The organism is Micromonospora sp. LOL_023 (assembly GCF_048060115.1).
Lineage (GTDB): Bacteria > Actinomycetota > Actinomycetes > Mycobacteriales > Micromonosporaceae > Micromonospora_E.
Map to the genome: position 1 here is coordinate 1 of NZ_JBHMIM010000013.1, position 112,598 is coordinate 112,598.

The 112,598-nt window shown below is 70.3% G+C and carries 116 protein-coding genes, 3 pseudogenes and 1 riboswitch (1 of these 120 running past the window's edge); of the genes and pseudogenes, 27 read left to right on the forward strand and 92 right to left on the reverse strand.

The window, feature by feature from the left end; translation table 11 throughout:
- Together ACFHVL_RS09190 and ACFHVL_RS09195 are read right to left on the reverse strand one after the other, a co-directional pair.
- Positions 1-925 (reverse strand): annotated as a pseudogene (locus ACFHVL_RS09190) (alpha-glucuronidase); the annotation flags it as partial.
- Between the two features lie 71 nt (positions 926-996).
- Positions 997-1,137, reverse strand: a pseudogene (locus ACFHVL_RS09195) (FAD-dependent oxidoreductase); the annotation flags it as partial.
- Positions 1,138-1,293: 156 nt separating this feature from the next.
- Between ACFHVL_RS09195 and ACFHVL_RS09200 the strand changes: the two are divergent.
- Positions 1,294-1,914, forward strand: a complete 621-nt coding sequence (locus ACFHVL_RS09200) for a YdeI/OmpD-associated family protein (protein WP_416626973.1) — start codon at positions 1,294-1,296, stop codon at positions 1,912-1,914.
- 708 nt (positions 1,915-2,622) lie between these two features.
- Here the strand turns inward: ACFHVL_RS09200 and ACFHVL_RS09205 are convergent.
- On the reverse strand, positions 2,623-2,745 hold the full coding sequence (locus ACFHVL_RS09205) for a hypothetical protein (protein WP_416626975.1): 123 nt from the start codon (positions 2,743-2,745) through the stop codon (positions 2,623-2,625).
- Positions 2,746-3,231: 486 nt separating this feature from the next.
- On the opposite strand from ACFHVL_RS09205, the gene ACFHVL_RS09210 reads away from it, so the two are divergent.
- Positions 3,232-3,870, forward strand: a complete 639-nt coding sequence (locus tag ACFHVL_RS09210; RefSeq protein ID WP_416626976.1) for a nitroreductase family protein — start codon at positions 3,232-3,234, stop codon at positions 3,868-3,870.
- A 16-nt stretch (positions 3,871-3,886) separates the two neighbouring features.
- On the opposite strand, the gene ACFHVL_RS09215 is transcribed toward ACFHVL_RS09210, so the two are convergent.
- The 6 genes from ACFHVL_RS09215 to ACFHVL_RS09240 form a co-directional block, all read right to left on the reverse strand.
- Positions 3,887-4,273, reverse strand: coding sequence for a GntR family transcriptional regulator (locus ACFHVL_RS09215; protein WP_416626978.1), 387 nt, complete (start codon positions 4,271-4,273; stop codon positions 3,887-3,889).
- Entirely contained in the window at positions 4,270-5,157 is an 888-nt protein-coding gene (locus ACFHVL_RS09220; protein ID WP_416626979.1) for a hypothetical protein, read from the reverse strand. The genes ACFHVL_RS09215 and ACFHVL_RS09220 overlap by 4 nt, the downstream gene beginning before the upstream one ends.
- Before the next feature lie 106 nt (positions 5,158-5,263).
- Positions 5,264-5,896, reverse strand: coding sequence for a DUF4291 domain-containing protein (locus tag ACFHVL_RS09225; RefSeq protein WP_416626980.1), 633 nt, complete (start codon positions 5,894-5,896; stop codon positions 5,264-5,266).
- Positions 5,897-6,017: 121 nt separating this feature from the next.
- On the reverse strand, positions 6,018-6,428 hold the full coding sequence (locus tag ACFHVL_RS09230; protein ID WP_416626982.1) for a hypothetical protein: 411 nt from the start codon (positions 6,426-6,428) through the stop codon (positions 6,018-6,020).
- Positions 6,429-6,528: 100 nt separating this feature from the next.
- Positions 6,529-6,753, reverse strand: coding sequence for a DUF397 domain-containing protein (locus ACFHVL_RS09235; RefSeq protein WP_416626984.1), 225 nt, complete (start codon positions 6,751-6,753; stop codon positions 6,529-6,531).
- A complete protein-coding gene (locus ACFHVL_RS09240) occupies positions 6,737-7,402 on the reverse strand; it encodes a DUF5753 domain-containing protein (protein WP_416626986.1) in 666 nt (221 codons plus the stop codon). The genes ACFHVL_RS09235 and ACFHVL_RS09240 overlap by 17 nt, the downstream gene beginning before the upstream one ends.
- Before the next feature lie 53 nt (positions 7,403-7,455).
- Between ACFHVL_RS09240 and ACFHVL_RS09245 the strand changes: the two genes are divergently transcribed.
- Positions 7,456-7,722: a hypothetical protein gene (locus ACFHVL_RS09245; protein ID WP_416626987.1), complete on the forward strand. Its 267-nt coding sequence runs from the start codon at positions 7,456-7,458 to the stop codon at positions 7,720-7,722.
- Between the two features lie 137 nt (positions 7,723-7,859).
- On the opposite strand, the gene ACFHVL_RS09250 is transcribed toward ACFHVL_RS09245, so the two are convergent.
- A complete protein-coding gene (locus tag ACFHVL_RS09250; protein ID WP_416626989.1) occupies positions 7,860-8,198 on the reverse strand; it encodes a hypothetical protein in 339 nt (112 codons plus the stop codon).
- 101 nt (positions 8,199-8,299) lie between these two features.
- Here ACFHVL_RS09250 and ACFHVL_RS09255 point away from each other — a divergent pair, with 101 nt between their 5' ends.
- Positions 8,300-8,992 carry a hypothetical protein gene (locus ACFHVL_RS09255; RefSeq protein ID WP_416626991.1) on the forward strand — a complete coding sequence of 231 codons (693 nt, stop codon included), beginning with the start codon at positions 8,300-8,302 and terminating at the stop codon, positions 8,990-8,992.
- A complete protein-coding gene (locus ACFHVL_RS09260; protein WP_416626993.1) occupies positions 8,953-9,939 on the forward strand; it encodes a DUF5954 family protein in 987 nt (328 codons plus the stop codon). Before ACFHVL_RS09255 ends, ACFHVL_RS09260 begins: the two co-directional genes overlap by 40 nt.
- A gap of 107 nt (positions 9,940-10,046) precedes the next feature.
- Here the strand turns inward: ACFHVL_RS09260 and ACFHVL_RS09265 are convergent, their stop codons facing one another.
- The 3 genes from ACFHVL_RS09265 to guaB all read right to left on the reverse strand — a co-directional run bounded on the left by ACFHVL_RS09265 (position 10,047) and on the right by guaB (position 14,248).
- Positions 10,047-11,528: a M1 family metallopeptidase gene (locus tag ACFHVL_RS09265; protein WP_416626995.1), complete on the reverse strand. Its 1,482-nt coding sequence runs from the start codon at positions 11,526-11,528 to the stop codon at positions 10,047-10,049.
- Positions 11,471-12,589: a GuaB3 family IMP dehydrogenase-related protein gene (locus ACFHVL_RS09270; protein ID WP_416626997.1), complete on the reverse strand. Its 1,119-nt coding sequence runs from the start codon at positions 12,587-12,589 to the stop codon at positions 11,471-11,473. Before ACFHVL_RS09270 ends, ACFHVL_RS09265 begins: the two co-directional genes overlap by 58 nt.
- 69 nt (positions 12,590-12,658) lie before the next feature.
- Complete coding sequence (gene guaB, locus ACFHVL_RS09275) at positions 12,659-14,248, reverse strand: IMP dehydrogenase (RefSeq protein WP_416626999.1); 1,590 nt, start codon at positions 14,246-14,248, stop codon at positions 12,659-12,661.
- 239 nt (positions 14,249-14,487) lie between these two features.
- Between guaB and ACFHVL_RS09280 the strand changes: the two genes are divergently transcribed.
- Positions 14,488-14,916, forward strand: a complete 429-nt coding sequence (locus ACFHVL_RS09280) for a DUF5319 domain-containing protein (protein ID WP_416627001.1) — start codon at positions 14,488-14,490, stop codon at positions 14,914-14,916.
- 24 nt (positions 14,917-14,940) lie between these two features.
- Here the strand turns inward: ACFHVL_RS09280 and ACFHVL_RS09285 are convergent, their stop codons facing one another.
- Positions 14,941-15,876 (reverse strand): response regulator transcription factor, encoded by a 936-nt coding sequence (locus tag ACFHVL_RS09285; protein ID WP_416627002.1) that lies wholly within the window; start codon positions 15,874-15,876, stop codon positions 14,941-14,943.
- A 242-nt stretch (positions 15,877-16,118) separates the two neighbouring features.
- Here ACFHVL_RS09285 and ACFHVL_RS09290 point away from each other — a divergent pair, with 242 nt between their 5' ends.
- Positions 16,119-16,511, forward strand: coding sequence for a WhiB family transcriptional regulator (locus tag ACFHVL_RS09290; RefSeq protein ID WP_416627003.1), 393 nt, complete (start codon positions 16,119-16,121; stop codon positions 16,509-16,511).
- A 29-nt stretch (positions 16,512-16,540) separates the two neighbouring features.
- Here ACFHVL_RS09290 and ACFHVL_RS09295 read toward each other — a convergent pair whose 3' ends face one another.
- The 3 genes from ACFHVL_RS09295 to groES form a co-directional block, all read right to left on the reverse strand.
- Positions 16,541-18,154, reverse strand: coding sequence for a molybdopterin-dependent oxidoreductase (locus ACFHVL_RS09295; RefSeq protein WP_416627004.1), 1,614 nt, complete (start codon positions 18,152-18,154; stop codon positions 16,541-16,543).
- Between the two features lie 117 nt (positions 18,155-18,271).
- Positions 18,272-19,909: a chaperonin GroEL gene (groL, locus tag ACFHVL_RS09300; RefSeq protein WP_416627005.1), complete on the reverse strand. Its 1,638-nt coding sequence runs from the start codon at positions 19,907-19,909 to the stop codon at positions 18,272-18,274.
- 116 nt (positions 19,910-20,025) lie between these two features.
- Complete coding sequence (gene groES, locus ACFHVL_RS09305; protein WP_326551395.1) at positions 20,026-20,340, reverse strand: co-chaperone GroES; 315 nt, start codon at positions 20,338-20,340, stop codon at positions 20,026-20,028.
- A gap of 225 nt (positions 20,341-20,565) precedes the next feature.
- Between groES and ACFHVL_RS09310 the strand changes: the two genes are divergently transcribed.
- The 6 genes from ACFHVL_RS09310 (at position 20,566) to ACFHVL_RS09335 (ending at position 27,161) form a co-directional block, all read left to right on the forward strand.
- Entirely contained in the window at positions 20,566-21,786 is a 1,221-nt protein-coding gene (locus ACFHVL_RS09310; protein ID WP_416627007.1) for a THUMP-like domain-containing protein, read from the forward strand.
- Positions 21,787-21,797: 11 nt separating this feature from the next.
- Positions 21,798-22,277, forward strand: a complete 480-nt coding sequence (ybaK, locus tag ACFHVL_RS09315) for a Cys-tRNA(Pro) deacylase (protein WP_416627009.1) — start codon at positions 21,798-21,800, stop codon at positions 22,275-22,277.
- Between the two features lie 397 nt (positions 22,278-22,674).
- Positions 22,675-23,772: a sugar ABC transporter substrate-binding protein gene (locus tag ACFHVL_RS09320; protein WP_416627011.1), complete on the forward strand. Its 1,098-nt coding sequence runs from the start codon at positions 22,675-22,677 to the stop codon at positions 23,770-23,772.
- A gap of 125 nt (positions 23,773-23,897) precedes the next feature.
- Positions 23,898-24,701, forward strand: coding sequence for an ATP-binding cassette domain-containing protein (locus ACFHVL_RS09325; RefSeq protein ID WP_416627013.1), 804 nt, complete (start codon positions 23,898-23,900; stop codon positions 24,699-24,701).
- On the forward strand, positions 24,698-25,954 hold the full coding sequence (locus ACFHVL_RS09330) for a sugar ABC transporter permease (RefSeq protein ID WP_416627015.1): 1,257 nt from the start codon (positions 24,698-24,700) through the stop codon (positions 25,952-25,954). The genes ACFHVL_RS09325 and ACFHVL_RS09330 overlap by 4 nt, the downstream gene beginning before the upstream one ends.
- A gap of 19 nt (positions 25,955-25,973) precedes the next feature.
- Positions 25,974-27,161, forward strand: coding sequence for an ROK family transcriptional regulator (locus ACFHVL_RS09335; RefSeq protein WP_416627017.1), 1,188 nt, complete (start codon positions 25,974-25,976; stop codon positions 27,159-27,161).
- Here ACFHVL_RS09335 and ACFHVL_RS09340 read toward each other — a convergent pair.
- From ACFHVL_RS09340 to tsaB, 6 genes are read right to left on the reverse strand one after another with little or no spacing between them, the layout of a single operon-like run.
- Entirely contained in the window at positions 27,158-28,960 is a 1,803-nt protein-coding gene (locus tag ACFHVL_RS09340; protein WP_416627018.1) for an ABC transporter ATP-binding protein, read from the reverse strand. The two genes, ACFHVL_RS09335 and ACFHVL_RS09340, sit on opposite strands and share 4 nt — an antisense overlap.
- Positions 28,957-30,666 (reverse strand): ABC transporter ATP-binding protein, encoded by a 1,710-nt coding sequence (locus ACFHVL_RS09345; protein ID WP_416627020.1) that lies wholly within the window; start codon positions 30,664-30,666, stop codon positions 28,957-28,959. The genes ACFHVL_RS09340 and ACFHVL_RS09345 overlap by 4 nt, the downstream gene beginning before the upstream one ends.
- Before the next feature lie 49 nt (positions 30,667-30,715).
- Positions 30,716-30,970, reverse strand: coding sequence for a hypothetical protein (locus ACFHVL_RS09350; protein ID WP_416627128.1), 255 nt, complete (start codon positions 30,968-30,970; stop codon positions 30,716-30,718).
- Between the two features lie 11 nt (positions 30,971-30,981).
- The gene (gene tsaD / locus ACFHVL_RS09355; protein ID WP_416627022.1) at positions 30,982-32,028 is read right to left on the reverse strand and encodes a tRNA (adenosine(37)-N6)-threonylcarbamoyltransferase complex transferase subunit TsaD; all 1,047 of its coding nucleotides are present in this window, start codon (positions 32,026-32,028) and stop codon (positions 30,982-30,984) included.
- A complete protein-coding gene (gene rimI, locus ACFHVL_RS09360; RefSeq protein ID WP_416627024.1) occupies positions 32,021-32,491 on the reverse strand; it encodes a ribosomal protein S18-alanine N-acetyltransferase in 471 nt (156 codons plus the stop codon). The genes tsaD and rimI overlap by 8 nt, the downstream gene beginning before the upstream one ends.
- Positions 32,488-33,165 carry a tRNA (adenosine(37)-N6)-threonylcarbamoyltransferase complex dimerization subunit type 1 TsaB gene (gene tsaB / locus ACFHVL_RS09365; RefSeq protein ID WP_416627025.1) on the reverse strand — a complete coding sequence of 226 codons (678 nt, stop codon included), beginning with the start codon at positions 33,163-33,165 and terminating at the stop codon, positions 32,488-32,490. Before tsaB ends, rimI begins: the two co-directional genes overlap by 4 nt.
- A gap of 338 nt (positions 33,166-33,503) precedes the next feature.
- On the opposite strand from tsaB, the gene ACFHVL_RS09370 reads away from it, so the two are divergent.
- The gene (locus tag ACFHVL_RS09370; protein WP_416627026.1) at positions 33,504-34,214 is read left to right on the forward strand and encodes a helix-turn-helix domain-containing protein; all 711 of its coding nucleotides are present in this window, start codon (positions 33,504-33,506) and stop codon (positions 34,212-34,214) included.
- On the opposite strand, the gene ung is transcribed toward ACFHVL_RS09370, so the two are convergent.
- The 5 genes from ung to ACFHVL_RS09395 are packed head-to-tail and all read right to left on the reverse strand — an operon-like array spanning position 34,196 to position 39,192.
- The gene (gene ung / locus ACFHVL_RS09375) at positions 34,196-34,900 is read right to left on the reverse strand and encodes a uracil-DNA glycosylase (RefSeq protein WP_416627028.1); all 705 of its coding nucleotides are present in this window, start codon (positions 34,898-34,900) and stop codon (positions 34,196-34,198) included. The two genes, ACFHVL_RS09370 and ung, sit on opposite strands and share 19 nt — an antisense overlap.
- Positions 34,900-35,403 (reverse strand): tRNA (adenosine(37)-N6)-threonylcarbamoyltransferase complex ATPase subunit type 1 TsaE, encoded by a 504-nt coding sequence (gene tsaE / locus ACFHVL_RS09380; protein ID WP_416627030.1) that lies wholly within the window; start codon positions 35,401-35,403, stop codon positions 34,900-34,902. The genes ung and tsaE overlap by 1 nt, the downstream gene beginning before the upstream one ends.
- Positions 35,400-36,488 (reverse strand): alpha/beta fold hydrolase, encoded by a 1,089-nt coding sequence (locus ACFHVL_RS09385; RefSeq protein WP_416627031.1) that lies wholly within the window; start codon positions 36,486-36,488, stop codon positions 35,400-35,402. Before ACFHVL_RS09385 ends, tsaE begins: the two co-directional genes overlap by 4 nt.
- Complete coding sequence (gene alr, locus ACFHVL_RS09390; protein ID WP_416627033.1) at positions 36,485-37,603, reverse strand: alanine racemase; 1,119 nt, start codon at positions 37,601-37,603, stop codon at positions 36,485-36,487. The genes ACFHVL_RS09385 and alr overlap by 4 nt, the downstream gene beginning before the upstream one ends.
- 17 nt (positions 37,604-37,620) lie before the next feature.
- Positions 37,621-39,192 (reverse strand): NAD(P)H-hydrate dehydratase, encoded by a 1,572-nt coding sequence (locus tag ACFHVL_RS09395; protein ID WP_416627129.1) that lies wholly within the window; start codon positions 39,190-39,192, stop codon positions 37,621-37,623.
- 244 nt (positions 39,193-39,436) lie between these two features.
- Here ACFHVL_RS09395 and ACFHVL_RS09400 point away from each other — a divergent pair, with 244 nt between their 5' ends.
- Positions 39,437-39,718: a hypothetical protein gene (locus ACFHVL_RS09400; protein ID WP_416627034.1), complete on the forward strand. Its 282-nt coding sequence runs from the start codon at positions 39,437-39,439 to the stop codon at positions 39,716-39,718.
- On the forward strand, positions 39,715-41,304 hold the full coding sequence (locus tag ACFHVL_RS09405; protein ID WP_416627035.1) for an alpha/beta hydrolase: 1,590 nt from the start codon (positions 39,715-39,717) through the stop codon (positions 41,302-41,304). The genes ACFHVL_RS09400 and ACFHVL_RS09405 overlap by 4 nt, the downstream gene beginning before the upstream one ends.
- Here the strand turns inward: ACFHVL_RS09405 and glmS are convergent.
- Positions 41,291-43,225, reverse strand: coding sequence for a glutamine--fructose-6-phosphate transaminase (isomerizing) (gene glmS, locus ACFHVL_RS09410; RefSeq protein ID WP_416627036.1), 1,935 nt, complete (start codon positions 43,223-43,225; stop codon positions 41,291-41,293). The genes ACFHVL_RS09405 and glmS overlap by 14 nt on opposite strands.
- 150 nt (positions 43,226-43,375) lie before the next feature.
- On the opposite strand from glmS, the gene ACFHVL_RS09415 reads away from it, so the two are divergent.
- Complete coding sequence (locus tag ACFHVL_RS09415; protein ID WP_416627037.1) at positions 43,376-44,581, forward strand: pyridoxal phosphate-dependent aminotransferase; 1,206 nt, start codon at positions 43,376-43,378, stop codon at positions 44,579-44,581.
- A 26-nt stretch (positions 44,582-44,607) separates the two neighbouring features.
- On the opposite strand, the gene glmM is transcribed toward ACFHVL_RS09415, so the two are convergent.
- From glmM to ACFHVL_RS09435, 4 genes are all read right to left on the reverse strand, one after another.
- Positions 44,608-45,975: a phosphoglucosamine mutase gene (gene glmM, locus ACFHVL_RS09420; protein ID WP_416627131.1), complete on the reverse strand. Its 1,368-nt coding sequence runs from the start codon at positions 45,973-45,975 to the stop codon at positions 44,608-44,610.
- A 151-nt stretch (positions 45,976-46,126) separates the two neighbouring features.
- Entirely contained in the window at positions 46,127-46,666 is a 540-nt protein-coding gene (gene rpsI / locus ACFHVL_RS09425; protein ID WP_416627038.1) for a 30S ribosomal protein S9, read from the reverse strand.
- A 20-nt stretch (positions 46,667-46,686) separates the two neighbouring features.
- Positions 46,687-47,130 carry a 50S ribosomal protein L13 gene (gene rplM, locus ACFHVL_RS09430; RefSeq protein ID WP_326551372.1) on the reverse strand — a complete coding sequence of 148 codons (444 nt, stop codon included), beginning with the start codon at positions 47,128-47,130 and terminating at the stop codon, positions 46,687-46,689.
- A 312-nt stretch (positions 47,131-47,442) separates the two neighbouring features.
- Positions 47,443-48,876: a nitrate/nitrite transporter gene (locus tag ACFHVL_RS09435; protein WP_416627040.1), complete on the reverse strand. Its 1,434-nt coding sequence runs from the start codon at positions 48,874-48,876 to the stop codon at positions 47,443-47,445.
- Positions 48,877-49,138: 262 nt separating this feature from the next.
- Between ACFHVL_RS09435 and ACFHVL_RS09440 the strand changes: the two genes are divergently transcribed.
- The 5 genes from ACFHVL_RS09440 to ACFHVL_RS09460 are packed head-to-tail and all read left to right on the forward strand — an operon-like array spanning position 49,139 to position 56,808.
- Positions 49,139-51,286: a molybdopterin oxidoreductase family protein gene (locus ACFHVL_RS09440; RefSeq protein WP_416627041.1), complete on the forward strand. Its 2,148-nt coding sequence runs from the start codon at positions 49,139-49,141 to the stop codon at positions 51,284-51,286.
- Positions 51,283-52,788, forward strand: a complete 1,506-nt coding sequence (locus ACFHVL_RS09445) for an FAD-dependent oxidoreductase (protein ID WP_416627043.1) — start codon at positions 51,283-51,285, stop codon at positions 52,786-52,788. The genes ACFHVL_RS09440 and ACFHVL_RS09445 overlap by 4 nt, the downstream gene beginning before the upstream one ends.
- The gene (gene nirB, locus ACFHVL_RS09450) at positions 52,785-55,361 is read left to right on the forward strand and encodes a nitrite reductase large subunit NirB (protein WP_416627045.1); all 2,577 of its coding nucleotides are present in this window, start codon (positions 52,785-52,787) and stop codon (positions 55,359-55,361) included. Before ACFHVL_RS09445 ends, nirB begins: the two co-directional genes overlap by 4 nt.
- Entirely contained in the window at positions 55,358-55,720 is a 363-nt protein-coding gene (gene nirD / locus ACFHVL_RS09455) for a nitrite reductase small subunit NirD (protein ID WP_416627047.1), read from the forward strand. The genes nirB and nirD overlap by 4 nt, the downstream gene beginning before the upstream one ends.
- Positions 55,720-56,808, forward strand: a complete 1,089-nt coding sequence (locus ACFHVL_RS09460) for a uroporphyrinogen-III synthase (protein WP_416627048.1) — start codon at positions 55,720-55,722, stop codon at positions 56,806-56,808. The genes nirD and ACFHVL_RS09460 overlap by 1 nt, the downstream gene beginning before the upstream one ends.
- Positions 56,809-56,883: 75 nt before the next feature.
- On the opposite strand, the gene ACFHVL_RS09465 is transcribed toward ACFHVL_RS09460, so the two are convergent.
- The 4 genes from ACFHVL_RS09465 to ACFHVL_RS09480 all read right to left on the reverse strand — a co-directional run bounded on the left by ACFHVL_RS09465 (position 56,884) and on the right by ACFHVL_RS09480 (position 61,493).
- Positions 56,884-57,507: a GTP-binding protein gene (locus ACFHVL_RS09465; protein WP_326551368.1), complete on the reverse strand. Its 624-nt coding sequence runs from the start codon at positions 57,505-57,507 to the stop codon at positions 56,884-56,886.
- Positions 57,488-57,850 carry a DUF742 domain-containing protein gene (locus ACFHVL_RS09470; RefSeq protein ID WP_326551367.1) on the reverse strand — a complete coding sequence of 121 codons (363 nt, stop codon included), beginning with the start codon at positions 57,848-57,850 and terminating at the stop codon, positions 57,488-57,490. Before ACFHVL_RS09470 ends, ACFHVL_RS09465 begins: the two co-directional genes overlap by 20 nt.
- A gap of 65 nt (positions 57,851-57,915) precedes the next feature.
- Positions 57,916-58,326, reverse strand: a complete 411-nt coding sequence (locus tag ACFHVL_RS09475) for a roadblock/LC7 domain-containing protein (protein WP_416627051.1) — start codon at positions 58,324-58,326, stop codon at positions 57,916-57,918.
- Positions 58,323-61,493, reverse strand: coding sequence for a nitrate- and nitrite sensing domain-containing protein (locus ACFHVL_RS09480; protein ID WP_416627052.1), 3,171 nt, complete (start codon positions 61,491-61,493; stop codon positions 58,323-58,325). Before ACFHVL_RS09480 ends, ACFHVL_RS09475 begins: the two co-directional genes overlap by 4 nt.
- A gap of 465 nt (positions 61,494-61,958) precedes the next feature.
- Between ACFHVL_RS09480 and ACFHVL_RS09485 the strand changes: the two genes are divergently transcribed.
- A complete protein-coding gene (locus tag ACFHVL_RS09485; RefSeq protein WP_416627053.1) occupies positions 61,959-63,173 on the forward strand; it encodes an ABC transporter substrate-binding protein in 1,215 nt (404 codons plus the stop codon).
- A gap of 69 nt (positions 63,174-63,242) precedes the next feature.
- Here ACFHVL_RS09485 and ACFHVL_RS09490 read toward each other — a convergent pair whose 3' ends face one another.
- On the reverse strand, positions 63,243-64,082 hold the full coding sequence (locus ACFHVL_RS09490; RefSeq protein ID WP_416627054.1) for an ABC transporter permease: 840 nt from the start codon (positions 64,080-64,082) through the stop codon (positions 63,243-63,245).
- Between the two features lie 79 nt (positions 64,083-64,161).
- A complete protein-coding gene (locus ACFHVL_RS09495; RefSeq protein WP_416627055.1) occupies positions 64,162-65,196 on the reverse strand; it encodes an ABC transporter substrate-binding protein in 1,035 nt (344 codons plus the stop codon).
- Positions 65,197-65,499: 303 nt separating this feature from the next.
- Here ACFHVL_RS09495 and ACFHVL_RS09500 point away from each other — a divergent pair, with 303 nt between their 5' ends.
- The 3 genes from ACFHVL_RS09500 (at position 65,500) to ACFHVL_RS09510 (ending at position 68,813) form a co-directional block, all read left to right on the forward strand.
- Complete coding sequence (locus tag ACFHVL_RS09500; protein ID WP_416627056.1) at positions 65,500-66,285, forward strand: ABC transporter ATP-binding protein; 786 nt, start codon at positions 65,500-65,502, stop codon at positions 66,283-66,285.
- A 2-nt stretch (positions 66,286-66,287) separates the two neighbouring features.
- Positions 66,288-67,229: an LLM class F420-dependent oxidoreductase gene (locus tag ACFHVL_RS09505; RefSeq protein WP_416627057.1), complete on the forward strand. Its 942-nt coding sequence runs from the start codon at positions 66,288-66,290 to the stop codon at positions 67,227-67,229.
- A gap of 72 nt (positions 67,230-67,301) precedes the next feature.
- The gene (locus tag ACFHVL_RS09510) at positions 67,302-68,813 is read left to right on the forward strand and encodes a hypothetical protein (protein WP_416627058.1); all 1,512 of its coding nucleotides are present in this window, start codon (positions 67,302-67,304) and stop codon (positions 68,811-68,813) included.
- Here the strand turns inward: ACFHVL_RS09510 and thiC are convergent.
- The 10 genes and pseudogenes from thiC to ACFHVL_RS09560 form a co-directional block, all read right to left on the reverse strand.
- Complete coding sequence (thiC, locus tag ACFHVL_RS09515) at positions 68,795-70,387, reverse strand: phosphomethylpyrimidine synthase ThiC (protein WP_416627059.1); 1,593 nt, start codon at positions 70,385-70,387, stop codon at positions 68,795-68,797. The genes ACFHVL_RS09510 and thiC overlap by 19 nt on opposite strands.
- A gap of 64 nt (positions 70,388-70,451) precedes the next feature.
- On the reverse strand, positions 70,452-71,315 hold the full coding sequence (gene thiD, locus ACFHVL_RS09520) for a bifunctional hydroxymethylpyrimidine kinase/phosphomethylpyrimidine kinase (RefSeq protein WP_416627060.1): 864 nt from the start codon (positions 71,313-71,315) through the stop codon (positions 70,452-70,454).
- Positions 71,312-71,911, reverse strand: a complete 600-nt coding sequence (locus ACFHVL_RS09525; RefSeq protein ID WP_416627061.1) for a thiamine phosphate synthase — start codon at positions 71,909-71,911, stop codon at positions 71,312-71,314. The genes thiD and ACFHVL_RS09525 overlap by 4 nt, the downstream gene beginning before the upstream one ends.
- A complete protein-coding gene (locus ACFHVL_RS09530; protein ID WP_416627062.1) occupies positions 71,908-72,678 on the reverse strand; it encodes a thiazole synthase in 771 nt (256 codons plus the stop codon). The genes ACFHVL_RS09525 and ACFHVL_RS09530 overlap by 4 nt, the downstream gene beginning before the upstream one ends.
- A 6-nt stretch (positions 72,679-72,684) precedes the next feature.
- Positions 72,685-72,885, reverse strand: a complete 201-nt coding sequence (thiS, locus tag ACFHVL_RS09535; protein WP_416627064.1) for a sulfur carrier protein ThiS — start codon at positions 72,883-72,885, stop codon at positions 72,685-72,687.
- Positions 72,876-74,027, reverse strand: coding sequence for a glycine oxidase ThiO (gene thiO / locus ACFHVL_RS09540; protein ID WP_416627066.1), 1,152 nt, complete (start codon positions 74,025-74,027; stop codon positions 72,876-72,878). Before thiO ends, thiS begins: the two co-directional genes overlap by 10 nt.
- Positions 74,024-74,677, reverse strand: a complete 654-nt coding sequence (locus tag ACFHVL_RS09545; protein WP_416627133.1) for a thiamine phosphate synthase — start codon at positions 74,675-74,677, stop codon at positions 74,024-74,026. The genes thiO and ACFHVL_RS09545 overlap by 4 nt, the downstream gene beginning before the upstream one ends.
- 12 nt (positions 74,678-74,689) lie before the next feature.
- A riboswitch (TPP riboswitch) is annotated at positions 74,690-74,801 on the reverse strand.
- A gap of 239 nt (positions 74,802-75,040) precedes the next feature.
- A pseudogene (locus tag ACFHVL_RS09550) lies at positions 75,041-75,148 on the reverse strand (aldo/keto reductase); the annotation flags it as partial.
- Between the two features lie 49 nt (positions 75,149-75,197).
- Positions 75,198-76,871, reverse strand: a complete 1,674-nt coding sequence (locus ACFHVL_RS09555; protein WP_416627068.1) for an ABC-F family ATP-binding cassette domain-containing protein — start codon at positions 76,869-76,871, stop codon at positions 75,198-75,200.
- Positions 76,872-76,928: 57 nt separating this feature from the next.
- The gene (locus tag ACFHVL_RS09560; protein ID WP_416627070.1) at positions 76,929-77,543 is read right to left on the reverse strand and encodes a class I SAM-dependent methyltransferase; all 615 of its coding nucleotides are present in this window, start codon (positions 77,541-77,543) and stop codon (positions 76,929-76,931) included.
- A 141-nt stretch (positions 77,544-77,684) separates the two neighbouring features.
- On the opposite strand from ACFHVL_RS09560, the gene ACFHVL_RS09565 reads away from it, so the two are divergent.
- Positions 77,685-78,719, forward strand: a complete 1,035-nt coding sequence (locus ACFHVL_RS09565; RefSeq protein WP_416627072.1) for a hypothetical protein — start codon at positions 77,685-77,687, stop codon at positions 78,717-78,719.
- An 85-nt stretch (positions 78,720-78,804) separates the two neighbouring features.
- Here ACFHVL_RS09565 and truA read toward each other — a convergent pair whose 3' ends face one another.
- The 43 genes from truA to rplJ form a co-directional block, all read right to left on the reverse strand.
- Positions 78,805-79,638: a tRNA pseudouridine(38-40) synthase TruA gene (gene truA, locus ACFHVL_RS09570; RefSeq protein ID WP_416627074.1), complete on the reverse strand. Its 834-nt coding sequence runs from the start codon at positions 79,636-79,638 to the stop codon at positions 78,805-78,807.
- A gap of 95 nt (positions 79,639-79,733) precedes the next feature.
- On the reverse strand, positions 79,734-80,330 hold the full coding sequence (gene rplQ / locus ACFHVL_RS09575) for a 50S ribosomal protein L17 (RefSeq protein WP_416627076.1): 597 nt from the start codon (positions 80,328-80,330) through the stop codon (positions 79,734-79,736).
- 34 nt (positions 80,331-80,364) lie between these two features.
- Entirely contained in the window at positions 80,365-81,387 is a 1,023-nt protein-coding gene (locus ACFHVL_RS09580) for a DNA-directed RNA polymerase subunit alpha (RefSeq protein WP_416627078.1), read from the reverse strand.
- A 115-nt stretch (positions 81,388-81,502) separates the two neighbouring features.
- Complete coding sequence (gene rpsD, locus ACFHVL_RS09585) at positions 81,503-82,129, reverse strand: 30S ribosomal protein S4 (RefSeq protein WP_326551344.1); 627 nt, start codon at positions 82,127-82,129, stop codon at positions 81,503-81,505.
- A 14-nt stretch (positions 82,130-82,143) separates the two neighbouring features.
- Entirely contained in the window at positions 82,144-82,551 is a 408-nt protein-coding gene (rpsK, locus tag ACFHVL_RS09590) for a 30S ribosomal protein S11 (protein ID WP_007073011.1), read from the reverse strand.
- Positions 82,552-82,612: 61 nt separating this feature from the next.
- Positions 82,613-82,993, reverse strand: coding sequence for a 30S ribosomal protein S13 (gene rpsM, locus ACFHVL_RS09595; RefSeq protein ID WP_416627079.1), 381 nt, complete (start codon positions 82,991-82,993; stop codon positions 82,613-82,615).
- Between the two features lie 247 nt (positions 82,994-83,240).
- Positions 83,241-83,354 (reverse strand): 50S ribosomal protein L36, encoded by a 114-nt coding sequence (gene rpmJ, locus ACFHVL_RS09600; protein WP_012184307.1) that lies wholly within the window; start codon positions 83,352-83,354, stop codon positions 83,241-83,243.
- 88 nt (positions 83,355-83,442) lie between these two features.
- On the reverse strand, positions 83,443-83,664 hold the full coding sequence (infA, locus tag ACFHVL_RS09605) for a translation initiation factor IF-1 (RefSeq protein WP_007073013.1): 222 nt from the start codon (positions 83,662-83,664) through the stop codon (positions 83,443-83,445).
- A 341-nt stretch (positions 83,665-84,005) separates the two neighbouring features.
- Positions 84,006-84,575: a DUF1707 SHOCT-like domain-containing protein gene (locus ACFHVL_RS09610; protein ID WP_416627080.1), complete on the reverse strand. Its 570-nt coding sequence runs from the start codon at positions 84,573-84,575 to the stop codon at positions 84,006-84,008.
- Between the two features lie 49 nt (positions 84,576-84,624).
- The gene (gene map / locus ACFHVL_RS09615; protein ID WP_416627081.1) at positions 84,625-85,473 is read right to left on the reverse strand and encodes a type I methionyl aminopeptidase; all 849 of its coding nucleotides are present in this window, start codon (positions 85,471-85,473) and stop codon (positions 84,625-84,627) included.
- Positions 85,474-85,549: 76 nt separating this feature from the next.
- Entirely contained in the window at positions 85,550-86,203 is a 654-nt protein-coding gene (locus tag ACFHVL_RS09620; RefSeq protein ID WP_416627083.1) for an adenylate kinase, read from the reverse strand.
- Positions 86,204-87,535 carry a preprotein translocase subunit SecY gene (secY, locus tag ACFHVL_RS09625; RefSeq protein ID WP_416627085.1) on the reverse strand — a complete coding sequence of 444 codons (1,332 nt, stop codon included), beginning with the start codon at positions 87,533-87,535 and terminating at the stop codon, positions 86,204-86,206.
- A 234-nt stretch (positions 87,536-87,769) separates the two neighbouring features.
- The gene (gene rplO / locus ACFHVL_RS09630; RefSeq protein ID WP_326551338.1) at positions 87,770-88,213 is read right to left on the reverse strand and encodes a 50S ribosomal protein L15; all 444 of its coding nucleotides are present in this window, start codon (positions 88,211-88,213) and stop codon (positions 87,770-87,772) included.
- A complete protein-coding gene (gene rpmD / locus ACFHVL_RS09635; RefSeq protein WP_326551337.1) occupies positions 88,213-88,395 on the reverse strand; it encodes a 50S ribosomal protein L30 in 183 nt (60 codons plus the stop codon). Before rpmD ends, rplO begins: the two co-directional genes overlap by 1 nt.
- 28 nt (positions 88,396-88,423) lie before the next feature.
- On the reverse strand, positions 88,424-89,038 hold the full coding sequence (gene rpsE, locus ACFHVL_RS09640; RefSeq protein ID WP_416627087.1) for a 30S ribosomal protein S5: 615 nt from the start codon (positions 89,036-89,038) through the stop codon (positions 88,424-88,426).
- A gap of 73 nt (positions 89,039-89,111) precedes the next feature.
- Entirely contained in the window at positions 89,112-89,495 is a 384-nt protein-coding gene (gene rplR / locus ACFHVL_RS09645; RefSeq protein WP_416627134.1) for a 50S ribosomal protein L18, read from the reverse strand.
- A 73-nt stretch (positions 89,496-89,568) separates the two neighbouring features.
- Positions 89,569-90,111 carry a 50S ribosomal protein L6 gene (gene rplF / locus ACFHVL_RS09650; protein ID WP_416627089.1) on the reverse strand — a complete coding sequence of 181 codons (543 nt, stop codon included), beginning with the start codon at positions 90,109-90,111 and terminating at the stop codon, positions 89,569-89,571.
- A gap of 17 nt (positions 90,112-90,128) precedes the next feature.
- Positions 90,129-90,536, reverse strand: a complete 408-nt coding sequence (rpsH, locus tag ACFHVL_RS09655; protein ID WP_326551334.1) for a 30S ribosomal protein S8 — start codon at positions 90,534-90,536, stop codon at positions 90,129-90,131.
- 77 nt (positions 90,537-90,613) lie between these two features.
- Positions 90,614-90,799, reverse strand: a complete 186-nt coding sequence (locus tag ACFHVL_RS09660; protein WP_007465272.1) for a type Z 30S ribosomal protein S14 — start codon at positions 90,797-90,799, stop codon at positions 90,614-90,616.
- Positions 90,800-90,802: 3 nt separating this feature from the next.
- Entirely contained in the window at positions 90,803-91,372 is a 570-nt protein-coding gene (gene rplE, locus ACFHVL_RS09665; protein WP_416627091.1) for a 50S ribosomal protein L5, read from the reverse strand.
- Complete coding sequence (gene rplX / locus ACFHVL_RS09670; protein ID WP_326551332.1) at positions 91,372-91,686, reverse strand: 50S ribosomal protein L24; 315 nt, start codon at positions 91,684-91,686, stop codon at positions 91,372-91,374. The genes rplE and rplX overlap by 1 nt, the downstream gene beginning before the upstream one ends.
- 3 nt (positions 91,687-91,689) lie before the next feature.
- On the reverse strand, positions 91,690-92,058 hold the full coding sequence (gene rplN, locus ACFHVL_RS09675; RefSeq protein WP_123606139.1) for a 50S ribosomal protein L14: 369 nt from the start codon (positions 92,056-92,058) through the stop codon (positions 91,690-91,692).
- A 132-nt stretch (positions 92,059-92,190) separates the two neighbouring features.
- Positions 92,191-92,481: a 30S ribosomal protein S17 gene (rpsQ, locus tag ACFHVL_RS09680; RefSeq protein ID WP_326551331.1), complete on the reverse strand. Its 291-nt coding sequence runs from the start codon at positions 92,479-92,481 to the stop codon at positions 92,191-92,193.
- Complete coding sequence (rpmC, locus tag ACFHVL_RS09685; protein ID WP_278112098.1) at positions 92,478-92,714, reverse strand: 50S ribosomal protein L29; 237 nt, start codon at positions 92,712-92,714, stop codon at positions 92,478-92,480. Before rpmC ends, rpsQ begins: the two co-directional genes overlap by 4 nt.
- Positions 92,714-93,139 carry a 50S ribosomal protein L16 gene (rplP, locus tag ACFHVL_RS09690; RefSeq protein ID WP_326551330.1) on the reverse strand — a complete coding sequence of 142 codons (426 nt, stop codon included), beginning with the start codon at positions 93,137-93,139 and terminating at the stop codon, positions 92,714-92,716. The genes rpmC and rplP overlap by 1 nt, the downstream gene beginning before the upstream one ends.
- Before the next feature lie 3 nt (positions 93,140-93,142).
- A complete protein-coding gene (gene rpsC / locus ACFHVL_RS09695) occupies positions 93,143-94,009 on the reverse strand; it encodes a 30S ribosomal protein S3 (RefSeq protein WP_326551329.1) in 867 nt (288 codons plus the stop codon).
- Positions 94,009-94,527 (reverse strand): 50S ribosomal protein L22, encoded by a 519-nt coding sequence (rplV, locus tag ACFHVL_RS09700; protein ID WP_416627095.1) that lies wholly within the window; start codon positions 94,525-94,527, stop codon positions 94,009-94,011. The genes rpsC and rplV overlap by 1 nt, the downstream gene beginning before the upstream one ends.
- 37 nt (positions 94,528-94,564) lie before the next feature.
- On the reverse strand, positions 94,565-94,846 hold the full coding sequence (gene rpsS / locus ACFHVL_RS09705; protein ID WP_416627096.1) for a 30S ribosomal protein S19: 282 nt from the start codon (positions 94,844-94,846) through the stop codon (positions 94,565-94,567).
- A gap of 16 nt (positions 94,847-94,862) precedes the next feature.
- On the reverse strand, positions 94,863-95,702 hold the full coding sequence (rplB, locus tag ACFHVL_RS09710; RefSeq protein WP_416627098.1) for a 50S ribosomal protein L2: 840 nt from the start codon (positions 95,700-95,702) through the stop codon (positions 94,863-94,865).
- Between the two features lie 12 nt (positions 95,703-95,714).
- Positions 95,715-96,017 (reverse strand): 50S ribosomal protein L23, encoded by a 303-nt coding sequence (rplW, locus tag ACFHVL_RS09715; protein WP_416627099.1) that lies wholly within the window; start codon positions 96,015-96,017, stop codon positions 95,715-95,717.
- Positions 96,014-96,673, reverse strand: coding sequence for a 50S ribosomal protein L4 (rplD, locus tag ACFHVL_RS09720; protein WP_416627101.1), 660 nt, complete (start codon positions 96,671-96,673; stop codon positions 96,014-96,016). The genes rplW and rplD overlap by 4 nt, the downstream gene beginning before the upstream one ends.
- A complete protein-coding gene (gene rplC / locus ACFHVL_RS09725; protein ID WP_416627103.1) occupies positions 96,670-97,335 on the reverse strand; it encodes a 50S ribosomal protein L3 in 666 nt (221 codons plus the stop codon). Before rplC ends, rplD begins: the two co-directional genes overlap by 4 nt.
- 10 nt (positions 97,336-97,345) lie before the next feature.
- Positions 97,346-97,654, reverse strand: a complete 309-nt coding sequence (gene rpsJ / locus ACFHVL_RS09730; RefSeq protein ID WP_007073037.1) for a 30S ribosomal protein S10 — start codon at positions 97,652-97,654, stop codon at positions 97,346-97,348.
- Between the two features lie 404 nt (positions 97,655-98,058).
- Entirely contained in the window at positions 98,059-99,252 is a 1,194-nt protein-coding gene (gene tuf, locus ACFHVL_RS09735; protein WP_416627105.1) for an elongation factor Tu, read from the reverse strand.
- 188 nt (positions 99,253-99,440) lie between these two features.
- On the reverse strand, positions 99,441-101,537 hold the full coding sequence (fusA, locus tag ACFHVL_RS09740) for an elongation factor G (RefSeq protein WP_416627107.1): 2,097 nt from the start codon (positions 101,535-101,537) through the stop codon (positions 99,441-99,443).
- A gap of 70 nt (positions 101,538-101,607) precedes the next feature.
- Positions 101,608-102,078 carry a 30S ribosomal protein S7 gene (gene rpsG / locus ACFHVL_RS09745; protein ID WP_326551322.1) on the reverse strand — a complete coding sequence of 157 codons (471 nt, stop codon included), beginning with the start codon at positions 102,076-102,078 and terminating at the stop codon, positions 101,608-101,610.
- Position 102,079: 1 nt separating this feature from the next.
- Positions 102,080-102,454, reverse strand: coding sequence for a 30S ribosomal protein S12 (rpsL, locus tag ACFHVL_RS09750; protein ID WP_014440718.1), 375 nt, complete (start codon positions 102,452-102,454; stop codon positions 102,080-102,082).
- A 401-nt stretch (positions 102,455-102,855) separates the two neighbouring features.
- Positions 102,856-103,230, reverse strand: coding sequence for a hypothetical protein (locus tag ACFHVL_RS09755; RefSeq protein WP_416627135.1), 375 nt, complete (start codon positions 103,228-103,230; stop codon positions 102,856-102,858).
- 148 nt (positions 103,231-103,378) lie between these two features.
- Complete coding sequence (locus tag ACFHVL_RS09760; RefSeq protein WP_416627109.1) at positions 103,379-103,744, reverse strand: hypothetical protein; 366 nt, start codon at positions 103,742-103,744, stop codon at positions 103,379-103,381.
- Positions 103,745-103,893: 149 nt separating this feature from the next.
- Complete coding sequence (locus ACFHVL_RS09765) at positions 103,894-107,781, reverse strand: DNA-directed RNA polymerase subunit beta' (protein ID WP_416627111.1); 3,888 nt, start codon at positions 107,779-107,781, stop codon at positions 103,894-103,896.
- Positions 107,782-107,866: 85 nt separating this feature from the next.
- Positions 107,867-111,298, reverse strand: coding sequence for a DNA-directed RNA polymerase subunit beta (locus ACFHVL_RS09770; protein ID WP_416627112.1), 3,432 nt, complete (start codon positions 111,296-111,298; stop codon positions 107,867-107,869).
- Between the two features lie 615 nt (positions 111,299-111,913).
- Entirely contained in the window at positions 111,914-112,297 is a 384-nt protein-coding gene (gene rplL / locus ACFHVL_RS09775; protein WP_416627114.1) for a 50S ribosomal protein L7/L12, read from the reverse strand.
- Between the two features lie 46 nt (positions 112,298-112,343).
- Positions 112,344-112,598, reverse strand: the final stretch of a protein-coding gene (gene rplJ / locus ACFHVL_RS09780; protein WP_416627116.1) for a 50S ribosomal protein L10. 288 nt of this gene lie beyond the right edge of the window; only the last 255 of its 543 coding nucleotides appear in the window; its start codon lies off the right edge, out of view — the gene reads right to left on this strand; it ends in the stop codon at positions 112,344-112,346.

Below are 112,598 nucleotides of genomic sequence, written 5' to 3' on the forward strand. Positions count from 1 at the left end.
CGTTCGACACCGCGGCCAGGGTGCCGCCGCGGGCGGCGACCGCGGCGACCGACGAACCCAGGTCACCGTCGGCGTCGCCGTCGGCTTCCAGGCTGTCACCGTCGAACCGGAAGCCGAGCACCTCACTCCACAGCGGAGCCAGGTAGCAGACGTGCCGCTGCTGTCCGGTGTACTCCTGGGCCACCTGCAGCTCGACGGCGAGTCGGGTGGCCGGCATCGCACCGATCACCGGGGACACCGGCTCGCGGGTCTGGAAGTCGACCGGACCGTACTTGACCTGCACGATCGCGTTGTCCCGGAACTGGCCGTCGAGCGGGGCGAAATGGTCGTACGCGGCCCGCGCCCGGTCGGTGGTGCGGTCCCGCCAGTCCTGCCGGTGGTCGTAGACGAACGCCCGCCAGTGCACCACCCCGCCGTGCGGGGCGAGGGCGTCGGCGAGCAGGTTGGCGCCGTCGGCGTGACTGCGCCCGTACGCGAACGGGCCCGGTTGGCCCTCCGAGTCGGCCTTCACCACGTACCCGCCGAAGTCGGGCACCTTCGCGTAGACCTGGACGGTGGTGGCCGCCCACCAGTCGCGTACCGCCGCGTCGAGTGGGTCGGCGGTGTCCAACCCGCCGAGCACCATCGGCGCGGCGAACGTCACCGACAGGTGCAACCGGATGCCGTACGGGCGGAAGATGTCGGCGAACGTGGCGACGTCGGCGAGCCGGTCGGTGAGTAGCCGCGCCTCGGTACGCCCCACGTTGACGTTGTTGATGGTGATCGCGTTGACACCGTTGGCGGCGAGCAACCGGGCGTACGCCCGGACCCGGTCGAGGTCGTCGGTGATCGCGCCGTCCCGCCAGAAGATCGACCCGCCGGAGTAGCCGCGCTCCACCTGCCCCATCACCGGGTGCACGTCGACGTTGTCCCAGTGGTCGAGCATCCGCCGGCCGATCGCCGGCTGGTGCACCTGCGTCGGGATGTCGCCGCCGAACGCCGATTCGCCGAGCCGGACCAGGTGGAACAACCCGTCTCGTGGTCGGCGAAGCGTCGGCCAGCCTCCAGGACCAGCACCGAGTAGCCCTTCTCGGCGAGCCGCAGCGCGGCGACACTGCCGCCGAACCCGGACCCGATGACGACCACGTCGTACCGCATCCCGCCATCATCACCGCCCAGTAACGCACCTTGTCACCGGCCGTTACGCCAATCCTGACCGGGCGACGCGACCACGCCGGATCGGGCTGGCCGAGCCGGGTCGCGCCGGTCGACGGCCGCAGACCGCGGCCCGGACGCAGCGGTTAGCCTGCCGCCATGGGAAGCGCCGAACTGGACGAGTTGATCGTCGCGGACGCCGAGGCGTTGCGTGAATGGTTGTCGGCCAACCATGCCACGTCACCCGGGGTCTGGCTCGCCCTGACCCGCAAGGGCGGCACCGTAACCACGTTGACCTGGCAGCAGGCGGTCGACGAGGCGCTGTGCTTCGGCTGGATCGACGGGCAGGCCCGCAAACGGGACGAGCAGACCTCCTGGATCCGGTACACCCCCCGCCGGCCCCGCAGTTCCTGGTCACAGCGCAACGTCGCCCACGTGGCCCGGCTGGAGGCGCAAGGGCTGATGACGCCGTCCGGCCGCGCCGTGGTGGACGCGGCGAAGTCGGACGGCCGGTGGGCCGCCGCCTACGCGCCGCCCTCGGAAGCCGAGGTGCCGGCCGATCTGCTCGCCGCGATCGCCGCCGACCCCTACGCCCAGGCCATGTTCGACGTGCTCACCAGCACCAACCGCTTCGCCCTCATATTCCGGGTGAACAGCGTCAAACGGGCGCAGACCCGCGAGCGGAAGATCCGCGAGGTTGTCGCCATGCTGGCCCGGCACGAAACGATCCACCCGCAGAAGGCCAGGCCGCCGGGAACGCCGCGAGCAGCGACGCCCTGATCGCCTGCCGCGGAGGGCACCGGGGCTCCGTTCAGCAGTCTGGCTTCGCGTTCGCTCAGCCCGTCCAGCTTCCAGATCAGGTCTTCGCGAGTGCCCCGAAGGTAGCGCTGTGGCGCGGTCTCGCATCACCCAGGTCAGCCATGCCCGCCGGTCTTCCCCATCCGGCGCATCCGCCCACGGCCGTAGCACCCCGGGCGACCGCCGACACGTCAGATCGGGTGGATCGTGATGAGGTCTTCGAGTCCAGCGAGGTCGTCGGCGTTGCGGGTGTACACGGCTGCGTGGCCAGTTCCCCGGGGATCGGGGTCACATCGGTCGCGATGAGGACGCTGGTGTCGAGGATGCCTCGGCTCACCGATCAGCCCACGGATCGACAACGGTGTCGTCGAGGAGGTTCCGATGATCTGCCCGTCCGGGGTCGGCGGGTTGGTCGAAGACGCCGACGAGGTCGTCCCACTCGCGCCTGGTTCGAGGGCTAACCGGGCCGAGCACGGCCGCCGGTCGGCCCGCCACGGTGATCGTCACGCGTTCGCCCCCTGCACCCGGCGCACCAGGTCGCTGGCGTTCTGCCGCATCTCCCGCAGCCCGACCTCACGCGTGTTCCCACCGTGGCACATGTGCTACCCGCTACGAAGGCGGCTCTCGGCGTTGTACGACGAACGAACCGACCTCACCGAGCGGTAAGCGCGGGCGGCCGTGGACACCGGTCTACGCCGTGGTGGCGCCGATGATCGCCCCGACCGCGGCGGGTAGCGGGTAGGGCCGCTCAGCTGGCAGCAGGCCGGGTACGACTGACCCGTCGCCGGCGGCGAACCGGCCATCGGCGATCACCCGTCGCACCCGCAGGTGCCAATCGCCGGGATGCTCCAGGCTTCGACACCGTAGCGATGCAGCCATCTGCGGTGCCGATCACGGTGGTGTCAATCTGATCCGCCACCACCGCCACCACCGCCGGAGTCGAAGTTTGCGGCATCGCCATAGGCGGCGTTCTCCGCGATCGCCGCCGAGTGCCGGTCGGGGACTCCTCGGCCCCGACTGAAGGTATCGCGGTGAGGGCGCGGCGAACTTTGGCGTATTGCGCGCATGGCCGCCCGCGCAGCGACCGCCTTCTCTTCAGTCGTTTGTGGACGGAGACGTCTGCGCTGGAGAATCAGAACAGCAACACATGTCGCGAGCACGAGGCCGACTGCCACGAGGCCAACGACCAATAGATTCCACCGCATGTCACCACGGTAGAATCTATACACAACCAGCGACACAACCATGATCCAGGGTGACCAAGATCGGGCTGGACCAGTTCGTGGCAGGATCGGTGGCATGGAGTACGCAGAGGTGATCCGCCGGCGGCGGATGGTGCGGCACTACGCCGACCGGCCACTCAGCCCCGATGTCGTCGACAGGATCCTGGCCAGCGCGCTACGCGCACCCTCGGCCGGCTTCTCCCAGGGCTGGGCCTTCCTCGCCCTCACCAAACCGCAGGACCGGGCCAGATTCTGGCCGTACGTCCCCACCCGCGTCACGCAGACCCCGACCATGCAGCACGCGCCGCTCGTGGTCGTGCCGCTCGCGCACAAGGCCGCCTACCTCGCCCGGTACGCCGAAGCCGACAAGGGTTGGGCCGACCGGTCCGAAGCCCGCTGGCCGGCACCCTACTGGCACATCGACACCGGCATGGCCGCGCTGATGATGCTGCTCACCGCCGTCGACGAGGGCCTGGGCGCCTGCTTCTTCGGCATCATGCCGGTCGCTGGCGAGGACTTCGATCCAGCGGTCGACCTCCCGGCGCACACGGCCGCGTTCAAGGCCGAGTTCGCCATCCCCGACGAGTACTCGCCGATCGGCGGCATCTGCATCGGCTACCGCGCCGACGACCTGCCGCCGCAGGCCCCGACCGTCACCGCACGCCGTCGCGACGCCGCCACGGTCATCCATCACGGACAGTGGAACGCCACCTGACGCAGCCCGACCACCGTCAGCCGTTCGACGCCGCCAGCGCCTGAGTGACCGCGGACACGATCTGCGCCTCGTCGGCACCGAGCAGACGCGCCTCGCGGACGAACGCCGCGGCGCGCTCGTGTAGCGCCTGAACCGGGTCGGACCCAAGTGGCTGCACGGCCGCGACGCGGGTGCCGCCGCCGCGCCGGGAGGTCACGATCCCGACCATCTCGAGTTCCCGGTACGTCCGGGCGACCGTGCCGGCGGCCAGCCCCAGGTCGCTGGCGAGCTGGCGTACGGGCGGGAGCCGATCGCCGGGGGCCAGCACGCCGTACCTGATCAGCTCGACGAGTTGGCGGCGCAGTTGCTCGTAGGGCGGCGTGGGGTCGTCGGTGACCACCGTCAACGCCGGACGGTCGGTCACCGCGCCCGCGCCAAGGGTTCGGCTCGGTCCGTCGGCAGAAGTACCGCTGCTGCGCACCAACCGACCATGGCGAACGCCGCCGGAGCCAGCACAAGCAGGCCCCACCCGATGACCGTCCACCACAGTGGTGCGCAGGAGATGCCGAGCAGTCCGTTGGCTGCCGTCAGGCTGACCCCGACGAGCGGGATGGCGACGAGGACGCCGACCGCACCGGTGACGACGTAGGCCGCGCGCCTGCGCAACGCGTCGTCGACTGCCACGTCGCCGATACTGCCGGATCGCGGTCGTCGGACGATGGCGCGCACGGCGAGGTACGCCACCAGCAGGCCGACCAGCACGACAGCCACCAGCCCGGCGGTGTAGAACGAGCCTGGCCACGGGCCCCGGCTCTCGCTCATGTCGAAGGTGCACTGCCGGGTGAGCGAGTGCCCGGGGCGTCCCATGTCGTCGGGGCCGCCAGCTGCCGTCGTGGCGGTGACCAGGATGAGGAGCACTCCGACGGCCACCGCGACCACCCGGCTGAGGTGGCGTGGCAGGTAGTCGCGGACGCGGCGGACTTCGACGGTTGCGGTCCGTGTCGGCCCGCGCGGTGACCACACCGTCAACTCCCCGGCGAGTACGCCGATGAGTGCGCAGAGCCCGAACAGCGGCGCTGCCAGCAACTGCCCTCTGCCGAGATCGCCCGATCCGGCGGCGATGACGGCGACAGTCACGCCGATCGTCACGCCCGCCCATCGCAGCCCGGCGGTCCGCCGGGCGACCGCTCTCGGGATCTCACCCACCGCGCCAGGCGGTTGGCGCGGGGCCCGCCGCACCAGCAAGGCAATGGTCACACCGCAAGCAATCAGGCCGAACAACAGCGCCAGGATCGGCAGTACGGTCATGAACGCTCCCCTGTTGTATCAAGCATGCGGTACAAGAAGGGTGAATCACGATCACCACTTGTGTCAACTGCTTGATACATCCGGTTCGCGCCCCGACCCGATCACCTCACCGCGCCTCGTCGTCGCCGCTGCTCAACGCCTGGTCAGTGATGCCGATGGTCGCTCCGATCGCGGCGGGTAGCGGGTAGGGCAGCTCAGCGGGCAACAGGTCGGGCGGGACGGGACCGCCAACGGCGGCAAGGCGGTCTCGGATCGCCAGCGCCTGGGCAGTCACGTCGCTGATCCCGACGATCCAGTCGTCGACGTACCGGTCGACGACCTGGCCAGACAATCCGACCTGCAACGACCGGTACGGCAGCGGGCCGAGGCGCGGCGACCGCTCCGGATCCCACTGGACCCTGACCTGGCTGGCCTTCACCAGCCGCGCCCAGGCAGCCCGGTCCGGATACAGGTCGCGGTCGTAGTGACTCAGGCAGGCCTGAGCAAGCGCCGCCTCGAACCCACTACGCAGAATCTCGACGGCCAGCACCCGCTCCTGACCGGGCTTGGCCGCCCAGCCACTGCGATACATCATCCACAGGAACGACGGCTTGATCCAGGTCATCCGCCCACGCTTGAAGGGCGCCACGAACCGACCGGCCGCCACCGCCGGGGCAGCGATCTCCGGCGAGTACGCCAGGTAGACGGTGACAGCCTGGTCGTCGAACCTGGCCCGGATCTGACGGTACGGAACACTCACGCACCGGATCGTGCCGGACCCGCCGGGCAAGCTCCACAGGATTTGCCCGGCTCACGACATCGGCATCGTCTCAGTCAGGCAGCCGAAGGTCAGATGTCGTCGGTCTCCGTCAGTCGTGGGGCTAGATCGTGGTAGCCGGTCCGGAGAAAAACGAGTTCTGATTGGCCTGAACGATGGGGTACTTCACCCCGGTGAGCTCTTCGGAGACGGTCCACAGCCGCTGCTGCGCGGCTGCCTCGTACGACTCCGGGCTGGAGGTGACGAGCCGGGGGTGACCCATGACCTCGTACCGTCCGCCGGGACCGTAGTACTGGCCGCCGAGCACGGCGGGGTCGGTGGTGGCGCGCAGGGTCGGCAGCGCGCCCATCGCCGACGTCTGGGTGATCAGCGGCGCAAGCCAGGTGAACGGAAGCCGCAGGGCCGCAGGAGTGTTGCGGGCGAGCTCGGTGCTGGACAGGCCGGGGTGCGCGGCCACCGCGACGGTGGTCCCCTGCGTGGCGAGCCGGCGCTGCAGCTCGTACGTGAACATCAAATTGGCCAGCTTGGACTGACCATAGGCCGCGACCCGGCTGTACGACCGCTCCCGAGGCATCCTGACGCCGGTTGACTGGTGGTGCTCATGCCGACGGTGATCAGGGGTGGCTGTGGGTCTTGAGGGTGGTGACGAAGGCGGCCCAGCCGTGGGGGGCGAAGCTGAGGGCCGGACCGGCCGGGTCCTTGCTGTCGCGTACGAGGACTGTGGCGGGGACGTTGGTGGCGACCTCGACGCATGAGCCTGTGCTGTCTGATCGGGTTGACTTGCGGTACTGCGCTGTGGCCAGAACCTCTGGGAAGAGCTCGTCATGACGGCTGGGCACTGGATAGCTCCTTGGCTCTCTGGTTGATCAGGTTCCTGGATGCAGGCTCGTTCAGGGCGCAGCGGTCGATGGCTGCCGCTGCAGCCTCGAATCGGCCGATATCGGATGGCTTGTGGGTCAGAAGGTGGCCGGTGAAGTTGTCCATGTAGGCCGTTACCGGCCCGCCTTGCTCCGGGAACGTTATGACTGCGAACGGTCCCGTGTTGATGCCGTAGTGCGCGCCGACGCTGAACGGCACGACCCGGACGGAGACGTTCGGCAGGGCACCCCGCTCATTGATCTGCTGCAGTTGGCGGGCCATCACGGCTGGTCCACCGATGGTGCGGTGCAGCACGGCCTCGCCGAGCACGACGGTGAAGGTGACGGGATTGTCTGATCTTGTCAAGATCTCTTGTCGGCGCATCCTGACAGCGACGCGGCGTTCGAACTCGGCATCTGCGGCTTTCGGGCCGTCGGAGGCCGAGATCCGGAGGATCTCCCGCGCGTACTCCTCGGTCTGTAGGAGTCCGTGGACGCGTTCGCCCTCGTAAGCCCAGACCGCACGAGCGGCGGCCTCCAGGCCGATGTACATGTCGAAGCCGGGCGGGAGCACGTCGCGGAACCGTGAGAACCAGCCCTTGACCCTGGTTGCTGCTGCCAGTGCCAACATCGTTGCGGCGGTCTCATCGTCCGCCCCGAACACTCGGCCAGAGACTTGACGTCGTGGTCCTTGACCCGGACGCCAGGCAGACCGTTGATGATCCGGTGAGCGGTGGGACGGGCTCGCTCCATGTGCTGGGCTGCCTGCTCGATCGTGATCGGTGTCCCGTCCTCGTTCCGCGCCTGTTTGCGCAGGTTCTGCAGCATCAGCGCCAGGCGCTGACGGGCCACGGCCGCGCCGGCATCGTCCCCATCGACGGCCACTGTGGAGCCCTCCCTCCGGTGCGTATTGCGTTTTTGCCGGACGCGTCCGGCAAAAAGCCGGGATGATGCCGGCATGACCGGCACGCCGGCCGGTGCCCATGTCGTCGGCACCGGCAGTGGGCGGCGGCGTGCCCAGATCGTGCTCACTGTCGGCAACCTCGACACCGGGCAGATCGCCTCGACCAGCCTCGTACCGGGCGGGTTCACGCCGGCTGCTCGGTCGACTCTGCATGCTCGCCGACCAACTGCACGTCGACCTGGTCATCGAAGCCCGACCGGCCGCAGCCGCAGCCGGTGCCGACCTGCCCGCCGCGATCGCCACTGTCACCGCCGAGCGGGCCGCATCCGGGCTGGACAGTGCCGGCCCGGACGTCCCGGCGTACTTCCTCACCGATGATGCGCTCACGCCGCGCCCGGCGACGGTCGGCCTGGCCGGCTACCTCGGCGGGCACGACGTAGACCAGCTCGAACGCCGGATTGCGGCTGACACCGAGCCGCGCTGCGGTGCGCAGGCGATCTGGCGGAGCCGGCAGTGGTGGCACACCAGCCTGCGACCAGGTGACACGGTGGGGGCGTTCCGGCGCGGCTGGGAGCCGCCCGCCCCCGCGTCCGCTGCCGCGACGCCAACGATCCGCCGTACTGCGTGGACTGTTACGGCACCCGCCAGGTGCGGCGCGGCGCGGTGCTCACCGTCACCGGCCTGCGCGGCCCGACCGTGTGGCGGCTGCCCGAGCACTACCGGGTCGGCCTGCTGGCCGCCGAGTTCGGCGTACAGCCGGTTGATCTGACCGACCTCGACGGCGAAACCGTCGTCGAGCAGCATTTGCGCGACGGCGTCGTGCACCTCGCCGACCCGAACGGTGACCCGGTCGGCACCTACCTGGCCGAAGTCGTCGCCACCCACCATGCTGCCCGGCTGCTGGTCCGCGCCAACGACTGGGCCGGGCCGAGCCTGGACGACCTTGCCCGCCTCGTCGTCGGCCTCGCGCTCGACGTCACCGTGGTCGACCACCGGCGCAATGGTGCCCGCTCGGACCTGCCGCAGGGCGGAGGCTGGCAGGTCGCGGTCGTCGACCCAGCCGCCGCCGTCGCCGTTGGCCCGGCCGGCCCACCACGATCCGCCTCGCCGCAGCCTGGCTACCACACCCCGGATAGACAGCCCAAGGGCCGACAGGCCAAGCAGTCCGGCTCCAGTGGGCGGCCAGTGGAGTTTTGTGGAGAGCTGAGGAAATTTGTGGAACAACTGTGGAGGTGGCGGGGGCTGCGTTTGCGCGATCGAAGGAACACAATGCGCACATGGCCTTTGACGCTGACCAGGTGCCTGATCACCTGCTGATCAAAATCGAGCAGGGAGACCATCCCGTATCGGTGGTCTCCGAGGACGACGCCCGGAACCGCTGGGCCGCCTATCCGACCACCATGTGGGGAGCCCCGGTCTTCGGCTCCGCCCAAGAAGTGGACGGCCGGTGGCGGATCGTGCGGCTCAACGCCGACACACTGCAGGATGCCCGCGACAGCCTCGCCTCCCACTTCCGCAAACTGCACAGCGAGACGCCGCCGACCGCCGAGAACGCGGCTGCCCGGGCGGAGTACGAAAGAATCTACGAGCTGCTCGACTGGGAGCCGATCAACGAACCGACGGTCAACGGCTTCCGCTACCGCATCATCCGGGCGCAGACGTTCATCCGAATGGGCCCGGACGGACCGGAGCCGCCCCGCCCGACTGACCCGGACCCGCACGCTCCGGGCACGACGGATCGGTCCACGTCGCATCTCGACGGATTCATCATCGACCCGACCGCCAGCACCGGGCTCACCGACGGGCTCGTCCGGATGGAGATGATCTCGGCCTCCTACCCGCCGGACGCCGTCCCCGCGGACATGCGCGCCGACTCCCGCCGGGCGTTGACCACCCACCCCAACGTGGTGCTGCTCCCGGTCGGCTACACCATCGGCGCATGCATCGACGGCAGTTGGCGTCCCCGGTCGTCGATCACGTACGCGACGCCGCAGGACGTCCGGGACGCGGAGTCCTTCTCGGTGGGCTCACAGCCGGACGAGAACACGCCGATGGAGGAATACGTGGCCGCGTACCAGCGCGCTCGCGCGAAGCACAAGCCCCCGCGCACCAACGAGTTCGAGGTACGCGGTGTCCCCTGCCGGGTGACCCGGATCGAGACCTTCGTCCGGGTCGGCCCGGACGGACCGGAGGGGCCGCGCCCGTCCGACCCGAACGGGCATCTGCCGCCGGCGCGGCTCATGCAGGAACCCGACCCGGACTGACCCGCCACCTCAATCACCGCTGCCATCGACCGGTACGCGAAGGGCCCGGCTCCGCGCCGGGCCCTTCGTCGTGCCCATCGCCGGGCCGACCGGCTACCCCATCAGGGTCAGGGTTTGGCGGGGGCGGTGTCGCCGTACAGCCACCTGTCGAAGAACTCCCGCAGCGGCTGGCCGGTGACCCGCTCGGCGACCGTGACGAACTGGTCGGTGCCGACGTTGCCGCCCCGGTACTCCGCAGCCCAGGTACGCAGCAGCCGGAAGAACGCGTCGTCGCCGACGGTGCGTCGCAGCGCGTGCACCGTCAACCCACCGCGTTTGTAGACCGCCTGGCTGAAGATCCCCGCCGGACCCGGATCACCGGCCGGCAACGCCCAGTCGGTCCGGGCGTACTCCCGGTCGAACATCTCGTCGGCGGTGGCCGCGCCGTCGTGTTCGGACCACAACCATTCGGCGTACGTCGCGAAGCCCTCGTTGAGCCACATGTCCCGCCACTGCCGCAGCGACACGCTGTTGCCGAACCACTGGTGGCCCAACTCGTGCGCGACCACCCAGGTCTCCGGGCCACGGTCGAAGAACACGTCGCCGTACACCGGTCGCGACTGGGTCTCCAGGGCGTAGCGGATCCGGTCGTCGCGGACCACGATCCCGCCGTACGCGTCGACCGGGTACGGGCCGAACACCGTCTCCAGGTAGTCGGCGATCTCCCCGGTGCGGGCCATCGCCTGCTCGGCCGGACCGCTCTCGGGCAGATCGGCGTCGATGGCGATCACCATCGGTCGGCCGGCGTGGGTGCTGGTCTCGACCCGGTAGTCGCCGATCACCAGGGTGGTCAGATAGCTGGCCATCGGGGTGCCCTCCGACCAGGTCCAGGTGGTCCAGCCGTCGGCGCTGGACGTCTCCCCCGGTACGCCGACGCTCAACGCCGCCAGCCCGTCCGGGACGGTGATCGCGAGGTCGAAGGTCGCCTTGTCCGACGGATGGTCGTTGACCGGGAACCAGGTGCTGGCCGACTCGGGCTGGCCGAGCGCGATCGCCCCGTCGTCGGTGATGTGGAAGCCGCCCTCGCCGAAGTCCCGGCTGGCCAGCGGCTCGGGCCGGCCGCCGTACTCGACGAGCACGGTGAACTGCGATCCGTCGGGCAGCCCGGCCGCCGGGGTGACGACCAGTTCGTCGTCGTCGCGGTCGTGCTCGGCTGGCGCGCCGTCGACGCTGACCGCCGCGACGTCCAGCCCGGCCAGGTCGAGGTTGAACCGGGACAGGTCCATCGTCGCGGTCGCGGTGATCGTGGCGGTGCCGTCGAGTCGCTGCGCCGCCGGGTCGTAACGCAGCGCCAACTCGTAGCCGGCCACGTCGTACCCGCCGTTGCCGTACGTCGGAAAGTAGGGGTCACCGATGCCGGCCGCGCCGGGTTGGAAGTCTCCCGACGCCGACCGGTCCGCGCCGTCGAGCAGCACCGGCAGTACGCCGCAGCCGGTACCCACGGCCAGCACCGCCGCCAACGACGCGGCGACCACCGGCACCGTACGGCGGTTCACCGGTCCAGGACCAGCCCGACCCGCTGGAACTCCTTCAGGTCGCGGTAGCCGCATTTGGCCATCGCCCGGCGCAGCCCGCCGAAGAGGTTCTGCTGTCCGTCCGGGGAGTCGGCCGGGCCGAACAGCAACTGTTCCATGTCGCCCAACGGCTCGCCGGCCACCCCGAAGGCGCCACGTGGCAGCTTCGGGTGGCTGGCCACCGAGTGCCACCACGCGCCGGACGCGGGTGCCTCGGCGCACAGCGACAGCGGCTCGCCGAGCATCACCGCGTCGGCTCCGCAACCCAACGCCTTGGCGATGTCACCGGAGGTCTGCAGGTCACCGTCGGCGATCAGGTGCACGTACCGGCCGCCCGTCTCGTCCAGGTAGTCGCGGCGGGCGGCGGCCGCGTCGGCGATCGCCGTCGCCATCGGCACCCGGATGCCGAGCACCGCGTCGGTGGTCGACCACTCGTCGGCACCGATTCCGACGATCACGCCGGCCGCGCCGGTGCGCATCAGGTGCAGCGCCGTCTTGTAGTCGGTGCAGCCGCCCACCACGACCGGCAGGTCCAGGTCGGCGATGAACTCCTTGAGGTTCAGCGGCTCGTCGATGGTGGAGACGTGCTCCGCCGAGACCAGGGTGCCCTGGATGACCAGGATGTCGACGCCCGCGTCGAGGATCACCGGGGCCAACGCCAGGGTGTGCTGCGGCGACACCCGGACCGCGACCGTGCCGCCGCCGGCCCGCATCTGCCGGACCCGTTCGGCGATCAGCTCGGGCCGGATCGGTTCGGCGTACGCCTCCTGCAGCTGCTTGGTGGCCGGTGCGTCGTCGTCCAACGAGGCCAGCTCGCCGAGCATCTTGCTCGGGTCCTCGTAGCGGGTCCACAGCCCTTCGACGTTGAGCACGCCGAGCCCACCGAGCCCGCTGAGCTGGGCGGCGGTCGCCGGGCTCATCGTCGCGTCGGAGGGGTGCGCCACGCACGGGATCTTGAACTGGTACGCGTCGAGCTGCCAGGCGGTGGAGACGTCGTCGACGTCCCGGGTGCGCCGGCTCGGCACGATGGCGATGTCATCGAGGTGGTAGCCGCGCTGCGCGGTCTTGCCCAGCCCGATCTCGACCACGTCACGCATGGGTGTCTCCGTTATGGACAGGTCGACCCACCGGCGGCTCGGCCGCCACCGGCTGGTCGACGGTGAAGGTCAGCGGGTGTGGTAGTTGGGGGCCTCGACGGTCATCTGGATGTCGTGCGGGTGGCTCTCCTTCAGACCCGCCGCGGTGATCCGGATCAGCTGGCCGCGCTCGTGCAGGTCGTCGATGCCTTCGGCACCGACGTACCCCATGGCCAGCCGGACCCCGCCGATCAGCTGGTGCACGACGGTGGCCAGCGGCCCACGGTACGGCACCTGGCCCTCGACGCCCTCCGGGACGAGCTTCTCGTCGTTGAGCACGTCCTGCTGGAAGTAGCGGTCCTTGGAGTAGGAGCGGGCCTGGCCGCGTGACTGCATCGCGCCCAGCGAGCCCATCCCCCGGTAGGACTTGAACTGCTTGCCGTTGATGAAGATCAGCTCGCCGGGGCTCTCCTCGCAGCCGGCCAGCAGGCTGCCGAGCATCACCGTGTGGGCGCCGGCGACCAGCGCCTTGGCGATGTCGCCGGAGTACTGGATGCCGCCGTCGGCGATGACCGGCACCCCGGTCGGCCGGCAGGCCCGGACCGCCTCCATGATCGCGGTGATCTGCGGCACGCCGACCCCGGCGACCACCCGGGTGGTGCAGATCGCGCCTGGGCCGACACCGACCTTGACGGCGTCCGCGCCGGCCTCGACCAACGCGCGGGCGCCGGCGAAGGTGGCGACGTTGCCGCCGACGACGTCGACGGTGGGGGTGTCCTTCTTCAGGGCGCGGACCATGTCCAGCACGGCCCGTTGGTGGCCGTGGGCGGTGTCGACGATCAGAACGTCGACCCCGGCGTCGACCAGGGCGCGGGCCCGCTTGTACGCATCGTCGCCGACGCCGATGGCGGCGGCCACCCGCAGCCGGCCGGCGTCGTCCTTGGTCGCGTCGGGGTACTGCTCGCTCTTGGTGAAATCCTTGACGGTGATCAGCCCGCGCAGCCGGCCGGCGGCGTCGACCAGTGGCAGCTTCTCCACCTTGTGGTGACGCAACAGCGCCAGGGCGTCGGCCTTGGCCACCCCGACCGGGGCGGTGATCAGCGGCATCGGGGTCATCAGGTCGCGTACCGGCCGGTTCTGGTCGGTTTCAAATCGCATGTCCCGGTTGGTGACGATACCGACCAGGGTGCCCTGCGCGTCGACGACCGGGACGCCGGAGATCCGGAACCGCCCGCAGAGCGCGTCGACGTGCTGCAGCGTGTCGTCCGGGCCGCAGGTCACCGGGTTGGTGATCATGCCGGCCTCGGAGCGTTTCACCAGGTCGACCTGCAGAGCCTGATCATCGGCGGAGAGGTTGCGGTGCAGTACGCCGATCCCACCCTGGCGGGCCATCGCGATCGCCATCCGCGCCTCGGTGACCGTGTCCATCGCACTGGACAGCAGCGGCACGGACAGCCGCACGTTGCGGGTCATCGACGTCACGGTGTTGACCCGGCTCGGGATGACGTCCGACTCGGCGGGCTGCAACAGCACGTCGTCGAAGGTGAGTCCGAGCGGCACGGCTCGGGCCGAGCCGGTGGGCATCTCGGGTACCTGGCCGCCGAACGTGGCGGAGGCGGGCGCGTCACCGCCGTTGGCGGTGCTGTCGACGACGGTCTGCTCGGCTGGCGATTTCTCCACGGATTGTTCCCCTGAGCTGGTCGGACGGGTGCGCCTGGGTGACAGATGGTGGCTGGGGTCCGCGTGCCGGATCAGTGGCGGCCCAGCGCTGACGGCGGTTGACCGGCTCGCCCCGTCGTAGGGTGCGATGGTTCATCGTACCTACCGGCCCAGCCGCTGACCGCGCCGCGCCCACCTGCGCAGGCTGACGCACCGGGTGGGGCAGGCGCGGCTGGTACGGATGGGACTACGGTGGAGGGGTGCACGAGGAGCCGATCGATCCGTTCAGCGGCGATCCCGCCGACCCGGCGGCCGGGCTGGAGGATCTCACCGACGACGGAGAGCCGGACTCGCTGACCCCTGCCGAACGGCAGGACGTGTTGGAGGACCTGGCCGACCTGGAGGTCTACCAGACGCTGCTGGGGGCAGTCGGGATCCGGGGTCTGGTGATCGAGTGCGAGGACTGTCGGGAGCCGCACTACTTCGACTGGGATCTGCTGCGCGGCAACCTGCGGCATCTGCTCAACTCGGGTCGGCCGCGGGTGCACGAGCCGGCCTTCAATCCCGACCCGGATCACTACGTCACCTGGGAGTACGCCCGGGGCTACGCCGACGGCGTGCACGACACGCTGCACGACGAGTCGGACGACGACGACAACGACGGCGACGGTCCGGAGCAGCAGCACTGAGCCGGCCGGCGCGGCCGGTCACGCTCAGGCGACCAGTCCGCTGCGGAAGCCGGTGGCAACGGCGTGCGCCCGGTCACGCGCACCGAGTTTGCGGAACAGCCGGCGGGCGTGCGTCTTGACGGTGTCCTCGGAGACGAACAGTTCCCGGCCGATCTCGCCGTTGCTCTTGCCTTCCGACATGCCGCGCAGCACCTGAAGCTCGCGCTCGGTGAGGCCGACGCGGCGCAGCGAGGTGACCGGGTTGGCGGACGGGTCGGTCTTTCTGGTCGGGTCCGCCAGCCGCGCCGGATCCGCCGGTCGGACCGGAACCGTCGCGGTGGTGGCCGGCTGGGCCGGACCGCTGGCCGGGTTCGTCGGTGCGGCGGCGTCGTCGCGCTGGTTCGGCACCACCGTCGACCCGTTGGTCGGGTCGCTGCCGTTGGCGCAATCCGCCCCGGTGGTCGGATCGGCGGCGGGATCGGCTCCCCCGGCGGCGGTCGCCGGACGGTGCTTGCTGGCCGCGCCGACCGTGGCGACCTCCGACAGGGTCGTCGCGGCGACCGCCGCGACCGGTGCGGTCGTCGACTGTTCGGTCAGCAGGGCTGGCACGTGCCGGCCGGGCGCGGCCAGCAGCAGCAACGTCTTGGCGACCACGCTCACCAGATCGTCGGCGTTTCTGATCAGGCCACGGGCACCGGCGGCCATCGCGGCGGACGCCACCTGCGGGTCCTCGCCGCCAAACAGCACGATCACACTGCCGGGTGAGCGGGCCAACACCCGACGGGTGAAACTGGCACTGTCCGGCCGCGCCAACGCCGTGTCGGCGAGCACGATCTCCGCCGACCGTTCGGACAGCCGCAGCATCACCTCAGGTTCAGAGACTGCGGTTCGGACGGCGCCGGAGAGACCGAGCCGGGCCGCCGCAGCGGTGACGTTCTGAGCTGCCGCAACCGTCCGTACACAAACGAGCACCTTACGCACGCTGTCTCCCCTCTCCCGTCAGCAGGAGATCATGCGAGGCGCACTCACTCACACGCTTTGCCACGAAAAAAGATGAAAAGTCAGTACGGCTGTCCGCTCGCCGACCTGCCATCACCACGAGGTGATTGAGCCGCGAGGTTGGCGGGTACTCGAGTGACACGAAGGACCGATGCGCTTGCGCGGCCGGCCGTGCGGTCCGACTACGAGCTGTCCACGGTTGCCGCGTGGAAGGAGGGGTGCCGATGTCGGATGTACGCCGACTGCCCGGACCTATCGTCGACCTGTGGGAGTGGCAGATACTCGGCGCCTGCCGGGGCCGCGACAGCGCGCAGTTCTTCCACCCCGACGGCGAACGCGGCTCGTCACGCACCCGCCGGGAGTCCGGTGCCAAGGCGGTCTGCCGGACCTGTCCGGTCCGCGCCGAGTGTGCGGCGCATGCCCTCGCGGTACGCGAGCCGTACGGAGTGTGGGGCGGGTTCAGCGAATCGGAGCGGCTGCGGCTGCTCGCGGTTGGCTGGGAGGACCTCGCCGACCGACGCCGGCACCGGGTCGACGTGCAGCGGCTGGAGGCCCGCCTGGGTCGGCCGCACAAGTCGACCATCCCGGCCCAGCGCCACGACGAGGCCGCGGCCTGACCCGGCAGGCCGATCGACCACCCCGTGGCCTACGCCACGGTCACCTGGACGGAATGCCAGCCGGTCGCCCCGTCCGGGGCGACCGGCTGCCGCTCCTGCGGCTGGGTCACGCCGTCGCCGTCGGTGGCCCGTACCTGCAGCAGGTGCTCGCCGGCAGTGGCCGGCCACTGCCAGACCCACTGCACCCAGGTGTCGACCGACACGACCGGGGCCAGGGTCGCTGACTGCCACGGACCCTCGTCAACCCGTACCTCGACGGCGCTGATCCCCCGGTGCGGGGCCCATGCCACTCCGGCCACCGTCACCTGGCCGGCGGTCAACTCGCCGCCGCGCCGGGGCGTGTCGATCCGCGACTGGGTCTTGATCGGCCCCTGCGCCGACCAGCCACGCGGCACCCAGTAAGCGTCGAAGTCGGCGAAGCTGGTGAGTTCCAGCTCGGTGATCCACTTGCAGGCGGAGACGTAGCCGTAGAGGCCGGGCACCACCATCCGGACCGGGAAGCCGTGCTCCACCGGCAGCGGCTCGCCGTTCATGCCGATCGCGAGCAGCGCGTCGCGCCCGTCGAGCAGCGCCTCGGTCGGCGTACCGCAGGTCCAACCGTCGACCGACCGGCTGACAACCTGGTCGGCACCGGGCAGCGGGCCGGCTTCGAGCAACAGGTCCCGCACCGGAACGCCGAGCCAGCGGGCGTTGCCGATCAAATCCCCGCCGACCTCGTTCGAAACGCAGGACAGCGTGACGTACCGCTCGACCAGGTCCATCCCGAGCAGGCCGGCGTAGCTGATGGTGACCTCGTTCGTCACCCTGCCGTGGATCCGCAGCTGCCAGTCGACCGGGTCGACCTGTGGCACGACCAGCGCGGTGTCGATCCGGTAGAAGTCCCGGTTGGCGGTGACATAGCGACTCAGCCCGGTCGCCGGTGGGTCCACACCCGACGGTACGGGTGGCGCCGTGTCGACCGGGGCGGGCAGCGTCACCGCGGTCCGGGCGGTGGCCACGCCTCGGCGCTGGGCCAGCCAACGGCCACCGGCACCGGCCAGCGCGGCGGCTCCGACGCTGACCCCGACGGTGGCCAGGAACCGGCGGCGGTCGGCCGCGCCGGCACCGGGCACGACCGGCGACGCGGTGGATCGGGCAGGCCGCAGCGGGCCGGTGACCAACGACCAGAGCACGACCGCGGCGGCGAGTGCGCCGATCAGCGCCGGCAACGCGGCAAACGGGCCCACGTCCGGCCTGGTCATCGCGGCCGCGACGCCGATCAGGCCGAAGCAGGCGACGCCGAGGACACCGGCGGCCGGCCAGCGGACGGCCAGCACGCCGATGCCGGCCGCGAAGCCGGCCAGCAGTACGGCGGTGCCGATCAGCAGCGCGGTCTTGTCGTGCACCCCGAACACGTCGATGGCGAACTGTTTGAGCGGTTCCGGCACGGTGTCCACCACGACCCCGCCGACCGCGACCAGTGGTGCCGTACGGGCGCCGGTGAAGACCGCGACCAGCTCGGCGAGCCCGAGGGCGACAGCGGCGGCGGCAACCCCGGCGAGCGCGGCGAGCCACCCCGGGAGCTGGCTCACCGTCCGCGCCGTGTCGTCGGGCCCCGCGCCAGCCGGGGTCGCGTCTTCTCGCGTTGCGTCGTCTCGCGTCATCGGTTCGAAGGATACGCAGGTCCGGGCGGCACGACGATACGCAGAATCCGCGTGATCGGGGCCCGGCGGCGGTCGACCGCCCCTGCCCTGATCACGCGGATTCAGGTGTGACTCGGGTCAGAACCCGGGACCGTGCTGGTGACCGTGGTCGTGGCCGTGACCGCCAGCGGCGGCCTCCGCCTTCTCCGGCTTCTCCACCACGAGGCTCTCCGTGGTGAGCAGCAGGCCGGCGATCGACGCGGCGTTGGTGACCGCGTTGCGGGTCACCTTCACCGGGTCGACGATCCCGGCAGCGGCCAGGTCGCCGTACTCGCCGGTGGCGGCGTTCAGTCCGTGACCCCAGTCGGCTTCACGGACCTTGCCGACCACGACGTACCCGTCGACGCCGGCGTTCTGGGCGATCCACCGCAGCGGCTCGTGCAACGCCTTGCGCACGACCGCCACGCCGATCTTCTCCTCGCCGGTGAAGCCGAGGTCGTCGTCGAGCACGGTGGCGATCTGGCTGAGCGCGGCGCCGCCACCGGGGACGATGCCTTCCTCGACCGCGGCCTTGGTCGCGGCGATCGCGTCCTCGATGCGGTGCTTGCGCTCCTTCATCTCGACCTCGGTGGCGGCCCCGGCCTTGATCACCGCGATGCCACCGGAGAGCTTGGCCAGCCGCTCGGCGAGCTTCTCCCGGTCCCACTCGGAGTCGGACGCCTCGATCTCCTTGCGGATCTGAATGACCCGGTCGGAGACCTCGGTGTCGCGTCCGCCACCCTCGACGACGGTGGTGGTGTCCTTGTCGACGACGATCCGGCGGGCGCTGCCCAGCGACTCCAGCCCGACCGTGTCGAGCTTGTAGCCGAGTTCCGGGGCGATCAGTTCGGCGCCGGTGAGGACCGCCATGTCCTGCAGCATCGCCTTGCGGCGGTCGCCGAAGCCGGGTGCCTTGACCGCGCAGATCTTCACGGTCTTGCGGATGGCGTTGACCACCAGGGTGGACAGCGCCTGGCCCTCGACGTCCTCGGCGACGATCAGCAGCGGCTTGCTCGCCTGGACGACCTTCTCCAGCAGCGGCAGCAGCTCCTCGATCGAGGAGATCTTCTGGGTGGTGATGAGGATGTACGCGTCCTCGAGGACCACTTCCTGCGCTTCGGCGTCGGTGACGAAGTGCGGGGAGATGAAGCCCTTGTCGAACTGCAGGCCCTCGGTGACCTCCAGCTCGGTGGCGAGGGTGGAGCCTTCCTCGACGGTGATCACACCGTCGCGGCCGACCCGCTCCATCGCCTCGGCGATCAGGTCGCCGATGGTGGCGTCCTGTGCCGAGATCGTCGCGACCTGGGCGATGGACTCCTTGCTGGCGACCTCGGTGGCCCTGGCCAGCAGCGCCTCGGAGATCTTCTGCGCCGCCGCGTCGATGCCGCGCTTGAGCCCGGCCGGGTTGGCCCCGGCGGTCACGTTGCGCAGGCCCTCGCGGACCATCGCCTGGGCGAGCACGGTAGCGGTGGTGGTCCCGTCGCCGGCGACGTCGTTGGTCTTCGTCGCCACCTCCTTGACCAGCTGCGCGCCAAGGTTCTCGTACGGGTTGGTGAGCTCGATCTCCTTGGCGATGGTCACGCCATCGTTGGTGATCGTCGGAGCGCCGAACTTCTTGTCCAGCACGACGTTACGTCCGCGCGGGCCGAGGGTGACCTTGACCGTATCCGCGAGAGTGTTTACGCCGTGCTCCAAGTGGTGTCGGGCGGCATCCGAGAAACTCAGGATCTTCGCCATGACATTCCCTTCAACACACACTAACCGTCGGCCGGCCGGCGGCTGCCAAGGCCGGCCCGACGGGCGACGCCCCGGGCCCCGTCAGGGGCTCCGGGGCGTTCAGCACTGGCAGTAGGTCACTTCTCGATGACGGCGAGGACGTCGCGGGCGGAGAGCACCAGGTACTCCTCGCCGGCGTACTTCACCTCGGTGCCGCCGTACTTCGAGTAGAGGACCGTGTCGCCGACGTTGACGTCAACCGGAATCCGGTTGCCCTTGTCGTCGACGCGTCCGGGGCCGACAGCGAGGACGGTGCCCTCCTGCGGCTTCTCCTTGGCGGTGTCGGGGATCACGATGCCCGACGCCGTGGTGGTCTCAGCCTCATTCGCCTGGACCAGGATCCGGTCCTCGAGCGGCTTGATCGCAACCTTGGTCGCGGTAGTCACGGGCATACCCTCCTGGGGTATCAGGTTTCGGTGCCGGCCGCGTGGGCGACCGGCGACAATCTGCCTCATGTCCACCGGGCGGATCCGTCGTCGCGGGTGCCGGTCCGCCTGGCGTTTCGCCCCCCGGCCTGGGCCGGCGAGCTGGCACCCTCAGCCTGAGAGTGCTAATCGCAGATTAGCAGTCGCCTGTGCGGAGTGCTAGCCCGATGGCCGAGCGTGGACAATGTCGCGGTGCACCCGGACGAGCTGGCCGCCCTGCGTACCCCGGAAGGTGAGGCTGCCCTGACCGCGGCGACGCAGGCACTGGCCGCGCCGACCGGCGGCGACCCGCTCGCGGCGGCCAGCGCACTGCGGACCGCCGGGGTGTCGGCGCCGCTGGCCGCCGCCGCCCTCACCCAGGCCACGCTGCGCGCCCGCGCGACCGGCAAGTTCGGCCCGGCCGCGGGCCGGATGTTCTTCACCCGCGCCGGCCTGGAGCAGGCCACCCGCGCGGTGGTCGCGGACCGCCGGGCCGCCCGGTTGCGCGCCGCCGGGGTGCACACCCTCGCCGACCTCGGTTGCGGCCTCGGCGCGGACACCCTGGCCGCCGCCCGCGCCGGCATCCGGGTGTACGCGGTGGAGGCCGACCCGGGCACCGCCGCGCTGGCCGCCGCCAACGCCCAGGCCGCCGGGCTGGCCGACCTCGTGTCCGTGACCTGCGCCGACGCGACCACCGTCGAGGTCACCGGCTACGACGCGGTCTTCTGCGATCCGGCCCGACGCTCCGGCACCGGCCGACGAACCTTCGACCCGGACAGCTACTCGCCGTCGTGGAACTTCGTCCGCGCCCTCACCGAGCGGGTGCCGCGGACCGTGGTCAAGGCGGCCCCCGGCATCGACCACGCGCTGATCCCGCCCGGCGCGGAGGCCGAATGGGTCAGCGTCGACCGCGACGTCGTCGAGGCGGCGTTCTGGTGCGGCCCGCTGGCCGCCGTACCCCGCCGGGCCACCCTGCTGCGTACCGGGCGGCCGGCGACGGCAATGGTCGGCGACGGGGCCGAACCGGTCTCGGTCGGGCCGGTCCGGCGCTACCTGTACGACCCGGACGGTGCGGTGGTCCGATCGCACCTGGTCGCCGCGTTCGCCGCCACCGTCGACGGCACCCTCGCCGACGAGTCGATCGCCTACGTCTACGCCGACACCCACGTCGACACGCCGTACGGCAGGTGTCTGGAGATCACCGACGTGCTGCCGTTCTCCCTCAAGCGGCTACGGACCCTGCTGCGCGAGCGCGGTGTCACGCGGCTGGAGATCCTCAAACGCGGCTCCGCACTCGACCCCGCCCAACTGCGCCGCGACCTGCGGCTGCGTACCGTCGCCGGGGCCGGCGAGCCGGCGAGCCTGGTGCTGACCCGGGTGGCCGGCGCCCCGACCGTCCTGCTCGCCCATCCGGTCCAGCCCATCCACCGGTAACGTCGCACGGCATGGCAGGCACGGCGACCCCGGCGACGGCGCTGCTGACCAGGCAGCGGATCCCCTTCCGCGTCCATCCGTACCAGGTGTCGCCGGACACCCCGGACTACGGCGCGGCGGTGGCTCTCGCCCTGGGTGTCGCCGCCGAGCAGGTCTTCAAGACGCTGGTGGCGCAGGTCGACGGCGCGCTCGCGGTCGGCGTCGTGCCGGTCACCGGCGAGTTGGACCTGAAGGCGTTCGCGGCCGCGTTGGGTGGCAAGCGGGCGGTGCTGGCCGAGCGGGCGCTGGCCGAACGGACAACCGGGTACGTCCGGGGTGGCATCAGCCCGTTGGGGCAGCGCAAGCGGTTGCCGACGGTGCTGGACGCCTCGGCGCAGGGGTTCGCCGAGGTCTACGTCTCGGCCGGTCGTCGTGGCCTGCAGTTGAGCCTTGCCCCGGCCGACCTACTGGCCGCAGCCGCCGCCCACCTCGCCCCGATCGCCACCCCCTGACCCCCGCCCCACCCGCCCCCGCCGCCCTCCCCAGCGATCTTGCAGTTATCGAGAGCTTTTGTCCGAAATGACCGTCGATAAGTGCAAGATCGTCGCAGGCGGGAGCGTGGAGAGAGCGGTGGATGGCGGCTAGATGTCCGGCGCGTTGCTGAATTGTTATCGCCAGCAACAAAACTCATGACGTCAGTGGTCTTGTGCTGGACGCCACACTCTGAATACGTTGCCGGACACAACAAAACTATGGCAGCTGGTCGCCCAACCCGGCTGTCACCGTCGCCGGCACACCGGGTCTCCGGAGCCCAGCAGTGCCGCGCGAACCGCACCTGACTCCGCACAGCACCCCAAAGCACCAAGACCTTCTTGTACGCGAACATCACCCCTTGAAAGGACCCAAGCAATGCGCAAAGGGATCCTCAGCACCGCAGCTGTCGGCGTACTGCTCGCTGGCGGGCTGACCGCCTGCGGCAGCGACACCGGCACCGGCACCGACAGCGGCGACACCCCGACCCCGAAGATCGGCGTGATCCTGCCGGACAGCGCCTCCTCGGACCGCTGGGAGACCGCCGACCGGCGCTTCCTGCAGGAGGCGTTCGACGCCGCCGGCGTCGAGGCCAGCATCCAGAACGCGCAGGGCGACAAGGCGCAGTTCCAGACCCTCGCCGACCAGATGATCACCGACGGCGCCACCGTCCTCATGATCGTCAACCTGGACTCCGGCACCGGCAAGGCCGTGCTCGACAAGGCCAAGCAGCAGGGCGTCGCCACCATCGACTACGACCGGCTCACCCTGGGCGGCTCGGCCGAGTACTACGTCAGCTTCGACAACGAGGCCGTCGGCACCCTGCAGGGCGAGGGCCTGGTCAAGTGCCTCACCGACGCCGGCGTGGAGAAGCCGACGATCGCCACCCTCAACGGCTCGCAGACCGACAACAACGCCACCCTGTTCAAGGCCGGCTACGACGGCGTGCTGGAGACCAAGTACAGCGCCGGCGAGTACACCAAGGGCCCGGACCAGTGGGTGCCGGACTGGGACAACACCCAGGCCGCGACGCTGTTCGAGCAGATGCTGACCGAGACCGGCGGCAAGATCGACGGCGTGCTGGCCGCCAACGACGGCCTCGGCAACGCGGCGATCTCCGTCCTCAAGCGCAACCAGCTCAACGGCACCGTGCCGGTCACCGGCCAGGACGCCACCCCGCAGGGCCTGCAGAACATCCTCGCCGGCGACCAGTGCATGACCGTCTACAAGGCGATCAAGGCTGAGGCCGAGGCCGCCGCCGAGCTGGCGATCGGGCTGGCCAACGGCGAGCGCAAGGAGGTCGCGCAGACCGTCATCGACCCGGAGACCAACCGGGAGGTGCCGTCGGTGCTGCTCACCCCGCAGGCCATCTACAAGGACAACGTCGCCGACGTGGTGAACGACGGCTACGTCACCGCCGAGGAACTCTGCACCGGTGACTTCGCCGCGCTCTGCGCCGAGGCCGGCATCAGCTGACCCGGCGGCCCGGCCCCGGCCGGTAGCGCAGCCGCGGGTGTCACCCGGCAGCACCATCGCCGGGTGACACCCGCGGCGGCGGCACCACGCCGTTGGACGGACACCCTCACGAAGGAGACCAAACCGTGTCCGCGACCCCCCTGTTGCAACTGCGCGGGATCAACAAGAACTTCGGTCCCGTCCAGGTGCTGCGCAACGTCGACTTCGCCGTCTACCCCGGTGAGGTGACCGCACTCGTCGGCGACAACGGTGCCGGCAAGTCCACCCTGGTCAAGTGCATCAGCGGCATCCACCCGATCGACAGCGGCGAGGTCGTCTTCGATGGGCGGCGGGTGCACATCCACAGCCCGCGCGACGCCTCGGCGCACGGCATCGAGGTCGTCTACCAGGACCTCGCGCTCTGCGACAACCTCGACATCGTGCAGAACATGTTCCTCGGCCGCGAGGTGCGCTCCGGGCTCGTGCTGAACGAGACCACGATGGAACAGATGGCCGCCGACACCCTCGCCGGACTGTCGGTGCGGACCGTCAAATCGCTGCGCCAACTCGTCGCCAGCCTCTCCGGCGGCCAACGCCAGACCGTCGCCATCGCCAAGGCGGTGCTCTGGAACAGCAAGGTCGTCATCCTCGACGAGCCCACCGCCGCGCTCGGCGTCGCCCAGACCGCCCAGGTCCTCGAACTCGTCCGGCGGCTCGCCGACAACGGACTCGCCGTCGTGCTGATCTCGCACAACATGAACGACGTCTTCGCCGTCTCCGACCGGATCGCCGCGCTGTACCTCGGCCAGATGGTCGCCCAGGTGCGCAGCACGGAGATCACCCACCCGCAGATCGTGGAGCTGATCACCGCCGGCCGCAGCGGCCACCTGGGCCTGCCTGCCGACAACGGCACCGAGTACACCACCACCGGACCGGGAGCCGACCGATGAGCACCGCCACCCCGACAGTCCGGCGGCCCGCCGCCCCGGCCGCCTCGCCCAGCCTCGGCGAACACATCGGCGGCTACTTCTCCAAGCTCCGCGGCGGTGACCTCGGTGCGCTGCCGGCCATCCTCGGCCTCGTCGTACTCTGCACGGTCTTCTCGGTCGTGCGGCCCAACTTCTTCACCGCCGGCAACTTCGCCAACCTGTTCATCCAGGGTGGGGCGGTCACCCTGATCGCGATGGGCCTGATCTTCGTCCTGCTGCTCGGCGAGATCGACCTGTCCGCCGGCTTCGCCAGCGGCGTCTGCGCCGCCATCCTGGCGGTCGTCTCCACCAACATGGGACTGCCCTGGTACGTGGCGATCCTGGCGTCGATCGCCACCGGCACGGTGATCGGCACCACGCTCGGCCTGCTGGTCGCCAAGGTCGGCATCCCGTCGTTCGTGGTCACCCTGGCCGCGTTCCTGGCCTTCCAGGGCACGGTGCTGCTGCTGATCGAGGGCGGCCGCAACGTGTCGATCCGCGACAGCGTGCTGATCGCGATCGTCAACCGCAACGTGCCGCCGGTGATCGGCTGGGCGATCTTCGGCGTCGGTGTGGCCGGCTTCGCGCTGATCCAGTTGCTGCGCTACCGCAAGCGCTCGGCCAAGGGCCTGGTCACCGACCCGATGGTGGTGGTCCTCACCCGCATCGCCGTGCTGATCGCGGTCGCCGGGACCGCGGTCTACATCCTCAACCAGGAGCGGGCGGTCAACCCACTGTTCGCCTCGCTGCGCGGGGTGCCGATCGTGGTGCCGATCATCGTCGTACTGCTGATCTTCTGGACCTTCGTACTCAAGCGCACCGCGTACGGCCGGCACATCTACGCCGTCGGTGGCAACCGCGAAGCCGCCCGCCGGGCCGGCATCAACGTCGACCGGATCCGCATCTCCGCGTTCATGATCTGCTCGTCGATGGCCGCCGTCGGCGGCATCGTGGCCGCCAGCCGGGCCAACTCGGTGGACGCCAACACCGGCGGCAGCAACGTGCTGCTGTTCGCCGTCGGTGCCGCGGTCATCGGCGGCACGAGCCTCTTCGGCGGCAAGGGCCGGGTCCTCGACGCGGTCCTCGGTGGGGCCGTGGTCGCGGTGATCGAGAACGGCATGGGACTGCTGAACGTCGAATCCGGCGTGAAGTTCGTTTTCACCGGACTGGTCCTGCTGCTGGCCGCCAGCGTCGACGCACTGTCGCGCCGTCGGGCTGCCGCCGGGTCACGATGACTGCGGAGACCACGGAGCGATGCGGGCAGGGCCCAGCCAGGAGGAGATCCGCCGGCACAACCTCGGGGCGCTCCTGCGGCATGTCCACGTCAACGGGGCCACCACCCGCGCCGAGCTGACCAGCACCCTCGGTCTCAACCGCAGCACCATCGGGGCGCTCACCGCCGATCTGGCCGCCGCCGGCCTGGTCAGCGAGGGAGGCGCCCGGGAAACCGGCCGGGCCGGACGACCATCGCTGGTCGTCCGGCCCGAATCCCAGCAGGTGTACGCGTACGCACTGAGCATCGAGGTCGACCGGCTACGGGCCGCCCGGGTCGGGCTCGGTGGTCGGGTCCTCGACCTACGCACCGCCGACCGGCCACGGGGCACCCTGGCCGCCGAGGCGGTGGGCCCGCTCGCCGGCTTCGTCAAGGAACTGCACCACTCGGCACCCCCCGGATCGGTCTGTGTCGGCAGCGGCGTGGCGGTCAGCGGCATGGTCCGCCGCGACGACGGGATGGTCCGGCTCGGGCCGACCATGGGCTGGGTGGACGAGCCGCTCGGCACCGCGCTGGCCGAGGCGCTCGGCGACGACCGGGGCGTCCTGGTCGGCAACGTCTCCGAACTGTGCGCGCTCGCCGAACACACCCGGGGCGCGGCGGTCGGCTGCGACCACGTCATCTACCTGTACGGCGACGTCGGCGTCGGTGCCGGAATCATCGTCGGCGGCCGGCGGGTCACCGGCCACGGCGGGTACGGCGGCGAGGTCGGCCACATGGTGGTGCACCCCGGCGGCCGACCCTGCCTGTGCGGATCCCGGGGCTGCTGGGAGACCGAGATCGGCGAACACGCCCTGATCCAGGCGGCCGGCCGCAGCGGGGCGGTCGGCCGGGAAGCGGTGCTCGCCGTCGTCGACGCCGCCGACCGGGGCGACGGGCTGGCCCAGGCGGCCATCCGCCAGGTCGGCGACTGGCTCGGCTTCGGGGTGGCCAACCTGGTGAACATCTTCAATCCGGAGACGGTGGTCTTCGGCGGTACGCTGCGTGACGTCTACCTGGCGGCGGCGGCACACGTGCGCAGTCGGCTCAACTCGATCGCGTTGCCGGCCTGCCGGGAGCATGTCCGGCTGCGTACCCCGAAACTCGGTGACGACGCCCCGCTGATCGGGGCCGCCGAACTCGCCTTCGAGCAACTGCTCGCCGACCCGCTCGACGCCACCACCGCCTAGGCGGTCCGGACCGGCTCGGCGTGCCCCTGCCAGGCCCGCCACAGTGCGGCGTACGAGCCGTCGGCGGCGACCAGTTCGTCGTGCGTACCGAACTCGATGATCAGGCCGTCGTCGACGACCGCGATCCGGTCGGCGTCGTGGGCGGAGAAGAGCCGGTGCGCGATCGCGATCACCGTACGGCCGTGCAGCACCGCCGCGAGGGAGCGTTCCATCCGCCGGGCGGCGCGCGGGTCGATCAGCGACGTCGCCTCGTCCAGCACCAGGGTCTGCGGATCGGCGAGCACCAGCCGGGCCAGGGCCAGCTGCTGCGCCTGGTCCGGTCCCAGCGGATGCCCGCCGGCACCGATCACCGTGGCCTCCCCGGCCGGTAACCCGGCCACCCAGTCCAGGGCGTCGACCGCAGCCAGCGCCTCGCGTACCTCGGCGTCGGTCGCGCCCGGACGGACCATGGCGATGTTGTCGCGGACCGTACCGATGAAGACGTGATGCTCCTGGGTGACCAGGGCGACCCGGGCGCGCAGCTCGTCCGGGCGCAGGTCGGCCAGGGCTACGCCGCCGGCGGTCACCGTGCCGGTGCCGGGCTGCAGTACGCCGGCGAGCAGCCGGCCAAGGGTCGATTTGCCGGCACCGGACGGCCCGACGATGGCGATCCGCTCCCCAGGTCGCGGCACCAACGTGACGCCGCGCAGCACCTCGTGCCCGTCGACGTAGCTGAACCTGACGTCACGGGCGGCCACCGGCTCGGCGGTCGGCTGCGGATCCCGTGCCGAGCGGCGGGGTGCCGGGGTCGCGGCGGCCCGGTCCGCGGCGGCACCGACACCCGGGCCGGCGTCGGCGACCCCGAGAATCCGGGCCAGCGAGGCGGCACCGAGCTGCAGCTCGTCCAGCCAGTTGAGCAGCCGGTCCAGTGGGTCGGCCAGCAGCTGCACGTAGAGGATGGCGGCGGTCACCTGACCGAGGCCGACCCAGCCCTGCAGGTAGAACCAGCCACCGATGACGAGGGTCGCCACCACCGGCACCACGTAGCCGATCTCGATGATCGGGAACCAGACGGTACGCAGCCACAACGTGTAGCGCTCGGCCGCGTACTGCCGACCGATGTCGGTGTCGGTCCGTCGCCGCCGCTGCCGCTGCCGGCGCAGCGCCTCCACCGTCCGGGCACCCTCGACGGTCTCGCTGAGTCCGTCGGTGATCTGCGAGTACGCGGCGTTCTCGGCCAGGTAGCCGTCGGGCGCCCGGCGCAGGTACCACCGGGTGCCGGCCCACAGCAGCGGCACCACGATCAGGCAGGGCAACGCCAGCAGCGGCCCGACCAGCAGCAACGCCCCGAAGATGAAGATCGCGGTGCTGAGCGCGATCAACGTCTCCGGCACCGCGAACCGGACCGACTTGGACAGCACCGCCACGTCACGCGAGGTCCGGGTGAGCAGGTCACCGGTGCCACTTCGCTCTATCGTGGACAGTGGGACGGCCAGCACCCGGTCGACGAACTCTTCCCGCAGGCCGGCCAGCACCTGCTCCCCGAGCCGCGCCGACGCGACGTGCGCGTAGCGGGCCAGCACCGCCTGGCCGATCAGGAACCCGGCGATCGCCAGCGCGGTCCGGTCGACGGTGGCGGCCACCGCACCGGTGGTCAGGGCTTCGATCAGGCCACCGAGCAGGCGTGGTGCGGCGAGCCCGGCGACGGCGGCACCCGCGTGCAGGACGAGTGCGCCGACCAGCAGCCGGGGATGCCGCCGGACCAGGAGGCGGGCGTACCGGCGGACCTCGGCCCGGCCGGCGACCGGCAGCGCGGTCACGACGCCACCTCGGTACGGGTGACCAGGGCGGCGTAGCGGGGCTCGGTGCGGAGCAGCTCGGCATGGCCGCCCTCGGCCAGCACCTTGCCGTCGTGCAGCAGCACCACCCGGTCGGCGTGTTCGAGCAGCAGCGGACTGGTGGTACAGACCACCGTGGTCCGCCCGGACCGGGCCGCCCGCAGCCGGTCCGCGATCCGGGCCTCGGTGTGCGCGTCGACCGCGCTGGTCGGCTCGACCAGGATCAGGATCGGCGGGTCGGCCAGCAACGCCCGGGCCAGCCGCAACCGCTGCTGCTGGCCGCCGGAGAACTCCCGGCCGCGTTCGGCCACGACGGCGTCGAGCCCGGCGGGCAGCGCGGCGACGATGTCGGCGGCGCTGGCCACGTTGAGCACGGACCGCAGGGCGTCGTCGGGCAGCTGCGCGTCGCCGTCGAGCTCGTCGCGCAGCCGGCCGGCGAACAGCCACGCGTCGTTGTCGGCCACCAGGATCCGCTGCCGGACCGTGGCCAGTGCCAGCTCCCGCAGCGGTACGCCGGCCAGCGTCACCTCGGCGTCCCGGTAGCGGCCCAGCCGGTCGGCGAGCGCGACCACGTCCTCGGGTGCGGTGGCCGCGACAGCGGTCAGCCGCCCCGCCGCGACCCGCAGCCCGGACGGTACGTCGACCAGATCCCCATCGGCCGGCGGCACCCGCCGGGGCCGCGGCGGATCGGCCAACTCGGGTTCGATGGCGAGCAGGCCGGCGACCCGGCGGGCGGCGACGTGGCCCCGGGTCGTGGTGTGGACGAACTCGGTCAGCGTCCGCATCGGACCGACCAGGAAGGCGGTGTAGCCGTAGCAGGCGACGAGTTGTCCGACGGTGAGCTCCCCGGCGACGGCGAGCCGGGCACCGATCCAGGTCACCAGCACCAGGAACAGACCGGGAAGCAGCACCTGGGCGGCCTCCAGCAGGGATTCCACACTGGCAAGTCGCATCCCACGCCGCCGCAGCTCCTGCGACTGGGCGCGGTAACGGTCGGCGAACACCGGCTCGCCGCCGACGCCCCGGACGATCCGCAGCCCGGTGACGATGTCGCTGGCCAGGGTCGCCAGGGTGGCCTGCTGGTCACGGTAGATCTGCTGGTGGCGGTGCAACGGTCGGATCCCGACGCCGATGACCGCCATCAGCACCGGCACCCCGACCACGATCACCAGTCCGAGCGGGACGGAGGTGGCGAGCAGGACCGCGGTGATGACGACGATCGCGGCGACCGACCCGGCCGCCCGTGCCACGATCTCCATCGCGCTGCCGAGTTGGCTGATGTCGGAGGTGCCGATGCTCACCACCTCACCGGCGGCGAGCCGTCTCGGCAGCGTCGCGCCGAGCTGGCTGGCGTGGCGTACGGTCAGCTGAACGGTCCGGTACGCGGTGGCCAGCCAGGTGAAGACCGCGAACCGGTGCGCGGCGACCCCGGCGGCGGCCTGGACCAGACCCAGGCCGAGCAGCGCCGCTCCCCAGGCCAGCAACGCATCGGTGTCGCGGGTGGTCAGGCCCGCGTCCACCGCCCGGCCGACCACCGCCGGCATCAGCGACTGACTCACCGTCCAGATCACACAGAGCACGGCGCTGGCGGCCAGGGACGGCCGGACGCGACCGGCGAGCCAGCGCAGCAGACGTGCGGCTGACCGGTGGTCGGCAACGCCTGGATCGGCGACGGGTAGCGACCGCATCACGCTGCGACCGTACGGGCAGCGGCCGAGGTCGAGCCACCGATTTACCTCAGCGGTCGACCTGGGTGAAGTCCCAACTGTGCGGCGCTCGGGTGACCAGCCGCAACGGCGGATCCGGCAAGGACAGCGGGCTGCTACGCCACTTGGAGACGACCACCATCCGGTCGTCGGCCGACGAGAAGACCTCACTGGCCAGGTGCAGCGGGCTGTGCTCGATCTCCGGCAACGCGGTGTCGCAGACCCAGGCAACCAGCTCCGGCAGGCGCAACGGCTCGGCCTTGACCTCCCACATCCGCACGATCACGTCGCCGGACATTACACGCTCACCGTGGTCAGCGGCAGCGCGGAGTCGGCCGGCAGGTCGAGCCGGCTGGCCGGCACCCCGGCGGCCACCAGATGCGAGCCGAGCGCGGCGACCATCGCCCCGTTGTCGGTGCAGAGTTTCGGTCGCGGCACCCGGACCCGGATCCCGTACCGTTCGCACCGCTGCTCCGCCATGGCCCGTAGCCGCGAGTTGGCCGCCACCCCGCCGCCGATCACCAACGTGTCGATGCCCCGGTCCCGGCAGGCGTCGATCGCCTTGGCGGTCAGCACGTCGCAGACGGCCTCCTGGAAGGAGGCGGCCACGTCGGCGACCGGGACCGGTTCACCGGCCCGCTCGCGGGCCTCGACCCACCGGGCCACCGCCGTCTTGAGCCCGGAGAAGGAGAAGTCGAACCGGTGCCCGGCAAGGTCCTTCGGGGCGGTCAACCCACGTGGAAAGGCGATGGCGGCCGGGTCGCCGTCGCGGGCCGACCGGTCGATCGGCGGCCCACCGGGAAACGGCAGCCCGAGCAGCCGGGCCACCTTGTCGAACGCTTCCCCGGCGGCGTCGTCGATGGTGGCGCCCAGCGGAGTCACCCCGGCGGTCAGGTCGTCGACCAGCAGCAGCGACGAGTGTCCGCCGGAGACCAGCAGCGCGATCGCCGGCTCCGGCAGCGGCCCGTGTTCCAGGGTGTCCACCGCCACGTGTGCGGCGAGATGGTTGACCCCGTACACCGGCTTGTCGGTGGCGATCGCGTAGCCCTTGGCCGCCGCGACGCCGACCAGCAGCGCCCCGGCCAGGCCCGGCCCGGCGGTGACCGCGATCGCGTCGATGTCGGCGAGCGTGACCCCTGCGGTGTCCAGGGCCCGCCGCATGGTGGGCACGATCGCCTCCAGGTGGGCGCGGCTGGCCACCTCGGGCACCACGCCGCCGAACCGGGCATGTTCGGCGACGCTGGAGGCGAGCGCGTCGGCGAGCAGGGTGTGCCCCCGCACGATGCCGACTCCGGTCTCGTCGCAGGAGGTCTCGATCCCGAGGACCAGGGGTTCGTCAGCCATCTCGCATCATCACCAGAGCGTCGGTGTTGCTGGGTTGGTAGTAGCCACGGCGCACGGCCACCGGCTCGAATCCGTACGCCGCGTACAGCCGCTGCGCGGGGGCGTTGTCCACCGCGACTTCGAGTAGCGTCTTCGCCGCGCCGCGCCGGGCGGCCTCGGCCAGCAGGGCGGTCAGCAGGGTGCGTCCCAGGCCGAGCCGTTGGCTGTCCCGGCGTACCGCGATGTTCTGCACCCATGCCTCGTCCGGTGCCGCCGGATCGCCGGACAGCGCCAGCCCGGCGTACCCGACGACCTGCTCGGTGTCGTCGGCCGGCTCGGTGTCGTCGACGGCGGCCAGGTAGTGGTGGCCGTTGGCGAGTTCGTTCCAGAACATCTCGGCGGACCACCGCTCGGCGCCGAACAGGTCCGCTTCGATCGGCAGCACCTGCTCGATGTGCCACCACCGGAACCGGACGATCCTCACCGCAGCACCGGTTTGCGGGCGGTGGCCGCCACGGCGTCCGGGCGGCGCAGGTAGCACGGGGTGAGCGGCTCGCCGGGGGCACCGCACCGGATCCGGGCGGCGGCGAGCTCGGCCATCCGCAGGGCGTCCGGGTAACGCGGTTCGGGACGCACCGGCACCCCGAGTACGTCGGCGTAGCGCAGCGCCCCGTCGCCGACCGCCTCGGTGACGCCGAGTCCGGCAAGGGCGTCGGCCACCACGGCCGGCGTGGCGACCGCCGGCTCGGTGACCCGAGACCCGTCGGCGGCGTACACCGCCCAGTAGATCTCCCGCCGCCGGGCGTCCGTCGCGGCCAGCACCGGCCGAGTGCCGCCGGACGCGGCCAGACCGAGCCCGTCGAGGGAGTTGACCCCGTACGCGGGAACGTCCAGGGCGTGCGCCAGGCTGGCGGCGGTGACCAGGCCGACCCGCAGCCCGGTGAACGGCCCAGGCCCGAGCCCGGCGACGACCGCGGCCAGGTCACTCGGCACCACGTCGGCCTCGGCCAGGCACGCGACGATCTGCGGGGAGAGCAGCTCGCCGTGCGCCCGCGCGTCGACCGTGCACCGGCTGGCCAGCAGCCGTACGCCGTCGGTGACCTCGGCAAGTGCGGCGGTTACCGCGGGCGTCGACGAATCCAGCACCAGTACCAGCACGGTAAGCACACTAACCGGACACCCGATTTGGCCGTCGCGCCGGTCGGACCACACAGCTGATCGACTTGACCGGCCCGGCCCACCCTGCGCCCGGCGCGTCGTCTCTGCCCCTGGCCCGGTAGTAACTCTGTTTTGGTCTGATCCCCCTACGGGATCAAAATCCCCTAACGGGATCAGACCAAAACAGAACTGCCGCTCCAGGGCGGGATCTGGAGCTTCTAGGGCCTAGACCGGCAGAGCTACGGGCCCCACACCGGCAGCGGCATGTCCGACAGCCGACATCGAATCCACACGACCCGGGGTGGACACGCAGAATCGCGAGCCGGGATCATTCTTCGATGACTGTGGGACGGCTGGCCACCGTGCTCGGTGCCACGCTGCGTCGGGAACGGCAGGCACGGCTGCTGACCCAGCGGACGGTGGCCAGCCGGGCCGGCGTCGGACAGGCCACTGTCGCACGGATCGAGCAGGGTGCCCAGACCCCGGACCTGGCGCTGGTGGAGCGGTTGTTCGCGGCGATGGGCCGGCAGCTCACGCTCGGTGTGGAGGACCTCGACGCGCACGTCGACCGGCGGATCGCCGAACTCGCCACCCGGCCGTTCGCCGAACAGCTCGTGACGACCGACATCGGCCAGTTTCGCCGCCACGTCGACGGGATCAGCCACGTTTTCGACGGGCCGACCGCCGCGTTGCTGCAAGGAGCGCCGCTACCGGCGCCGGGCGTGCACGTGGCGCTACTCTGGTCCGAGGCGGATGCGATCGATGACTGGCTGACCCGCAAGTACGCCAGGCGCTGGATGGACCGGTGGCAGGAGTACCGGCACATCCCGGTCGACCCGCGCGAGCCGTACCCGCACCGCTGGCAGACGGTGGCCGGCGAGATACACGCCCGGATGTGTGACGAACTGCCCCGGTCGATCGAGGTACGCCACGGCGAGCAGCACTACCGGGTCGTGCCGTTGGCCGAGTTGGAGATCGTCGACCCGGGCACCGCCGGGCTGCTGCACCGCTACCGCGAGCTCAGTGCCGGTCAGCCGGGAGCGGGCTGACCGGCGCCGCCGGTGCGGCTCCAGTCGATGCCGGGCAGACCTGCGTCGGCGAGCGCCTTGTCGGTGGCGCTGAACGGGCGACTGCCGAGGAAGCCACGCGGGTTCATCGGGCTGGGGTGGCCCGCCTCCAGCACGACGTGGCCGGGGTTGGTGACCAGATCCCGCTTCTTGCGGGCGTAGCCGCCCCAGAGCAGGAACACGATCCGCTGGTCCCCGGCGTCGAGCGCCTTGATCGTGGCGTCGGTGAACTCCTCCCAGCCCTTGCCCGCGTGCGAGCCGGGCTTGCCCTGCCGGACAGTGAGCACCGCGTTGAGCAGCAGGACACCCTGGGCGGCCCAGCCGGTCAGATCCCCGCTGCGCGGCATCGGCACGCCGACGTCAGTGCCCAACTCCTTGAACACGTTACGCAACGACGGTGGGACGCCGACGCCGTCACGGACGCTGAAGCTCAGCCCGTGTGCCTGCCCGACCCGGTGGTACGGGTCCTGACCGAGAATGAGTACCCGGCACTGCTGCGGCGGGCAGAGCCGGTACGCGGTGAACAGATCCTCCTGTGGTGGAAAGACCGTCTCGGTGGCGTACTCCTGCGCGGCGAAGGTACCGAGCGCGGCGGTGCGGGCCGGGTCCAGATGCGGGGCGAGCGCGCCCGCCCAGGCGGACGGCAGCATGGCCAGCAGATCGAGCATCAGGGGTACGCCTTTCGGGGAGTGTCCAGGGTGGCGAGTCGTGCCGCCCAGTCTGCCCCCACCCCGGTCAGCTCCGCCGTCCGGGAGTCGTCGTCGGCCCGGTGCAGCCGGACCTGCAGGTACGCGTCGGTGAGCTGCTCGACCATCCCCTCGCCCCATTCGACGACGGTGACGGCCTCGTCCACGTCGGCGTCCAGGTCGAGGTCGTCGATCTCGGCCCGTGGGTCGGCCGCGTCGCCGAGCCGGTACGCGTCGGCGTGCACCAGGGTGAGTGCCCCACCTCGGTCCGGGTCCGGCGGATGCACCCGGGCGATCACGAAGGTCGGCGAGGTCACGCTGCCGCGTACCCCCAGGCCGGTGCCGATTCCCTGCACCAGCGCGGTCTTGCCGGCGCCGAGCGGACCGGTCAGCACCACCAGGTCCCCTCGGCGCAGCAGTCGACCGAGCCGGCGGCCGAACTCGTGGGTGTCGGCCAGCTCGGCAAGAAGTACCCGCACCGTCATAACTGGATCTTCGCAAGGAACGCGGACAACGCGGCGTTCACCTCGTCGGCGTGTTCGAGCATCACCACGTGACCGCCGTCGGTGATCCGGACGTAGTCGGCCTCCGGCAGCCAGCGCACGATCTCCTCGGAGTGCGTCACCGGGGTGATCATGTCCTTGTCTCCGACGATGACCAGGGTCGGGTTGGGCGCCAGCACCGCCAGTGCCGGGTAGCGCGAGTGGGTCAGCAGCGTACGGGCGTACCGGGTGATCGTCTCGGCGGAGGTGCGCGAGTTCATCCGCTCCACGTAGCTGACCAGTGTCGGGCTCGGCCGGTCGGTGCCGAAGCCGTACCGACGGGTCAGCAGCCAGGCCAGGTCGGAGGCGGCCAGCCGGGTCCGGTCGATCACTCCCCCGGTCAGCCGGGTCGCGTTGTTGACCAGCATCAGCAGTGGCGAGCCGGCCCGGCTCAGGATCGCCGGCACGCCGAGGCGGGCCTCGTCGACCAGACCACCGGAGGTGGCCATCAGCACGGTGCCGGCCACCCGGTCGTCGAACATCTCCGGGTAGCGCTCGGCGAGCGCCATGATGGTCATGCCGCCCATCGAGTGCCCGACCAGCACCAGCTGCCCGTCGGGGACACACTGCTCGATCACCGCCCGCAACGTGTCGGCCAGCGCCGCGATCTCGTAGTCGCCGGACTCCAGCCGACCGGATCGGCCGTGGCCCGGCTGGTCGTAGCAGACCAGCCGGTAGTCGCCGCCCAGCGTCAGCTCGCGGCGTTGGAAGTGGAAGGTCCCCATGTCCAGGCAGTAGCCGTGGACGAAGACGATGGTGGGTCGATCGGGGGCGTCGTCGGCCGGCTCGACCATCTCCACGTACACGTCGGTGCCGTCCGAGGCGGTGACCACCCGGGTCTCGTCGTAGGGCAGCTCACCGAAGGGTTCGTCGACGTACGGGTCACTGGTGTCGCGTTTGAGCCGGCGGACCAGGGCCCGTTCCGCGGCGACCGTCGCGGTCACCCCGGCGGCGGCGACGCCGAGGACCGCACCGACGATCCCGGCGGTACGGGCGACCTTCTGCACCCCGGCTCGCTGGCTGCTCATCGGCGGGAGCCCTGGTAGACGCGGGGCACCCGGCGGCTGCCGAACCGGGTGACGATCTCGTAGTTGATGGTGTCCACGGCGGCGGCCCAGTCGTCGGCGGTCGGCTCGCCACCCCGGCCGTCGCCGAACAGGGTCGCCACGTCGCCGGCGGCGATGTCGTCGCCGCCGCAGTCGAGCATGATCTGGTCCATGCAGACCCGGCCGGCGATCCGGCGTACCCGGCCGGCGAGCTGCACCGGGCCGCAGCCGGAGGCGTGCCGGGGGACGCCGTCGGCGTAGCCGAGCGGCAGCACGGCCACGGTGGCGTCCCGCTCGGTGTGGTAGGTGTGGCCGTACGACACGCCCTGCCCGGCGGGGACCCGCTTGGCCAGCATCACCCGGGCCCGGACGGTCATCGCCGGCCGCAGGCCGAAGTCCTCGCCCGGCACCGGGGTCAGCCCGTAGCAGGCGATGCCGGCCCGGACCAGGTCGAAGTGGGTGTCCGGTCGGGTCAGGGTGGCCGCCGAGTTGGCCAGGTGCCGGTAGTGGGGTCGCACCCCGAAACGTTCGGCGACCGCCAATCCGTCCTGGTACGCGGCCAGCTGCTGGTCGTTGATGGGGTGCCGGGGCGCGTCGGCGACCGCGAAGTGGCTCCAGATCCCGACCACCTCGACGGTGCCGTCGGACTGGGCCTTCGCGGCGGCTTCGACCAGATCGGGCCAGTCGTCACCGGTGGCACCGCCCCGGGCCAGCCCGGTATCGATCTTGAGGTGCAGCCGGGCCGGCCGGCCGGCCGCCCGGGCCGCGGCGACCGCCTCGGCCAGCAGCTCCCGGCTGCCGACGCCGAGGTCGACCTCGGCGGTCACCGCGTCGTGCAACGACAGCCCCGGGGCGAGCAGCCAGGCCAGCACGGGTACGGTCAGCCCGGCCTGGCGCAGCTCCAGCGCTTCGCCGAGGGTGCAGACGCCCAGCCAGGCCGCCCCGGCGTCGAGGGCCGCCCGGGCCGCCGGGACCATGCCGTGGCCGTACCCGTCGGCCTTGACCACCGCCATCAACTCGGCGCTGGTGCCGGCCCGCAGCCGGGCCACATTCTCCCGGATCGCGTCCAGGTCGACGCACACCTCCGCCTGCCACATGCCGTCCAGACTACTGATCAGTCACCCGATCGGGCAGGTTCCGCGCTGGTCAGGTCTGCCACGGTCGGCCGCAACGCGTCAGCCACCTCGACCGCGGTCACCGGCCCGCCCCGCGCGGCGGCCCGACCGGCCAGCCCGTGCGTGTACGCGGCGGCCAGCGCCGCGCGCTCCGGTGCCAGCCCGGCGGCGAGCAACGACCCGAGCAGTCCGGCCAGCACGTCACCGGTGCCCCCGGTGGCCAACGCCGGGGAACCGGTCGGGTTCACGTACGCCCGGCCGTCCGGGGTGGCGACCACCGTACGGTCACCCTTGAGCAGCACGGTGGCCCGCATCCAGGCGGCCAGCCGCAGCGCGGCCCCGACCCGGTCGTCGCCGGGCGCGCCGGCGAGCCGGGCGAACTCCCGGTCGTGCGGGGTGATCACCGTGGGTGCCCGGCGACCACGCAACTGCTCCGACCAGGTGCCGTCGACCAGCATCGTCAACGCGTCGGCGTCCAGCACCACCGGCACCGGGGCGGCCAGCACCGCACGCAACTCGGCGGCCGCGGTCTCGCCGCCGCCCAGGCCGGATCCGCAGACCCAGGCCTGCACCCGGCCGGCGTCGGCGACCCGCCCGGTTGCGATGACCGAGGGATGCTTGTCCAGTACCTGGTCGGCGGCGGCGCCGGCGTATCGGATCAGCCCGGTCGGCCCGGCGACGGCCCCGCCGACGGAGAGCACCGCCGCACCGGGGTACGCCGCCGAACCGGTCGCCACCCCGACCACGCCCCGGGTGTACTTCTCCGCCGCCGGCAGCAGCCGGGGCCACCAGGCCGCCACGTCGGCCCGGCTCGGCACCTCGAACGCGGGCGCGGTGCGCAGCCACGGCGTCAGGCCGATGTCCACCAGCTCCACGTGGCCGGCGTTGGCCGCCGCCGCCCCGACGGCCAGGGCCGGCTTCAGACAGCCGAAGGTGACGGTGACGTCGGCCCGCACCGTGTCCGGTGCGCCGTCCGGCGCGCCGGACACCGCAGCTCCGTTGCCGGCCGGCAGTCCGCCGGTGTCGACCGATACGCCGCTGGGCACGTCGACGGCGACGACCACCGGTCGGCCGCCGCGTGGCGAGGTCGCCCCGGTCGCCCGGGCGACCGCGTCGGCCGCCGGCTGGCGCAATCCGCCGGTGCCGCCGATCCCGACGATCCCGTCGACCACCAGGTCCGCGTGCCGCCCGCGGCCGGCGCGCCCGGCACCGCCGTCGGTGGTCAGCCCGCCGGCGGCCCGTAGCGCGGCGAGCCCGCCGGTGTGGGTCCGCTCGGGTGCCAGCAGCCAGGCCGTGACCCGGGCGCCACGCCGGGCCAGCAGCGCGCCGGCGTACAGCGCGTCCCCGCCGTTGTCGCCCGAGCCGACCAGCAGCAGGACCTCGGCACCGTACACGCCGCCCCGATCGGCGAGCAGCAGCGCGCACCGGCGGGCCAGGCCGGCGGCAGCCCGGTGCATCAGGGTGCCGGGCGGCAGTGTCGCCATCAGGGCCTGCTCGGCACTACGCACCTCGGACACCCGCCAGACGCCGATCACGTCGACACCTTTCTCTCTGCGCTCGGCGGCGACCATCGCGAGGCGATGCCACCGTCGTGGGACGACAGGTGCCGCGGCGGACCGCTCCACCAACACCACGTCTGTCCGACCGCCACGATCACCCGGCCACCCTACCGGCGGGGCGTTGTCCACAGGGTGCCGTCGGCGCGGGCACTGAGCAATACCGTGAACGCCACGACCGGCCGGGTGCGACCGACTCGCCGGGTGCGACGACCCGGCGGGCGAGGATCCGGCCGGCGACGACCGACGGGAGACGGGCATGCGGGAGTTCTCGGTGCGGCCGGCGGCGCTGCGCGAGGCCGCCGGCCGGCTGGCCGGGTTGGGCCAACGGCTGGGGCACGGGCTGGCCGGCCAGCCGGCGTTCACCGTGGCCGCGCCAGGGTGGGCGGCGGCCGAGCTGTTGGCCGAGGTGGCGGCGGCGACCCACCGGCAGTTGACCGGCCTCGGTGCCGAGGCGGCGACCACCGGCCAGGGCCTGGTCCGGGCCGCCGACACCTACGACGCGGCCGACGGGCGGGCGGCCCACCGGCTGACCAGATGATCACCTACCAGCAGTTGTGGCGGGCCGACCCGGCGGCCTGGCGGGCGGCGGCGGACGCCTGGCGGCGGCACCAGCCGGTGGTCGAGCGCCGGGCCGCCGAGGTGACCGGGGCGGCGGGTCGGCTGCGCCACGACTGGGCCGGCGTGGCCGCGTCTGCCGCCGACGGGCGGTTGGCCAACCTGCGTGACCAGCTCGACGCCGTCGGCCCGGCGCTGTGCGACGTCGACCAGATCCTCAGCGGGTACGCCGAACGGCTGGCCCGGGCCAAGGCGGTGCTCGCCGACTGGGTCGCCACGGCCGGTCGGCTCGGCCTGTCGATCGATCGGGACGGCCGGGTCACGGTCGACCCACTGGTCACCCGGCCGGACGGCCCGTCGCTGGCCGGTGCGCGGCAGGTCGCCGACGGCATCGGGCAGGCGCTCGCCCTGGCCGCCACGGCGGACGCCGACGCGGCCCGTCGACTCGACGCGGCAGCCACCGCGGCCAGTCAGGGCTGGCCGGCCCGACCATCGGCCGGTCGACCGCCGCCGCAGGCCGGCCCGGCGCGGGTGCGGGCCTGGTGGGCCGGTCTGGACGATGCCCAGCGGCGGTGGCTGGTCCGCCATGATGCGGCCTGGCTGGGCCGGCTCGACGGGTTGCCGGCGGCGGTGCGCGATCAGGCGAACCGGCTGCTGTCGGGTCGGCAGCGTTCGGCGCTGCTGGCGCAGCGGGCAGCGCTGCTCGACAGCGCCGACCCGACGGCGGTGCCGCGGTTGCGCCGGCTGGACCGGCTGATCGCCGGGTTGGACACGGTCGCCGACCGGCTCGCGTCCCCGGCCGGCCCTCGGGCGTACCTGCTGGCCGTCGATGGTGGTGCCGGCGACCCGCCGGGCCACCCTGGGTCCGGGGCCGGTTCCACCGGTCGGCTGATCCTGGCGCTGGGCGACCCTGACTCCGCCGACAACGTGCTGACCCACGTGCCGGGGATGGGCAGCGGTCTCGACCGGGTCGGCGGCGAGTTGGTCCGCACCGAGCAGGTGCTGCTGCGCTGCCAGCAGTTGGCTCCGCAGGAGTCGACCGCCGCCGTGTTGTGGTTGGACTACCCGGCGCCGGCGTTCGTCGACGAGGCGGCCAGCGCCGCCCCGGCGCGGGCCGGGGCCGCCGATCTGCGCCGGTTCCAGGACGGTCTGGGGGTCAACCGCGACGGCGGGTCGGCCGGTCTGACCGTCCTCGGGCACAGCTACGGGTCGCTGGTGGTGGGCACCGCCGCCCGGGACGCGGGGCTGGCGGCGGAGAGCATCGTCTTCGTCGGCTCACCCGGGGTCGGGGTGGATCATGTGGACGAGTTGGCGGTGCCGGCCGACCAGGTGTGGGCGAGCACCGCCGACAACGACGTGATCCGGCACGCCACCTGGCCACAGCTGTGGCCGGGTGACCGGCTGTGGCACGGCCAGGACCCGAGCGCCGCCGGTTTCGGCGCCCGGGTCTTCTCCGGTGATCCAGCCGGGCACCTCGGCTACTGGGCGCAGGACAATCCGGCGTTGGATTCGATGGCGCGCATCGTGCTCGGCGACGACCACCACCGCGAGGTGGTCACTCGACGGTGACCGACTTCGCCAGGTTCCGGGGCTGGTCGACGTCGTGCCCGCGGGCAGCGGCGATCTCGCAGGCGAGCACCTGCAGCGGCACGGTGGTCAGCAACGGCGCGAGCAGGGTCGGGGTGCAGGGCACGTAGATCAGGTCGTCGGCGTAGGGCACCACGGCGGTGTCGCCCTCCTCGGCGATCACCACGGTACGCGCACCTCGGGCCCGTACCTCCTGGATGTTCGACACGATCTTGTCGTGCAGCATGCCGCGGCCGGCCGGCGACGGCACCACGCAGACCACCGGGGTGCCCTGGTCGATCAGGGCGATCGGGCCGTGCTTGAGCTCGCCGGCGGCGAAGCCTTCGGCGTGCATGTAGGCGAGCTCCTTGAGCTTGAGCGCGCCTTCGAGAGCTACCGGGTAGCCGACATGGCGGCCGATGAACAGCACCTGGTTGGCGGTGGACAGGTCCCGGGCGAGCTGGCGGACCGGCTCCATCGAGGCGAGCAGCTGGCGCAGCTTGTCCGGGATCTCCTGCAGCTGGCTGACCACCGCTTCGACCTCGTCGGCGTACTTGATGCCGCGCACCTGGGCCAGGTGCAGACCGATCAGGTAGCAGGCGACCACCATGGTGAGGAACGCCTTGGTGGAGGCGACCGCGATCTCCGGGCCGCCGTGGGTGTAGAGCACCGCGTCGGACTCACGCGGGATGGTCGAGCCGTTGGTGTTGCAGATCGCCAGCACCCGGGCCTTCTGCTCCTTGGCGTGCCGCAGGGCCATCAGGGTGTCCATCGTCTCGCCGGACTGGGAGATCGCCACCACCAGTGTGGACCGGTCCAGCACCGGGTCGCGGTAGCGGAACTCGCTGGCCAGCTCCACCTCGCACGGAATCCGGGTCCAGTGCTCGATGGCGTACTTGGCGATCATTCCGGAGTGGTACGCCGTACCGCAGGCGACGATGAAGATCTTGTCGACGTCACGCAGGTCCTGATCGGTGAGCCGGACCTCGTCCAGCATGATCTCGCCGGATTCGGTGAGCCGGCCGAGCAGCGTATCGGCGACGGCCTGTGGCTGCTCGGCGATCTCCTTGAGCATGAAGTAGTCGTAGCCGCCCTTCTCGGCGGCGGAGGCGTCCCAGTCGATGTGGAAGTCCCGGCCCAGCGCCGGGGCACCGTCGAAGTCGGTGATCTCGATGCTGTCCGCGGTGATCAGGACGACCTGGTCCTGACCGAGCTCGACGGCGTCGCGGGTGTGTTCGATGAACGCGGAGACGTCGCTGGCCAGGTAGTGCTCGCCCGGGCCGCGGCCGACCACCAGCGGCGAGTTGCGCCGCGCGCCGACGACCGCGTCGGGGATGTCGGCGTCGACGGCCAGCAGGGTGAAGGCGCCTTCGAGCCGCTGGCAGACCCGACGCATGGCGGCGGCGAGCAGCCGGGGTCCGTCCGGCTCGCCGGCAGCCCGCAGGTCGGCCAGGGCGGCGGAGAGCAGATGGGCGGCGCATTCGGTGTCGGTGTCACTGACGAACTCGACACCGTCGGCTTCGAGCTCCACGACCAGCTTGGCGAAGTTCTCGATGATCCCGTTGTGGATCACGGCGACCCGCCCGTCGCGGGACAGGTGGGGGTGGGCGTTGCGGTCGGTCGGGCCGCCGTGGGTGGCCCACCGGGTGTGGCCGATGCCGGCGGTGCCGTCGCCGATGGCGACCGGGGTCGGGCAGCCGGTCGCCGAGTCGATGCCGTTGGCGGCCGCCGTGCCGAACCGCTCGTCGCCGAGTGCCTTCTCCAGGTTGCTCAGCTTGCCGGCCCGCTTCTCGGTCCGCAGTTCGTCACCGCAGACGATGGCGACCCCGGCCGAGTCGTAGCCCCGGTATTCGAGCCGCCGCAGCCCGTCCAGGACGATGCCCAGTGCCGGCCGCGCGCCGACGTACCCCACGATTCCACACATGACCCGTAGCGTAACCCATGATCGAGCAGCCGTGCTGCGCATAAGGCCTGCAATCGCGCAGCAACTCTGAGCAGTAACCAGCCATAAGCTGCATTGCTCACAAAACACGGGTGCCGTCATTTACTTCGATGCAGCGCTTAAAGTGGCGATGTGGTCACCTCCCCCGATGCCCCCGCCGCCGTTGACCCACTGGTCCATCGAATGCACCCGTTTGGCACGACGATATTCGCCGAGATGTCCGCTCTTGCGGTGCGGACCGGCGCGGTGAACCTCGGTCAGGGGTTTCCGGACACCGATGGACCCACCGCGATGCTGACCGCCGCCGTCCAGGCGTTACGCAACGGGCACAACCAGTACCCGCCCGCTCCCGGAATCCCCGCGCTGCGGACCGCGGTCGCCGGGCACCAACGACGGTTCTGGGGGCTGGACTACGACCCCGACTCGGAGGTGCTGATCACCGCTGGCGCGACCGAGGCGATCGCCGCGTCGATCCTCGCCCTCTGCGAACCCGGCGACGAGGTGATCTGCTTCGAGCCCTACTACGACTCGTACGCCGCGTCGATCGCCCTCGCCGGAGCGGTCCGCCGGCCGGTCACGCTCCGGCCGGACGGCGACGGCCGGTACACCTTCGACCCGGCGGCGTTGCGCGCCGCGTTCGGCCCACGGACCCGCCTGGTGCTGCTCAACTCGCCGCACAACCCGACCGGCAAGGTCTTCACCCCCGCCGAGTTGACCGCCATCGCCGCGCTCTGTCGCGAGCACGACGTCTGGGCGGTCACCGACGAGGTCTACGAGCACCTGGTGTTCACCGACGCGGACGCCCCACACATCCCACTGGCGACCCTGCCCGGTATGCGGGAGCGGACCCTGCGGATCTCGTCGGCCGGCAAGACCTTCTCCTGTACGGGCTGGAAGATCGGCTGGGCGAGCGGGCCGGCCGGGCTGGTCGCCGCGACCGCCCGGGTCAAACAGTTCCTCACCTACGTCAACGGCGCTCCGCTGCAGCCGGCCGTCGCGGTGGCACTGGACCTGCCGGACAGCTACTACATCGGGTTGCGCGAAAGCATGCAGACACAACGCGACCTACTGGTGAGCGGGCTGTCCGCCGCCGGGTTCCGGGTGCTGGTGCCCGAAGGCACCTACTTCGCCACCGCCGACATCAGCGCGCTCGGCGGCACCGACGGGGTCGAGTTCTGCCGATCCCTACCGGAACGCTGCGGTGTGGTCGCCGTACCGACCCAGGTCTTCTACGACGACCCGGACGCCGGCCGGCTGCTGGTCCGCTTCGCCTTCTGCAAACGGCCCGAGGTCCTCACCGAGGCGACCAACCGGATGGCCGCGCTGCGCCACCAGTGACCCCCTGGCGGTGACCCCGCCGGCGGTCAGGACACCGGGCTGGCGGCACGCACGGCGTCGGCGATCCGTTCGGCGACCGCCTGGGCGGTGGCGACGGCCGCCGCTTCGACCATCACCCGGACCAGTGGCTCGGTGCCCGACGGGCGCAGCAGCACCCGGCCGGTGCCGCCGAGCTCCACCTCGGCCTGCTGGGCCGCCGCCCGTACCGCCGGGGCCTCGGCACCGGCGTGCCGGTCGCCGACCGGCACGTTGATCAGCACCTGGGGCAGTTTGGTGACGGTGGCGGCCAGTTCGGCCAGCGACGACCCGGTGGCCGCCATCCGGGACATCAGCTGCAGTCCGGTGAGCAGTCCGTCGCCGGTGGTGGCGTAGGCGGGCAGCACGATGTGACCGCTCTGCTCGCCACCGATGGCGAGCCCGGAGGCCCGCAGCTCCTCCAACACGTACCGGTCGCCGACCTTGGTCTCGATCAGCTTGATGCCTTCCCGGGACATCGCCAGGCGCAGGCCGAGGTTGCTCATCACGGTGGCGACCAGGGTGTCGGCGGTGAGGGTGCCGGCGTCGCGCATGGCCAGCGCGAGAATCGCCATGATCTCGTCGCCGTCCACGTCGGCGCCGTCGGCGGTGACCGCGAGGCACCGGTCGGCGTCGCCGTCGTGGGCCAGGCCCAGGTGGGCACCGTGCTCACGGACCGCGGCCCGGACCACGTCGAGGTGGTTGGAACCGCAGCCGTCGTTGATGTTGAGCCCGTTCGGCTCGGCGTTGATCGCGATGACCTCGGCACCGGCTTCCCGGTAGGCGATCGGCCCGATCTCGGCAGCCGCCCCGTTGGCGCAGTCGACCACGACCCGCAACCCGTCGAGCCGATGACCGACCGCGCTGACCAGGTGGCCGATGTAGTGCTCGGCCCCGTCGAGCAGGTCGTGCACCCGGCCGATCCCGGCCCCGGTGGGCCGCCGCCGGTCGGTGGAACCATCGCCCGAGACCGCCGAACCGACCGCGGCTTCGATTTTCAGCTCCATGTCGTCGGGCAGTTTGTGCCCGCCGGCGGCGAAGAGTTTGATCCCGTTGTCCGGCATCGGGTTGTGCGAGGCGGAGAGCATCACCCCGAAGTCGGCCTTGGTCTCACCGACCAGGAACGCGACGCCGGGGGTCGGCAGTACGCCGACCCGCAGCACGTTCGCGCCGGCGCTGGTCAGCCCGGCGACCACGGCGGCTTCCAGCATCTCGCCGCTGGCTCTCGGATCCCGGCCGACCACGGCGAGCGGCTGATGACCCGGGTCCCGCCCGGCGAGGAGGTGCGCGGCGGCGACGGAGACCGCCATCGCCAACTCGGGTGTCAGGTCTGCGTTGGCCCGCCCGCGTACCCCGTCGGTGCCGAACAGCCGCGCCATACCTGTCACCTTCCGATGGTCCCGCCGACATCGCCGCGATGAAGATACTGCCGATCGGCGGGAGACAACCCTCAACTAAGCCAAAAAGCGACGGACGGCCGGGAACCACCCCGAAAGGTGCAACCCGGCCGTCCGTTCAGCCGTACATCGATTAACGCTTCGAGTACTGCGGAGCCTTGCGGGCCTTCTTCAGGCCGTACTTCTTGCTCTCCTTGACCCGGGCGTCGCGGGTGAGGAAGCCCGCCTTCTTCAGCGCCGGGCGGTCGTCGAGGTCGTTGACGCACAACGCGCGGGCGATACCGAGCCGCAGTGCTCCGGCCTGCCCGGTGATGCCGCCACCGCGCAGGTTGGCGATCACATCGAAGGCCTCGGGCTTCTCGGCGGTGGCCAGCGGCTCGCGGATCAGCTGCTGGTGGACCTTGCTCGGGAAGTACTCCTCGAAGTCGCGGCCGTTGCAGGTGATCCTGCCGGAGCCGGGGATGATCCGGACCCGGACGATGGCCTGCTTGCGCCGGCCCACGGTCTGGATCGGGCGCTCGCCGCGCGGCGAGCGCGCCACGGGGGCGGGCGCCGCGGCCGGGGCGGGCACCTCGTCGGCGACGGCCTGCTCGGTGCCGGTGTCAGCCGCAGCGTCGATCTCGGTCTCGGTCTCGACGACGGCGACCGGGTCGGCCTCGGTGGTGTCGGTCATGCTGTTTCCCTCGCCCGCGCTCACTGCGCGATCTGCTTGATCTCGAACGGCACCGGCAGCTGCGCACCGTGCGGGTGCTCGGCGCCCGCGTAGACCTTGAGCTTGCGGATCAGCTTGTTGCCGAGCTTGTTGTGCGGGAGCATCCCCTTGACAGCCAGCTCGATCGCCCGGTCGGGGCGCTTGGCCAGCAGCTCGTCGTAGCGGACCTGCTTGAGCCCACCCGGGTAACCGGAGTGCCGGTAGGCCACCTTGGTGTGCCGCTTGTTGCCGGTCAACGCCACCTTGCCGGCGTTGACGACGATGACGAAGTCACCGGTGTCGACATGCGGCGCGAACGTGGGCTTGTGCTTGCCGCGCAGCAACGTGGCGGCGTGGGTGGCCAGGCGGCCCAGCACGACATCAGAGGCGTCGATCACATGCCACTGACGCTCGATCTCACCCGGCTTCGGGCTGTACGTACGCACAGGTCTACCTTGTCTCGTCGTCGGTCTGGGGTCGCGCGTCGGTCGTCAGGTAACGCGCGGGCCGTAGGGCGACCCGATGACCGGGCGACCTTGGAGAACGCGCACGCGAACGACAAGCATACCCCGGCTGGCATGCCACCACGCAGCGGGCCCTGCCGCGGACGGTGACTAGCCTGGCGAGGGACGCCCCTCGGCTGTCGCACAACAGCAGGCAACGATACCCGGTGCCCGGCCGAACGGTCAAAACGCCGGTGGGTGCCCTCGCGAGGGCACCCACCGGCGGCCGGACCGACCGCGCCGGGCCGGCGGTGCTCAGACGCCCGGCAGGCGGCTGCCGGGGCGGCGGTACACCCCCCAGGTGACCACCACACAGACCGCGTAGAAGGCGATGAACACCACGTACGCGGCGTCAGCCGTACCGGAGGTGAGGAAGGACTGCCGGAAGGCGATGTTGACCAGGACCCCGCCGAAGGCACCGACCGCACCGGCGATGCCGATCAGCGCGCCGGCCAGCCGGATCGACCGGCGTTCCGCCGCGACCGGGTCGACCCCGGCGGCCACCTGCTCGGCGGCCTTGGCCCGGAAGATCGCCGGGATCATCTTGTACGTCGACCCGTTGCCGATGCCGGAGAAGACGAACAGCGCCATGAACCCGACCAGGTAGAGCGGCAGCGAACGCTCCACCGAGGCGTACCAGACGGTGCCGGCGCCGACCGCCATCGCCACGAAGTTCCAGAACGTCACCCTGGCGCCGCCGAGGCGGTCGGCCAGGTGCCCACCGACCGGCCGGATCAGCGACCCGATCAGCGGGCCGAGAAAGGTCAGGTAGGCCGCGTCGATCGGGGTGGCGAACTGCTCGGCGAACTGAATCTGCAGCACCTGGCCGAAGGCGAACCCGAAGCCGATGAAGGAGCCGAAGGTGCCGATGTACAGGAACGACATGATCCAGGTGTGTGGCGACCGGGTGGCCTCCCGCATCGCGCCGCGCTCGTTGGACGCGGCGCTGAGGTTGTCCATGTACCGGGTCGCGCCGAACGCGGCCAGCACGATCAGCGGCAGATAGACGGCGGGCACCAGCCGCGGGTACGCGGCCCCGACGGTCGCCAGCACGGCCAGCCCGACCAGTTGGACGGCGGGTACGCCGATGTTGCCGCCACCGGCGTTGAGCCCGAGCGCCCAGCCCTTGAGCCGTTGCGGGTAGAAAGCATTGATGTTCGCCATCGACGAGGCGAAGTTGCCGCCGCCGACGCCAGCGAGACAGGCCAGCACCATCAGCGTCGAATAGGAGATGCCGGGCTCCAACAGGATCGTCATCGGCACCGCCGGCAACAGCAGCAGCAGGGCGCTGACGATGGTCCAGTTCCGGCCACCGAAGACCGCCACCGCGAAGGTGTACGGCAGTCGCAACACCGAGCCGACTGCGGCCGGTACGGCGGTGAGCAGAAACTTGCCGGCCGGGTCGATGCCGTACTCGGGCCCCATGAAGAGCACGAGCACCGACCAGAGGCTCCATACCGAAAAGCCGATGTGTTCGGAGACGATCGAGAGGATCAGGTTGCGGCGGGCGATCGGGGCACCGGTGTCGCGCCAGAAGTCAGGGTCCTCCGGACGCCAGTCGTCGATCCACCGGCTGCCCGGGCGGCGCCCCTGCGGCGCGGCCACCGGGACGCCCCCGGGTAGGGCGGCCGGGTCGATGCTGGCGGTGGCGTCCGCCGATGTGCTATCCGTGGTGGTGGCCTGGCTCATGAGCGCTCAGCTCCTCCGCGATCGGTCTACTGCGATCGATGTCGTTGCCAGGAAGCTAGGACGTGCCAGTTTCCGACGGGTTCATCCACGGAGTCGGTCGCGCAACGGAGACCGCACGGCCGCCGGTCACCGATAGTGAGAACCACGTGGTGGGACGGACAGCGCGGGCTAACCCGCTGCGAACGATCCACGTGAGGGGCTCTTAGCAGGCTCGAAACAATCGAGACGTCCCGGCGAAATCGCCCACCGGCACGCTTCGCACATGCCAGGCAGCATGCAGGTGACAATCGGACCGGCGGCCACCCAGCCCGCCCGGACGGTCGCCACGCACTGCCCGTACTGCGCGCTGCAGTGCGGCATGCACCTGCGCGCCGACACCGACGGCACGGTCACGGTGCTGCCCCGGCAGTTTCCCACCAACCAGGGTGGGCTCTGCCAGAAGGGCTGGACCGCCGCCGAACTACTCGACCACCCGGAGCGGCTGACCAGCCCGCTGGTGCGCGACCACCGCGGCGGCGAGCTGCGCCCGGCCAGCTGGGACGAGGCACTCGCGCGGATCGTCGACGACATCACCGGCATCCAGGCCGCGCACGGCCGCGACGCCATCGCCCTGTTCGGTGGCGGTGGGCTGACCAACGAGAAGGCGTACGCGCTGGGCAAGTTCGCCCGGGTCGCGCTGCGCACCCGCAACATCGACTACAACGGACGGTTCTGCATGTCGTCGGCGGCCGCCGCCGGCATCCGCGCCTTCGGCGTCGACCGGGGGCTGCCGTTCCCGATGGCCGACGTCGGCACCGCCGACACCCTGCTGCTGGTCGGCGCGAACGTGGCCGAGACGATGCCGCCGTTCGCGCGCTACCTGACCGAGATGAAGCAGCGCGGCGGTACGTTGATCGTGATCGACCCGCGGCGCACCGCCACCGCCCGCCTGGCCGACCTGCACCTGCAACCCACCCCCGGCACCGACCTGGCGGTGGCCAACGCGCTGCTGCACGTCGCGCTACGCGAAGGCTGGGTCGACCACGACTACGTGGCCGCCCGGACGACCAACTTCGATGCCGTACGGGCCACCGTCGCCGGCTACTGGCCGGCCCGGGTGGAACGGCTCAGCGGCATCCCGATCGCGGACCTGGAGGCGGCGGCCAGGGCCCTGGCCGGCGGTGGGCGACGACCAGCCGGGGCGGCCCCGGCCAGGGTGGTCATACTGACCGCGCGCGGGGCCGAGCAGCACGCCAAGGGCGTCGACACGGTCAGCGCGTACGTCAACCTGGCCCTCGCCCTGGGCCTGCCGGGCCGGCCCGGGTCCGGCTACGGCTGCCTGACCGGGCAGGGCAACGGCCAGGGCGGTCGAGAGCACGGCCAGAAGGCCGACCAGCTGCCCGGCTACCGGCGCATCGACGATCCGGCCGCCCGCGCGCACGTCGCCGGGGTGTGGGGCGTCGACCCGGCCGACCTGCCCGGCCCGGGAGTCTCCGCGTACGAGTTGCTGGACGCGCTCGGCACCCCGGCCGGGCCGAAGGCGTTACTGGTCTTCGGCTCCAACCCGGTGGTCTCCGCGCCGCGCGCCGGCCGGGTCCAGCGCCGGCTGGCCGACCTGGACCTGCTGGTGGTCGCCGACTTCGTGCTGTCGGAGACGGCGGCGATGGCCGACGTGGTGCTGCCCAGCGCCCAGTGGGCCGAGGAGGACGGCACCATGACCAACCTGGAGGGTCGGGTGCTGCGCCGGCACGCGCTGCGTCCGCCACCGGTCGGTGCCCGCACCGACCTGGCGATCCTCGCCGACCTGGCCGCGCGGCTGGGCTGCCCGGCCGGGCAGTTCCCGGCCGATCCGGCGCTGGTCTTCGCCGAGCTGCGACGCGCCTCGGCCGGCGGCGTCGCCGACTACGCCGGGGTGACCTGGGAGCGGATCGACGCCGACGACGGCGTCTTCTGGCCCTGCCCGGATCCACGGCTGCCGGACACCCCACGGATGTTCACCGAGCGCTTCGGCACCCCCGACGGGCGGGCCCGGTTCGTGCCGGTGGAGCACCGACCGGCCGCCGAGGAGATCTGCGCCGACTATCCGCTGTACCTGACCACCGGCCGGGTGCTGGCCCAGTACCAGTCCGGCGCGCAGACCCGGCGGATCGCCCCGCTGCGCGGCGCCGCCCCGGAGGCCTTCGTCGAGCTGCATCCTGACCTGGCCGGTCGGCTCGGCGTGCAGACCGGCGACCAGGTGCGGGTCAGCAGCCGGCGCGGCGAGATGTTCGCCCCGGCCCGGCTCAGCGAGTCGATCCGCCCGGACACCGTCTTCGCCCCGTTCCACTGGGGCGGCGCGGGGCGGATCAACTCGGTCACCAACGACGCGTTGGACCCGACGTCGCGGATGCCCGAGTTCAAGATCTGCGCGGTCCGGGTGGAGCGAGCATGAACCGTATCGTCATCGTCGGCTACGGCATGGCCGGTGCCCGGCTCGCCGCTGAACTGCACGCCCGGCGCGGCGACCTCAAGATCACCGCGTTCGGGGCGGAGCCACACCGAGCGTACAACCGGATCATGCTGTCCAACCTGCTCGCCGGCCGCGCCGACGAGCTGGACGTGACGCTGGCCGAGTCCGCCGGTCACGGCGTCGACGTACGGTCAGGGCTGCCGGTCGTCGCGATCGACCCGGCCACCCGCAGGGTCCACACCGCCGACGGCCTCGCCACCGAGTACGACCACCTGGTGCTGGCCACTGGCAGCCGGGCCGTGGTCCCCGACCTGCCGGGTCTGACCGGTGCCGCCGGCCCGGGTGCCATCGGCCCAGCCAGCGCCGGCCCGACCGCTGGCGCGAAGGTCGACCGGCTGCCCGAACAGATCGCGGTGTTCCGGACCCTCGACGACTGCCGGCGGATCCTCGCCGCCGCGGCCGGTGCGCGCACCGCGCTGGTGCTCGGCGGCGGCCTGCTCGGGCTGGAAGCCGCCCGTGGGCTCGCCGCCCGCGGACTGGACGTACGGGTGGTGCACAAGGGCGGTCAGCTGATGGAGCGCCAGCTCGACGCCACCGCCAGCGCGGTGCTCGCCCGTACCCTGGCCGGCCTCGGCGTCGGCACCGAGCTGGCCGCCGCCGCCGAGTCGGTCACCGCCACCGCCGACGGGGTACGGCTGCGGCTCGGCGACGGCCGGGAGTTGGGCGCCGACCTGCTGGTGCTGGCCTGCGGTGTCCGGCCGGACACCGAGCTGGCCCGGCGGGCCGGGCTACGGACCGGGCGCGGTGTGATGGTCGACGACCGGATGGCCACCAGCGACCCGGGCATCTGGGCGATCGGGGACTGCGCCGAACACGACGGCATCGTCACCGGGCTGGTCGCCCCCGCCTGGGAACAGGCCCGTGTGCTGGCCCGGGTACTGGCCGGCGACGACCCGGGCGCGCGCTACCGGCCACTGCCGACGGTGACCCGGCTCAAGGCCGCCGGCATCGACCTGGCGGCGATGGGCGACACCCGACCGGCTGCCGACGGGCAGACCGAGGAGCTCAGCTTCGCCGACCCGGCCCGGGGCACGTACGCCCGGCTGTTGATCCGCGACGACCGGCTGACCGGGGCGATCATGCTCGGCGACAACCCGGCCGTCGGCACCGTCATCCAACTGTTCGACCGGGGCGGCCCGGTGCCGCCCGACCGCCGCGCCCTGCTGCTCGGCCGGGCGGTCGGCGGCACCGTCGCGGCGCCGGCGACCAGTCCGGCGCTGATGCCGGACGCGGCGACCGTCTGCCAGTGCAACACCGTCAGCAAGGGCGCGCTGGTCCGCTGCTGGCGCTCGGGCGCCCGGTCGGTGTCCGACGTGGTTGCCGCCACCCGGGCCACCACCGGCTGCGGTAGCTGCACCGACGCGGTCAACGGCATCGTCGACTGGCTTTCTTCTGTGGATTCCGACGTGGAGGTACCGGCATGAACCGGTTGGTCGTCATCGGCAACGGCATGGTCGGGCAGCGTCTGGTCGAGGCGGTCCGCTCCCGGGACACCGGCGGCGGATGGCAGGTGACGGTGCTCGCCGAGGAGTCCCGGCCGGCGTACGACCGGGTCCGGCTGTCGGCCTTCTTCGACGGTGTCGGGCCGGACGGGTTGAGCGTGCACACCCCGGACGACGGGGTGGACCTGCGGCTGGCCGAGCCGGCCCGGCGCATCGACCGGGACCGCCGGGTGGTGGTCACCGACCACGGCGAGTACGGCTACGACGCGCTGGTGCTGGCCACCGGCTCGTACCCGTTCGTCCCGCCGATCGACGGCGCACGCCGACCCACCGACGGTGCCAGCGGTGGCGCGCTGCGCGACGGGGTGTTCGTCTACCGGACGTTGGACGATCTGGTTGCCATCCGCGCCTTCGCCACCGATCCGGCCGCCGGCCGGCGGATCGGTACGGTGATCGGCGGCGGCCTGCTCGGCCTGGAAGCCGCCAACGCGCTGCGGCTGCTCGGCCTGCGTACCCACGTGGTGGAGTTCGCGCCCCGGCTGATGCCGGTCCAGGTCGACGAGGCCGGCGGGGCGATGCTGCGTCGCTACGTCGAGGACCTCGGCGTCGACGTGCACCTGGGGACCGCGACGTCGGCGATCCGCACCGGGCCGGACGGCACCCCGCAAGGGGTCACTCTCACCGACGGCACCGCCCTGGACACCGACCTGGTCGTGGTGGCCGCCGGCGTCCGGCCCCGCGACGACCTGGCCCGCGACGCCGGTCTGGCCGTCGGCGAACGCGGCGGGGTGACGGTGGACGCCACCTGCCGGACCAGCGACCCGCGCATCTGGGCGGTCGGCGAATGCGCGGCGGTGAGCGTGGCCGGCGAGCCGGGCCGCTGCTACGGGCTGGTCGCCCCCGGGTACGCGATGGCCGAGGTCGTCGCCGACCGGCTGCTCGGCGGCACCGCGGCCTTCTCCGGCGCGGACACCTCCACCAAGCTCAAGCTGCTCGGCGTGGACGTGGCGTCGTTCGGCGACGCGCACGGCGTCACCGAGAACTGCCTGGACGTCACCTTCACCGACCCGGCCACCCGGGTCTACGCCAAACTGGTGCTCTCCGACGACGCCCGTACCCTGCTCGGCGGGGTGCTGGTCGGCGACGCCACCGCGTACCCGACGTTGCGGGCCAGCGTCGGTGGCGCGCTGCCCGGTCCGCCGCTTGCGTTGCTCGCCCCGGCCGGCGAGGGCGGCGGCACCGGCGCCGGGGTCGCGGCGCTGCCCGGCGGCGCCCAGGTGTGCTCGTGCAACGCGGTCACCAAGGACCAGATCCTCGGGGCGATCGACGACGGCTGCACCGACGTCGCTGGGATCAAGGCGTGCACCCGGGCCGGCACCAGCTGCGGATCCTGCGTACCGATGCTCAAGCAGCTGCTCTCGGTCGCCGGGGTGACCCAGTCCACCGCGCTGTGCGAGCATTTCACGCACAGCCGTCAGGAACTGTTCGACATCATCCGGGTACGCGCCATCCGGACCTTCTCCCAGTTGGTCGCCGAGCACGGCCAGGGCCGGGGCTGCGACATCTGCAAGCCGGTGGTCGCCTCGATCCTCGCGTCGCTGGGCAACGGGTACGTCCTCGACGGCGAGCAGGCCGCCCTGCAGGACACCAACGACCACTTCCTGGCCAACATCCAGCGCGACGGCACCTATTCGGTGGTGCCGCGAATCCCCGGTGGGGAGATCACGCCGGAGAAGTTGATCGTCATTGGCGAGGTGGCCAGGGACTTCAACCTCTACACCAAGATCACCGGTGGGCAGCGGATCGACCTGTTCGGTGCCCGGGTGGAGCAGCTGCCGCAGATCTGGCGGCGGCTGGTCGACGCCGGCTTCGAATCCGGTCACGCGTACGGCAAGGCGCTGCGCACGGTGAAGTCCTGTGTCGGCTCCACCTGGTGCCGCTACGGGGTGCAGGACTCGGTCGGCCTGGCCGTCGCGCTGGAGCTGCGCTACCGCGGCCTGCGCGCTCCACACAAGATCAAGTCAGCGGTCTCCGGCTGTGCCCGCGAATGCGCCGAGGCCCGCAGCAAGGACTTCGGCATCATCGCCACCGACGTCGGCTGGAACCTCTACGTCGGTGGCAACGGCGGCTTCCGCCCCCGGCACGCCGACCTGTTCGCCAGCGACCTGTCCACCGAGGAACTCGTCCACACCATCGACCGGTTCCTAATGTTCTACATCCGCACCGCCGACCGGCTGCAGCGCACCGCCGCCTGGATCGAGGCGATGGACGGCGGACTGGACCACCTGCGATCGGTGATCGTCGACGACTCGCTCGGACTGGCGGCCGAGCTGGACGCGGCGATGGCCCGGCACGTCGAGTCGTACTCCGACGAGTGGCGGGACACGATCGACGACCCGCAGCGGCTGCGCCGCTTCACCTCCTTCGTCAACGCACCCGACACCCCGGATCCGTCGATCAGCTTCGAGGTCGAGCGGGGCCAGCCGGTGCCGGCCCTGGGCGAGCGCCGGCCCGTCGCGCTCGGCCTCCCGACAACCCTGGAGGTACGCCGATGAGTGTGCAGACGATCAACGTCACCGGGCGGTGGACACCGGTGTGCCCGTACCCACGGGTGGAGCCGGAGCGCGGCGTGGCCGCCCTGGTCGACGGCGAGCAGGTTGCGGTCTTCAAGACCTACGGCGGGACGCTGTACGCGATCGGCAACCAGGATCCGGTGGCCGGTGCCTACGTCATGTCCCGGGGTATCGTCGGCACCCGCGGCGAGATCCCCACGGTCGCGTCGCCGCTGCACAAGCAGGTCTACGACCTGCGTACCGGCGAGTGCCTGGACCTGCCGGGCGTCGCCGTGCCGACCTACCAGGTACGCCGCCGGGACGGGCTGATCGAGGTACTCGGTCGGCGGCAGGACCAGTGATGTCCGACGAACTGTCCGGGTTCACCATCGGAGTCACCGCCGACCGGCGGCGCGACGAGCTGGCCGCGCTGCTGGAGCGGCGCGGCGCGCGCGTCGTGCTCGCTCCGGCGCTACGGATCGTGCCGCTGGCCGACGACACCGAGTTGCGCGCCGCCACCCGGGCCTGCCTGGACAATCCGCCGGACGTGCTGGTCGCCAACACCGGCATCGGCATGCGCGGCTGGCTGGAAGCGGCCGAGGGCTGGGGGTTGGCCGAGCCGCTGCGGGCGGTGCTCGCCGGCGCGTACATCGTGACCAGGGGTCCGAAGGCCCGGGGCGCGATCCGCGCCGCCGGGCTGCACGACCAGTGGTCGCCGGCCTCGGAGAGCTGCGAGGAGGTTATCGACCACCTGCGGGCCCGGGGGGTCGGCGGTCAGATCGTCGCGATGCAACTGCACGGCGAGCGGCAGCCGGAGTGTTCCGCCGCGTTGGCGGCGGCCGGCGCCAGCATCATCGAGGTGCCGGTGTACCGGTGGGCGCCACCGACCGATCCAGCGCCGCTGCACCGGCTGGTCGACCTGGTGACCGGGCGACTCGTCGACGCGGTCACCTTCACTTCCGCCCCGGCGGTCGCGGCGCTGCTGCGGGCGGCGGGCACCAACGGTGACGCGGTGCTGGAATCGCTGCGTACGGGCGTGTTGGCTGCCTGCGTCGGCCCGGTGACGGCGGCACCGCTACGCCGGCACGGCGTGCCGGTGATCGCGCCGGGCCGGGCCCGACTCGGCGCCCTGGTGCGCACCATTGTCGACGAGCTGCCCAGACGCGCCGTCAGCCTGAAGGTCGGCGGCCATCTGCTCACCTTGCGTGGGCACGCGGCGGTGATCGACGGAGAGTTGCGGCCGTTGGCGCCGGCACCGATGGCGGTGCTGCGCGCGTTGGCCCAGACTCCCGGTCGGGTGCAGTCCCGGGCGGCCCTGCTGCGGACCCTGCCGCGCGGTGCCGACGAGCACGCGGTCGAAATGGCCGTCGCCCGCCTGCGGGCCGGGCTCGGCGCTCCGGGCGTGATCCAGACCGTGGTCAAGCGCGGCTACCGACTGCCGATCGACTGACCGGGCCAACGACGGATACGCCGCCGGTCGCGCCGGTCAGGGCCGGCACGACCGGGGCCGGCCCTGACCGGCGGGTCAGCCTACCGGGGTCGGAAAGCCCCGCCCGTGCTCGGCGCGCAGCGTCGTCATCGCATGCTCGACCACGTTGACCAGCACATGCTTGGTCGAGTCCCGGCTACGCGCATCGCACATCACCAGCGGCACATGCGGCGAGATGGCCAGCGCCTCCCGGATCTCCTCGACCTCGTAGCGAGGCGAGCCGTCGAACCGGTTGAGCGCGACGAGGTACGGCAGTTGCCGGTTCTCGAAGTAGTCCAGCGGGGCGAAGGCATCGGTGATCCGTCGGGTGTCGACGAGCACCGCCGCGCCCACCGCACCCCGGATGATCTCGTCCCACATGAACCAGAACCGCGTCTGGCCGGGGGTGCCGAACAGGTAGAGAATCAAATCGTCGGCCATGGTGATCCGGCCGAAGTCCATCGCCACCGTGGTGGTCTCCTTGCCGGGCACCTTCGACGGGTCGTCGATGCCGACTCCGGCCGAGGTCATCAGCGCTTCGGTGGTCAGCGGCGTGATCTCGGAGACCGCACCGACCATGGTGGTCTTGCCCACCCCGAAACCGCCCGCAATGACGATCTTCGCGGAGGTGATCCCCTTGCTCTGGCCAGCGCCAGCGCGGTCATAGCCTGCGAAGTCCACTTAGCACCCTCTCAAGAAGTTCCATCCGCTCCTCGTAAGCCTCTACGGGAGCGGCGCTGTGCAACGCCAGCAGGCCATCGGCGACCATGTCGGCAACGAGGACCCGCGCGACGCCCAGCGGCAGCCGGGTGTACGCGGCGATCTCGGCCAGGGACTGGGCACGGTTGTCGCAGATCGTCGCGATCCGATGCTTGTCGTGCCCGGCGAACCGGGACTCGGTGACCGCCGCCGCAGACGCCACCAGCACCGCTTCGAGCGCGATGTACTGGCGTGGCTCGGTGCGTCCCCGGGTGACCGCGTAGGGGCGGACCAGCGCTCCGCGCGGGTCCTGTGGCTGTCCCATCCGGCGGTCACCTCCTCAGGGGTCACTCGACGCGTCACCGGTGACGGTCCCTCGTCGTTCGAACTTCAGGATCGACCCACGGCCTCTCGAGGCAGCGGAACGAGAGCGGCACCCACCCGCTCGACCAACAGCGCCATCTCGTACCCGACCTGGCCGACGTCGCAGCTGCGGGCCGCGAGTACCGCCATCGACGATCCATCGCTGATGGACATCAGGAACAGGTAGCCGCTGTCCATCTCGATCACAGTCTGCAGCACGCCACCCGCGCTGAACATCCGCGAAGCGCCGTCAGTCAGACTGACCACACCGGAGGTGATCGCAGCCAACTGGTCGGCCCGGTCGGCCGGCAGGTCCCGCGAGGAGGCGAGCAGCAGCCCGTCTGCCGAGACAGCCACCACGTGAGCGATCCCCGCGACGCTGTCGGCGAAGTTGCTGAGCAGCCAGCCCATGTCCTGAATAGCTGCGGGCCTGTTCATTCGCTGGTCTCCTTGATCGAAGTGGCACGGTACTGCTCGTTTCCGACAGTCCGACCACGTTGTACGCCACGGTGGTACGCCGAGAGCAGCCCACGGACCTCGTCCGGGGTACGCCGGGTCGGCTCGCGGTTGGGCTTGGTTTGCACACCACCCGGCACGAGCTGCGCCTGAGGCTGCCGTTTCGGCAGGCCAGACCGGGTGGTGCCGGCGATGGACGGCTCGGCGGCCTGGCTTGCCCGAGCCCAGCCTTCGTCAGCCGCGGTGCGCCACCCGTCGGCGTCACCGAGGCGCTGACGTGGGATCGCGCCCGTAGTTGGTCCACCTGCAACGCCCTCAGTGGACGGCGGCCCGGAGGTCGGCGTGGCCGCGACCCGAGGTGCGGCGTTCGGCTGCACCGGAGCAGAGTACGCCGCCGGTGGTGGTGCCGACTGTCCCGGGTTGCGGGCCGGTAGCCCGGGCCTGGTCGGCGCGGGTGCCGGTGCGGGGACTGGTGCTGGTGCCGGCGCGTAGGCGGGGGCGGCCGTCGCGGTCGCGCCGCCAAACTGCGCGCCGGTCCCCGGAGCACGTCCGGCCGTCGGCATCTGGATGACTCCGGTGTCCGCCTGGCCGTGGGACCGGAACCAGACTGCTTCCATCTCCCGGAAGATCGGCATCTCGGTCGCGTCCTCCGGCCGGGTGCCGGATCCGGCCCCGGCGCCCGCGACCGGTCCCTGCGGCAGCTCCACGGCCGGACGGACCACCGGTGCCATCGGGTGGGCGGTGGCTGGGATCACCGGCTTCTCCGGATGACCAGGCAGGTTCGACGGCCGCAAAACCGGGTAGGCCACCGTCGGCGAGCCGATGCCGACCCCGGGCACCCCGGACATCGGGACCGCCGACACCGGAGCACCCGACATCGGAGCACCCGACATCGGGACCGCCGACACCGGAGCACCGGACATCGGGACCGCCGGCACCGGAGCCGCCGGTCCGGCGGTCGTCACCGGGAACGCCGCAGTCGGGGCACCGGCGACCGCGTTCCATTGCGAGGATCGGCTCTGCCACTGGTCGGTGAGCGAAGACGTACGCCCGTTCGCGACCGCAGCCGGTGGTCCGGAGACCGGTGACCAACTGCCGCCGGACGTGGGCGCGGCGGAGACCGGCTCGGCCGACAGCTGCTGACGCCCTCGGCTGAGCGCGGGTTCGCGGGTCCGCTGTGGCAGCATCAGAACGTTGCTGGGCAGCGTGACCTGGGCCAGGGTGCCGCCGTCGACGTTCGGCCGCAGCTCGACCCGGATGCCGTACCGGCTCGACAGTTTCCCGACGACCGCGAGACCCATCAGGCGGAACGCCGACACGTCCATCGCCGACGGTTCGGCCAGTCGATGGTTCAGGTTGTCCAGCTGCTCCTCGGAGAGCCCCAACCCGCGGTCCTCGATCTGGATCAACACGTAGTCACGCAGCCGGCGGGCGTCCGCGACGACCGTCGTGGTCGGCGGCGAGAACCGGGTGGCGTTGTCGAGCAGCTCGGCGACCAGACGTACCACGTCGTTGACCGCGTGCGCCGAGATCAGGATGTCGGTGTCGATGGTGCCGAACTCGATCCGGTTGTAGAGCTCCACCTCGGACTGGGACGCGCGCAGCGCGTCGACCAGCAGGGCGTCCTCCCGGCGCGGTGCGGTGGAGTCCGCACCGGCGAGCACCAACAGGTTCTCGTCGTTGCGCCGCATCCGCGTCGCCAGGTGGTCGAGCTGGAACAGCTGGGCGAGGCGCTTCGGGTCCTCCTCGCTGCGTTCGATCGTGTCGAGCTCGCCGATCATCCGGTCGACCAGCGTCTGACTCCGGCGGGCCAACGACAGGAACATCGCCGACACGCTCGTCCGCAGCGCCGCCTGCTCGGCTGCGATCCGGACGGCTTCCCGGTGGACCACGTTGAACGCCCGGCCGACGTCACCGACCTCGTCCCGGTTGGGCAGCCGGATCGGATCACGCAGGTTGCGGACCATCTCCTCCGGGCCACGGTCGTGCAGGTCCTTGATGTCCCGCAGCTTGGCCACCGCGTCCGGCAGGTCACGTTCGGCCACCGACAGGGCGCCTTCGCGCAGCCGCTCCAGCGAGTCGTTGAGCGACCGGGCCAGCACGACGGCCAACGCGATCGCCAGCACCAGGGCGATCAGCACCAGGACCGACTCGGTGATGGCCTGTCGGATGACGTCGCCGCTCACCTCGGTGGCCCGGTCGAGCAGCCGGGACTCCAGCTGGACCTCCGCCCACCGCATCAGGTCGTTGACCGCACCGACGGCCCGCGCGCCCTGGGCCGCGCCGAGCGGGGCCCGCTGGCCGACCGACCGGGTGATCTCGGTGGCGACCCGGTCGGCCAGGAAGACGGCGTCGCCGGTGACGCTGTTGGCAACCAGGTCCTGCTCCCACGGCGAAGCCGCCAGCGAGAACGACAGCAGTGCCTCCTGCTGGCTGGTCAACGTCGCCAGGTAGGACGAGAACTGCTCCTCCTCGAGCCGGCCGGCGGAGAGCGCGGCGAAGACGATCGCCTCCTCCTCGGCGGTCGCCGCCTTCGCCCGGGCGAACGCCGAGACGGCACGCAGGCTGTCGGGCACCTCGCCGTCACCGGAGACCTGGCCCAGCACCTCGCCGTAGGAGATCAGGTCGGACAGGATGACGCCGTAGCGCAGCACCGCCTCCTGCACCGGCATCTGGCCCTGGTCGAGCACCTCCTGGCGGGTGGCGTTGAGCGTGCCGAGGTGGTCGTCGATGTCGGTGAGCTGCCGGGCGATGGCTGTCGGAACGTCCCCTGTGCTCTGCCGCCGCGCGGTGTACGCGGCGATCCGCTCATCGGTGCGGACCACCTGGCTGTTGTAGGCCGCGGGGTCGGCTCCGTCGCCGGCGAGCAGGCTCAGCGCCGCCATCCGCTCCTTGTGGACGTTCTGCGCCAGCGCAGAAACGTCGACGGACAGCTCGGCCATCGACCGCACAATCCGCGCTTCGATCGCGCCCTGACCCACGTCCACCAGTCGCACTGTCGCCAGCGCGGCGACCGCAGTCAGCGGCACCACCAGGATGAGGGCCAGTTTGGACCTGATCCTGGTGTCTCGCAGCCGCGGGACCCAACGCAGTGGTGCCCGCCGCTTGCGCGGGCCGTTGTCGGGCAGGGTCGTCGGTCCGGTCCTCACGACATCGCCTCCGTCGCTATCTCCACACGCGGACTCCCGGCCGGCGCCTGCTGCAGCGGTGGGCGCCGCATGCGGCACGGCCGCGATTTCACCAGAAGTGAGCCCGCTTGGGAAGTCTCAGCTGGGCAGGAATCGGTCGGACGGTACCTAATCCCGCCAGCGCTACCGGACAGTATCTTCATCACACCGCCCTGATCAGGAACAATGGAACTTCCACCGTCACTTGTACTGGCAAGGTCGACGCTCGCAACCGGTCAGCGTCACCAACATGTGGGACACCGCCCCGGATGCCCTCCGGCCGGCGCGCTTGACCAGAACGCCGCCCATTGGCAAGGTTTCCCAAGTTTGCAGGCTCCGCGCACACCGTACGGCATGCCGTCCGCGAGACTTCTATTGAGGACGTCGAAACCGCGCCGCCGGCCCCGCCCACTGGTTGCGCATCCGCCTCGTACCTGGAGGACTGACTTGAGGCCCACCCGATCCGCCCTAATCATGGTGCTCGCATCGACATTGCTGGCCTCCGGGCTCACAGGATGCCATTTCGGTGGCGACTCGACAGCGGGCGGTGAGATTGTCATCGCCGCCGATCTGGAGCTTTCCGGCGCCGCTGCGGCAGTAGGCAAGGGCTACCAACGGGCCCTGGAACTAAAGGTTGAGCAGATCAACGAATCGGGCCTGTTGGACGGCCGCCAGATCCGACTAGACGTTCGGGACAATCGCTCCGACCCCAGCGAGTCGCTTCGCAACATCGGCGACTTCACCAATGACTCCCAGGTCACCGCGATCATCATGGGAAGCTGCAGCGACTGCGCGGTCGGAGCCGCACGGACCATCAACGACAAGCGGGTGCCGACGATCGCGCTGGCACCGGCCACCGCCGTCGCCACCCCGATCGCCGAGCGTCGGCATCTGTTCAAGCTCGGGCCGAACGCGGCGGACAGCGCCGCCGCCGTCGCCAACGAACTGCGGCGACGCAAGATCCAGCGGGCCAGCCTGCTGCACACCGACGACGAGTACGGCCAGGACGGGCTGCGGGTGATCACCGCCGAACTGGACAAGCTCAACATCGACCTGGTGGGCAGCCAGCAGGTCCGTACCACCGACACCGACGTCAGCCAGGCGGTCAGGGCGCTCGCCGAGCCCGAGCCCGAGAACGCATTCGAGATCGAGGAAGTGAACCCCGGCGCGCTGCTGGTCTGGACCTCGGCCGAACAGGCGGCGCTGGCCGCCGACAGCGCGGCCCAGGTCGACTACCCGGGACCGATCTTCTTCGACGCCGCCGCCGCCGGTGACCTGTTCCTGACCGGTGGCTCCGCCAGCGGCACGGAAGGGGTCAACATGGTCTTCACCCAGACGATGGTAATCGACGACGTGATCGCCAACACCCCGGCGAAGGCCGCCCGCAAACAGTGGTTCCGCGACTACACCGCCCGCTTCGGCAGCTACTACGGATTCTCCTCGTTCGCCGCGGACGCGGTCCAGTTGATCGCCGACGCGGTGGCCAACTCCAGCAGCGGCGGTTCGGTCAACCGCGAGGCGGTACGCGAGGTGCTGGAGACCACCCAGTTCGACGGCCTGTCCGGTCCGATTCGGATGACGCCGGACAACCACTCCGGACTGATGCCGCAGGCCCTGACGTTGCTGGTCTCCCGGGGCGGGCGCTGGCGACTCGCGAGCTGACCTGACCGTCGCCCACCCGATGTGCTGTGCCCGCCAGGATCTTCCTGGCGGGCGCAGCACATCGGCACGTCAACGGGCCGAGGTGGTCTCCCGTACCCACGGCAGGAACAGCCGTTCGACCCCCACCAGCGCGAAGTACAACAGGATGCTCATCAGACCGATCAACACGATCGCCGCCCACGCGGCGGAGTTCTCGCCCATCCCGCTGAACTGCAGGGTCATGTAGCCCAGACCCTGCTCACCGGCCTGAAACTCGCCGATGACCGCGCCGATCGCCGCCAGTGGCATCGCGACCTTCAACCCGACGAAGATCTGCGGCAGCGCGGCCGGAAACCGAATCTTGCGGAAGGTCTGCCACCGTGACGCGTCCAGCGACCGCGCCAGCTCCGCCAGGTCGGTCGGGGTGGAGGTCAGCCCGGTCACCGTGGAGAGCACGATCGGGAAGAAGCAGAGCAGGAACACCATGGTGAGTATCGACGTCTGGCCCCAGCCCAGGGTGACCACCAGCAGCGGGGCGAGCACGATCTTCGGAACAGCGTTGAGCGCCACCAGCAACGGGGAGAACATCCGTTCCAGAACCTGCGAGCTGGCCAGCGCCAGTCCGATCAGCACCCCGACGACGGTGGAGACGGCGAAGCCGACGACGGTGGACGTGGCTGTCGCCAGGGCGTGGTCCATCAGCCGCTCGATACGCAGCTCGAATGCCGCGTACACGTCTTGTGGGGGCGGCAGCACCACCGAATGCACCAGGTTGAACACGCTGGTGACGAGCCACCAGGCGGTCACCGTCACCAGCAGACCGGCCAGCGGCAGCAGTACCGCGGCTGCCCGACCACCGCCGACCCCGCGTGTCGGCGTGGCGACTGCCCGACGAATCGGCGGGGCCTCCGCCGGTTTGAGTGCGGTCATCAGGTCTCCTCAGGTCACCGGCCGCGCACCGCGACGTGCGGATGGACCATCATCGTGGTCCATCCGCACGTCAGGCCGGTCAGGATTCGGCGTTCGGTGCCAGATCGAAGTTGACGATCTGCTCCGGCTCCAGGCCGGCCGGAATCGCACCGGCACCCTGCAGGATCGCGATGCTGCGGGCGATCCGCTGGCTGTCGAGCGCGCCGACCGGCACACCCGAGCTGGTCGACTTCACGAACGCGGCCATCAGCTCGAGCTCAGCGGCGGCGGCGGCCGGGTTGGACTCCTCCACGTTGGCGGCCAGGATCTCGCCGGCCTCCTGCGGGTTGGTGATGCTGTACTCCAGGCCCTTGAGCAGCGCCGCGCTGAAGCGCTTCACCATCTCAGGGTCCTCCTCGGCGGTCGCCTTCGAGGTGATCAGGACGTTGCCGTACAGGTCCGTCATGATATCGCTGTACGGCAGCACGACCGCGGTCTTGCCCTGTGCGACGGTCTCCACGGTGGGCTTTCCGACCACGAACTGCCCGATGCCGTCCACCGCGCCCGAGGCCAGGGTGCCCATCAGGGTCTGCGGCGCGCCGTTGACCCATTCCACCTTGGTCACGTCGATCCCGGCGAGCGACGCGTACGTCGGGAAGAGGTTGCGCACCACCGAGCCGGGTGCGTCGGCGAGCGTCTTGCCTTCGAGGTCCTTCGGGGTGGTGATGCCGCTGCCGTCGAGTGCGATGATCGCGGCCATCGTGCGCTGCTGGATGCCGGCGACGACCACGAAGTCCTTGGCTTCACCGTTGCCGAACTGCAGTAGACCACCGGTCAGGTCGATCGGAGTGAAGTCCGCCTGTCCAGCGACGACGGTCTTGATGTTGTCGCCGGTCCCGGCCCCGGCCTTGATGTCCACATCGAAGCCGGCATCCTCGAAGAAGCCCTTGTCCTTCGCTACCCAGGCGTAGGAGTCCCGGCCGAAGTTGCCAAAGGACGTGAGGTATGTCACGCTCTTCAATTCCTCCGTGCCACTGCCTGACGCCTCGTCACCGTCGTCTGAGCTACAGCCGGCGGTGACCGCGAGCGCTGCCGCGAGTGCCGTGGCAGCGAACGTTCGGGTGAGCCTTGTCATGAACGTCTGTCCTTTCCAACCCGCAGGTTGGCCGACGACGCGCAGGTCGCCGCGCCAACCGGAGGGGGTAGTTGGTCCGGCGCGGCGTCCGGCCGGTGGGGGCCGGACCGGGCACCGCGGTCGCGTTGGGAATCTTCGCGGGCAACAGAGTACGAGGGAAACCGCATCAATGCGACAGGCGGGCATGCCACGTATCGGATCGGAAACAAAAGTGTTTTCCGTACGGGTAGTGCGTGGCGGGCACGATACGGATACTCTGTTGCGGCTGTTGATCGACTCTGGACGAGGGAGCAGCCGGGCCGCATGATCCAGCTCAGTGGAGTCGGGCGGACGTTCGCCGGCCGGTCAGGCACTGTCGAGGCGCTACGGGGGATCGACCTGTCGGTGGCCGCCGGCGAGTTCGTCGCGGTCGTCGGTCGCTCCGGGTGTGGCAAGTCCACCCTGTTGCGGCTGATCGCCGGGCTGCTGCCGGCGACTGCCGGCACCATCACCGTCGGCGGGCAGCAGGTCGTCAAGGCCCGCCGGGACATCGCGATGCTCTTCCAACGGCCGGCCCTGCTGCCGTGGCGTTCGGTGGTTGACAACGTGCTGCTGCCGGTGGAGATCTTCGGCCTACGGCGCGGCCGGCACCGGGCCACGGCCCTCGAGCTGCTCGACCTGGTGGGGCTGGCCGGCTTCGAGAAGCGGCTGCCGCACGAGCTGTCCGGCGGCATGCAGCAGCGGGTGGCACTGTGCCGGTCACTGATCACCGAGCCGCAGGTCATGCTGATGGACGAGCCGTTCTCCGCTTTGGACGCGTTGACCCGCGAGGAGCTCTCCGTCGAACTGCAGCGGATCCACATGGAACGCGCGGCCACCATCGTGTTCGTCACCCACTCGATCGACGAGGCGGTGCTACTCGCCGACCGGGTCGTCGTGCTCAGTCCGCGGCCTGGCCGGATTCGCAAGATCGTGCCGATCGACATCCCCCGCCCCCGCAGCCTGGGGCGCAACGCACACACCGAGAACGTGGCCCGGTGCAGCGCCGATCTCCATGAGGTGCTGATGGAGCAGGAAGCACCGGCGTCGGCCGGGAGCAGAGGAGAGTAGCCATGCGGGTCAGTGTGTTCACCGAGCCGCACCGCGGTGCCAGTTACGACGACCAGCTCCGGCTGGCCCGGCTCGCCGAGGACGCCGGATTCGAGGGCTATCTACGGGCCGACCACTACCAGTCGATGGGTGAGCAGCTTGCCCTGCCGGGGCCGACCGACGCCTGGCTGACCCTGGCCGCGCTGGCCCGCGAAACCTCCCGGATCCGGCTCGGCACCCTGGTCACCTCGGCGACGTTCCGGCTGCCCGGACCGCTCGCGCTGATGGTGGCCCAGGTGGACCAGATGAGTGGCGGCCGCGTCGACCTCGGTATCGGTGCCGGCTGGTACGCCCGTGAACACACCTCGTACGGGCTGCCGTTCCCGCCGGTCGGCGAGCGCTTCGACCGACTCGCCGAACAACTCGCGGTGATCACCGGGCTGTGGCGTACCCCGGTCGGTGACACGTTCAGTTTCTGCGGTGACCACTACCAGCTGGTCGATGCTCCGGCGTTGCCGAAGCCGACGCAGGTGCCAGGTCCACCGATCATCGTCGGCGGGCGCGGTCCGAAACGCACCCCGGAGCTGGCCGCCGAGTTCGCCGACGAGTTCAACATGCCGTTCAAGTCCGTTGCCGAGACGGCGGCGGCGTACGAGCGGGTGACCGAGGCCTGCCACCGGGTAGGCCGTGCCGAGCAGGACCGCGCCCCGCTGACCATGTCCGCCGGGATCGTCATCGCGATCGGGCGCACCGACGCGGAGGCCGCACGCCGGGCCGCGCCACTGCACGAGAAGAGCGCCCTGCCGCCGGAGGATCCGGTGATCGGGTCACCGGCCGAGTTGGTGGACCGGATCGGTGAGTTCGCCGCGATCGGCACCACCCGGGTACATCTGCGCTTCATCGACCTGACCGACCTCGATCACCTGGAACTCGTCGCCGCCGAGGTGCTGCCGCAGCTGGGCTGACCGCAGAAGGGTCGCCGCCGATCAGAGCGCCTCGCCTCGACAGTGCGCGCGGCCCGCCGTAACCTCCCCGGCATGGCGTTGCGAACCTGGCTCGGAGCGCTCGGCGCGGCGTTCGGCGCGGCGGCCCTGGCCGGCGCGGTCCAGCTCGGTGTCGGCTACGGTCTCGACCTGGTACGCCTGCGCCGCGCCTTCGTCGGGCCGACCGCCGGGTTCTGGCCGACACAGCTGACCTGGCTGGCCTGGTTCGCCCTGGTCGCGACCGTTGTCGGCGGGTACGCCGCACACCGGGTCGCCGCCGGCCGGTACCCGGACCGTCACGGGGTGACAGGCCGCAGTGGATCCGCCGGGTACGACGTACCACGGTCGGTGGCTTTCGCATTGTTCGCCGCCGCCGGGTCGGCGATCGCGGTGGTCGGACTCTCGGCCCTGCCCGCGCGCGACGCCGTCGGACCCGACGAACCGCTCCTGGTCACCGCGGCTACCGGCGGTGTTGGCGCCGCGGTCGGGGTACTCGCCGCCGTGGCGGTGCTGTTCCACCGGGTGCTGCGCTGGAACGTGCTGGCCTACACCGCCACGCTGTGGCTGCTGGCGGTCGCCTCGGCGGCACCGGTCCTGCGCGCCGGTGATCCGGTGGCGGAGATCCGGCTCGGGGTGCTCGACCCGGCCGGACTGGATCCGGTGGGATCCGGCCGGCAGGCATTTCTGCTGTTGCCCGCGCTGGCGCTGCTGGTCGGGGCATCGGTGAGCGCACTGGCCCGCTGGCTGGCGCAGCCGGTGCTGGCCGGAGCGGTGGCCGGGATGGCCGGTCCGGCGATCCTCAACGCCGCGTACCTGATCGCCGGAGCCGGCCAGGGTGGGCGCTACCAGGACGATCCGTACTGGGCAGCGCTGCTGGCGGTGGCCGCTGGCGGGCTCGGCTCGATCGCCGCGACCGCCATCGGCAGGAGGCCGACGTCACCGGCCAAGCCCACGCCCGAGACAGCGAAGCCGGCACCCGAGCCGCCCACACCCACGCAGACGCCCACACCCACGCCGGCACCCGAGACGCCGGCCCAGGTGCCGGACCTGCCGCTGGCGGCCCCGACGACCCGGTCCGCCCCGGAACCGGCCCCGGAACCGGCCCCGGAACCCGCGCCGGAACCGGCGCCGAAGGCGGCCCCGCGCCCAGCGCCGAAGCCCAGATCCGCGCCGGTGCTGGCGAAGCGTCCCGGCGCGCCGACCGCAGGCACGCCGACCCAGGAACATCCGGGTAGCCGGCCACCGCCCAAACCGTTGTCGGTGACGCCGCGGGCCGAGCCGGCACCGGTCTACTCGGCCAAACCGCCGGTGCCCGCGTCCACCACCGCGGATCGGGTGACACCACAGCCGGTCGCCCCGCCACCGGTGGCTCCCACACCGGTCTCCGCCGCGCCGGTCGTACCGGTGCCAACTGGCCGGTTACCTCGGCCCCGATTCCTACGCCCCCGGCGGCAGCCGGCGCCACCCGCTGCCCTGACCGACGCCGAGAAGGAGCACGTGGACTGGGTGGACGAGCTGCGCCGGCCGGCCGGTCAGCAGTCCGGCGATCAGGCCAGCGGCAAGTAGACCTTCCCTCCTGACGCGACGAACTCGTCCGACTTATCCTTCATGCCCTGTTCGGCGTACTCTTTCAAATCCTGCGTAATCTTCATCGAGCAGAACTTCGGTCCACACATCGAGCAGAAGTGGGCCGACTTCGCCGGCTCCGCCGGCAGGGTCGCGTCGTGGTACGCCCGCGCCGTCTCCGGGTCCAGCGACAGGTTGAACTGGTCCTCCCAGCGGAACTCGAACCGCGCCTTGGACAAAGCGTCGTCCCAGTCCTGCGCGCCCGGGTGGCCCTTGGCCAGGTCGGCGGCGTGCGCCGCGATCTTGTACGCGATCACCCCCGCCTTGACGTCGTCGCGGTCCGGCAGCCCCAGGTGCTCCTTCGGCGTGACGTAGCAGAGCATCGCGGTGCCGAACATGCCGATCATCGCGGCCCCGATCGCCGACGTGATGTGGTCGTACGCGGGAGCGATGTCGGTGGTCAGCGGACCGAGTGTGTAGAACGGCGCCTGGTGACACAGCTCCTGCTGCAGATCCACATTCTCCTTGATCTTGTGCATCGGCACGTGGCCGGGGCCTTCGATCATCACCTGCACGTCGTGCTCCCAGGCGACGCTGGTCAACTCGCCCAACGTCCGCAACTCGGCGAACTGGGCGGCGTCGTTGGCGTCGGCGATCGACCCCGGCCGCAGCCCGTCGCCGAGGGAGAAGGTCACGTCGTAGCGGGCCAGGATCTCGCACAGTTCGGCGAAGTTGGTGTAGAGGAAGTTCTCCTCGTGATGCGCCAGGCACCAGGCGGCCATGATCGAACCACCCCGGGAGACGATCCCGGTGACCCGGTTCACCGCCAACGGCACGTACGGCAACAGCACCCCGGCGTGCACCGTCATGTAGTCGACGCCCTGCTCGGCCTGCTCGATCACGGTCTCCCGGAAGATCTCCCAGCTCAGCTGCACCGGGTCCCCGCCGACCTTCTCCAGCGCCTGGTAGATCGGCACCGTACCGATCGGCACCGCCGAGTTGCGCACGATCGCCTCGCGGGTCTCGTGGATCCGCTTGCCGGTGGAGAGGTCCATCACGGTGTCCGCGCCCCACCGGGTCGCCCAGGTCAGCTTCTCCACCTCCTCGGCGACCGACGACGAGACCGCCGAGGTGCCGATGTTCGCGTTGACCTTCACCAGGAACCGACCACCGATGATCATTGGTTCGGCTTCGGGATGGTTGACGTTGACCGGCAACACCGCCCGGCCAGCGGCGATCTCCTCGCGTACCACCTCGACCGGGAGGTTCTCGCGCACCGCGACGAACTCCATCTCCGGGGTGGCGACCCCGGCCCTGGCGTACGCCAGTTGAGTGGGCCGGCGTCCGGCCGCGCCCGCCAGCGGGGTGCCGGCCCCACGCACCGGCGCCACGTCGCCGCGTTCGGCGATCCACGGTCCACGCAGCGGCGCCAGGCCGACCTGCGGGTCGGATCCCGGGCCGGACGTGTCGTAGAGCCGGACCGGCGGGTTGTCGCCGGCCAGGGTCACCTCCGCGAACGGCACCTGGATGTCCGGTCGCGGTCCTTCGACGTACACCTTGCGACGAGCCTGCATCGGCGGGCCTCCTTCAGATATGTGCCGACCTCGGTTGGGTGCCGGCTTCAGGTAGGTATCGAACTCAGATGCTCGCCGGCCGCGCCGACCATCCGAGGTGGTCGACTGGGCCGTGCCCGGCGCCCAACTGCCAGTGCCGGGCACCGGCCAGCGCCCGCGCGACATACTCCTTGGCGAAGATCAGCGCGGCCGGGACGTCGTCGCCGAGCGCCAGCCGGGCGGCCACCGCCGCCGCGAAACTGCATCCGGTGCCGTGCGTGTTACGGGTGTCCAGCCGCTCGCCGGACAGCTGCCAGCTCCCGCCGGCCGCCACGCCGGCCACGCCGGCCGCCACGCCTGGTGCCGTAGCGACCACGTCGACTGCCGCCAGCTCCGTCGAGGTACCGTCCGGGTCGCCTCCGGTGACCACCACGAACCTCGGCCCGCCGGCCACCAGCTCCGCCGCCGCCCGCGCCATCTCGTCGGCGGTCCGCACCGGCCAGCCGACCAGCGCCGACGCCTCCGCCCGGTTCGGAGTGGCCACCAGTGCGTACGGCAGTAGCCGCTCCACCGCGCCGATCACGCCCAGCCGATGCCCGCTGGTGGAGACGAGCACCGGATCGACGACCAGGTTCGGCAGTTCTCCGGCGCGGGCGAGCGCGGCGACCGCGCCGGCGATCCGCGCCGTACCGAGCATGCCGGTCTTGACCGCGCGCACCGCCAGGTCGGCGCGGACCGCGTCGATCTGCGCCACCACCTGGGCCGCCGGCAGTTGGTGCACGCCGGTGACACCCTTGGTGTTCTGCGCGGTCACCGCGGTGATCGCGCTGGTGCCGTGGACGCCGAGCGCGGCGAACACCTTCAGATCGGCCTGGATGCCGGCCCCGCCACCGGAATCGGACCCGGCGATCGTCATCGCCACCACCGGAGTGGTGTTCGCCCCGGTCATCGCAGAGCCGCCTCGGCCGACGACAGCAGCCCGGCACTCAGCTCGCGGACCAGCGCGGTCGGGTCGGCGGCCCGCATCACCGCACCCATCACCGCGACCCCGACGGCCCCGGCTGCCCGACAGGCGGCGGCCTGCCCGACGGTGCTCACCCCGGCCAGCGCGAACACCGGCCGACCGGCGGCCCGGACCAGTCGGGCCAGCCCGGCCACGCCCAGCGGCGGCCCGTACCCGGGCTTGGACGCGGTAGGAAACACCGGCGACACGGTCACGTAGTCCTCCGTGGTCAACCGGCCCAGCTCGGCGACGTCGTGGCAGGAGCGGCCGACCAGCCCGAGGCGCGGCGGCGGGTACGGGCCGGCAGCGCTCAGCTGCACGGCGTCACCACCGAGCGGGTCCGGTCCGGCGACGATCAGCGTCCCGCCGGCCGGAGCGAGAACGCCGCGTAGCCGGTCGGCCAGTGCGGCACGTTCGTCGCGGGGCAGGTCCTGTTCCCGCAGCACGACCAGGCGTGCGCCGCCGGCCACCGCCGCCTCGATCACCTCGGGCAGCGGCCGGGTCGCCTGTCGCCGGTCGGTCAGCAGCAACAATCCCTTCACAGCTCGGGCCGCCCTTCATCCGGAGTGGACGCAAGGGCGTGGAACCGTTTCGGGATCCGGCCGGCACGCGCCGCCAGCCGACCCGCCTCGATGGCGTACCGCATGGCGGTGGCCATCGCGACCGGGTCGGCGGCCCGGGTGACCGCGCTGGCCAGCAGCACCGCATCGCAGCCCAGCTCCATCGCCAACGCCGCGTCGGAGGCGGTGCCGACCCCGGCGTCCAGGATCACCGGCACGTCGACCGACTGACGGATCAGCCGGATGTGATGCGGGTTGAGGATGCCCAGTCCGGAGCCGATCGGCGCGCCGGCCGGCATCACCGCCGCGCAGCCGGCGTCGGCGAGCCGACGGGCCAGCACCGGATCGTCCGTGGTGTACGGCAACACGGTGAAGCCCTCGTCCACCAACTGCTCGGCGGCGCGCACCAGCTCGACGCCGTCCGGCAGCAGGGTCCGTTCGTCGCCGATGACCTCCAGCTTCACCCAGTCGGTGCCGAACGCCTCGCGGGCCAGGTGTGCCACCTTGACCGCCTCGGTCGCGGTGTAGCAACCGGCGGTGTTCGGCAGCAGCCGCACCCCGCACCGGTCCAGCAGGTCGAGCAGCCCGCCGTGCATCGTCGCGGCGCTGTCCACCCGACGCAGCGCGACCGTCACCAGCCCGGTACCGCTGGCTTTGATCGCCTGTTCCAGCAGGTGCAGGTTGGCGGCCCCACCGGTGCCGAGGATCAGCCGCGACTCGAAGCTGTTTCCGGCGATGCTGAACGACACGTCGACTCACCCGCCCTGCGCGGCGATCAGCACTTCGACCCGGTCGCCGTCGCACAGCTGCTCGGCCGACCAGCCGCTGCGCGGCACCACCTCACCGTTGACGGCGACGGCGACTCCCCGGTCGTCGTCGGTGACCGTCCGCACCACCTCGGCGAGCGTGGCACCGGCCGCAGCGGTCGCCGGCTCCCCGTTGACCATCAATTCCATGGTTTCCCCTCCCCTGTCGTCGGTGCGGTCGGCGCGGTGAACCGGTCTGGCCGGAACCCCGCCAGCCCCGAATCCGGCTCGGCGCCACCGGCCAGGTCGGCGATCAGCTCGGCGGTCGACGGGGTCAGCACGATGCCGTGCCGGTGATGCCCGGTCGCCACCAGCACCTGCCGGCCACCGGTCGGGTCGTCGGCCGGGTCGTCGGCCGCGATTCGGTGCCAGCCGAGCAGCGGCGCGTTGTCCGGGGTGCCGGGCCGGGCCGCCGCCTGCGCCTGCGCCAGCTCGTACTCGGCGATCTCCGGCAGCAGGTCGGCGGCGGCACGCAGCAGCTCCAGCACCGCGCCGGCGGTGACGGTGGCGTCGCCGCGTTCCTCGACGGTGGCGCCGACGACCACCTCGCCGTCGGCGCGGGGCACCAGGTAGACGTGCCGGCCGTCGGCGTACCCCCGGATCACGTGCTGGAACCCGACGGCGCCGCCGGGAGCCCGCAGCCGCAGGATCTGCCCCTTGACCGGGCGGACCGGCAGCCCGGTCAGCGCCGCCGAACCGCAACCGGCGGCGACCACGACCACCCGTGCGTCCAAGGTGGAAAGGTCGGTGACCGGCTGCGGGACGACGGTGACCCCGGCCCGGTCCAGCGCGGTGTCCAACGCCGCGACCAGCCGGCGCGGGTCGACCTGGTGGTCGTCGGGCATCAGCGCGCCGCCGCGCGCCCTCGGGGACAACGCCGGTTCGCGATCCCGCAGCGCCGTGGCGCGCAGCAGCGTGATCGGCAGGTCCAGACTCTGCTGGTACGCCCAGAGCCGCTCCGCCTCGCGCCGGTCATCGGCGGTGAGCGTGACGACGAGGGTGCCCTCGGTGCGGTAGCCGATGTCGTGGCCGGTGACGGCGGTCAGCTCGGCGGCGAACCCCGGCCAGCGGGCCGCCGAGTCGACCAGCAGCCGGGTCAGCGTGGTCTCGCCGAAGTTGGACTCGGCGACCGGTGCGAGCATGCCGGCGGCGACCGACGACGCCCCGGATCCGGGTGCCGGGTCGTAAAGGACGGTACGCAGCCCACGCTGGGAGCAGCGCCAGGCGATGCTCATCCCGATCGGCCCACCGCCGACCACCGCCACATCCGCGCCGCCAGCCGACCTGGTCATCGCGACGCGCCGGTCTGAGTGGCCGGCCGCCGGCGCAGCGCCGCCAGCAGCTCGGCGGTGGCCCGGCCCGGGTCGGCGGCGGCGGCGATCGCGCCGACCACCGCGACACCGTGTGCTCCGGCGGCCAGCAGTTCCGGCACCCGGTCCACAGTGACTCCGGCGATCGCGATCACCGGCACGTCGACCGCCGCGGCGACGGCGGCGAGACCGGCCGGCCCGATCGGGTCCGGCAGCCCGGTCTTGGTGCCGGTGGCGTAGCACGGCCCGACCCCGAGGTACGTCGCCCCGGCGGCGACCGCCGCCCGCCCGGTAGCCGGGTCGCGGGCGGTGGCACCGAGGATCGCGGCCGGCCCGAGCACCCGGCGGGCGGCGTCGACCGGCAGGTCCAGCGCGCCGACGTGCGCGCCGGCCGCGCCGGTGGCGAGCGCGACGTGCAGCCGATCGTTGACCAGGCAGCCGACCTGATTCGCGGCGCATTCGGCGACCGCGCGGGCGGTCAGCTCGTACGCGTCCCGGTCGGTCATGTCGTCCTCGACGCGCACCTGCACGACCAGGTCGGGCGTGGCGTCGGCGGACCTGGCTGCCGCGAGCGCTGCCCGCAGTACGCCGAGCGGGTCGCACCCGGGTCGGGTGTCGGTGATCAGATGCAGTCGCCCAAGGGACGGCACAGCGATACTCCTCCCTGCGCCGGCATTACCCGGATCAGGTTCGACGGTCGGAGGCTGCGTCAGCCTCCCTCTCAGCCCGATGCATCGGGCTCCCGTGGGTTACTTGCCTGTTACCGTACGACGGACTTCGCGATCCGCCAAGGGCCAATCGGAGGCAACCTTCGATCCGCCACCCGCGGCCGCCCTCGTCCGTGACCAGGCTCACCGCCGGGTAGCGTCGCGGACTGTGCGGCCCACAGACAGGGAACTCTGTTTTGACCTGATCCCCTCGGGGGATAAAAATCCCCTGAGGGGATCAACGAAAACGGGAGTAGGTTGTCTCCCGTCCCGGCGGCTTCCGCACGCGGACCCGCCGTGCGGGGTGCCGTAGATGTCTGCGGTGTCGAACAGGGTGATGCCGGCGTCGATCGCCGACACCATCAAGCCCGAATCGCCCAACCGGCGATAGATCATCTCAGCCACACCGGCCACCCCCTACGACGCCGACCGCGCGGCGCGCCGGTCAGCCGACGTCCCAGAACGGCTCTGGCACCTCCACCACGTCACCGTCGCCACGGAACAGCACGAACCGGTCGAACGACCGGGTGAACCAACGGTCGTGGGTGACGGCGATCACCGTACCCTCGAAAGCTTTCAGCCCTTCCTCCAGCGCTTCCGCCGATGCCAGGTCCAGGTTGTCGGTCGGCTCGTCGAGCAGCAGCAGGGTGGCGCCGGACAGCTCCAGCAGCAGCACCAGGAACCGCGCCTGCTGCCCACCGGAGAGGGTGCCGAAGCGCTGGTCGCCCTGCCCGGCCAGGTCGTAGCGGGACAGCACGCCCATCGCCGCGTGCCGGTCCATCCCGTCGCGGTGGTCGTCGCCGCGCCACAGCACGTCGGCGAGGGTCTGGTCGAGCAGTTCGGGCCGGTCGTGGGTCTGCGAGAAGTGTCCGGGGCGCACCCGGGCACCGAGCCGGACCGTTCCGCCGTGCGCCACCGGGGCCAGGGTGGCACCGGCGATCGGTCCGGCAGCCGGGTCCGGGTCGGTGCCGCCCCGCGCCAGCAGCCGCAGAAAGTGCGACTTGCCGGTGCCGTTGGCACCGAGCACCGCGACCCGGTCGCCGTACCAGATCTCCAGGTCGAACGGGTACGTCAGCCCGTCCAGCTCCAGTTGCTCACAGATGACCGCGCGTTTGGCGGTCCGGCCGCCGGACAGCCGCATCCGCAGCGACTGGTCCTTGGGCGGCAGCGGCGGCGGGCCGGCCTCCTCGAACTTGCGCAGCCGAGTCTGCGCCGCCTGGTACCGCGAGGCCAACCCGTCGTTGTACGCCGCCTTCTGCTTGTACATCAGCATCAGCTCGCGCAGCTTCTCGTGCTCCTCGTCCCATCGACGACGCTGCTCCTCCAGCCTGACGTGCCGGGCGGTGCGGGCGGAGTGCCAACTGGCGAAGCCACCGGGATGGGTCCAGGCGGAGCCGCCTTCGACGGCGACCACCCGGTCGGCGCTCTGCGCCAGAAGTTCCCGGTCGTGCGAGACGTAGAGCACCGACTTGGTCGACTCGCGCAGCCGCTGCTCCAGCCAGCGTTTGCCGGGCACGTCGAGGAAGTTGTCCGGCTCGTCGAGCAGCAGCACCTCGTCGGTGCCGCGCAGCAGCAACTCCAGCGCGAACCGCTTCTGCTGTCCACCGGACAATGTCCGCACCGGACGGTCCCTGACCCGCTCCCACGGCAGGTCCAGCACAGTGGTGGCGACCGTGTCGAAGACGACCTCGGCCTCGTAGCCGCCGGCTTCGCCCCAGGCGGCCAGCGCGTTCGCGTACCCGATCTGCGCCTTTTCGGCCGCCGCGCTCGAGCCGGCGGCGTCCGCGCCGTGCATGACCCGCTCGGCGACGGCGAGGCGTTCCCCGGCGGTGCGCAGCGGCGGCGGAGCGAGCGACAGCGCCAGGTCGGCGAGGGTACGGTCGTCGCCGATCATGCCGATGAACTGGCGCATGACGCCGAGTCCACCGGAGCGGGCGACCGATCCGGTGACCACCGGCAGGTCACCGGCGACCATCCGCAGCAGGGTCGTCTTGCCGGCTCCGTTCGGGCCGACCAGGGCCACCTTGGCTCCCTCGCCGACCCGGAACGACACGTCGGCGAACAGTTCTCGGCCGTCCGGCAGGGTGTGCCCTACCGCCGCCACATCCACGTAACCCACCCCGGAATGGTGCCTGATCGCACCGGTCGACGGCAGCCGAGATTCCGGGTGGCGGTCTCAGTCGGCGGGGTGGGTGACCCGCAGCACCCGGTAGCCCTTCTGGCTGGCGTGCCGGTCCACCTGCCAACCCTGCTCCCGCAGCCACTGCTGCACCGAGTCGCCGCCGAGGTAGCGGGCGATGACCAGCCAGCCGACCCCGTCCGGGGCCAGTCGGGGCAGCCAGCGGCTGAGCAGGGCGCGCAGCTCCGGTTTGCCGATACGGATCGGCGGGTTGGACCACAGTTGGCGGAAGCGTAGCTCCGGCGGCACCGCGTCCGGGTCGACCACCTGGACCCGGTCGGCCACGCCGACCCGGTGGGCGTTGACCATGGTGAGTTCGCGGGCACGGGCGTTGACGTCCACCGCGTACACGGCGGCGGCCGGCGCGTGCTCGGCGAGCACGCAGGTGATCGGGCCGTAGCCGCAGCCGAGGTCGAGGAACGGGCCGGGGTCGGCGGCTGTCGGCAGGTCGGCCTTGCGCAGCAGTACGGCGGTGCCCGGGTCGAGCCGGCTGGCGGAGAAGACGCCGGGGGCGACGGTCAGCGCGTAGTCGCGGCCGGCCACCGTGAACTCGATGTCGGAGCGTACGTCCGCGGCGCCGGGCTGCGGGCTGAAGTAGTGGTCGCCGGTCACCGGGGCATTGTCGCCCAACGGGTCGACTGACCGGAGATCGGTCCACCCGCCGGAGCACCCTCGGGCAATTTGTCGTTTGTTCAGTTGGTGGAAGTCCGGACCATCGGCTTGCCACCCGTTCCGTCCGTTACCCTGTGCGACATGACGTACGGGTACGAATCCGGCGCTGAGAACTGGCCACCTCGGCCAGCTCGCCAGCCTCGGGACCCGTCCGCCGGCCCGGACGCCCGCCCACCGGTCGGTCCGCGCCCACAGCCCCAGCGGCGCCCCGCACCCCAAGCCCGCCCGCAGCTGACCGAACTGATCCCGGCGATCCCGTCAGCCGCTGGCCCGAGCCGCCCCACCCGGCTACGCAGCCAGCCCGGGCGGCGTCGGCCCCATCCCAGCCCCGGGGACCGTCCGCCCGACCCGCCCCAGCCGCCCCGCCCAGTGCCCAGGTCGACCAGCGTCTGGTCGTCGACCCGACTCTGGCAGGTCGTGATCAGCGGCGTGTCGGTCCTGCTGATGCTCGGCGTCTGCGGACTGAGTTCTTTCTTCATCGTCGAGGACGAGCGCAGCGGCCGGGTGGCCGCCGGGATCGCCGCAGCGGGCGCACCCACGGCGGTCCCCCGGGACATCAGCTCCCGCACCGACGACCCACAACCGTTGACCGTGGCCGAGATCTTCCCCACCGGCGACATCCTGATCGACCCGGCCGAGCCGCCGTACCAGCTCCTCAAGACCCAGGTCGAGCAGCAGTGCCGGGTCGCGGTGGCCGGCGATCTCGGCGACCTGCTCGACGAACTCGGCTGCAGTGAGGTCGCCCGGGGCACCCTACGGTCCCCGACCCGCGAATACCTGATCACCACCGGGGTGTTCAACCTGGCGGAATCCACCGGTGCCGAGCGGGCTCACAGCCAGATCAAACCGCTGCTCGACGACGAGAAGGGCCGCTTCCAGGGGATGATCGCCGACGCGGGTACCGAGGCCATCGCGCTCTCCGCCGCCCAGGTCGGCTGGCACTCCTTCGGGCATTTCCTGATGTACTGCGTGATCGCCCGGGCCGACGGTGCGCCGGTACCCGACGACGATCCGCATGCCCGCCGAATCCTCTTCGACATGCTGCAACTGCACCTGCAGGTGAATGTTCTGGAGAAGCGGGCGGTGCAGCCGGCCCCGGCCCGATCCGCCGCTTGACGCGGATCAGGACGCGCCAGCAACCAGGCTCCCACGCCAGCGCGCCAGCAACCAGGCTCCCACGCCAGCGCGCCGTCGACCCGGCTCAGAGCGCGGTCGGCAGCCGCAACCGGCGGGTGGCGGTGGCCCGGGTCGCGTAGTCGGCGGGGTCCGCCGGGTAGCCGACCTCGATCAGGGTGAGTCCGTGCGGCGGGGCGACGGTGACCTCGCTGGAGCGTTCCCGCCGGGTCAGCAGGCCGCCCGGCCACCGGTCCGGTCGGCGGCCGTCGCCGACGAACAGCATCGCGCCGACCAGGCTGCGGACCATCGCCTGGCAGAAGGCATCCGCCTGTACGGTGCCGACCAGGGTCAGATCGTCGTCGCGGTGCCAGTCCAGCCGGGTGATCTGTCGGATCGTGGTGGCGTGCTCCTTGCGCCGGCAGTACGCGGCGAAGTCGTGCTCGCCGACCAACTGGGCGGCGGCGGCGTTGAGCGCCGCCAGATCGAGCGGCCGGGGCCAGGCCAGGGTGTCGTGCCGACGCAGCGGCTCGGCGCCGTACGGCGCGTCGGTGACCCGGTACGCGTACCGCCGGAAGGTGGCCGAGAACCGGGCGTCGAACTCCGCCGGCACCCTGGTCGCCGACCGGACCCGCACGTCGCGGGGCAACGTGCCGGCGAGTCGGCGCAGCAGCCGGTCGGCCCGCTCCGCCCACATCTCGACCGGCACGTCGAGGTGGCAGACCTGCCCGACGGCGTGCACCCCGGCGTCGGTACGCCCGGCGACGGTCAACCCGACGGCAACGGCCGGCCCGAACGCCCGGTCGAGGGCCTCGGTCAGTACCCCGGCGACGGTACGCCGCTGCGGCTGCACCGCCCAGCCGGAGAAGTCGGTGCCGTCGTAGCTGACGTCGAGCCGGATCCTGGCGTACCCCTGCTGCACCTGGACCTCCTGCTTGCCCGCCGGTGGTGGTGGAAGACAGCGGGACCCGGCGCTGCCGCGCAGCGCCGGGTCCCGCCAAATGTGTCGTAGCCGGCTCAGGCCTTGGTGTCGCCTTCGGCGGCCTGGGTGGCGTCACGGTCGCTTTCGGCGGCCTGGGTGGCACCGGTGTCGGTCTCACCCGTGGCCGACACCGGCGGCTCGGCGTCCTGGTCGGTCGCGGTGTCCGCATCGGTACGCGCGACCGGTGCCTCGTCGGCACCGGCGAGCGCCTCGACCTTGTCCTGCTGGGCAGCGGCCTTGCGGTCGGCCTTGGCCGGTGCCAGCGGGGCCACCACCAGCTCCTCGACCAGCTCGATGACCGCCATCGGGGCGTTGTCGCCCTTGCGCGGGCCGGTCTTCACGATCCGGGTGTAACCACCCGGACGGTTGGCGAACCGGGGCGCGATCTGGTCGAACAGCTCGAAGACCACGTCCTTGTCCCGCACGACGGTCAGCACCCGACGGCGCGAGTGCAGGTCCCCCCGCTTGGCCTTGGTGATCAGCTGCTCCGCCAGGGGACGCAGCCGCTTCGCCTTGGTCTCGGTGGTCTTGATCTTGCCGTACCGGAACAGCGAAGTGGCCAGGTTGGCCAGCATCATCCGCTCGTGCGCGGGGCTGCCGCCGAGGCGGGGGCCCTTGGTGGGCGTGGGCATGGTTGGTGCTCCTCAGTGGTGGCGGCAGCCGGCGTTACAGCTGCTCGGTCTCGCGGTAGTCCTCGGTGTCGTAGTCGGCTTCGCTGAACGAGTCGACGACGTGTGCCGGGTCGAAGTTGGGCGCCGAGTCCTTCAGGCCCAGACCCATCCCGGCGAGCTTCATCTTGACCTCGTCGATCGACTTCTGACCGAAATTCCTTATATCGAGGAGGTCCGCCTCGGTCCGCCCGATCAGCTCGCCGACGCTGTTGATGCCCTCGCGCTTGAGGCAGTTGTACGACCGTACGGTCAGGTCCAGCTCCTCGATCGGCAACGCCAGATCGGCGGCCAGCTGGGCGTCCTGCGGCGACGGCCCGATGTCGATGCCCTCGGCGGTCTCGTCCAGCTCACGGGCGAGGCCGAACAGCTCGACCAGGGTCGAGCCGGCCGAAGCGAGCGCGGTACGCGGCCCGATCGACGCCTTGGTCTCCACGTCGATGATCAGCCGGTCGAAGTCGGTCCGCTGCTCGACCCGGGTCGCCTCGACCCGGTAGGTGACCCTGAGCACCGGCGAGTAGATCGAGTCGACCGGGATCCGGCCGATCTCGGCACCGGCCTGCTTGTTCTGCGCCGCGGTGACGTAGCCCCGGCCACGCTCGACGGTCAGCTCCATGTCGAGCCGACCCTTGCCGTTGAGGGTGGCCAGCTTGAGGTCCGCGTTGTGCACCGACACGCCGGCCGGCGGCTGGATGTCGCCGGCGGTGACGTCACCAGGGCCCTGCTTGCGCAGGTACATGCTGACCGGCTCGTCGTGCTCGGAGCTGACACACAGCTCCTTGATGTTCATGACCAGCTCGACCACGTCCTCCTTGACACCGGGGATCGTGGTGAACTCGTGCAGCACGCCGTCGACCTTGATGCTGGTGACCGCCGCACCCGGGATGGAGCTGAGCAGGGTACGCCGCAGCGAGTTGCCGAGCGTGTAGCCGAAACCCGGCTCCAACGGCTCGATGGTGAACAGGGACCTCGTGTCGCTGATCGACTCCTCGGACAGAGTCGGCCGCTGGCTGATGAGCACGTGCTTCTCCTTGGGTCGGGGCGACCGCTATATGACGCCCGTCGGTATTGCGCCTGTCGATGGGGGTCGTGGCCGACCGGCACCGGCCGGCCACGACCCCCATCGACGGGTTGGCTCACTTCGAGTAGAGCTCGACGATCAGCTGTTCCTGCACCTGCGTGTCGATCGCCTGACGTACCGGCAGCGAGTGCACGAGGATCTTCATCTGGCTGGGGATCGCCTCCAGCCAGGCCGGGACGGTCTTGGAACCGGACTCGCCCTGGGCAACCAGGAACGGGGTCAGCTCCTTCGACTTCGTCCGGACCTCGACGATGTCGTGCTCCTTGATGCGGTACGACGGGATGTCGACCTTCTTGCCGTTGACCACGAAGTGCCCGTGCTTGACCAGCTGACGCGCCATGTCGCGGGACTTGGCGTAGCCAGCCCGGTACACGACGTTGTCGAGACGGGACTCCAGGATCTGCAGCAGGACCTCACCGGTCTTGGCCTGCTTGGACACTGCTTCCTCGTAGTAGCCGCGGAACTGCTTTTCCAGCACGCCGTACACCCGGCGGGCCTTCTGCTTCTCGCGGAGCTGGAGGAGGTACTCGGTCTCCTTGGTCCGACCACGGCCGTGCTGGCCGGGCGGGAAGGGACGAGATTCGAACGGGCACTTCGGCCCATCGCACTTGCTGCCCTTGAGGAACAGCTTCATCTTCTCCCGCCGGCAACGGCGGCAGTCGGCACCCGTGTAACGAGCCATCTTTTCCTAACCTCTCAGACCCGGCGACGCTTCGGCGGACGGCACCCGTTGTGTGGCTGTGGCGTGACGTCGGAGATCTGCCCGACCTCCAGGCCGACTGCCTGCAGCGAACGGATGGCGGTCTCCCGGCCGGAGCCGGGGCCCTTGACGAAGACGTCGACCTTGCGCATGCCGTGCTCCATCGCGCGACGGGCGGCTGCCTCGGCGGCCAGCTGCGCGGCGAACGGAGTCGACTTGCGGGAGCCCTTGAAACCAACCTGGCCGGCGGAGGCCCAGGAGATCACCGCACCGGTCGGGTCGGTGATCGAAACGATGGTGTTGTTGAAGGTGCTCTTGATGTGCGCCTGCCCGTGGGCGACGTTCTTGCGTTCCTTGCGCCGGACCTTCTTGACAGCGGCTCCAGCGCGAGCCTTCGGTGGCATGAGTTTTCTGCGCTCCTATTGGAAGATCGAGGTATCCGGTCGAGCCCGGTGCCGGCCAGGACTACTTCTTGCCCGGCTTCTTCTTGCCTGCGACGGTCCGCTTCGGGCCCTTGCGGCTCCGGGCGTTGGTCCGGGTGCGCTGACCGTGCACCGGCAGCCCGCGGCGGTGCCGGATGCCCTGGTAGCAGCCAATCTCGACCTTGCGACGGATGTCTGCGGCAACCTCACGACGCAGATCACCCTCGACCTTGAAGCTGGTCTCGATGTGATCGCGGAGCTGGACCAGCTCCTCGTCGGTGAGGTCGCGGACCCGCTTGTTGGGGTCGATGCCAGTCGCGGCTAGCGTGGCGATCGAGCGGGTCCGGCCGATCCCGAAAATGTAGGTGAGCGCGATCTCCATCCGCTTTTCGCGGGGCAGATCGACGCCGGCTAGACGTGCCATGTGCGGGCGTACTCCTCAGGTGGTGTGCACGGAGGTCTGAGCCCGCCCCACCCCGACTGCCCATGTCACCCGGCCCGAGGGGGCGGACGACCTGCCGGGCCCCGGCCTCCGACCGGGGGTTGGGCCACGTGACACAGCGACAGTTCGCGCTGTGCCGCTCGTGGCTGGGACGAGCATGTGCTGTTGTGCGGATCGGCCGCCTGAGCCGCCCCTCGCCGACCCGGCTGCTGCCGGTCGGCCCCTGGGGTCAGCCCTGGCGCTGCTTGTGCCGGGGGTCGGTGCAGATCACCATCACCCGACCGTGCCGGCGAATCACCCGGCACTTGTTGCAGATCCTCTTGACGCTCGGCTTGACCTTCACGGTGTGCCTTACTTCCATTGACGCCCTGTCCGCGGGCGCGGATCGGGCTTGAGGACGGACACGGGACGCCCCGGCCGCCGTCAGGTGGCTACTTGTAGCGATAGACGATCCGCCCGCGGGTGAGGTCGTACGGCGAGAGCTCGACGACGACCCGGTCCTCGGGCAGGATGCGGATGTAGTGCTGCCGCATCTTGCCGCTGATGTGAGCCAGCACCTTGTGGCCGTTGGCGAGCTCCACCCGGAACATGGCGTTCGGGAGTGGCTCGATCACTCGGCCCTCGATCTCGATGGCCCCGTCTTTTTTCGGCATGTCCTCCGCTGTCCTGACGTCGGTTGCTCGGGATCGGCTCACAACCCCATTCGTGGGCGGGCCGCACGGTGTGTTGACCATGACGACTCGACCACGCCAGCCGCGGCTCCAGTGCCTCCGGCCGGGTGCGGGTACGGGTCGTGAGAACCCGCCTGGCACCCGATCAGAAGCGGCCCGCCGAAGCGCAGGGCAGGCACGCTGGAGTGGACGCTGTGCGCCGATCTATCAGTGTACGCGGGTTGTCACGCGGACAGCAAACCGCGTACAGCCGGCTGCCATCGTAACCGGTAAAATCGGATGACCATGGACGACCTGCCGCAATCCGACGGCGAAGACGGTTACTAGGCGTGACTCGGGCCCTGCTCGCCGGACTCCCGCTCGATCTGCTTGCGCTGCATCTTCTCCCGCTTGGCCAGCTCCCGCTGCGCCTGTTTCGCCGCACACTTCTGCGGCTCGCCGTTCATCAGACCCAGCACCGTGGTGACCAGCAGCACCGCGCCCCATGGACCGGCCACCCACCCCGGCCAGAAGTAGAGCAGATCCTGCGACATGACGCAGATCACCGCCCAGATCGCGATGGCGATCCCGACCGCCGAGCCGTAGCCGTTCCACTGGCCGGCCAGCCACCGCCGGGTGGCGGCCGGATAGCGGCCGTCCGGGCCCGGGGTCAGCTCCGCCGGCAGCCCGCCACCGAGATTCGGCACCAGCTGCGACTGACCGGCCGGGACGACCGGCGGCAGATCGTGCAGCAGCCCGCCGAGGTCGCCGTACGTCTTCGCCGCGTACACCTGTTGGAGGCGCTCGTCGAACTCCGCGAGATCCAGCCGGCCCTCGTTCAAGGCGGCCCGTAGCCGCTCCGCGACCGCCTCACGATCGGCGTCGCCCGCCCGCATCTCGTCCCGCCCAGTCATGGATACGAGCATGACACCCGCCCGCCACCCCGGCGCCGAGCCGTCCGGCTCAGCGCCGCGACTCGGCGGGCTGGCGGGCGGTCACCAGATCGCCCAGCCGGGCACGACCGCCGTCCGGTTCGGTCAGCACCCAGACACCGTCGGGCAGCAGGGCCATCGAATGCTCGACGTGCACCGCCATGGAACCGTCGCGGGTCACCACCGTCCAGCCGTCGGCGAGCTCCTCGGTCCGGGCCGACCCTTCAGTGATCATCGGCTCGATCGCGAGCGCCATCCCCGGAACCAGCTTCGGCCCCTTGCCAGGCCGTCCGTAGTTGAGCACGTGCGGGTCCTGATGCATCTCGGTGCCGATGCCGTGGCCGCCGTACCCTTCGACGATGCCGTAACGACCGCCGGCGCGGATCGCCTTCTCGATCGCGTACGAGATGTCGGTGAGCCGGCCCCGACCGCTGGCCGCGCCCCGCGCCGCAGCCGCGATCCCCGCCCACAACGCGTCCTCGGCGACCGTCACCATCTTCTGCAGCTCCGGACGCAGCTCGCCGACGCCAGCGGTGAACGCGGCGTCGCCGTGCCAGCCGTCCAGGATCGCCCCGCAGTCGACGGAGATGACGTCACCGTCGCGTAGCACCTGCTCCGCTGCCGGGATGGCGTGCACGACCTGCTCGTTGACCGAGGCGCAGATCGTCGCGGGAAAGCCGTGGTAGCCCTTGAACGACGGCACCGCACCCGCCTCGCGGATGGTCCGCTCGGCGATCGCGTCCAGGTCGGCGGTGGAGACCCCGGGAGCGATCGCCGCCCGCATCCGGGCCAACGCATCGGCGACCACCAGACCAGCGGCCCGCATGCGGTCGATCTGCTCCGGAGTCTTCAGCTGAATGTCCAGCTGCTGACGACGCATTGGCTCCTCTGTCTCCCGCCCAGTCTGCACCTGCCGCTTCGCGGCGCGCCGGTCGACACCGACGCCGACCGCGAGCCTACCCGCCGTACGAACGCAGGGCGTCGATCGCGCGTACGGTGACATCCTCGACCGGGCCGGTGGCGTCGATCCCCACCAGCTTGCCCTGGGCGCCGTAGTAGTCGACCAGCGGCGCGGTCTTCTCGGCGTACTCCACCAGACGACGGGCGATCGTGTCCGACTTGTCGTCGTCGCGCTGGAACAGCTCGGCCCCGCACCGGTCACAGCGGCCCTCGGTGGCCGGAGCGTCGAACTCGACGTGCCAGATCTTGCCGCAGCCCCGGCAGGTACGCCGACCGGACAACCGCCGGATCACCTCGTCGTCGTCGACCACCAGCTCCAGCACCAAGTCCAGCGCGGTGCCGAGATCGGCCAGCAGCTTGTCCAGCGCGGCGGCCTGCGGCGTGGTCCGCGGGAAGCCGTCGAGCAGGAAGCCGTCCGCGGCGTCCGGCTCGGCCAGCCGGTCCCGGACCATGTTGATGGTCACCTCGTCCGGGACCAGCTTGCCGGCGTCCATGTAGCGCTTGGCTTCCACACCCAGCGGCGTGCCCTGGGTGACGTTGGCCCGGAAGATGTCCCCGGTCGAGATCTTAGGCACGGCCAGGTGAGCGGCGATGAACTCGGCCTGGGTCCCCTTCCCCGCCCCGGGGGGACCGACCAGTACCAGCCTCATCTACCGGAGGAACCCTTCGTAGTTGCGCTGCATGAGTTGGCTCTCGATCTGCTTCACGGTTTCCAGACCGACACCGACCATGATGAGCACGGCGGTGCCACCAAACGGGAAGTTCACGTACTGGTCGCTGTCCAGCCAGATGAAGAAGAAGTTCGGCAGGACCGAGATGACACCCAGGTAGAGCGCGCCCGGCAGGGTGATCCGGCTGAGGATGAAGTCGAGGTACTCGGCGGTGGGACGGCCCGGCCGGATACCCGGCACGAAGCCGCCGTACTTCTTCATGTTCTCCGCGACCTCGGTCGGGTTGAACGTGATCGACACGTAGAAGTACGTGAAGAAGATGATCATAAAGAAGTACGTGATGATGTAGATCGGGCTGGTCGGGTTCGCCAGGTTGTTCTGGATCCACGCCTGGACCTGGCCAGGGTCGTTCGGATCGAAGAACTGCAGACCCAGCTGCGGCAGGTAGAGCACCGACGAGGCGAAGATCACCGGGATGACACCGGCCTGGTTGACCTTCAGCGGGATGTAGGTGGAGGTACCGCCGTACATCCGCCGACCGATCATCCGCTTCGCGTACTGCACCGGGATGCGGCGCTGCGCCTGCTCGATGAAGACAACCGCGGTGATGACCACCAGGACCAGCACCAGCACCAGGGCGAACATGCCCCAGCCGTGGGTGTTCTTGATGGCCCAGCCCTCGCTGGGCAGCCGCGCCGCGATCGAGGTGAAGATCAGCACCGACATACCGTTGCCGACGCCCCGGTCGGTGATCAGCTCGCCGAGCCACATGACCACGCCCGTGCCGGCGGTCATGGTGGTGACCAGCACGCTGAGCGTCAGCCACATCGGCAGGCCGGTCCCGTCGGGGATGATCGGGAACTGGTCGCACTGGTTGTTGAACAGCTGGCCGGAGCGGGCCAGCGCGACGAAGGCCGAAGCCTGCAGCACGCCGAGGCCCAGCGTCAGGTAACGGGTGTACTGGGTGATCTTGGCCTGGCCGGACTGCCCCTCCTTGCGGAGCTGCTCCAGTCGCGGGATCACGACGGTGAGCAACTGCAGGATGATCGACGCGGTGATGTAGGGCATGATGCCCAGCGCGAAGACCGACAGCGACAGCAGCGCGCCCCCGGAGAAGAGGTTCAGCAGGGTGAAGACCCCGCTGGTGTCGCTGTTCTCCAGGGTGTCGATGCACTGCTGCACGTTCCCGTACGACACACCGGGGCTGGGCAGCGTGGCGCCCAGCCGGTAGATCGCGACGATGAAGACCGTGAACAGCAGCTTCTTGCGCAGGTCAGGCGTGCGAAACGCACTGAGAAAGGCGGAGAGCAACTTCTTCCTCCTGCTGCGCGAGGCGGCCGCCGGATGTCCTGGCGGGTCGGGTGGGTGCGGTGCGCCCGATATCCATGGCTGGCATCGGACTCTAACAGTCCGGCGACGGTCTAGGCAGGCGTGCCCAAGAACATACACCGGTCCCGATATTAACGGGGTGCGGCCCTACCCAGTAGGCCGTGGCGCCCGTCAGTTTCGGACAAACTGAGCGAGCGCCACGGTCATGCTGGTTGTTCAGAGCTCGGTGGCGGAGCCACCAGCAGCGGTGATCTTCTCCTTGGCCGCGCCGCTGAACGCGTGCGCCGACACCTGGAGGGTCACCCCGCTGAGCTCGCCACTGCCGAGCACCTTCACCGGCTGGCCCTTACGGACCGCACCGGCCTGCACCAACTGCTCCGGGCCGACCTCCCCACCGTTGGGGAAGAGTTCAGCCAGCCGGTCCAGGTTGACCACCTGGAAGACGACCTTGAAGCGGTTCTTGAAGCCCTTGACCTTCGGCAGGCGCATGTGGATGGGCATCTGCCCACCCTCGAACGCCGCCGGGACGTTCTTCCGGGCCTTGGAGCCCTTGGTACCCCGACCAGCCGTCTTGCCCTTGGAACCCTCACCGCGACCCACCCGGGTCTTCGCGGTCTTGGATCCGGGCGCCGGCCGGAGGTGATGGACCTTGATCGTCATTACTCGACCTCCTCGACCTTCACGAGGTGGTTCACGGTGAAGATCATGCCCCGAATCTCGGGCCGGTCCTCCTTGACCACCACGTCGTTGATCCGCTTCAGACCGAGCGAACGCAGCGACTCGCGCTGGTTGTGCTTGGTCCCGATCCCGGACCGGACCTGGGTCACCTTCAGACGTGCCATCGCAGCCGCCCTCCGTTCATAGTCGCTGTCACGCCCCTGCGCCCGCGCGGGACGCGAGCATCGCGGCCGGGGCCACGTCCTCGACTGGCAGACCACGCCGGGCAGCCACCGCCTCCGGCGACTCCAGAGCCTTCAGCGCGGCAACCGTGGCGTGCACGATGTTGATCGGGTTCGAAGAGCCTAGGCTCTTCGAGAGCACGTCGTGGATGCCCGCGCACTCCAGCACCGCACGCACCGGACCACCCGCGATGACACCCGTACCGGCGCTGGCCGGCTTCAGCAGGACGACGCCAGCGGCGTCCTCGCCCTGCACCGGGTGCGGGATCGACGCGGCGATCCTGGGCACCTTGAAGAAGTGCTTCTTGGCCTCCTCGACACCCTTGGCGATCGCCGCGGGCACCTCCTTGGCCTTGCCGTAACCCACGCCGACCGTGCCGTCACCGTCGCCCACGATCACCAGAGCGGTGAAGCTGAACCGCCGACCGCCCTTGACGACCTTGGCGACCCGGTTGATCGCGACGACCCGCTCCAGGTGTGGGGTCTTCTCGACGGGCGCGTTGCCGCGACCGCCCTCACGGCGGTTGTCGCGGCGACCACCTTCGCTGCCACCGGACCCGCCGCCACGACGCTGTTGACCTGGCATCAGCAGCCTTCCTTCCTACTCGTGACGGGGATTTCTTCGATCTGAGTCGTCTGTGCAAGCATTCCGACGACCGTTAGAACTCGAGTCCGGCTTCGCGGGCGGCGTCGGCCAGCGCGGCGATCCGCCCCGCGTACCGGTTGCCCCCACGGTCGAACACGACCTTGGAGATTCCTGCCGCCTTGGCCCGCTCGGCGAGCAGCGTGCCCACCTTGCCGGCCAGCTCGCTCTTGGCACCGTCGGTACCCCGCAGCGAGGCGTCCATCGTCGAGGCCGACGCCAGGGTGTGACCCTTGGTGTCGTCAACGACCTGGGCGACCATGTGCTTCAGGGAGCGGGTGACCACCAGGCGCGGCCGCTGTGCGGTCCCGCTGACGTTCTTGCGGACCCGGAAGTGCCGGCGCGCCCGCCCGATCGCACGCCGGGCGGAGACGCTGCCGCCTGCCCGACGCTTCAGCAACGTAGCGCTCACTGTGCTTTCCCTCCGTTCGTGACTGCGGGGCTCGCAAGCTCGCTCCTCGCACTCACCGCACTCACTTCTTACCGGCCTTTCCGGCCTTGCGGCGGATGACCTCGCCCTGGTACTTCACGCCCTTGCCCTTGTACGGCTCCGGCGGACGGATCTTCCGGATGTTGGCGGCCACCTCGCCGACCTGCCACTTGTTGATCCCGGCGATGTGGAACAGCGTGGGCCGCTCCACGGTGAAGGTGATTCCTTCCGGTGCCGGCACCACCACCGGGTGCGAGAACCCGAGCGCGAACTCCAGGTCCTTGCCCTTGGCGGTGACCCGGTAACCCGTACCGGCGATCTCCAGGGTCTTGCGGTAGCCGTCGGTCACCCCGACGATCATGTTCGCCACCAGCGTGCGGCTCAGACCGTGTAGCTCCTTGGCCCGGCGCTCGTCGTTGGCGCGCGCGATCTGCAGCTGGCCGTCCTCGCTGCGGTCGACCGTGATCGGCTCGGGCAGCACGTGGGCAAGCTCGCCCTTGGGCCCCTTCACCGTGACGGTCTGGCCGTCGATCTTGACATCGACGCCGGATGGAACCGGGATCGACTTACGTCCAATACGCGACATTGTTACCAGTCTCCCGATTACCAGACGAAGGCGAGGACTTCCCCGCCAACGCTCCGCTTACGGGCCTGCCGGTCGGTGAGCAGTCCCTGGGACGTCGAAATGATCGCCACGCCCAGGCCACCGAGCACGCGCGGCAGCTCATCCGACTTGGCGTACACCCGCAGACCCGGCTTGGACACGCGCTTGATCCCGGCGAGGCTACGCTCCCGGTTCTGGCCGAACTTCAAATCAACCACGAGGCTGCGGCCGACGGCACCCTCCGCGGGCTCCTCGACCTGCCAGGTCGAGATGTAGCCCTCGGCCTTGAGGACCTCGGCGATGTTCGCCTTGATCTTCGAGTACGGCATCGTCACCCGGTCGTGGTACGCCTGATTGGCGTTGCGCAGACGGGTAAGCATGTCTGCGATCGGGTCGGTCATCGTCATGGGTCTCGTCAACCTTTCTCGCCGGGGTTCCCAGCGGCATTACCGCCGGGCCTACGGCGAAGACCTGTCAAGGTGGGTTACCAGGAAGCCTTGGACACACCGGGCAGCTCACCGCGGTGCGCCATCTCCCGGATGCAGACCCGGCAGAGGCCGAACTTGCGGTACACCGCCTTCGGACGCCCGCACCGCTGGCAACGGGTGTACGCGCGAACCGAGAACTTCGGCTTCGCGGCAGCCTTGATGATCAGCGCCTTCTTGGCCATGGCTCAGTTCTCCTTGAACGGGAAGCCCAGGAGCTTGAGCAGCGCCCGGCCCTCGTCGTCAGTCTTGGCGGTGGTCACGAGGGTGATGTCCATGCCCCGGGTACGGTCGATCCGGTCCTGGTCGATCTCGTGGAACACCGACTGCTCGGTGAGCCCGAACGTGTAGTTGCCGTTGCCGTCGAGCTTGCGCCCGTCCAGGCCACGGAAGTCGCGGATCCGGGGAAGCGCGATGGACAGCAGCCGATCCAGGAACTCCCACATCCGGTCGCCGCGCAGGGTGACCTTCGCGCCGATCGGCATCCCCTCACGGAGCTTGAACTGCGCGATCGACTTGGTCGCCCGACGTACCAGCGGCTTCTGTCCGGTGATGGTGGTCAGGTCCCGCACCGCGCCGTCGATCAGCTTGGCGTCCCGGGCTGCCTCACCGACACCCATGTTCACCACGATCTTGGCGAGCCCGGGCACCTGCATCGGGTTGCCGTACTGGAACTGCTCGCGCAGCTGCGCGATGATCTCCTCGCGGTACCGCTGCTTGAGGCGCGGTGCCGGCCTGGTCTGGGTAGCGGTGGTCATCACAGGTCCTTACCGTTGCTACGTGCGATCCGGACCTTCTGGCCGCTGTCGTCGAACCGGTAACCGACGCGGGTCGGCTTGCCGTCGGAGTCGAGGACCTGCACGTTCGAGACAGCGATCGGGGCTTCCTGAGTGACGATGCCGCCGGTCTTGCCGCCACGCTGGGTGGTCTGGATGCGGGTGTGCTTCTTGATCCGGTTCACGCCTTCGACGAGGACCTTGTCCTGCCGGGGGTAGGCCGCGATGACCTTGCCCTTGGCACCCTTGTCCTTACCGGCGATGACGACGACCGTGTCGCCCTTCTTGACCTTCACGGTCTACAGCACCTCCGGCGCCAAAGAAATGATCTTCATGAACCGCTTGTCCCGCAGCTCACGGCCGACTGGGCCGAAGATACGGGTACCGCGCGGGTCCCCACCGTCCTTGATGATGACGGCGGCGTTCTCGTCGAAGCGGATGTACGACCCGTCAGGCCGCCGCTTCTCCTTCGCGGTCCGGACGACGACGGCCTTGACCACGTCGCCCTTCTTCACGCCAGCGCCGGGGATCGCGTCCTTGACCGTCCCGACGATAACGTCACCGATGCCTGCGTAGCGCCGACCGGAGCCGCCGAGCACGCGGATGCACAGGATCTCCCGGGCACCCGTGTTGTCGGCGACTCGAAGTCGCGACTCCTGCTGGATCACGTCTATCTCCTATGTCTGCCAGTCCTCCGGTCACCCGGAGCTTGGAAGAACCTGGTCCGCGCTACGCGCGGGCTGTCAACCGGACCCGATCGGCCCGAACACGCCGCCGAGGGCGGCATGCGGGCCGGTCGGCTACTTCGCCTTTTCGAGGATCTCCACGACGCGCCACCGCTTGGTTGCGGACAACGGCCGGGTCTCCATCAGCATCACCCGGTCACCGATCCCGCACGAGTTCTGCTCGTCGTGCGCCTTCAGCTTGCGGGTACGGCGCAGAACCTTGCCGTACAGCCGGTGCTTGACCCGGTCCTCGACCTCGACGACGACGGTCTTTTCCATCTTGTCGCTGACCACGAGCCCCTCGCGAACCTTGCGGCGGGCCCGAGCCTCGGTCGTGTCCTGCTCGGGGGCAGTGTTCTCACTCATGATGCAGCCACCTCAGTCGGCGCGGCGGAGAGTCCCAACTCACGCTCACGCATGATCGTGTAGATCCGGGCAATCTCCCGACGGATGACCTGCAGCCGACGGTTGTTGTCCAGCTGACCGGTCGCGGCCTGCACGCGGAGGTTGAACAGCTCCGCCTTGGCCTCCCGCAGCTTCGTGACCAGCTCCTCTTCGGAGAGTTCACGCAGCTCGGCGGCCGGAACGCCCGCTGCCATCAGCTTTCACCCACTTCGCGCGTCACAATGCGGCACTTCATCGGGAGCTTGTGGATCGCACGACGCATCGCTTCACGTGCGATCTGCTCGTTCGGGAAGGACATCTCGAAGAGCACCCGTCCCGGCTTGATGTTGGCGACCCACCACTCGGGCGAGCCCTTACCGGAGCCCATCCGGGTCTCGGCCGGCTTCTTCGTCAGCGCCTGGTCCGGGAACACCGTGATCCAGACCTTTCCACCACGCTTGATGTGGCGGGTCATGGCGATACGGGCCGCCTCGATCTGGCGGTTGGTCAGGTACGCCGGTTCGAGCGCCTGGATACCGAACTCGCCGAACACCACCCGGGTGCCGCCCTTGGCGGCACCAGTACGGCTCGGGTGATGCGGCTTGCGGAAGCCCTTCGGGGGCTTGCGCGGGATCAGCATCTGTCAGCCCTCCTGCGCTGAGCTGTCCGCTCCGGCCGAAGCGGCCGGAGTGGCCGGCGCGGCGTCAGCCGGCGCGGCACTGCTGGTCGTGGTCGACGGGCCACCGGAGATCTCGGCGGCGGCCGCCCGGCCGGCCTCGGTCCCACCGGCGGTCGTCCCGCTCGATCCGGAACGGCCGCGGCGCGGCCGTTCGGGCCGCTCGCGACGGGGCCGGCTCGGCGCCTCGGCCGGAGCTTCCCGCCCCGGAACCGCGTCACCCTTGTAGATCCACACCTTGACGCCGATGCGGCCGAACGTCGTACGGGCCTCGAAGAAGCCGTACTCGATGTTGGCCCGCAGCGTGTGCAGTGGGACCCGACCCTCGCGGTAGAACTCGGTACGGCTCATCTCCGCGCCGCCGAGGCGGCCGGAGACCTGCACCCGGATGCCCTTGACGATCGGGTTCTTCATCGCCGACTGCATGGCCTTACGCATCGCCCGACGGAAACTGACCCGGCTGGCGAGTTGCTCGGCCACGCCCTGGGCAACCAGCTGCGCGTCCGACTCGGGGCTCTTCACCTCGAGGATGTTGAGCTGCACCTGCTTGCCGGTGAGCTTCTCCAGGTTGCCACGGATCCGGTCCGCCTCGGCACCCTTGCGGCCGATCACGATGCCCGGACGGGCGGTGTGGATGTCGACGCGTACCCGGTCCCGGGTGCGCTCGATCTCCACCTTGGAGATGCCGGCCCGCTCGAGGCCCTTGGACATCATCCGACGGATCTTGACATCCTCGGCGATGTAGTCCTTGTAAAGCTTGTCCGCGTACCAGCGCGACTTCCAGTCGGTCGAGATGCCGAGCCGGAACCCGTGCGGGTGAACTTTCTGACCCATTACTCGGCACCCTCCGTGCTGCTCTGCTTGCCGCCGGCTGGCTCGTTCTCCGACGTGCTCTGCGCCGTGGTCTGAGGCTCGGCCACGGCCGGCTGGGCCTTCTTGGCAGCCTTCGCCGGCTGAGCCTTGCCCGCCCGCCGCGTCGGCGTCGCCGGGGCGACGGCCTCCACCGCGATAGTGATGTGGCAGGTCCGCTTGCGAATCCGGTACGCCCGGCCCTGCGCCCGCGGCCGGAACCGCTTCAGCGTCGGGCCCTCGTCCACGAACGCCTCGCTGACCAGCAGCGCGTCGGGGTCAAGCTGCTCGTTGTTCTCCGCGTTGGCAATGGCGCTGGCCAGGACCTTGTACACCTGCTCACTAGCCGCCTGCGGCGCGAACTGCAGGACGGTGAGTGCCTCCTTCGCGGGCAGACCGCGGACGAGGTTGACCACCCGGCGCGCCTTCATCGGCGAGATGCGCACGTGCCGCGCAACCGCCCGCGCGCCCGGAAGCACCGGAGCGTCGCCCTTAACTGGCATCGCTGTAACCCCTTGATCCTCTATCCGTGCCCGCGACTCAGCGCCGACGGCTCTTGCGGTCGTCCTTCTCATGACCCTTGAAGGTGCGGGTCAGGGCAAACTCGCCGAGCTTGTGCCCGACCATCGACTCGGTGACGAACACCGGGACGTGCTTGCGCCCGTCGTGCACGGCGATCGTGTGCCCGAGCATCTCCGGGGTGATCGTCGAGCGCCGCGACCAGGTCTTGATGACGTTCTTCGAGCCCTTCTCGTTCTGCGTCTCCACCTTCTTCATCAGGTGGTCGTCGACGAACGGGCCCTTCTTAAGGCTGCGAGGCATGTGTCCCAGACTCCTTCTAGCCGCGCTTGCGGGTCGCGTAGCGGCGGCGGACGATCAACCGGTCGCTCGGCTGGCCCTTACGGCGGGTCCGGCCTTCCGGCTTGCCCTGCGGGTTCACCGGGTGGCGACCGCCAGAGGTCTTGCCCTCACCACCACCGTGCGGGTGGTCGACCGGGTTCATCGCGACGCCACGGACGGTCGGGCGCTTGCCCTTCCACCGCATGCGACCCGCCTTGCCCCAGTTGATGTTTGACTGGTCGGCATTGCCGATCTCGCCGATGGTGGCCCGGCAGCGCACGTCGACCCGGCGGATCTCACCGGAGGGCATCCGCAGCGTGGCGTATGCCCCTTCCCGGCCGAGTAGCTGGATGCCGACGCCGGCCGAGCGGGCAAGCTTGGCGCCACCGCCCGGACGCAGCTCGACCCCGTGGATCGTGGAACCGACCGGGATGTTGCGTAGCGGCAGGTTGTTGCCGGGCTTGATGTCGGCGCCGGGGCCGGACTCCACAATCGCGCCCTGCTTGAGGTCCTTCGGCGCGAGAATGTAGCGCTTCTCGCCGTCGGCGTAGTGCAGCAGCGCGATCCGGGCGGTCCGGTTCGGGTCGTACTCGATGTGCGCGACCTTGGCCGGCACGCCGTCCTTGTCGACCCGCTTGAAGTCGATCAGTCGGTACTGGCGCTTGTGGCCGCCGCCCTGGTGACGGGTGGTGATCCGGCCGTGCACGTTGCGGCCGCCCTTTTTGGGCAGCGGCACCAGCAGCGACTTCTCGGGCGTCGACCGGGTGATCTCGGCGAAGTCGGCGACGGACGAACCACGGCGGCCCGGCGTCGTCGGCTTGTATTTACGAATTGGCATTGTCTACACCCCTCAGCTGACCGGGCCGCCGAAGGCCTCGATGCGGTCACCGTCGGCCAACTTCACCATCGCCCGCTTGGTAGCTTTGCGCTGGCCGAAGCCGGTACGGGTCCGCTTGCGCTTGCCCTCGCGGTTGAGCGTGTTCACGGTCAGCACCCGGACGTCGAAAATCTGCTGAATCGCGATCTTGATCTGGGTCTTGTTGGCATCCGGGTGAACCAGGAACGTGTACCAGTTCCGGTTCAGCTCGGCGTAGCTCTTCTCCGAGACCACCGGCGCCACGATCATGTCGCGCGGGTCGGCAATCGTGCTCACTTGTCGCCCTCCTCGGTCTGCGCCGGCCGGCCCAGGAACTGGTCGAGGGCTTCCTTGGTGAAGACCACGTCGTCGGCGACCAGCACGTCGTAGGTGTTGAGCTGCCCCACCTCGATGAGGTGCACGAGCGGCGCGCTGTTGCGCAGGTTTCGCAGCGACATCCAGTTCAGCTCGTCGGTGGCGCTCAGCACGATCAGCACCCGCTTGGCGGAGCTGATCTTGCGCAGCGTGGCCAGCGCAGCCTTGGTCGACGGCTTGTCGCCACCGACGAACGCCTCCACGACGTGGACCTGATTCGCGCGGGCCCGGTCGGACAGCGCGCCACGCAGCGCGGCGGCCTTCATCTTCTTTGGAGTGCGCTGGCTGTAGTCCCGCGGGACCGGCCCGTGCACCACGCCACCACCGGCGAACTGCGGCGCCCGGATGGAGCCCTGACGAGCCCGGCCGGTGCCCTTCTGCTTGTACGGCTTCTTGCCGCCGCCGGCGACCTCACCCCGGGTCTTGGTCTTGTGCGTGCCCTGTCGCGCGGCGGCGAGCTGGGCGGTCACGACCTGGTGCATCAGGGCGATGTTGGCCTGCACGTCGAAGACTTCGCCGGGCAGGTCGACGGTACCGGTCTTGGCACCCTCGGCGTCGATCACGTCAACCGTCGTCATTTGGCCGACCCGCCTTTCTTGGCCTGTGCCTTCGCCGCGCTACGGACCAGGATCAACGCGCCTGCCGGGCCCGGGATCGCGCCCTTGACCAGCAGCAGGTTGTTCTCCTGGTCGACCGCCTGCACGGTCAGGTTCTGCACGGTGTAGCGCACGCTGCCCATGCGACCGGCCATCTTGACGCCCTTGAAGACGCGACCCGGGGTCGCGCAGGCGCCGATCGAGCCGGGCGAGCGGTGCTTACGCTCGACACCGTGGCTGGCCCGCAGGCCGTGGAAGCCGTGCCGCTTCATGACGCCGGCGAAGCCCTTGCCCTTGGTCCGGCCGGTGACGTCGATCCGGGCACCCGGCTCGAACGTCTCGACAGTGACCTCCTGGCCCAGCTCGTACTCGCTGGCGTCGGTGGTGCGCAGCTCGACGATGTGTCGCCGCGGGGCCACTCCGGACTTGGCGAAGTGGCCGGAACCCGGCTTGTTCACCTTGCGCGGGTCGATCGCGCCGAACGCGAGCTGCACCGCGGAGTAGCCGTCCTTGTCGGTGGTACGCACCTGGGTCACCACGCACGGGCCGGCTTGCACCACCGTCACCGGGACGACCCGGTTGTTGTCCCAGACCTGGGTCATGCCGAGCTTGGCGCCCAGGATGCCCTTCACTTGCCTGTCCATTGTCCGGTCCCTACAGCTTGATCTCGATGTCGACGCCAGCTGGCAGGTCGAGGCGCATCAGCGAATCGACCGTCTTGGGGGTCGGGTCGATGATGTCGATCAGACGCTTGTGTGTGCGCATCTCGAAGTGCTCGCGCGAGTCCTTGTACTTGTGCGGCGAACGGATGACGCAGAAACGGTTGATCTCAGTGGGCAGCGGCACTGGGCCTGCGACCTGAGCACCGGTACGCGTCACCGTCTCGACGATCTTCCGTGCCGAGGAGTCCACGACCTCGTGGTCATAGGCCTTGAGCCGGATGCGGATCTTTTGTCCCGCCATGGTGGCTTCTGTTCCTTCTCTCTCCGCCCGCAATGGAGCCCGCTCGCCGGAGCGGATGCCGCCGGTCGGACCCCGGCGCTGCCGCTTCTTCGTCTGTCCGACCCCCGCGGTCGGGCGTGTCGCAATCGCTGGCCAGGCTTCGCCCCATAGCTACGGAGCGATCTGGACCACGCGGACGCACACCGTGCCGCTGAGATCTTGAGCACCGGGCCAGGCCGACGCCACCACCACCGGAACTTCGCCAGACACTGCCTGACGTTGTCGAACGGTGCGCGGTGCCGTGGCGCATCTGCCCCGGACGCCGTGCGAGGGTGGCTGGCTGCTGGACAGCCAGCCACCCTACGCGGACGCAACCTGACTAGTATGCCGTACCGGAGTACCGCAAGGCCAATCGGGTTACCAAATCACTTGATGATCTTCGTGACCCGACCGGCGCCGACGGTCCGGCCACCCTCACGGATCGCGAACTTGAGGTTCTCCTCCATCGCGATCGGCTGGATCAGCTTGACGGTCATCGAGGTGTTGTCACCCGGCATGACCATCTCGGTGCCTTCCGGCAACGTGACCACGCCGGTCACGTCGGTGGTCCGGAAGTAGAACTGCGGACGGTAGTTCTGGAAGAACGGCGTGTGCCGGCCACCTTCCTCCTTGGAGAGGATGTAGACGGTCGCCTCGAACTCGGTGTGCGGGGTGGTGGTACCCGGCTTGACGACCACCATGCCGCGCTCGACGTCCTCGCGCTTGATACCACGCAGCAGCAGGCCGACGTTCTCACCGGCCCGTGCCTCGTCGAGCAGCTTGCGGAACATCTCGATACCGGTGCAGGTCGTCTTCATCGACTTCTCGCGGATTCCGACGATCTCCACCTCCTCGTTCGGCTTCAGCACGCCACGCTCGGCGCGGCCGGTGACCACGGTGCCCCGACCGGTGATCGTGAAGACGTCCTCGATCGGCATGAGGAACGGCTTCTCGATCTCCCGCTCCGGCTGCGGAATCGCGGTGTCGACCGCGTTCATCAGGTCCATGAGCTTGTCGCTCCACTCCGGGTCGCCCTCGAGCGCCCGAAGCGCCGAGACCCGTACGACCGGCAGGTCGTCGCCCGGGTACTCCTGGGCCGACAGCAGCTCGCGGACCTCGAGCTCGACCAGCTCGAGCAGCTCCTCGTCATCGACCATGTCGCTCTTGTTGAGCGCCACGACGATGTACGGGACGCCGACCTGGCGGGCCAGCAGCACGTGCTCACGGGTCTGCGGCATCGGGCCGTCGGTCGCCGCGACCACCAGGATCGCGCCGTCCATCTGCGCGGCACCGGTGATCATGTTCTTGATGTAGTCGGCGTGGCCGGGGCAGTCCACGTGTGCGTAGTGCCGTGCCTCGGTCTGGTACTCGACGTGCGCGATCGAGATCGTGATGCCGCGGGCCTTCTCCTCCGGCGCCTTGTCGATCTCGTCGAACGGCGTGTACGGGTTGAGGTCCGGCATCCTGTCATGCAGAACCTTTGTGATGGCCGCCGTCAGCGTCGTCTTACCGTGGTCGATGTGACCAATGGTGCCGATGTTGACGTGCGGCTTAGTCCGCTCGAACTTCGCCTTCGCCACTGGTGTCCTCCTGTGGACTTCTTGGTTCGTACGCCCGGCGCGCCGATCGGCGCTTAGGACTCTGTCGACAGCCTCTCCGGTCCCATGGTGGCGACCGGGAAGTGCTTGGGTCTTGCGGCGGTCACGCCTTCAGGCCCGGTACGCAGCTCGCCCGAGGCGGGCCGGGGAAGCTGGGCTCCCCCGAACCACTACTCGCCCGTCGCCTTCGCGATGATCTCCTTCGCCACACTCTGCGGAACCTCGGCGTAGGAGTCGAACTGCATGCTGTAGCTCGCCCGGCCCTGGGTCTTCGACCGCAGGTCGCCGACGTAGCCGAACATCTCCGACAGCGGCACCAGGGCACGGACGACGCGCGCTCCGGCGCGTTCCTCCATCGCCTGGATGATGCCACGCCGGGAGTTGATGTCGCCGATCACGTCACCCATGTTCTCCTCCGGAGTGGTGACTTCAACGGCCATCATCGGCTCGAGTAGCGCGGGATCCGCCCGACGGGCGGCCTCCTTGAGCACCATCGAGCCGGCGATCTTGAACGCCATCTCGGACGAGTCGACCTCGTGGTACTGCCCGTCGAGCAGCGTCAGCTTGACGCCGACCAGCGGGTAGCCGGCGAGGATGCCGTACTGCATGGCGTCCTGGGCACCGGCGTCGACCGACGGGATGAACTCCCGCGGGATCCGACCACCGGTCACCCCGTTGACGAACTCGTACGTCGGGCCGTCGCTGTCCAGCGGCAGTGGCTCGAGCTTGACGATCACCCGGGCGTACTGGCCGGAACCACCGGTCTGCTTCTTGTGGGTGTACTCGACCTTCTCGACCACCTTGCGGATGGTCTCCCGGTACGCCACCTGCGGCTTGCCGATGTTCGCCTCGACGTTGAACTCGCGGCGCATCCGGTCCACCAGGATGTCCAGGTGCAGCTCGCCCATGCCGGCGATGACCGTCTGCCCGGTCTCCTCGTCGTTCTTGACGCGGAAGGTCGGGTCCTCTTCGGCCAGCCGCTGGATCGCGGTACTGAGCTTCTCCTGGTCGGCCTTTGTCTTGGGCTCGATCGCCACCTCGATGACCGGCTCCGGGAACGTCATCGACTCCAGGATGACCGGGTTCGCCGGGTCACACAGGGTGTCCCCGGTGGTGGTCTGCTTCAGGCCCTGGACCGCGATGATGTCACCCGCGATCGCCGCCGGCCGCTCCTCACGCTTGTTGGCGTGCATCTGGTAGATCTTGCCGATCCGCTCTTTGCGGTCCTTGGTGGAGTTGACCACCTGGCTTCCGGACTCGAGCGTGCCGGAGTAGACCCGGAGGTACGTCAACTTGCCGAGGTGCTTGTCGGTCTGGATCTTGAACGCGAGGCCGGAGAACGGCTCCGAGGTCGACGGCTTGCGCAACAGCTGGGTTTCCCCGTCGGTCGCGGTGCCCTCGATCGCCGGCACGTCCAGCGGGGAGGGAAGGTACGCCACCACGGCGTCGAGCATGGGCTGGACGCCCTTGTTCTTGAACGCCGAGCCGCAGAGCACCGGGTTGGCCTTGTCGGCGATGGTCGCCCGCCGGATCGCCGTCTTGATCTCGTCGGCGGAGAGTTCCTCACCTTCGAGGTACTTCTCCATGATCGTGTCGTCGACGTCGGCCAGGGTCTCCACCAGCTTCTCGCGCCACTCGGCCGCCGAGTCGGCGAGATCGGCCGGGATCTGCTCGACCGCGTAGTCCTCACCCTTGGCGGTCTCGCCGCGCCAGGTCAGCGCCCGCATCTCGACCAGGTCGACGACACCGATGTGGTCGCCTTCGAGCCCGATCGGGATCTGCAGCACCAGCGGGGTGGAGTTGAGGCGGTCGATCATCATCTGCACACAGCGGAAGAAGTCGGCCCCGGTCCGGTCGAGCTTGTTGACGAAGCACATCCGCGGGACCTTGTACTTGTCGGCCTGCCGCCAGACGTTCTCGGTCTGTGGCTCGACACCCGCGACACCGTCGTAGACCGCCACCGCACCGTCGAGCACCCGCAGCGACCGCTCGACCTCGACCGTGAAGTCGACGTGGCCGGGCGTGTCGATGATCTGGATGGTGTGGTCCTTCCACTCACACTTGGTGGCGGCGGAGGTGATGGTGATCCCCCGCTCCTGCTCCTGCTCCATCCAGTCCATCACGGCGGCGCCGTCGTGGACTTCACCGATCTTGTAGGTGATACCGGTGTAGAACAGGATCCGCTCAGTGGTCGTGGTCTTACCGGCATCGATGTGCGCCATGATGCCGATGTTGCGTACCTTGGCGAGCGCGTCTGCGGCGGCCACTTCAATCCCTACTTCGTCTCGTCGTCGACTGTGTGTGCGCGGCTATGCCGAAGGGCATGACAGCGACCACTTACCAGCGGTAGTGCGCGAAGGCCTTGTTGGACTCCGCCATCTTGTGGGTGTCCTCACGGCGCTTGACCGCCGCGCCCAGACCGTTGCTCGCGTCCAGCAGCTCGTTCATCAGCCGCTCGATCATGGTCTTTTCCCGGCGGGACTTGGAGTACTGGACGAGCCAGCGCAGCCCGAGGGTGGTCGCCCTGGTCGGCCGGACCTCGACCGGAACCTGGTAGGTCGCGCCGCCAACCCGGCGGCTGCGGACCTCTAGGGTCGGCTTGACGTTGTCCATGGCGCGCTTGAGCGTGACGACCGGGTCGGTGCCGGACTTCTCCCGGCAGCCCTCCAGTGCGCCGTAGACGATCCGCTCGGCCAGCGCACGCTTGCCGCGCATCAGAATCTTGTTCACCAGCTGGGTCACCAGCGGCGAGTTGTACACCGGGTCCGCGACCAGTGGCCGGCGGGGAGCAGGGCCCTTACGCGGCATCTCAGCTCTTCTCCTTCTTCGCGCCGTACCGGCTGCGAGCCTGCTTGCGGTTGCGGACACCCTGGGTGTCCAGCGAACCGCGTACGATCTTGTAGCGAACGCCGGGGAGGTCCTTCACCCGACCGCCACGCACCAGCACGATCGAGTGCTCCTGCAGGTTGTGACCGACGCCGGGGATGTACGCGGTCACCTCGATCTGGCTGCTGAGCTTCACCCGGGCGACCTTGCGCAGCGCGGAGTTCGGCTTCTTGGGGGTGGTGGTGTACACACGGGTGCACACGCCGCGACGCTGGGGGCTGCCCTTGAGTGCTGGCGTCTTGGTCTTGCTCGTCTTCGCCTGGCGGCCCTTGCGGACCAGCTGCTGGATCGTTGGCACCGGGTTCCTTTGCTCCCTCCGGCCGCGCACGGCCGCACTGTTCCTCAGCCGTCGTGGGACGGCTCTCCTACACTCCGACCGGCAACCTGGGTGGCACCGGCACCCGCGGTCGGGCGTGTCGCCCACACACGGACCCGGCTGGCTGTCGTCACCCACCGGGATCTGGCTGCTGTCGTGACGCAACTCGATGGCTGGCAGCCGGATCGGGCGCATGCACGACTTGCCCGGTCAGGCCGGGCACGAGAGGAAAGAGTACCCACCACACACGCGCAGGTCAAAACGAAGCAACCAGCTCCGTCCGGGACCTGCTCCGCCCATGGCGGCCACTCTGGTAACCCAGTGTACCGGCTCGGCTGAGCGTCGGCCGGCCGGGCCCGACTCTTGCCGGTCGAACCGGCTCGCTAGCTGACCACCAGCAGCATGGTCACGGCCAGGCCGAACAGGGTGAGCGCCAGTCCGGTGCCGCCGCAGCTGATACCGGCGATCGCCAACCCTCGGCCGGTGAACCGGATCGCCGGCGGCGGAGCGCTCTGGCGTAGCTGCCGCAGGCCGAACAGGCCCAGCACCACCGCGGCGGCCCCGAAAGAACCGCTGAGCAGGGTGAACGCACCGGCCGCCCAGCCGCCCCAACCACCGTCCGCGCCGCCGACACCCAGACAGCCGACCGCGAACGACACCAGCACCGACACCACCCCGGCGATCAGCGCGGTCACCGCCAACCCCGACACCACCGGCCGGACCTCCAGATGCACCAGGCCGAAACTGGTGCCGGGCACCTGCTCCACCCACCGCGTCGACAACCGCCCCTCCGGCGGGGGCGGCGGCGGGGGCACGGCTCGGAATGCAGCGGTGGGATCGGCGGGTCCTCCGCCGGCCCCATAGCCTGGAAACTGGGTCACCTGCTCCTCCTCGTCGCCTGGCCGGTCAGTTGACGCCCGGCGCGAAGTCTTGGCCGACCGGACCGGTGGCCCAACCGAAAATGCCGAGCACGACCGCGAGAGTCAGCACCACGGCGGCGAGGAGCAGGCCCGTCCAGGCGAGGCGCTCGCCGCGCCGCAGCCAGGCCGCCCCGGTCAGATAACCCCGTGAGGTGTACGCCTCCCGACGCGCCTGCCGGCTGAGCAGCAACGCCAGGGTGGCCGGGACGATGCCGCCGACCAATACCCCGGTGATCGCCGCCACCAGCCCGAGCGCGAAGACCGCGCCGGCCTTGCTGGATCGCACCGCGTCGGGATCCGCCGGATGCCGCAGCCACTGCTGGTACGCGGAGGGCACCGGGGTCACCTGCACGGTGCCAGCCTACAAGCTGAGGACCCACCGGCCCGCCAGGCCGGGTGAGAGCGGCGCGGGCGCGGCGCCCGGGTGGTGTACGAAGGCGCCTGTCCCACCGCGCTCGCGGTGGGACAGGCGCCGGACAGCCGTACTGGTGTCGCCGTGGATCAGCGGTAGGAGCCGAAGTCGAAATCGTCCAACGGGACGGCCTGTCCGCTGGCCGGTCCGAAGCCGTAGTCGGTCTCCGGGTAGCCGGTCATCGAGTAGACCTTGGCCTTCGCCTCCTCGGTGGGCTCGACCCGGACGTTGCGGTACTTGCTGATACCGGTACCGGCCGGGATGAGCTTTCCGATGATCACGTTCTCCTTGAGGCCGATCAGCGAGTCGCTGCGCGCGTTGATCGCCGCGTCGGTCAGCACCCGGGTGGTCTCCTGGAAGGAGGCCGCCGAGAGCCAGGAGTCGGTGGCCAGCGACGCCTTGGTGATACCCATGAGCATCGGCCGGCCGGCGGCGGGCTCGCCACCTTCGGCGACGAGTCGACGGTTCTCCGACTCGAACAGGGCCCGGTCGACGAGCACCCCCGGCAGCAGTTCGGTGCCACCGGAGTCGATGACCGTCACCCGCTTGAGCATCTGCCGGATGATGATCTCGATGTGCTTGTCGTGGATCAGCACACCCTGCGAGCGGTAGACCTCCTGGACCTCCTGGGTCAGGTGGACCTGGACCGCTCGGGGACCAAGGATCCGCAGCAGTTCGTGCGGGTCGATGGTGCCCTCGGTGAGCTTCTCGCCGACGGTGGCGTGCGAGCCGTCGTGCGCCCGCAGTCGTACCCGCTTGGAGATCTTGTCGTAGACGATCTCGTCGCTGCCGTCGTCCGGCACCACGATGATCTTCCGGGACCGCTCGCCGTCCTCGATCCGGATCCGGCCGGGGGTGTCGGCGATCGGCGCCTTGCCCTTCGGCACCCGGGCCTCGAAGATCTCCTGGACCCGGGGCAGGCCCTGGGTGATGTCCTCACCCGCGACACCACCGGTGTGGAAGGTACGCATCGTCAGCTGCGTGCCCGGCTCACCGATCGACTGGGCGGCGATGATGCCCACCGCCTCGCCGATGTCCACCGTCTTGCCGGTGGGCAGCGAACGTCCGTAGCAGGCGCCGCAGACACCGAGCTTGGACTCGCAGGTCAGCACGCTGCGTACCCGCACGTTCTCCGCACCGGCGGCGATGAGCTTGTCCACCAGGATCGAGTTGAGGTCCGCGCCCCGCTCGACCACGATCTCGCCGTCGGCACCCTTGATGTCCTCGGCGAGGGTACGGGCGTGCACCCCGGTCTCGGCGAACTCGTGCACCGTCAGCTTGCCGTCGATCCGCTCACCGACCTGCATGGTGATCGCCCGGTCGGTGCCGCAGTCCTCCTCGCGGATGATCACGTCCTGGGAGACGTCGACCAGACGACGGGTCAGGTAGCCCGAGTCGGCGGTCCGCAGCGCGGTGTCGGCCAGACCCTTTCGAGCGCCGTGCGTGGAGATGAAGTACTCCAGCACGGACAGACCTTCCCGGTAGCTCGACTTGATCGGCCGCGGGATGATCTCGCCCTTCGGGTTGGCCACCAGGCCACGGATCGCGGCGATCTGGCGCAGCTGGAGCAGGTTGCCTCGGGCACCCGAGTGGATCATCTTCCACAGCGGGTTCTCCTGGGGCAGCGCCGTCTCCAGGTCCTTGGCGATCTCGTTGGTCGCCTTGGTCCAGATCTCGATCAGCTCACCGCGCCGCTCTTCGCCGGTCATCAGACCACGCTGGTACTGCTTGTCGATCCGGTCGGCTTCCTTCTCGTACCGCTCCAGGGTCTCCTGCTTGTGCGGCGGTGCGATGACGTCCTGCATGCCGATCGTCACGCCGGACCAGGTGGCCCAGTGGTAACCGGCCTCCTTGAGCCCGTCGAGGGTGGCGGCCAGCGCGACCTTCGGGAACCGTTCGGCCAGGTCGTTGACGATCGCCGACAGCTGGCCCTTGCGGACCTCGTAGTTGACGAAGCGGTAGCCGTTGGGCATGACCTCGTTGAACAGCACCCGGCCGAGGGTGGTGTCGACGATAAGCGGCTCGCCGCGCTGCCACTCCTCTGGAGCGGCCCAGCGGGAGGCGCCGGCGCCGTTGTCGACCTCGACGACCCCGCGCAGCCGGATCCGGACCGGCGCCTGCAGGTGCAGTTCGCCGTTGTCGAAGGCCATCCGGGCCTCGGCGTCCGAGCTGAACACCCGTCCCTCGCCGAGTAGACCCTCGGTGCGGTGGGTCAGGTGGTACAAACCGATGATCATGTCCTGGGTGGGCATGGTCACCGGCTTGCCGTCGGACGGCTTGAGGATGTTGTTCGACGACAGCATCAGGATCCGGGCCTCGGCCTGCGCCTCGGCCGACAGCGGCACGTGCACCGCCATCTGGTCACCGTCGAAGTCGGCGTTGAACGCGGTGCAGACCAATGGGTGGATCTGGATCGCCTTGCCCTCGACCAGCTGCGGCTCGAAGGCCTGGATGCCGAGGCGGTGCAGGGTCGGCGCCCGGTTGAGCAGCACCGGGTGCTCGGAGATGACCTCTTCGAGCACGTCCCACACGACCGGGCGCTGCCGCTCGACCATCCGCTTGGCGGACTTGATGTTCTGCGCGTGGTTCAGGTCGACCAGGCGCTTCATCACGAACGGCTTGAACAGCTCCAGTGCCATCTGCTTGGGCAGACCGCACTGGTGCAGCTTCAGCTTCGGACCGACCACGATGACCGATCGACCGGAGTAGTCGACCCGCTTGCCGAGCAGGTTCTGCCGGAACCGACCCTGCTTGCCCTTGAGCATGTCGGACAGCGACTTGAGCGGACGGTTACCCGGGCCGGTGACCGGCCGGCCACGGCGGCCGTTGTCGAACAGCGCGTCGACGGCCTCCTGCAGCATCCGCTTCTCGTTGTTGACGATGATCTCCGGCGCGCCCAGGTCGATGAGCCGCTTCAACCGGTTGTTCCGGTTGATCACCCGGCGGTACAGGTCGTTGAGGTCGCTGGTCGCGAACCGGCCACCGTCGAGCTGCACCATCGGGCGCAGGTCCGGCGGGATCACCGGTACGCAGTCGAGCACCATGCCACCGGGCGAGTTGCGGGTACTCAGGAACGCCGCGACCACCTTGAGTCGCTTCAACGCCCGGATCTTGCGCTGGCCCTTGCCCGAACGGATGATCTCCCGCAGGTTGTCGGCCTCGGCGTCGAGATCCATGTTCTGCAACAGGGTCTTGATCGCCTCGGCGCCCATCCCGCCCTTGAAGTACGGGTCGAAACGGTCCCGCAGCTCCCGGTAGAGCATCTCGTCGGTGATCAACTGCTTCGAGTCGAGCTTGCGGAAGGTGTCCAGCACCTCGTCGAGCCGGTCGATCTCACGCTGCGCGCGGTCGCGGATCTGGCGCATCTCGCGCTCGCCGGACTCCTTGACCTTGCGACGCACGTCCGCCTTGGCGCCCTCGGCCTCCAGCTCGGCCAGGTCAGCTTCGAGCTTGGCGGCCCGCTTCTCGATCTCCGAGTCGCGGCTGTTCTCCGACTGGCGCTTCTCCGCGAAGATCTCGTTTTCGATCGTCGACATGTCCCGGTGACGCGCCTCGGCGTCCACTGCGGTGATCACGTACGACGCAAAGTAGATGATCTTCTCGAGGTCCTTCGGCGCCAGGTCGAGCAGGTAGCCCAGCCGGCTCGGCACACCCTTGAAGTACCAGATGTGCGTCACCGGGGCGGCGAGCTCGATGTGCCCCATCCGCTCACGGCGAACCTTGGAACGGGTCACCTCGACGCCGCAGCGCTCACAGATGATGCCCTTGAAGCGGACCCGCTTGTACTTGCCGCAGTAGCACTCCCAGTCCCGCTGCGGACCGAAGATCTTCTCGCAGAAGAGCCCGTCCTTTTCCGGCTTGAGCGTGCGGTAGTTGATCGTCTCGGGCTTCTTGACCTCGCCGTGCGACCACTGACGGATGTCGTCGGCGGTGGCGAGCCCAATGCGCAACTCGTCGAAGAAGTTGACGTCGAGCACGTTAAGTGTCCCCTATGTCGTCGTCTCTACTGCTGATTCATGAAGCGGTCCGGTGGCGCCCGGTCAGGGCGCCACCGGAACTGCCTCAGACTTCCTCGACCGAGCTCGGCTCCCGCCGGGACAGGTCGATACCGAGTTCCTCCGCGGCCCGGAACACCTCGTCGTCGGTCTCGCGCATCTCGAGGGCCACGCCGTCACTGGAGAGCACCTCTACGTTGAGGCACAGCGACTGCAGCTCCTTGAGTAGCACCTTGAACGACTCGGGGATGCCCGGCTCGGGGATGTTCTCGCCCTTGACGATCGCCTCGTAGACCTTGACCCGGCCCAGGACGTCATCCGACTTGATGGTCAGCAGTTCCTGAAGGGCGTACGCGGCACCGTAGGCCTGCATCGCCCAGCACTCCATCTCACCGAAACGCTGGCCGCCGAACTGGGCCTTACCGCCGAGCGGCTGCTGGGTGATCATGGAGTACGGACCGGTCGACCGCGCGTGGATCTTGTCGTCGACCAGGTGGTTGAGTTTGAGGATGTAGATGTAGCCGACCGCGATCGGATCCGGCAACGGCTCACCGGAACGCCCGTCGAACAGCTGGGCCTTGCCCGATTCGCCGATCAACTGCACGCCGTCCCGGTTGGGCAGGGTGCTGCCCAGCAGGCCGGTGATCTCCTTCTCCTGGACACCGTCGAAGACCGGAGTCGCGACGTTGGTGTCCGGCTCGGCGGAGTCGGAGCCGATGGCCCGCAGCGCCTTCTTCCACTCGACGTCGTCGCCCTCGATCTGCCAACCGGTCTTGGCGATCCACCCGAGGTGGGTCTCCAGGATCTGGCCGATGTTCATCCGGCCCGGCACACCGAGCGGGTTGAGCACGATGTCCACCGGAGTGCCGTCGGAGAGGAACGGCATGTCCTCTACGGGCAGGATCTTCGAGATGACGCCCTTGTTGCCGTGCCGGCCGGCGAGCTTGTCGCCGTCCTGAATCTTCCGCTTTTGAGCAACGTAGACCCGGACCAGCTCGTTGACGCCGGGCGGCAACTCGTCGCCGTCGTCGCGGGAGAACGTCCGCACGCCGATGACCGTCCCGGTCTCACCGTGCGGCACCTTCAGCGAGGTGTCCCGGACCTCCCGGGCCTTCTCGCCGAAGATCGCCCGCAGCAGCCGCTCCTCCGGGGTCAGCTCGGTCTCGCCCTTCGGCGTCACCTTGCCGACCAGGACGTCTCCGGGTACGACCTCGGCACCGATCCGGATGATGCCGCGCTCGTCGAGGTCGGCGAGCATCTCCTCGCTGACGTTCGGGATGTCGCGGGTGATCTCTTCCGGACCGAGCTTGGTGTCCCGGGCGTCGACCTCGTGCTCCTCGATGTGGATCGAGGTCAGCACGTCCTGCTGCACCAGCCGCTGAGACAGGATGATCGCGTCCTCGTAGTTGTAGCCCTCCCACGGCATGAACGCCACGAGCAGGTTACGACCGAGGGCCATTTCACCTTCGTCGGTGCACGGCCCGTCCGCGATGACCTGACCAGCCTCGATCCGGTCGCCTTCGAAAACGGTCGGCTTCTGGTTGACGCAGGATCCCGCGTTGGACCGCCGGAACTTGTGCAGCAGGTACGTGCGGCGGTGGCCGTCGTCCTGGTGCACCGTGACGTAGTCGGCGCAGAGATCCTCCACCACGCCACCGGCCTCGGCTAGGACCACGTCGCCGGCGTCGACCGCCGCGCGGTACTCCATGCCGGTGCCGACCAGCGGGGACTCCGCCTTGACCAGCGGCACGGCCTGACGCTGCATGTTGGCGCCCATCAGGGCCCGGTTGGCGTCATCGTGCTCCAGGAACGGAATCATCGCGGTGGCGACGGAGACCATCTGCCGCGGTGACACGTCCATGTAGTCGACGGCGGTCGGCGGAACATAGTCGACCTCACCGCCCTTGCGTCGGACCAGGACCCGGTCCTCGGCGAAGGTGCCGTCGCCCATCAACGGCGCGTTGGCCTGCGCCTTGACGAACCGGTCCTCCTCGTCGGCGGTCAGGTAGTCGATCTGGTCGGTGACCCGACCCTCGACCACCTTGCGGTACGGCGTCTCGATGAAACCGAACGGGTTGACCCGCCCGAAGGTCGACAGCGCGCCGATCAGGCCGATGTTCGGGCCTTCCGGGGTCTCGATCGGGCACATCCGGCCGTAGTGCGACGGGTGCACGTCGCGGACCTCGAAGCCGGCCCGCTCCCGGGACAGACCACCCGGGCCGAGGGCACTGAGCCGCCGGCGGTGGGTCAACCCGGCGAGCGGGTTGGTCTGGTCCATGAACTGGGACAGCTGCGAGGTGCCGAAGAACTCCTTGATCGCCGCCACCACCGGGCGGATGTTGATCAGGGTCTGCGGCGTGATCGCCTCGACGTCCTGCGTGGTCATCCGCTCGCGGACGACTCGCTCCATCCGGGACAGGCCGACCCGCACCTGGTTCTGGATCAGCTCGCCGACGGTACGCAGCCGCCGGTTACCGAAGTGGTCGATGTCGTCGGCCTCGTAGCCCTCTTCACCGGCGTGCAGCCGGCAGAGGTACTCGACGGTGGCGACGACATCGTCCTCAGTCAGGGTCCCCTTGTTGATCGGGACGCCGAGCTCGAGCTTCTTGTTGAACTTGTACCGGCCGACCTTGGCGACGTCGTACCGCTTCGGGTTGAAGAACAGGTTGTCGAGCAGCGTCTGCGCGTTCTCGCGGGTCGGCGGCTCGCCAGGGCGGAGCTTGCGGTAGATGTCGAGCAGCGCCTCGTCCGCGCCGCCGATGTGGTCCTTCTCCAGGGTGGTCATCATCAGCTCGGACCAGCCGAACCGCTCACGGATCCGGTCAGCGGACCAACCGATGGCCTTGAGCAGGACGGTCACGGCCTGGCGCCGCTTACGGTCGATACGGACACCGACGGTGTCCCGCTTGTCGATGTCGAACTCCAGCCAGGCACCCCGGCTCGGGATGACCTTGACGCTGGTCAGATCACGGTCGGAGGTCTTGTCGGGCTGCTTGTCGAAGTAGACGCCCGGGGACCGGACAAGCTGGCTGACCACGACACGCTCGGTGCCGTTGATGATGAAGGTGCCCTTCGGCGTCATCATGGGGAAGTCACCCATGAACACCGTCTGGCTCTTGATCTCGCCGGTGCTGTTGTTGGTGAACTCTGCGGTCACGAAGAGCGGTGCGCAGTAGGTCAGGTCCTTCTCCTTGCACTCCTCGATCGAGGCCTTGACCTCGTCGAAGCGCGGACTGGAGAAGGAAAGCGACATAGTGCCAGAAAAGTCCTCAATGGGACTGATCTCGTCGAGAATCTCCGCGAGGCCTGATCGTGCGTGCGGGTCGTCGGCCGACCGGCCCTGCCAAGCCTCGTTGCCCACCAGCCAGTCGAAAGACTCGGTCTGGATGGAGAGAAGGTTGGGGACCTCGAGGTGTTCGGTGATCCGGCCGAATGAGATTCGGCGGGGAGCGAAAGCGCTCGACGTACGACTGGTCTTCGCAGGGCGGGAAGCTGCCAAGATGCGTCCTTCCGAGGACCGGTGCTGCAGACGGCTGTTTCGCGCGCACCCCAAGGAACCTCGGTCAAAATGCCCAGTATCGGACATTTCACGCGCGAGGCAAGATGGAAGGCAGCGCAAACTAGCAGTGTAGCCGAGCGGCTAACCGCTGTCCAGCCCATCCCCGAAGGACGTCGCGGAGCCGGTCGGGACGCCGCCCTCGGCATCACCCGAACCGCTCGGAACGCGGCGTATCCCACGAGGCCCGGTGGGGCCGGCTGCAGTGGAACCACCCCGGTCTCCCGGAACGGCAACCCTCCCACTGCGGAGCCATTACCCAGCTGTGGCCGTCGCAAGCACCGAACCGGAAAATCGCCTCGCTGCCTTGGCATCGCAGCGAACCCGGCTCGCTCTTGCTGTAGTCAGCGTGCCTGCCGCTACCGGCCTAGTCAAGGCCTGTCGTAGGGCCAGATCGCCTAGCCTCCCCCGGTTGTCAGTCGAGGATCGACCGCGTCGTCCGACCGGAAAGGTGAAAATGCCCTGATCATCGGGCAATCGCACCGGGTGTGCGAACGGTGGCGGGCGGCGACCCTCGCTGAGGATCCCCGCCCGCCACCGACCGCAGTGTGGGTCAGGTCACTTGAGGGTGACCTTGGCGCCTTCGGCCTCCAGCTTGGCCTTGGCCTTGTCGGCGGCCTCCTTGGTGGCCTTCTCCAGAACGGCCTTCGGAGCGGCCTCGACCAGGTCCTTGGCCTCCTTGAGGCCCAGGCCGGTCAGCTCGCGCACGACCTTGATGACCTGGATCTTCTTGCCACCGTCAGCCTCGAGGACGACGTCGAACTCGTCCTTCTCCGGCTCGGCCTCGGCCGCGGCGGCCGCGGGGCCGGCGGCGGCCATCGCCACCGGAGCGGCGGCGGTGACGTCGAAGGTGTCCTCGAACTGCTTCACGAACTCGGAGAGCTCGATCAGCGTCATCTCCTTGAACGCGTCGAGCAGCTCGTCGGTGCTGAGCTTCGCCATGGTCGGCTTCCTTTCGAATGTGATGACGTTGACGAGGGCGGGCAGGTCAGGCCTGCGTACCCTCGGATTCGCGCTTGTCCTGCAGCGCTGCCGCCAGACGGGCGGTCTTCGACAGCGGCGCCTGCAGCACGGCCGCGGCCTTGCTCAGGTTCGCCTTCATGGCACCGGCCAGCTTGGCCAGCAACACCTCACGCGACTCGAGGTCGGCCAACTTGGTGACCTCGGCCGCGCTGATCGCGCGTCCCTCGAAGACCCCGCCCTTGATGACGAGCAGCGGGTTGGCCTTGGCGAAGTCGCGCAG

Bases quoted from the DNA above. Each gene is read 5' to 3' on its own strand.
- ACFHVL_RS09200 (WP_416626973.1), top strand. From the start codon at position 1,294: ATGGGAAGCGCCGAACTGGACGAGTTGATCGTCGCGGACGCCGAGGCG.
- ACFHVL_RS09210 (WP_416626976.1), top strand. From the start codon at position 3,232: ATGGAGTACGCAGAGGTGATCCGCCGGCGGCGGATGGTGCGGCACTAC.
- ACFHVL_RS09220 (WP_416626979.1), bottom strand. From the start codon at position 5,157: ATGACCGTACTGCCGATCCTGGCGCTGTTGTTCGGCCTGATTGCTTGC.
- ACFHVL_RS09240 (WP_416626986.1), bottom strand. From the start codon at position 7,402: ATGTTGGCACTGGCAGCAGCAACCAGGGTCAAGGGCTGGTTCTCACGG.
- ACFHVL_RS09260 (WP_416626993.1), top strand. From the start codon at position 8,953: ATGGCCTTTGACGCTGACCAGGTGCCTGATCACCTGCTGATCAAAATC.
- ACFHVL_RS09265 (WP_416626995.1), bottom strand. From the start codon at position 11,528: ATGCGGCTACCGCGACCTGAAGGAGTTCCAGCGGGTCGGGCTGGTCCT.
- ACFHVL_RS09270 (WP_416626997.1), bottom strand. From the start codon at position 12,589: ATGCGTGACGTGGTCGAGATCGGGCTGGGCAAGACCGCGCAGCGCGGC.
- ACFHVL_RS09290 (WP_416627003.1), top strand. From the start codon at position 16,119: ATGTCGGATGTACGCCGACTGCCCGGACCTATCGTCGACCTGTGGGAG.
- ACFHVL_RS09295 (WP_416627004.1), bottom strand. From the start codon at position 18,154: ATGACGCGAGACGACGCAACGCGAGAAGACGCGACCCCGGCTGGCGCG.
- groL (WP_416627005.1), bottom strand. From the start codon at position 19,909: ATGGCGAAGATCCTGAGTTTCTCGGATGCCGCCCGACACCACTTGGAG.
- groES (WP_326551395.1), bottom strand. From the start codon at position 20,340: ATGCCCGTGACTACCGCGACCAAGGTTGCGATCAAGCCGCTCGAGGAC.
- ybaK (WP_416627009.1), top strand. From the start codon at position 21,798: ATGGCAGGCACGGCGACCCCGGCGACGGCGCTGCTGACCAGGCAGCGG.
- ACFHVL_RS09320 (WP_416627011.1), top strand. From the start codon at position 22,675: ATGCGCAAAGGGATCCTCAGCACCGCAGCTGTCGGCGTACTGCTCGCT.
- ACFHVL_RS09330 (WP_416627015.1), top strand. From the start codon at position 24,698: ATGAGCACCGCCACCCCGACAGTCCGGCGGCCCGCCGCCCCGGCCGCC.
- ACFHVL_RS09335 (WP_416627017.1), top strand. From the start codon at position 25,974: ATGCGGGCAGGGCCCAGCCAGGAGGAGATCCGCCGGCACAACCTCGGG.
- ACFHVL_RS09345 (WP_416627020.1), bottom strand. From the start codon at position 30,666: ATGCGGTCGCTACCCGTCGCCGATCCAGGCGTTGCCGACCACCGGTCA.
- tsaD (WP_416627022.1), bottom strand. From the start codon at position 32,028: ATGGCTGACGAACCCCTGGTCCTCGGGATCGAGACCTCCTGCGACGAG.
- ACFHVL_RS09370 (WP_416627026.1), top strand. From the start codon at position 33,504: ATGACTGTGGGACGGCTGGCCACCGTGCTCGGTGCCACGCTGCGTCGG.
- ung (WP_416627028.1), bottom strand. From the start codon at position 34,900: ATGCTCGATCTGCTGGCCATGCTGCCGTCCGCCTGGGCGGGCGCGCTC.
- tsaE (WP_416627030.1), bottom strand. From the start codon at position 35,403: ATGACGGTGCGGGTACTTCTTGCCGAGCTGGCCGACACCCACGAGTTC.
- ACFHVL_RS09385 (WP_416627031.1), bottom strand. From the start codon at position 36,488: ATGAGCAGCCAGCGAGCCGGGGTGCAGAAGGTCGCCCGTACCGCCGGG.
- alr (WP_416627033.1), bottom strand. From the start codon at position 37,603: ATGTGGCAGGCGGAGGTGTGCGTCGACCTGGACGCGATCCGGGAGAAT.
- ACFHVL_RS09395 (WP_416627129.1), bottom strand. From the start codon at position 39,192: ATGGTCGCCGCCGAGCGCAGAGAGAAAGGTGTCGACGTGATCGGCGTC.
- ACFHVL_RS09400 (WP_416627034.1), top strand. From the start codon at position 39,437: ATGCGGGAGTTCTCGGTGCGGCCGGCGGCGCTGCGCGAGGCCGCCGGC.
- ACFHVL_RS09405 (WP_416627035.1), top strand. From the start codon at position 39,715: ATGATCACCTACCAGCAGTTGTGGCGGGCCGACCCGGCGGCCTGGCGG.
- glmS (WP_416627036.1), bottom strand. From the start codon at position 43,225: ATGTGTGGAATCGTGGGGTACGTCGGCGCGCGGCCGGCACTGGGCATC.
- glmM (WP_416627131.1), bottom strand. From the start codon at position 45,975: ATGGCGCGGCTGTTCGGCACCGACGGGGTACGCGGGCGGGCCAACGCA.
- rpsI (WP_416627038.1), bottom strand. From the start codon at position 46,666: ATGACCGACACCACCGAGGCCGACCCGGTCGCCGTCGTCGAGACCGAG.
- ACFHVL_RS09435 (WP_416627040.1), bottom strand. From the start codon at position 48,876: ATGAGCCAGGCCACCACCACGGATAGCACATCGGCGGACGCCACCGCC.
- ACFHVL_RS09440 (WP_416627041.1), top strand. From the start codon at position 49,139: ATGCCAGGCAGCATGCAGGTGACAATCGGACCGGCGGCCACCCAGCCC.
- ACFHVL_RS09445 (WP_416627043.1), top strand. From the start codon at position 51,283: ATGAACCGTATCGTCATCGTCGGCTACGGCATGGCCGGTGCCCGGCTC.
- nirB (WP_416627045.1), top strand. From the start codon at position 52,785: ATGAACCGGTTGGTCGTCATCGGCAACGGCATGGTCGGGCAGCGTCTG.
- nirD (WP_416627047.1), top strand. From the start codon at position 55,358: ATGAGTGTGCAGACGATCAACGTCACCGGGCGGTGGACACCGGTGTGC.
- ACFHVL_RS09460 (WP_416627048.1), top strand. From the start codon at position 55,720: ATGTCCGACGAACTGTCCGGGTTCACCATCGGAGTCACCGCCGACCGG.
- ACFHVL_RS09470 (WP_326551367.1), bottom strand. From the start codon at position 57,850: ATGGGACAGCCACAGGACCCGCGCGGAGCGCTGGTCCGCCCCTACGCG.
- ACFHVL_RS09475 (WP_416627051.1), bottom strand. From the start codon at position 58,326: ATGAACAGGCCCGCAGCTATTCAGGACATGGGCTGGCTGCTCAGCAAC.
- ACFHVL_RS09490 (WP_416627054.1), bottom strand. From the start codon at position 64,082: ATGACCGCACTCAAACCGGCGGAGGCCCCGCCGATTCGTCGGGCAGTC.
- ACFHVL_RS09495 (WP_416627055.1), bottom strand. From the start codon at position 65,196: ATGACAAGGCTCACCCGAACGTTCGCTGCCACGGCACTCGCGGCAGCG.
- ACFHVL_RS09500 (WP_416627056.1), top strand. From the start codon at position 65,500: ATGATCCAGCTCAGTGGAGTCGGGCGGACGTTCGCCGGCCGGTCAGGC.
- ACFHVL_RS09505 (WP_416627057.1), top strand. From the start codon at position 66,288: ATGCGGGTCAGTGTGTTCACCGAGCCGCACCGCGGTGCCAGTTACGAC.
- ACFHVL_RS09510 (WP_416627058.1), top strand. From the start codon at position 67,302: ATGGCGTTGCGAACCTGGCTCGGAGCGCTCGGCGCGGCGTTCGGCGCG.
- thiC (WP_416627059.1), bottom strand. From the start codon at position 70,387: ATGCAGGCTCGTCGCAAGGTGTACGTCGAAGGACCGCGACCGGACATC.
- thiD (WP_416627060.1), bottom strand. From the start codon at position 71,315: ATGACCGGGGCGAACACCACTCCGGTGGTGGCGATGACGATCGCCGGG.
- thiS (WP_416627064.1), bottom strand. From the start codon at position 72,885: ATGGAATTGATGGTCAACGGGGAGCCGGCGACCGCTGCGGCCGGTGCC.
- thiO (WP_416627066.1), bottom strand. From the start codon at position 74,027: ATGACCAGGTCGGCTGGCGGCGCGGATGTGGCGGTGGTCGGCGGTGGG.
- ACFHVL_RS09565 (WP_416627072.1), top strand. From the start codon at position 77,685: ATGACGTACGGGTACGAATCCGGCGCTGAGAACTGGCCACCTCGGCCA.
- rplQ (WP_416627076.1), bottom strand. From the start codon at position 80,330: ATGCCCACGCCCACCAAGGGCCCCCGCCTCGGCGGCAGCCCCGCGCAC.
- rpsD (WP_326551344.1), bottom strand. From the start codon at position 82,129: ATGGCTCGTTACACGGGTGCCGACTGCCGCCGTTGCCGGCGGGAGAAG.
- rpsK (WP_007073011.1), bottom strand. From the start codon at position 82,551: ATGCCACCGAAGGCTCGCGCTGGAGCCGCTGTCAAGAAGGTCCGGCGC.
- rpsM (WP_416627079.1), bottom strand. From the start codon at position 82,993: ATGGCACGTCTAGCCGGCGTCGATCTGCCCCGCGAAAAGCGGATGGAG.
- infA (WP_007073013.1), bottom strand. From the start codon at position 83,664: ATGCCGAAAAAAGACGGGGCCATCGAGATCGAGGGCCGAGTGATCGAG.
- ACFHVL_RS09610 (WP_416627080.1), bottom strand. From the start codon at position 84,575: ATGACTGGGCGGGACGAGATGCGGGCGGGCGACGCCGATCGTGAGGCG.
- map (WP_416627081.1), bottom strand. From the start codon at position 85,473: ATGCGTCGTCAGCAGCTGGACATTCAGCTGAAGACTCCGGAGCAGATC.
- ACFHVL_RS09620 (WP_416627083.1), bottom strand. From the start codon at position 86,203: ATGAGGCTGGTACTGGTCGGTCCCCCCGGGGCGGGGAAGGGGACCCAG.
- rplO (WP_326551338.1), bottom strand. From the start codon at position 88,213: ATGACGATCAAGGTCCATCACCTCCGGCCGGCGCCCGGATCCAAGACC.
- rpmD (WP_326551337.1), bottom strand. From the start codon at position 88,395: ATGGCACGTCTGAAGGTGACCCAGGTCCGGTCCGGGATCGGGACCAAG.
- rpsE (WP_416627087.1), bottom strand. From the start codon at position 89,038: ATGCCAGGTCAACAGCGTCGTGGCGGCGGGTCCGGTGGCAGCGAAGGT.
- rplF (WP_416627089.1), bottom strand. From the start codon at position 90,111: ATGTCGCGTATTGGACGTAAGTCGATCCCGGTTCCATCCGGCGTCGAT.
- rpsH (WP_326551334.1), bottom strand. From the start codon at position 90,536: ATGACGATGACCGACCCGATCGCAGACATGCTTACCCGTCTGCGCAAC.
- ACFHVL_RS09660 (WP_007465272.1), bottom strand. From the start codon at position 90,799: ATGGCCAAGAAGGCGCTGATCATCAAGGCTGCCGCGAAGCCGAAGTTC.
- rplE (WP_416627091.1), bottom strand. From the start codon at position 91,372: ATGACCACCGCTACCCAGACCAGGCCGGCACCGCGCCTCAAGCAGCGG.
- rpsQ (WP_326551331.1), bottom strand. From the start codon at position 92,481: ATGAGTGAGAACACTGCCCCCGAGCAGGACACGACCGAGGCTCGGGCC.
- rpmC (WP_278112098.1), bottom strand. From the start codon at position 92,714: ATGGCAGCGGGCGTTCCGGCCGCCGAGCTGCGTGAACTCTCCGAAGAG.
- rplP (WP_326551330.1), bottom strand. From the start codon at position 93,139: ATGCTGATCCCGCGCAAGCCCCCGAAGGGCTTCCGCAAGCCGCATCAC.
- rpsC (WP_326551329.1), bottom strand. From the start codon at position 94,009: ATGGGTCAGAAAGTTCACCCGCACGGGTTCCGGCTCGGCATCTCGACC.
- rplV (WP_416627095.1), bottom strand. From the start codon at position 94,527: ATGCCAGTTAAGGGCGACGCTCCGGTGCTTCCGGGCGCGCGGGCGGTT.
- rpsS (WP_416627096.1), bottom strand. From the start codon at position 94,846: ATGCCTCGCAGCCTTAAGAAGGGCCCGTTCGTCGACGACCACCTGATG.
- rplB (WP_416627098.1), bottom strand. From the start codon at position 95,702: ATGCCAATTCGTAAATACAAGCCGACGACGCCGGGCCGCCGTGGTTCG.
- rplD (WP_416627101.1), bottom strand. From the start codon at position 96,673: ATGACGACGGTTGACGTGATCGACGCCGAGGGTGCCAAGACCGGTACC.
- rplC (WP_416627103.1), bottom strand. From the start codon at position 97,335: ATGGACAGGCAAGTGAAGGGCATCCTGGGCGCCAAGCTCGGCATGACC.
- rpsJ (WP_007073037.1), bottom strand. From the start codon at position 97,654: ATGGCGGGACAAAAGATCCGCATCCGGCTCAAGGCCTATGACCACGAG.
- rpsG (WP_326551322.1), bottom strand. From the start codon at position 102,078: ATGCCGCGTAAGGGCCCTGCTCCCCGCCGGCCACTGGTCGCGGACCCG.
- rplL (WP_416627114.1), bottom strand. From the start codon at position 112,297: ATGGCGAAGCTCAGCACCGACGAGCTGCTCGACGCGTTCAAGGAGATG.